Here is a 115,343-nt window from a genome sequence, read left to right on the forward strand (position 1 = left end):
CGGAATCTTTCAATGCTAAAATTAAGGCTTTTAGAGCACAGTTTAGAGGTGTGAAAAATGTAGATTTCTTCCTCTTTAGATTAACTACTATTTTTGCATAAACACAACAATTAGGCTTGATCCATAATTTTGTCCATAAAAAAATGTTTGTTTCTAAATTTAATATGCAACACAAAATATTGTTTGCACGCAGTTGTATTCAAATATATGCAATATCACTTTTGATATGTAAAATAGAATTAAAGTTATATTTCTTTTAACATATTCAACGTTAAGGAACTTGAGAGTTCAGAAAAAAGCAAAAAAAAATCCTCAACAGTCTGTTGAGGATTTTTATATTTTATATCAATTAGGAATTAATTTCCTTTTTGATAATCTTCTAAGAATTTTGCTAAACCGCTATCTGTAAGTGGGTGCTTTAATAAACCTTCGATAGAACTTAATGGTCCAGTCATAACATCTGCCCCTAATTTAGCACAGTCGATAACGTGCATCGTATGGCGCACAGACGCTGCTAAGATTTGAGTTTCGAAACCATAATTATCATAGATAAGACGAATTTCTGAGATTAGATTTAAACCATCAGTAGAGATATCATCTAAACGACCAATAAAAGGAGACACATAAGTTGCTCCTGCTTTTGCTGCTAATAACGCTTGTCCAGGAGAGAATACTAAAGTTAAATTTGTTCTGATTCCTTTTTCAGAAAAATATTTACATGCTTTAATACCATCTTTAATCATTGGTAATTTTACAACAATTTGCTCGTGTAATTCAGCTAAAGCTTCTCCTTCTCTAACCATACCTTCAAAATCTGTAGCAATAACTTCGGCACTTACATCACCTTCAACAATATTACAAATGTCTACATAATGTTTTAAAATATTATCGTGACCTGTAATTCCTTCTTTCGCCATTAAAGATGGGTTTGTAGTAACTCCGTCAAGAACACCTAGTTCTTGTGCTTCTTTAATTTGGTCTAAATTTGCTGTATCAATAAAAAACTTCATTATTCTAAATTTAATTTTGGTTGTATTTTCTATGTTGCTAATTTACAATATTCAGGGTATTAAATCTGCCAATACTATAAAATAACATCAATTATTTACGAAAACGTTTACTGACTAAAGTTTGTAATGTCTTAAAATCAGTTTTTCGTACATCTTATCTGGTAAAATACGTTTTAATGCTATAGAGAACTTCTGCATAAACTCCCCTACTTTATAATGTATTTTGGGATCGCTTGTAGAAATGATTCTAAAAATAGCATTGGCCATAATTTGAGGATCTTTCCCAGAATCGACATGAGAGTTCATTATTTCTAAGGTATTTCCGTATGGTATTTTGTAAGGTGAATTTTCTTTGATTGGAGAATGGTATCGGCCTGACGCTATATTGGTTGCAAAATCGCCAGGTGCAACATTTGTCATTTTTATATTGAAGTCTTTCAACTCCATTCTATATGCTTCTGTCACCAATTCTAAAGCACCTTTACTGGCACTATAAATTCCGCGATATGGTAATCCCATATATCCTGCAATAGACGTTACGTTTATTATTAATCCGTTATGTTGCTTTCGCATTTGTGGTAAAACAGCTTTAATGACTTCTAACGGACCAAAGAAATTGGTATCGAAATGGCTTTTCATTTCTTCTAACGGAATTTCCTCTATCGGACCTGTTATTCCAACACCTGCGTTATTTATAACAACATCTATTTGGCCTTCCTTTTCTAAAAGTGTTTGCACACAATTTGAAATGGTAGATCCATCTCTTAAATTTAATTTTAAAATGGGAAATTTACTTGTGGTATAACGCTCTGGCGACCGACTGGTACCATAGACCTTGAATCCTTTTTCTGTTAGGTACTCTCCAATAGATTTTCCTATCCCTGAAGAACCACCTGTAATTAAAACCACTTTAGACATAAAACATTACTCTGATTAAGTTGGTAAAAATACGATTTTAAATAGGGAAATATAAAGAGAAATTTAGGAAACTATAAGGCATAAAAAAAGGCAAGCTACCTACATCACACTGCTACGACCATTTACCTTTGCTGCGTTCCCGCCCTGGAGGATTCAACAGGAGCTAGTTGTGTAGGACTTGCCGCTGCAAAGATACATTCTTTTTATTTTTACACAATGATTTTCTAAACTGATTTTAAATAAATAACTTGCTTAAAATTAAAAATTACAAATGAAAGCAAGCAACATACTCACTATCATATTTTTATCCGTTTCAATATTTTCTTGCGGAAGTAGTTCAAATGATAAAAAAAGTGACTTTTCCTTACAAACTAATGCTCCAGGTAATGGAATTTCGCTTCATGAGGACTTAAAACTCACTGTAAGGAACCCGAAAAACCTTCAAATAGATTCGGTTGCTTATTTTATTAACGATACTAAGATTCCTGAAAACATAAATTTAAGCGATCAGAAATTAGGAAAGCAAAACATAAAAGCGATTGTTTATACTAATGGAGAATCGCAAACGATAAGTTCTCCCCTACTTATTTTAAACAACGAACATCCTACAGTGTATACGTACGAATTATTAAATACATTTCCTCACGATATTACATCGTACACTCAAGGTTTAGAATTTCATAATGATACTATGTATGAAAGTACTGGACAATTCAAAGAATCTAAACTTAGAAAAGTAGATTATGAAACTGGAGAAGTTATAAAAAACGTAAAACTAGCCGACGAATATTTTGGTGAAGGATTAACTGTTTTAAACGATAATTTATATCAATTAACATGGCAAAAAGGAACAGGGTTTATTTACGATGCTAATACTTTAGAAAAAAAGTCTAGCTTTAAATACAATAACAGTAAAGAAGGCTGGGGAATTTGTAACGACGGTAAAGTATTATATAAAAGTGATGGCACCGAGAAAATCTGGATTTTAGACCCGGAAACTCTAGAAGAAATGGATTATATACAAGTATATACCAACAAAGGAAAAATTGGACGTGTAAATGAATTAGAGTGGATAAACGGAAAAATCTATGCGAACATTTATCAAAAAGATGGTGTCGCGATTATCAATCCAAAAAATGGAGCTGTAGAAGGTGTTATCGATTTTACTCCGCTTAAAAAGAAGGTAACACAACACCAAGGGCTAGATGTTTTAAATGGCATGGCTTTTAATCCCACAACTAAAACATTATTTGTAACCGGAAAACGTTGGGACAAATTATTTGAAGTAACTGTAAAACCTAAGGAATAATACATGAAGGAATTCGAACTTAAGGTTACCGTTACAGCAGAAGATTTAGACGATTTAAACCATGTAAATAACGTGCGTTACGTACAATGGATTCAGGATGTTGCTAAAGGCCATTGGCAACACACAGCCACTGCAGAAATGCAAGAATTATATATTTGGGTCGTTATAGAACACCATATTTATTATAAAGGCGAAGCACTTTTAGGAGATGAATTACGCTTAAAAACATTTATAAAAAAAGCAGCTGGTGTAAAATCTGTTCGCGTGGTAGAACTTTATCATGAAGACACAAATAAGCTCCTTCTCACTGCCGAAACGCATTGGTGCTTAATCCATACCGAAACTAAACGTCCGACTAGAATTCCTGAAAATGTAAAAGCTATATTTCAATAATCCGGTTTAAAACAAAAGCCTAACCTTTGTAAATGACCTTCATTCAAAATTGCTCGTCACTTATAGAAAGATCTTTTGTTTTCGAAATAAACCTCAAGCAATTAAATCTCGATTATCGAGGAAAAGTTATATTTTTACCTAATATCTCAATAACCGGGATTCAGTTTATTATTATGAAGCGTATTTTCTATTTTATTTCATGTTGTCTTTTTTTAATGCTTTGGAGTTCTTGTCGTAAGGATTTTGATTTCACACCAAGTAATGGCATGCTTACTTTTTCTAAAGACACCGTATATTTAGATACCATTTTTACAAATATTGGCTCGAGTACTTATAACTTAAAAGTTTACAATAATAGCAATCAGGATATCGTAATTCCATCGCTTAAATTGGCGCTAGGAGAAGCATCAGACTATCGTTTAAATGTAGACGGTATGGCTGGAAAAGTATTTGAAAATGTTGAGATTTTGGCAAAGGATAGTATGTATATCTTTATTGAAACAACCATAGATTATAGTGATTTTTCTAATCCAGAATCGACTTATCTATATACAGATGAAATTGAATTTACTTCGGGAACAAGCTCACAAAAAGTAGATTTGGTCACTTTAGTTAAAGATGCAGTTTTTATTTATCCGAGTAAAGATGATGAAGGCATCATAGAAACTTTAACTGTAGAAGTCGATGGAGAACTGGTAAAAACCGAAATCCAAGGGCGTTATCTATCTGAGGAAGAACTAAACTTCACAAACGACAAACCTTATGTAATTTATGGATATGCTGCAGTACCAAACAACAAAACGATGACCGTTGATGCAGGTTCAAGACTTCATTTCCATGCCAATTCAGGATTATTTGTTGGCGAAGGTGCATCATTACAAGTTAACGGAAGCTATAGCTACGACCAAGAAAATTTAGAAAATGAAGTTGTTTTTGAAGGCGACAGATTAGAACCTGCTTTCTCTGATGTTCCTGGGCAATGGGGGACCATTTGGTTGTACCAAGACAGTAGAAATAATACTTTTAATTTCGCAACTATTAAGAATGCAACGGTTGGAATTTTAAGTGAGAGCAACCCAAACGATAATAAATTAACCCTTAAAAATACACAAATTTACAACAGTAGTAATTTTGGCGTTTTGGGAAGAAACACGTCTATTACCGCAGAAAATTTAGTAATAAACAACAGTGGGCAATCTTCTTTTGCTGCAACTTTAGGCGGACGATATAATGTAACACAGTCTACAATTGTTAATTATTGGAGCAATAGCTTCAGACAATATCCAGCGTTATTAATTAATAATTATACCTTAGATGAAGAGAACACCGCATATTTAGCAGATTTAACTGAAGCTAATTTTAATAATTGCATTATTTACGGAAATGATAATCCAGAATTTATTATTGATGAATTAGAAGACGATGAAGTCGTGTTTAATTTTAAATTCACGAATTGTTTAGCACTTTTTCAAAACTCGTCTAGTAATAATTTTACAGGACCAAACTACGATTTTGATGACACGACACATTACGAAAACATGATTTTTAATGAAAACCCTGAATTTAAAGATCCAAATACAAATCAATTAATTATTGGTGAAGACTCTAAAGCTATAGACCAAGGTAATTTAGTGTTTGCAAATCAAGTTCCTTTAGATATATTGAATAAAAACAGAACAGCTGCACCAGATTTGGGCGCTTACCAACATACTGTTTTCGAGGCAGAATAAAAGTTGTCTAATTGGTATTAATTAAATCGCAATACCAAAACCCAGCAGCTTTTGTTTTGGCATTTGGCGCAGGATATTCACGATAGGTCTTCGCTCCTATTTTAAATGGGATTGCTGTTTTAAACAACGGACCATCAAAACAAAAGGTATGGAATTCTCCGTTTTCGCCACACGGATCAACTCCTGTTGGTAAAGCATCAATAACATCCTGACTTAAAATGGTTCCCACAAAATCTTGTTTAAAATACTTTGCATCGGCACAAACTACTATTGCTTTAAATCCTAAATTTAAAAACTCAGTCATTAACTGTTTCGTATCGCGTTTCCATAGCGGAAACACACATTTCAAGCCTACTTCCATCAATTGGAATTCTCTATAAAATCTTAAATCTTCTAAAAAAATATCACCAAAAGCTGAATATGTAAAATGCTCAGCTTTCAATGCATTTGTAGCAGTTATCATAATAGCATTATAATCCTCCATATCCGGATGTTCTGGTAATTCTATATATTGTACAGGAAGTCCGATAGCATCGGTTTGTGCTTTCAATAATTCGATACGCAAACCATGCATAGACACGCGATTAAAATGAGAATTTACAGTAGTTACTAATTTATCTACCGAATGTGTTCCATCTTGTAATAATTCATACAAAGCCAAAGCGGAGTCTTTTCCTGTACTCCAATTAAAATAGGTTTTATTCATTTCAAAAATTTAATCTACATACATGGCATTTGGCAACGGCTGAAGAGATTTGCTGTTACTTAATTCTTTTAATTCCGAAGTTTCTGTATTGAATAGTTTTCTACCTGTTCCAGATATATTGGATAATGCTGCTGCCAATAATGGCTCGTTTACATCTCCCAAAACACCTAAATTACCGTAATCTTCTTTTAAAAAAATATCCGGATCTAAACCCTCAAAATAGTCCGTCTTGCCATCTGCGTTAAGCGATTTAAAAATTAAAGGTTGCAAAGCATAAGTATGGGTAGGATTCACTTCCGATTTACTAAATGTAGGCGAATCGTAAAGTGTACGAGACGCTTGATATTTACCAACAGTAATATCCCCAACTTGAACTACATTTATATATGGTGTTAATCCGTTAATAATAAGTTCGCTAGCAGAAGCCGTGCTTTTAGTGGTAATTACATATACCTTATTAAGATTTAAATGATTTAAGTTTTCGCTAAAAGTAACAGAATTGGATGAATTTCGTTTTTCCATAACATCTACAAATGGATTTAATAAAGCATCTGGATCGTTTGTTTCAAAATACGTTTGCCAATCGCTATTCCATTGTTCTTTAACAAAAACGTCGCCTGTAAATTGTCCGGTAATCATAGACGCTAACCAAGTCGCTGTACTTACAGAACCACCAGGATTATATCTTAAATCTAAAACTAAACCGGTAATCCCTTCACTTTTAAAAGTTCCGAAAACAGTATTTAATTGAGAATCGAAAGTATCTGTTCCTGTAAATCCGTTGTACATTAAATACCCAACTTTCTTTCCGCTAACTTCTAAAATTTTCTGATCGTAAATAGGGTTTTCGGTATAGTTAGATTTAACTAAAGCAATTTCAGTGTTTATACTTTCAACGGAATCATCATCGATTTTTTCAGTTCCGTTATTATTATAAGTTGCAAACCCTAAACTATACGACTGCCCTTGCATTAATCCTATATTGGTATCTGAAGCTGAATTATAATACAATGCCACACCATCTACACGATTAAAAATATCACCTCGCTTTAAACCTTTTCTTTCTGCATCACTAACAGGCAAAATATAACGTACAAAGCCAAAAACGGTATTGCTAGATTTTAATTTCACCAAACCATATTCCATACCATGGTTTAAAGATTCCCCATTAAATTGTTGCTCAAGCGCAATATAATCGTCGGTAATCCAACTAAAACGATCTTCAGTTTCTCGATTATACAATAGATTGTAAAACAAATCTTCTGGATTAGAAAATTCGTTTAAATAACTCTGATATGCAGAATTAGTAGCAAATCGGCCATCAGACAAATCAGAAACATCTTCCTTATATAAGTAATATGCATTCATCCCCTTCCAAACAAAATCATTTATTTCTGTAGCTGTAACAGGATAATCATCGTAGTCTTCAGCACAACTGCTGAAGCAAAAGCACATGACACATATATAGAGAAAAGGTTTAAAATATCGCATATTTAATTTGGGTATAATGGTTAAATTTACTTGAATTAACATCAGTTTAAAAATATTTTGTAACAAATAATAAAATGGGTCGTCGTAATATTAATAACCACAAGTAGATTAAGAATCAACCACAAACATGACTCAGTCAGAATTTTTAAATATCGTATTGCCTTTTAAGGATAAAGTTTATCGTTTAGCTAAACGTTTACTTATTTCGAATGAAGAAGCTGAAGATGCTACGCAAGAGGTATTATTAAAATTATGGTCGAATAAAAAACAAATAGAATCGTATAAAAATGTGGAAGCATTTTCGATGACCATGACAAAAAATTTATGTTTTGATAAGTTAAAATCGAAGCAAGCACAAAATTTAAAAATAGTACATAGTAATTATGAAGACCACAAAACGAGTCTTGAGAAACAAGTTGAAACGACAGACAGTTTAGATTGGGTTGGTAAAATAATTGAAACCTTACCCGAACAACAGCGCTTGGTTATTCAATTAAGAGATATTGAACAATATGATTTAGATGAAATTTCGAAAATGCTAGATATGAAAAACACAGCAGTAAGAGTCGCATTATCTAGAGCAAGAAAAACAATTAGAGAACAATTAACTAATACACATAATTATGGTATTAAATAATATAGAACAGTTATTAGAAAAGTATGAAAACGGTGAGACGTCTTTAAAAGAGGAAGCCTTATTAAAAGACTACTTTTCTCAGGAACATATAGCACCGCATTTAGAATCTTACAGACCTTTATTTGCTTATTTTAAAGCCAATCAGCATGAAACGTTTACTAAAGACATTCCACTAAAGACTAAAAAAACAGCAATGTATTCGTGGTTAACTGTCGCAGCTGTAGCCGTATTAATGTTAGGATTTTATTTTAATTCTACCCTAAACATAACCACCACAGAAGATGATTTGGGTACCATTCAAGATCCGCAATTGGCTTACGAAGAAGTTATAAAGTCTTTAGAGCTTATTTCTGCATCTTTAAATAAAGGAGCGGCAACTATGAACTACTTAAAACCATATAATGAAGGCATGGCAACAGTAGGCTATATTACCGAATTAGAGCAAAGCTCGAACATTATTTTTAAAAACAATAAATAAAAAATTATGAAAACTATTATAAATAAAAACCCCAAAACAATGACTAAAAAAATAATCTTATTTGCTCTTGCAATGGTTTTACTTCCTGCAAGTATGATGGCGCAATCTATTTTCGAAAAGTACAGCGAAAACCCGAATGTAACCTATGTTAACATTAAACCTAAAATGTTTCAGATGTTGGCTAAATTAGATATTAGCACAGACGATGCCGAATCGCAAGCATATCTAAATATGGTAAATAGTATTACTAGTTTTAAAACCATAATTACAGACGATAAAGCAATAGCTGCAGATATTTCTAAATGGATGACTTCTCAAAAAGGAGGTTTAGAAGAACTTATGGAAGTGAAAGATAATGGTCAAGAAGTAAAATTTTATGTCAAAGAAGGACGTGATGCAGACCATGTAAATGAACTCCTGATTTTTGTAAACGGTATAGGCGAATTAACCAAAGATGCTAACATTGAGATAAATGGACAAAATCGCGAAATTGAAACTGTAGTTGCGCTTTTAACAGGAGATATAAATTTAAACGAAATCTCTAAACTGACCAGTAAAATGAATATTCCAGGTGGAGAACATTTAAAAAATCAAAAATAAATTCACTTTAACCGAGTTCTAATTTTAAACATGAGAACTCGGTTTACAACCTTATATAAACCATGAAATCTTATAAATATATTATCGCAATTACGTTCTGTTTCGGACTATTACTTACAAGTTGTAATTCTGAACCAACCTTACAAACTTATATTGTAGACCACCAAGAATCTCCAAATTTTACGACAGTAGATTTACCTCTATCTGTTATAAATTTAGATCAATCGAAGCTAAACGAGGATCAGAAAACGGCTTATAATTCTATAAAACGTTTAAACTTTTTAGGTTACAAAAAAGTAGCAACCGAGCCAGAAGCTTATGAAGCTGAAAAGGAAAAAGTTGAACTTATTTTAAATAATAAAGCCTATAACGAGCTAATGGTTATTAATAATCACGGCGGTAAATTTACTTTAAAATATCTTGGCGATAATGATGAATCTATTGAAGAATTAATCGTTTACGGAAATGCTAAAGATACCGGATTTGGTATTTTAAGAGTACTTGGAAACGACATGAAACCTTCGCAAATTATGTCGTTAGCTAAAGTATTAGAAAAGGGAGATATTGATACCTCTAAAATAAATGATGTTATTGGTTTTTTTAACGAATAGTTATAAATTATCTGAAATATAAAAGGTCTAAAGGAGTTTTCATTTAGACCTTTTATATTTTGATGTATTCGGATATTAAAAATCCATTTGTTCTACCCTACCTCCATTAATTTCTACTGCATTTAATACGTTAGGCACACCTTGATAAAAAACTCTACTCCCATTACTCGCGGTTGCAGTGAGGGTGTTTGTTGCTTGTACCCAACCATTTCCACCATTATCTGTTGTGATTGTACAATTGGTACTCTGAATAGGAGAAGTTATATCCCATCCTTGAATAGGAAAGTCTAAATTAAACCGGCAGCCATTGTTTAAATCTATAAATTGATTGGTTGCAAAACCTTGAATGTTACAACGGCTACCATCTGACAAATGAACATACAATTCCTCTGATTGTAAATTTAACAACGCCATTTTAGCAGCATTTTCTAATAATACATCAAGAGTATTTACATTCATTTCATATTCGTTAAAAATTTGTGCGGCATCTAATCCTGTAATATATAATTCTGAAGCTGTGGTTGTAAAATAATTATCAAACTGAACAATACCATTGTTTTGAACTAGAATATTGTTAATATCTGGGTGAGCTACATAAACCACGACATTACTCGCTTCGCTACTTACAGCAGACATTATTAACTCGCCATTATCTACAAATAAATCGACAGTATTTAGGTCTCCATCTCCATACAGTTCTACAACTTGATTTGGACCAGAAATTAAAATTAAAGTAATATTATCCTGCACATTTAGACTATCAAAATAAGGGAGGTCTATAATAGTACTGGATCCATCATCGGATGTATTACACGACACTAGTAATACTAATAAAATAAGGTTTAAAGCTGAGACTATTTTTTTCAATGTAATATGTTTTTGTTTATCTAAATATAATTCATTTTAACATGCTATCAAAATTCGATTAGATGCAAAAAAAAGGCTACCCAATTGGATAGCCTTTTTAATATATTTAAAACTAAAATTATTTAGTCACTTCTGTTTTGTTTAAACTTGCACTCATTTCCATAGAAATAGAAGAGCGTTCAAATTTAATTTTCCCTGCAAGTGTTTCAATAACGCAAGTATTATCTTTCTCGTTTAAGTCGATAACTTTTCCATGCATACCACTTTTAGTAACTACACGATCTCCACGTTTTAACTCGTTAGCGAATTTTTTTTCTTTTTTCTGACGTTTCATTTGTGGTGCAATCATAAAGAAATACACAACCACAAACATTAATATAAACGGTAAAAATTGACTTATACCTTCCATTATTTTAAGATTGAATTAGAGGAGTTGCTGTTGGAGTTGATTTCACTGGTGCGTTAGGATCTGGCTTAACAAAAGCTTTTATCTTAACCATCTCTTTACCTGATTCTGTATTAGAAGTAATTGTAATTGTTTTAGTTACATTATTAGCTCCTGAACCATTAAATTTAACAGTGAATTTTCCACTTTCTCCTGGTGCTAAAGGTGCTTTACTCCAATCTTGAGGAACTGTACAACCACAAGAACTTGCAATATTTGAAATTACTAAAGGAGATTCTCCAGTATTTTTATATTCAAAAACTGTTTCAACAGCAGCTTTAGATTCAATTGTTCCAAAATCATGTTCAGTTTCTGTAAAGGAAATTTGAGGAAACTTTGATGAGTTAGCATCGCGTTCTGCAGCTACTACCACATTTTCTTCATTTACTTTTTTAGAAGCGTCCTCTTTACAAGCTGTAAAAGCGATTAAGCAAAAAGCGCCTAATCCTAGCATTATTTTTTTCATAATAAATATTTTTTTTAAAGTGATAAATGTACTAATAATTTATAACTACATCAACCCTCTCCCTACTTTATTTAAAGTTCCTTTTTCCTGATATTCCTTCACTAATTTATCTAAAATACCATTTATAAAGATGCTACTTTTAGGTGTAGAATATTCTTTGGCAATTTCTAAATATTCGTTTATTGTAACTTTAACGGGAATAGAAGGAAAATTTAAAATCTCGCAAACAGCCATTTGCATTAAAATATAATCGATTTGTGCAATACGCTCTGCCTCCCAGTTTGTTGCTTTATTATCGATTTCAGCGTTTAATTTAGTCTGGCTTAAAATCGTCTTTTTAAATAAGCTTACTCCAAATGCCTTATCGTCTAAATCCTTATATAATTTTGGAATAAAATAAGACTCGGCAACATCTGGTTTAGATTTACGCAATAACTTAAGGATGGTTGTATTTACAGTAGGTAAATCGTCCAACCAAGTTAAATTTTTATCTTCTAAATAATCGTAAAGTTTTTCGTTTGGAGCAATAATTTCTTTGTAAACATTGACTATAAAACTCTTATCCTCTTTAAAATCTGAGGTACGTGTTTTCATATAATCTGCATAAATTTCGCTTGAAACAATGGCTTTAAAGATAACATCTACATATTCGTTATCCAATTCCCAATTGTTTACACCATAAGTTCTAATCGTATCTTCTAGAAGGCGATTTTGTCTTAATAATTGAAGGACTCTATTATTAACAAGTTTTCTATTGGGATCTTTATCTTCGGAAGTTGCAAGATGCTTTAACAGCGATTTATCGATATGACTTTCTACTCGTTTTTGAACCTCAATAAGTAGTGATAATTGTAACAGATATAAATGATACATATCGTCAAAACTATTAAGTAAAAACTTTTGATCGTTTTTAAAATCATCACTTTCACCACCTTTAAAGGCATAGATGGTTTGCATTACTTTTACGCGAATATGTCTTCTATTAAGCATAGTTACAAAGAACTTTTAACCTCCCTTACAGGAGCATGAATGATAGCCTTAATGGCATTTATTTTAATAAAAAAGGCGAAAGTTAAAAAAACTTTCGCCTGCAAAAATACGATTTTTAAGCAAATAACATTATTTATTAGTCTCTTTTTTTCTTGCTTCAATTCTAGCTTTAGCAACATTTAAAGCGGCTTGATTTGTTGTAATTTTATGAATATCGGCATTATTAAGTATATCTAATGTTGTATTATAGATATTTTGAGTTCTACTCATAATTTCAGCCTTACCATATCCTTCAATTTCTGCATATACATTAATAATACCACCTGCATTAATTAAAAAGTCTGGTGCATAAACAATTCCACGATTTTGTAAAATAACACCGTGAACTTGCTCGTTAGCTAGTTGATTGTTTGCCGCTCCAGCAATAACCTGAGCTTGAATTTTATTTACAGTTTCGTCGTTTATAGTCGCACCTAAAGCACATGGTGCATAAATATCTACAGCTTCACTATATAAATCTGTACCTCTGTAAATTGTTGCTCCGTATAATTTACTTACTGCTTCTAAACGCTCTTCACTAATATCGCTAATAATAACTTTAGCTCCTTCTTTAGTTAAATAGTCTACTAATGTTTCACCAACATGACCAATTCCTTGAACTAAAATAGACTTACCTTCAAGATTATCTGTTCCGAATTTAAATTTCGCAGCAGCCTTCATTCCCATATACACACCATAAGCTGTAACAGGAGATGGATTTCCTGCACCACCTTTAGATTCAGATATACCAGTAACATAAGGTGTTACTTCGCGAACCAAATCCATATCAGATGTTTCCATTCCAACATCTTCTGCAGTAATATATTTCCCACTTAAAGAGTTTACAAATTCACCGAATTTCCTCATTAATTCCGGTGTTTTTTGTGTTTTAGCATCACCTATAATAACAGCTTTACCTCCACCTAAGTTTAAACCAGTAACGGCAGCTTTATAAGTCATTCCTCGAGACAAACGCAATACATCGTTTAGTGCCTCCCATTCATTATTATAATTCCACATTCTAGTTCCTCCCAAAGCAGGTCCTAATACCGTGTTATGAATACCAATAATTGCTTTTAAACCTGTATCTTTGTCATTGCAAAAAACAATTTGCTCATGATTATTAAATGAATGTTGACCGAACACTGGATCAACTTTATACAGTTCATTTGCATTTAAAACCTCTGAAACCATTTTTAATTATGTATTAATTATTATTGATTGTTTTGATATATTAATAAAAACTTGATGCAAATCTATATCAATATTATTATATTTTCAAACATATCATCGTTAAATAAAGAATAATTTAAAGTTAAAAAAATTACATCGGTTAATGAAAGCCCTTAAACACCTCAACAAATACTTTCTTAAATATAAATATCAATTACTTATAGGAATTGTAATTACGATTATAGCACGCATCTTTATGCTGTTTACCCCGCGTTTTGTAAGAGAAATTTTTAATGTGGTAGAAGACTATAATCAAGGTATAATTACAGAAGTATCTGTAGTACGCACAGAACTTTTAGAAGACATTCTTTACATTATTGGTGCCGCCTTAATTGCTGGTGTTTTTACGTTCTTAATGCGACAAACTATTATTAATATGTCGCGCCATATAGAATTCGATTTAAAAAATGAAATCTATCAACAATACCAAAGGCTTTCTTTAAATTTCTATAAGAAAAACAGAACTGGCGATTTAATGAATCGGATTAGTGAAGACGTAAGTCGTGTACGTATGTATGCTGGCCCAGCCATTATGTACACTATTAATACGATTACACTTTTTGTAATTGCACTATTATATATGTATAGCGAAGCACCTTCTCTTACATTATATACCGTTTTACCGCTACCAATTTTATCTATTGCTATTTATAGATTAAGTAAAGAAATACACAAACGCAGTACTATTGTACAAGTGTATTTATCCAAACTCTCTACGTTTACACAAGAGAGTTTCAGCGGAATTTCGGTTATTAAAGCGAATGGAATAGAACCACTAACATCAGAGAATTTTGAAATACTTTCCGAAGGCAGTAAACAAAAACAATTAGCTCTAGTCCGTATTCAGGCCCTATTTTTCCCAATGATGGTTTTACTTATTGGTATGAGTAATTTAATTGTGATTTATGTTGGTGGGAAACAATATATTGATGGTGAAATTGAAAGTCTAGGAACTATTGCTGAGTTTATTATTTATGTAAACATGTTAACGTGGCCTGTTGCTACTGTGGGTTGGGTAACTTCAATTATTCAACAAGCTGAAGCATCTCAAAAACGTATAAATGAATTTTTAGAGCTAGAACCTGAAATAAAAAACAATACAGAAGCACCTTCAAAAATCAATGGAAATATTGAATTTCGAAATGTATCTTTCACTTACGACGACACTAATATTCAGGCTTTAAAAGATGTTAGTTTTTCTATAAATCATGGAGAAACTTTAGCAATTATAGGAAAAACAGGTTCTGGTAAATCGTCAATTTTAGATCTTATTGGACGCTTATACGACTGTAATAGTGGAGATCTCCTTATTGATAATGTAACTATAGATCAGCTTAATTTATATAGCTTAAGGGATAGTATAGGTTATGTGCCACAAGATGCATTCTTGTTTTCTGATACAATAAAGAACAATATTAAATTCGGAAAAGAAGATGCTACAGACGAAGATGTTATTAAGGCTGCAAAACTGGCTCAGGTACACGGTAATATTTCAAAATTCGCTAAAGGTTACGACACCGTTTTAGGTGAACGTGGGATTACCCTTTCTGGCGGACAAAAGCAACGTGTGTCTATTGCGAGAGCAATAATTAAAGATCCGAAAATATTATTGTTCGACGATTGCTTGTCGGCTGTAGATACAGAAACCGAAGAAAAAATTCTTAAAAACTTATACAAAGTAGCTTCAGGAAAAACAACTATAATAGTAAGTCATAGAGTGTCTTCTGCTAAAAATGCTGATAAGATTATTGTTTTAGACGACGGTAGAATCATTCAACAAGGTTCACATAACACATTAATAAACATCGACGGCTATTATAAAACCTTATATTTAAAGCAACTTAGTGAAAAAGAAATATCGTAAATTGTTGTTTAGTGTTTCTTTTTTTTAGATTTTTGAAAGGAAATTGATTTACGTTTATAAAATTATTAGCAACTTGAATAAAACATTTTAAATCTTATTAATAGTAAATATGAGTATGGATACTAATGACATGATGGAGAAAGAGGAGATTTTTTCTAAAGTATTAAGAGCTGGGAGACGAACATATTTTTTTGATGTTAGAGCGACTAAAGCAGGAGATTATTATTTAACAATTACTGAAAGTAAAAAATTTACAAACGACGACGGGTCGTATCACTACAAAAAACACAAAATATATTTATACAAAGAAGATTTTTCTGAGTTTAGAGATATTTTAAATGAAATGACCGATTATATTATTGATGAAAAAGGAGATGAAGTAATTAGTGAACGTCATCAAAAAGATTTCAAAAAAGAATATGAAGATAATCAAACAGAAGAAGTTGTAGAGGCTGCTCACAATTCTGCTGAAAAATTTACAGATATCAGTTTTGAAGATATTTAATTAAAACTGACATATCAAGATATTAAACCGTTGCAAAAGCAACGGTTTTTTTATACGTTGTATTCAACTATAATTTCACTGCTAAAAGCGCTATTCCTAAAATTCCTAATAGACTCCCAAAAGCTATAGCCCAACCAAAATTAACACCAATAACCAAAAGCACTATAAGTAACCAAATGGGTACAAGTGTTAATCCCACTCCGTACCTAAAGGTCGTAGTAAATTCCTTCTCCTTAATTTGGGGTTGCAGCACCAACTTCCACAAAACGTAAACGGGTAATAACACTACTTTTAAAAACAGTTTAAAAACCAGGCCAAAAGGTTCTAAAACAGATGTTTTATATTTAAAATCCGGCCGTTTTTCATTGTGCTCTATATAATGATTAATGGCTTCTGGATTTAAATAATCAGCTTGTACATCATCTAAAATCATTGAGACTTCTTCATAATCCACAGTAATATGAGTCGTAAGTAATTGAATCTCTTTTTGAATATCTTGTTTTAAGGCTTTAACAGCTTCCGTTTTCTCTAAATGCATATAGCGTTTTGCGGCAATAGGCTTCCCTATATTTAACAATGCACTATCTCCAAATTCTTTAGCATTTCGATAGTTTACACCAACGGGTAATAATTGTAAATCCAAATCAGGATAAGTTTCTAATGTATCTAAAATAATACGCGTAAAGCCTTTACTTAATGGGCGCACATTTCTTTTTAAGCTGTGGCTACCTTCAGGAAAAACAACAAGTGCTTCGTGATCTTTAAGCAACCCTTTGCAGGTCTCAAAAATGGCATTGTTTTTTGCAATAGCTTGCCAACCATCACGAGCACGATATACAGGAAGCATCTGTACACCTTTTAAAACCTTAGCCAACAATGGATTTTTAAAAATCGCTGCACGTGTTAAATAGTAACAAAAACGTCCAGATTTAGTAGCGATAAGCAACGGATCTATCAATGCATTTTGATGATTAGACAATATTAACACCGGTTTGTTGTCAGGTACAAATTCTTGACCCTTTACACCTATTTTTTTATAATAAAAGAAAAAACCTATTGAAACATATAATCTTACTAGGTATAATCTAAACTGTTTTAATCTCATGTATAATCTTAGTTTGTTTAGCCCAATAAAAGGCTAATAATAATCCTGAAATAATATGCCATATCCCCCAAAATGCGGCAATAATTGCCATCCCTCCTAACCCATCAAAAAAGGTAAATATCAAAACAAGTCCCAATCCAGAATTTTGAATACCTGTTTCTAACGCTAATGTTTTCTGATTTTTAAAAGACAATTTAAAACCTTTAGCAACATAAAAACCTAACGCTAGCGCCAGAATATTATGTCCGACACCCAAATAGAAAACATCTAAAATATGAGTCTTAAAAACATCAATATTTTTAGAAAATGCAATACCAACAATCACAATAAATACAAGTATTGAAAATGGCTGAAGTATTTTAGAGAGCTTAATAGCAAGTCTGGGTGTATAATAACGTACAAATATACCCACAAACAAAGGTATTCCTACAATTAAAAGCACCACTTTAATTAAATCCATCGGACTTAAAGCGACTTCTTTTAACAAGTAAGATGTAGGTTCGTATAAATTACCATAGAATTGAAAATTAAATGGCGTCATGACCAAAGCAATACATGTAGAAAAGGCAGTTAAACTTACAGATAACGCTGCATTTCCCTTCGCTAAATGGGTCATGAAATTTGAAACATTACCACCTGGACAAGCTGCGACCATCATCATTCCCAAGGCAATACTAGGTAGTGGTTTTACGGCTAAAATCACTAAAAATGTAATAAATGGCAATAAAACGAATTGAGATAGAATTCCAATTAAAACAACTTTTGGCTCTTTCAATAAACTTTTAAAATCATTTACAGAAATCCCTAAAGCCACACCAAACATAACAACTGCCAAGGCAATATTCATTACCCAAAGCGCATCACTATCAAAATTCACTTGTACTTGATCTATATCTTGCATAAATTAAAGCACAGAAGTTCCGTTTTTAACCTGTTGTTCTGGATGTAATAACATTACATCTTTAGCCTTAACAGCTCCTAACACTAAACATTCACTCATAAACTTACCAATTTGTTTTCTAGGAAAATTTACAACAGCTACAATTTGTCTGTTTAATAAATCCGATTTTTTATATAAAGTAGTAATTTGAGCCGACGTTTTTTTAACACCCAAATTCCCGAAGTCTATAACAAGCTGATAGGCTGGATGTCTCGCTTCAGGAAAATCATTAACTTCAATTATAGTTCCTACTCTCAAATCGACAGCACTAAAATCTTCAAAATTTATAGTTGTTTTCATTTTTTAAAAGTACAAATAATTACGAACTTTGGAAAAAACAGAATCATGTCCAATACACCTTCTAATATGATGCCTTTAGGCACCAAAGCTCCTGATTTCAATTTATTGGATACTGTTTCCAATGAGAAACTATCTTTAGAAAATTTAAAAGGTAAAACTGCAACGGTTATATTTTTTATCTGTAACCACTGTCCGTTTGTAATTCATGTGAACCCACAACTTGTGCAATTGGCAAATCATTACAAACTTCAGGGTGTAAATTGCATTGCTATTTCTAGTAACGATATTGAGAATTATCCACAGGATGCTCCCGATAAAATGAAATTAGTAGCAGAAAACGAAAATTACAATTTCCCATATTTGTTTGATGAAACCCAAACCATTGCTCGTGCTTACGATGCCGCTTGCACACCAGATTTTTATGTTTTTGATTCTGATCTAATACTTAAATACAGAGGACAATTAGACGATTCTAGACCCGGAAATACGATCCCTGTTACAGGAAAAGATATTCGTCATGCTTTAGATTGTATTATACAAAAACAGACCAATTTAGAACCACAAAAACCTAGTATAGGTTGTAATATAAAATGGTTTAAAGCTTAGCCCAACCTTTACGCTCCAGAGCTTTTACAATATGTGTAAAATGATGGCTACTATGCCAAGCATACATACCTATGTTCTCCTTTATAGTTACTTTTTTATTTGTTTCCGGATGAATAAAACTTCGTTCTAAGTCTTTATCATTTAAAGATTTCAGGAGATATACCAATCGTTTATGAACCGCCTCTATATGCATTAAAGACATACTTACAGGCGCATTAATGGCATCTTCCAAGTTAGACCAATCATCTTGATTATAAGCTTTAATTACAGGATTATCTTCTGTTAAGCTCCATTTAAAACGGGTATAACTATGGTGGTGACTATCTGCGGTGTGATGCACCAATTGCCTAATAGTCCACCCACCTGGACGATATTCGGTATCTAATTGAAAATCGGTTAACGGTTTTACCAACGCATTTAGTCGTGTTGGAAATTGGTTTAAAACATCTATCCAATTATCAAGATGCTTTGCTGTAATAAGTTCTGGACATTGAAATTGTCCGATTGGATATTTTAATTGTTCTAAGGTAGTTTCCATGGTTAAAGGATGTTTGTTTGTTTTTTCAATGACCTAAAAATAATACATAAATCCGAAACTAACTCGCATAGCGTCACGACTTTTCACAATTTCACCATCTATATCATTTACTAAACCAGAAGCATCGATTGATTTCACTCCATAATCTAATTCTAAACCAATAGTCATACGCTCATAAGGGTCATACATAAAGTTGAAAATGCCATAATAATGCTGATGAATAAAATCGCCCTTGAGAAATACAGTATCACCAGCTGAAGAATCGCTAACTACAAACCGTTCAGAATTATCTAAATTAAATCGAGTAAACCCAATAACAGCGTTAGTATGTAATTTTTCTGTAATATAATATTCGTAGGCTGCCCAACCCCCAAAAGCAGGCGTTGCATTAACTTGGTTTCCATGAGTAGGGTAACCATCGTAACCATACCCTTGAATCGTGGTTAGATAAGCAGAAATACCTTTTCCGCCAACAAGTTGAAATTGAAAATTATTTTTATGAGGCTTATAAATTCCGCTAAACGTAAAACCATATCCTACAAAATTATCGATATCATCGTTTAGTTTATAACGTACACTTCTTAACACAGACGATACTCTTAAATGTCCCCAATCTCTCCTATATTTAACTGCAAAAGTTAAATCTGGAGTTGTTTGATCTACTTCGCCTATTACAGGCTGAAATTCCTCATATGCAAAATAGGTATCTATAGGAGCTTCTAAACTGGCTGAGTATACCCAATTTGGATTACTAAAAGCATTCATATATTTCACATGTGGTGTTCTAAGCCAAACTCCTGAAGGTGGCCCTTCCCACTCCATAATATTTGGCCAAATATCTTCATCTCCAAAGTTATTCCATGTCTGACCTATTTGCCAATGTGTTGATTGTACATAGGCTTTTCTTAAACGCATTCTGCCTTCACCACCCCAAAAGTCTGATTCTAACACAGCAAAAATAACTTCACCATTTTCCTGAACAAAAATTGTCTTTAACTGTATTTGAGACTGAAACATATCGACGTTTAAACTTTTAGCATCGTCGGTTCCAAAAACATTTATTGAACCCACATTAAAGGTTTCATTATCATTTAATCCCCCAAAAATATCGAAATAGCCATTAAGCTTCATATTAACCCCTAAACTTCCTTTAAATCGAGGTACTTCTCCCACAGAATCTTTAGAAGTTAGCGTTAAAAAAGGATCTTGAGCAAACGCAAAAAAACCTATACATAAAAGGAAAGTGGTTAAAGTTAGTTTCATTAAATGGCTGTTTAAGCTTTTAAATTACTTCCTTTTTTAAAGAAAACCTAACTACCGCTCATAAAAAAAGCCACCCGAACAGGTGGCTTTTTTAATATTATAAGTAATGAAAAATGTTATTTAACTTCCATTAATTCTACATCGAAAATAAGTGTAGCATCTGGAGGAATTACTCCACCAGCACCACTAGAACCGTAACCTAAATCACTTGGAATTACTAATCTTGCTTTATCTCCAACTTCTAATAAAAGAATACCTTCATCCCATCCTGCTATAACTTGCCCAACTCCAACTGGAAATTCAATAGGATCTTTACGCTTGTAAGAAGAATCGAATACTGTACCATCTTGTAGTTGTCCTTTATAGTGCACAGAAACTGTTTGTCCTGATTTCGCTTTCTTACCGCTTTTAGAGGCTTGAACTATTTGGTAACGTAAACCACTATCGGTTTTACTAAAACCTGCTGAAATTTTATCTAATGCAGCATCTTGTTCTGCTTTAGATTTAGCTAAAAGTTTTTCGCGAGACCCTTCAAAAGTTCTAAATGCTTCAACAGCATTAAAAGCTTCTGCTTCAGCACCAACTCTAACAATTTCTAAAGTTTCAATACTATCTCCTTGTGCAATTGCATCAACGATGTCTTGGCCCTCAACAACATGTCCAAAAACAGTATGTGCGTTATCTAACCAAGGTGTTTCTACGTGAGTAATAAAAAACTGACTCCCGTTAGTACCAGGACCAGCATTAGCCATAGAAAGGATTCCTGGACGGTCATGCTTTAATTCTGGGTGAAATTCATCAGCGAATTTATAACCCGCATCTCCAGTACCTTTTCCTTGTGGACATCCACCTTGAATCATAAAATCTGGTATAACACGGTGAAATTTTAATCCATCGTAATAAGGATTACCTTGTGGTTTAGCCGAATTTTCTAAATTTCCTTCTGCTAAAGCTACAAAATTACCTACCGTTCCCGGCGTTTTTTCAAATTCTAAGGCTACTAAAATCGAGCCTTTTGTAGTATTAAATTTTGCGTATAATCCGTCTTTCATCTATTTCTATTTTAATGATGTGCAAATATAGAAAAATGATTTACCAATAAAAAACCCTCTCGCGTTATCATGTTGTTAAAAGCTGATACTTTAAAAGTTTTAAAACATGACAAAAATCAGCAACTAATCGATATAAAAGCAAGAAATTTGCACGGATTATGAGTAAAAAAATAAATTATAACTTTGTAAGTTTATAAGTAAAAAGAAACACTCAAAATCATTAATTTAGTCAAAACAAAATAACTATAGAAATGAGTAAAGGACTATATATTGCAACATTAGAACCTGATAGCGGAAAATCTATAATTTCCCTAGGATTAATGCAAAATCTTCTAGGAAAAACCGCAAAAGTGGCCTATTTCCGACCAATTATTGATAAAGAGGATAATGGAAAAAGAGATAACCACATAGATACCTTACTAACACATTTTAATTTAGATATCCCTTATTCTGAAACTTACGCTCTAACACGAAATGAAATTGTTATTAATAGAAATGCCGGAAAAATAGGTGATTCTTTAGATGTCATAATAAAAAAGTACAAAGCTTTAGAAGAAAAATACGATTTTATTTTAGTTGAAGGGACAGACTTTCTTGGAGAAGGTACTGTTTTTGAATTTGACTGGAATGTAAATATCGCTAAAAACTTAGGTTTACCAACTGTAATTGTGAGTACTGGAGTAAACAAAACTTTAGAAGAGTTTACGAACAATGCTGAAATGGCATATAAGACTTTTAAAAACCATGATGTAGAAGTTATTGCTTTGGTTGCAAATAAAATTCAACTTGAAAATATTGATGTTTTTCAAAAAGCAATTAGAGCATTTTTACCAGAACAAATTGAGCTTTCAATTATACCATTGGTAAAATCTTTAGCATCTCCAACCATGAAGGAAATAAAAGAAACCTTAGATGGTAAAGTACTTTTTGGCGAAGAACATTTAGGAAACCTTTCTGGAAAATTTGCTGTAGGTGCCATGCAATTACGTAACTTTTTAACGCATTTACGTGAAGGCTCTGTAGTGATTACTCCTGGTGATCGAGCAGATTTAATTTTAGGATCTTTACAAGCTCATGTATCTAGTAACTACCCTAATATTTCTGGTATTATTCTAACTGGAGGTATTGTACCAGAACCCTCTATTTTAAAATTAATTGATGGATTAACTACGGTAGTTCCTATAATTTCAGTAAACGATGGTACGTTTAATACAACACATAGAATTGGAAATATTAAATCTAATATTTATGCTGAAAGTAAAACGAAGATATTAACATCTATAGAAACATTCCAAAAATATGTATCTGAAGAAAATATTTTAGAAAAACTTTCTGCTTTTGAAAACAAAGTGATTACACCACGTATGTTTCAATACAATTTAATTCAGAAAGCACGTAAAGCAAAAAAACGAATCGTTTTACCTGAAGCATCAGATCCACGTATCTTAACTGCAGCAGCACGTTTAGAAGTTTTAGATTTAGTAGATATTATTCTTTTAGGAGATCCTAAAGTGATTAAAGAAAAAGCGACTGAACTTGGTTTATCTTTAGACTACAATAAAACAAAAATTATTTTCCCTTCAGATTACGAAAATTTTGAAGATTACGTAAACACATTCTACGAATTACGTAAGCATAAAAATGTAAATATGGATATGGCCAGAGACATGATGAACGATGTGTCTTATTTTGGTACCATGATGATTTATAAAAACGATGCAGATGGTATGGTTTCTGGAGCTGTAAATACTACAGGACACACTATTTTACCAGCATTACAATTCATTAAAACAAAACCTGAATGTTCTATCGTTTCGTCTGTATTCTTTATGTGTTTAGACGACCGTGTTTCTGTATTTGGTGATTGTGCAATTAATCCTAACCCGAATGCTGCACAACTAGCAGAAATCGCTATCTCTTCTGCAAGAAGTTCTGCTGCTTTTGGTATTGAGCCACGTATCGCAATGTTATCATACTCTTCAGGTTCGTCTGGAAAAGGTGAAGATGTAGATAAAGTTAGAGAAGCTACAGAAATTGTAAGAGCGCAATGTCCTGATTTAAAAATTGAAGGCCCTATTCAATATGATGCTGCTGTAGATTTAAAAATTGGTCAAAGTAAAATGCCTGGTTCTGAAGTTGCAGGTAAAGCTACTGTACTTATTTTCCCTGATTTAAACACAGGTAACAACACGTATAAAGCAGTACAAAGAGAAACTGGTGCTCTAGCAATTGGCCCAATGTTACAAGGTTTAAACAAACCCGTTAACGATTTAAGCCGCGGTTGTACAATAGACGATGTCTTTAACACTGTAATCTTAACTGCGATCCAAGCCCAAGGTATTTAACAACTATTTATTAAAACTATATAAAAAAAACGCATGAAAATTCTTGTTATAAATTCTGGTAGTTCATCTATTAAATTTCAACTTATCGAGATGCCTGCAGAAACCGTAATAGCTTCTGGATTGGTAGAACGTATTGGCTTAGAAGAAGGTGCCATTCACTATAAACATCTAACAGACAAAATATCATTAACATTACCTGTACCTAACCATGCTGCAGGTTTAGCTGAAGTTGCTAAAATGTTAATGGATGAAACAACTGGAGTAATAAAAGACGTAGCTGAAATTGATCTTGTAGGACACCGTGTTGTTCATGGTGGAAAAAAATTCTCCGATCCAGTAGAAGTTACTGAAGAGGTTAAAGATAAAATCCGTGACTTAATTTTGCTAGCTCCTCTTCACAATCCTGCAAATTTAGATGGTATAGAGGTTGCCGAAAAAATCTTTACAAAATCAAAACAAATCGCTCTTTTCGATACAGCTTTCCATCAAACGTTACCGGCTATAGCTTACAAATATGCTATTTCTAATAAATTTCTAATAGAAGACAATGTTCGTGTTTATGGATTCCATGGGTTATCTCATAAATATGTTACAGATCGTGCAGTTGAATATTTAGATAAACCTGATGCTAAAATAATTTCTATTCACTTAGGGAATGGGTGTAGTATGACGGCTGTACAAAATGGAAAAAGCTTTGATCATACTTTAGGTTTCGGACCTAGCGATGGTTTAATAATGGGAACTCGTAGTGGCGCTATAGACCAATCTGTAATCTTTTTCCTAATGGATAAATACAACTATACTAAAGAAGAAATGGTTTCTATTTTATCTAAAGAAAGTGGCATGTTAGGTTTAACAGGTTATAGTGATTTACGCGATATTGAAACACAAGCTGAACTAGGTAACAAAGATTGTATTCTTGCTTTGGAAATGAATGCTTACCGTGTTAGGAAATTTATTGGCGCCTATACAGCAACATTAAATGGCCTTGATGCTATTGTCTTTACAGCTGGTATTGGTGAAAACTGTTCTAAACTTAGAACAATGATTTGTGAAAACATGGATTATTTTGGATTGAATTTAGATGAATCATTAAATGCCGAACGTCTACCAAGTATTCGTACAATTAGCACTCCTGATTCTAAAACCAAGATATTAATTGTACCAACTAATGAAGAATTAGAAATTGCTACTCAATGCTATGCTCTTTTTAAATAAGAATCATTTTTTTTACATTTATATTTAACTGGAAAAGCCTCGTTTACTTATGTAAACGAGGCTTTTTTATATGTACTATTCCACTAAAATAAGTGCATAAAAAAACCGTCTAAATATAGTTAGACGGTTTTTAAAAAATTAATTTTCAGTTTACTGTAAAACCACTTTTTTAGTGATTGATATTCCTCTTCTATATATCGTTAACAAATAGAATCCTTTTGGATAACGTGATACATCTAAAACTTTATGCATTAAACTTCCGTCCGATTGAATAACTTCGTTGTATAATAACTTCCCAGACATATCGAAAATCTGTACTGGAGTTGCGTCTTCTAATCCTGATATTTTTAAATTTAAGATAGTTGTTGCTGGGTTTGGATAAATACTGAATTCGAAATCTAACTTATCTACTTCAGGATCTAATTTTAAAGCTTCAACACTTACCATCACATCATCCTTGCTAGAACAACCACCAGCATTAAAGGCCTCAACCGTGTAAAGCATAGTTTCATTCGGACTAACAGAAATACTTTCAGTTGTTTCTCCTGTGTTCCATATATAAAACGAACCACCAGAAGCACTTAAAGTTACCGTTTCGCCCACCTCAATTACCTGATCATCTCCAGCATTTGCACTTGGTAATACATTTACATTTACAGTCACATTAGCTGTTTCTGAAACCGTTCCTTCTGAAACTTCTACTGAATAAGTTGTTGTTGATGATGGTGTTACTTTTATACTTGAAGTTCTTTCTCCTGTACTCCATTTATAACTTGATCCTCCAGTTGCTGTAAGTTTAACAGTCTCGCCTTCACAAATAGTTTGATTATTTCCTGCGTTGGCTTCGACCTCTACTTTAGTGGCATTAACTGTAACTTTTACTTGATCCGTATCTGAACAATCTCCTTCATTAAAAACTTCAACTGTATATGTTTTCGTTGCATTTGGTGTTACTGTAATGTTTTTAGTTGTTGCTCCAGTGCTCCACTTATAACGTGTTCCACCTGATGCTGTTAACGTAACACTCCCACCTTGATCGATAGTTTGATCGGAACCTGCATTTGCTGTTGGTAATGCATTTACATTTACCGTAACATTTGCGCTAGCTGAAACCGTTCCTTCTGAAACTTCTACTGAATAGGTAGTTGTTGTTGATGGTGTTACTTTTATACTAGCTGTTGTTTCTCCAGTATTCCATACATAACTAGAACCTCCAGTTGCAGTAAGTGTTACTGTTTCGCCTTCACAAATGGTTTGGTCGTCTCCGGCGTTGGCTTCGACCTCTACTTTAGTTGCATTAACTGTAACTTTTACTTGATCCGTATCTGAACAATCTCCTTCATTAAAAACTTCAACTGTATATGTTTTCGTTGCATTTGGTGTTACTGTAATATTTTTAGTTGTTGCTCCTGTGCTCCACTTATAACGCGTTCCACCTGATGCTGATAACGTAACACTCTCTCCTTGATCGATAGTTTGATCGGAACCTGCATTTGCTGTTGGTAATGCATTTACATTTACAGTCACATTTGCGTTAGCTGAAACCGTTCCTTCTGAAACTTCTACTGAATATGTCGTGGTAGTTGATGGTGCCACTTTTATACTTGCTGTCGTTTCTCCAGTGCTCCATACATAACTTGAACCGCCACTTGCAGTAAGTGTAACCGTTTCTCCCTCACAAATCGTTTGGTCTGAACCTGCATCTGCAATGACTTCAACTTTTGTTGCATTTACTATTACTTTTACCTGATCTGTATCTGAACAATCACCATTATTAAAGACTTCAACTGTATATGTTTTTGTTGCATTTGGTGTTACTGTAATATTTTTAGTTGTTGCTCCTGTGCTCCACTTATATCGTGTTCCACCTGATGCTGATAACGTAACACTCTCACCTTGATCGATAGTTTGATCGGATCCTGCATTTGCTGTTGGCAAAGCGTTTACATTTACTGTAACATTAGCTGTTGCTGAAACCGTTCCTTCTGAAACCTCTACTGAATAAGTTGAAGTTGTTGCTGGTGTTACCTTTATACTAGCTGTGGTTTCTCCAGTATTCCATACATAACTAGAACCTCCAGTTGCAGTAAGTGTTACTGTTTCGCCTTCACAAATCGTTTGATCGTCTCCGGCATTGGCATCAACTGTTGGGATATTAACTGTAACTATTACTTGATCAGTATCTGAACAATCACTAGCATTAAAAACTTCAACTGTATATGTTTTCGTTGCATTTGGTGTTACTGTAATATTTTTAGTTGTTGCTCCTGTGCTCCACTTATATCGTGTTCCACCTGATGCTGATAACGTAACACTCTCTCCTTGATCGATGGTTTGATCGGAACCTGCATTTGCACCTGGTAATGCATTTACATTTACCGTAACATTTGCGCTAGCTGAAACCGTTCCTTCTGAAACTTCTACTGAATAAGTAGTTGTTGTTGATGGTGTTACCTTTATACTAGCTGTCGTTTCTCCTGTATTCCATACATAACTAGAACCTCCAGTTGCTGTAAGTGTTACTGTTTCGCCTTCACAAATCGTTTGATCGTCTCCAGCGTTGGCTTCGACCTCAACTTTTGTTGCATTTACTGTAACTTTTACTTGATCCGTATCTGAACAGTCTCCTTCATTAAAAACTTCAACTGTATATGTTTTCGTTGCATTTGGTGTTACTGTTATATTTTTAGTTGTTGCTCCTGTGCTCCACTTATAACGTGTTCCACCTGATGCTGATAACGTAACACTCTCACCTTGATCGATAGTTTGATCGGAACCTGCATTTGCTGTTGTTAATGCATTTACATTTACCGTAACATTTGCGCTAGCTGAAACCGTTCCTTCTGAAACTTCTACTGAATAGGTAGTTGTTGTTGCTGGTGTGACTTTTATACTAGCTGTTGTTTCTCCAGTATTCCATAAATAACTAGAACCTCCAGTTGCAGTAAGTGTTACTGTTTCGCCTTCACAAATCGTTTGATCGTCTCCAGCGTTGGCTTCGACCTCTACTTTAGTGGCATTAACTGTAACTTTTACTTGATCGGTATCTGAACAATCTCCGTCATTAAAAACTTCAACTGTATATGTTTTCGTTGCATTTGGTGTTACTGTTATATTTTTAGTTGTTGCTCCTGTGCTCCACTTATAACCTGTTCCGCCTGATGCTGATAACGTAACACTTTCACCTTGATCGATAGTTTGATCGGAACCTGCATTTGCTGTTGGCAAAGCGTTTACGTTTACTGTAACATTAGCTGTTGCTGAAACTGTCCCTTCTGAAACTTCTACTGAATAAGTTGAAGTTGTTGATGGTGTGACTTTTATACTAGCTGTTGTTTCTCCAGTATTCCATACATAACTAGAACCCCCAGTTGCTGTAAGTGTTACTGTTTCGCCTTCACAAATCGTTTGATCGTCTCCAGCGTTGGCTTCAACGATTGGTATGTTTACCCAAACTTTTACTTGATCCGTATCTGAACAATCTCCGTCATTAAAAACTTCAACTGTATATGTTTTCGTTGCATTTGGTGTTACTGTTATATTTTTAGTTGTTGCTCCTGTGCTCCACTTATAACGTGTTCCACCTGATGCTGACAAAGTAACACTCTCACCTTGATCGATAGTTTGATCGGAACCTGCATTTGCTGTTGGTAATGCATTTACATTTACCGTAACATTTGCGCTAGCTGAAACCGTTCCTTCTGAAACCTCTACTGAATAAGTTGTAGTTGTTGATGGTGTTACTTTTATACTAGATGTCGTTTCTCCAGTATTCCATACATAACTTGAACCTCCAGTTGCTGTAAGTGTTACTGTTTCGCCTTCACAAATCGTTTGATCGTCTCCGGCATTGGCATCAACTGTTGGGATATTTACTGTAACCTTTACTTGATCGGTATCTGAACAATCTCCTTCATTAAAAACTTCAACAGTATATGTTTTCGTTGCATTTGGTGTTACTGTAATATCTTTTGTTGTTGCTCCTGTGCTCCACTTATAACGTGTTCCACCTGATGCTGACAAAGTAACACTCTCACCTTGATCGATAGTTTGATCGGAACCTGCATTTGCTGTTGGTAATGCATTTACATTTACAGTCACATCTGCGCTAGCTGAAACCGTTCCTTCTAAAACTTCTACTGAATAGGTCGTGGTAGTTGATGGTGTTACTTTTATACTAGCTGTCGTTTCTCCTGTATTCCATACATAACTTGAACCTCCCGTTGCTGTAAGTGTTACTGTTTCGCCTTCACAAATCGTTTGATCATCTCCAGCGTTGGCTTCGACCTCAACTTTAGTTGCATTTACTGTAACTTTTACTTGATCCGTATCTGAACAATCTCCTTCATTAAAAACTTCAACTGTATATGTTTTTGTTGCATTTGGTGTTACTGTTATATCTTTTGTAGTTGCTCCTGTACTCCACTTATATCGTGTTCCTCCTGATGCTGATAAAGTAACACTCTCACCTTGATCGATAGTTTGATCGGAACCTGCATTTGCTGTTGGTAATGCATTTACATTTACAGTCACATCTGCGCTAGCTGAAACTGTCCCTTCTGAAACTTCTACTGAATAAGTTGTAGTTGTTGATGGTGTTACTTTTATACTAGCTGTCGTTTCTCCAGTATTCCATACATAAGATGAACCTCCCGTTGCAGTAAGTGTTACTGTTTCGCCTTCACAAATCGTTTGATCGTCTCCGGCGTTGGCTTCGACCTCTACTTTAGTTGCATTTACTGTAACTTTTACTTGATCGGTATCTGAACAATCACTAGCATTAAAAACTTCAACTGTATATGTTTTCGTTGCATTTGGTGTTACTGTAATATTTTTTGTAGTTGCTCCTGTGCTCCACTTATAACGTGTTCCACCTGATGCTGATAACGTAACACTCTCACCTTGATCGATGGTTTGATCGGAACCTGCATTTGCTGTTGGCAAAGCGTTTACATTTACAGTCACATCTGCGCTAGCTGAAACCGTTCCTTCTGAAACTTCTACTGAATAGGTAGTTGTAGATATAGGACTAACTGATATACTAGCTGTTGTTTCTCCAGTATTCCATACATAAGATGAACCTCCAGTTGCAATAAGTGTTACCGTTTCACCTTCACAAATCGTTTGGTCGTCTCCGGCATTGGCTTCGACCTCTATTTTAGTTGCATTTACTGTAACTTTTACTTGATCCGTATCTGAACAATCTCCGTCATTAAAAACTTCAACCGTATATGTTTTCGTTGAATTTGGTGTTACTGTAATATTTTTAGTTGTTGCTCCTGTGCTCCACTTATAACGTGTTCCACCTGATGCTGATAACGTAACACTCTCACCTTGATCGATAGTTTGATCGGAACCTGCATTTGCTGTTGGTAATGCATTTACATTTACCGTAACATTTGCGTTAGCTGAAACTGTCCCTTCTGAAACTTCTACTGAATAAGTTGAAGTTGTTGATGGTGTTACTTTTATACTAGCTGTCGTTTCTCCAGTATTCCATACATAAGTTGAACCTCCAGAGGCAGTAAGTATTACCGTTTCGCCTTCACAAATCGTTTGATCGTCTCCGGCATTGGCATCAACTGTTGGGATATTTACTGTAACTTTTACTTGATCCGTATCTGAACAATCTCCGTCATTAAAAACTTCAACTGTATATGTTTTTGTTGCATTTGGTGTTACTGTAATGTTTTTAGTTGTTGCTCCTGTGCTCCACTTATAACGTGTTCCACCTGATGCTGATAACGTAGCACTCTCACCTTGATCGATGGTTTGATCGGAACCTGCATTTGCTGTTGGTAATGCATTTACATTTACAGTCACATTAGCTGTTGCTGAAACCGTTCCTTCTGAAACCTCTACTGAATATGTTGTGGTTGTTGCTGGTGTTACCTTTATACTAGCTGTCGTTTCTCCAGTATTCCATACATAAGATGAACCTCCAGTTGCAGTAAGTGTTACTGTTTCGCCTTCACAAATCGTTTGATCGTCTCCGGCATTGGCATCAACTGTTGGGATATTTACTGTAACTTTTACTTGATCCGTATCTGAACAATCTCCGTCATTAAAAACTTCAACTGTATATGTTTTTGTTGCATTTGGTGTTACTGTAATGTTTTTAGTTGTTGCTCCTGTGCTCCACTTATAACGTGTTCCACCTGATGCTGATAACGTAGCACTCTCACCTTGATCGATGGTTTGATCGGAACCTGCATTTGCTGTTGGTAATGCATTTACATTTACAGTCACATTAGCTGTTGCTGAAACCGTTCCTTCTGAAACCTCTACTGAATATGTCGTGGTTGTTGCTGGTGTTACCTTTATACTAGCTGTCGTTTCTCCAGTATTCCATACATAAGATGAACCTCCAGTTGCAGTAAGTGTTACCGTTTCGCCTTCACAAATCGTTTGATCGTCTCCGGCATTGGCTTCGACCTCTATTTGAGGAATAGTAACAATCACCTTTACTTCATCTTGAGATTCACAACCGTTTTGAGTAACGGTTACTGAATATGTAGTTGTTTGACTTGGTGAAACCGTTATTTCACGAGAAGTCTCTCCGGTACTCCATTTAATGGATCCCGTTCCAGATACTGACAGCTTTGTGCTTTCTCCTAAATCTATGTTGACATCACTTCCGGCGTTTATCGTTTGCCTGGGAGACACGGTCACTTTGACTACATCGGAATTAGAACATGTTCCGTTAGTCGCTGTTACCGTATATGTTGTTGTTTTATCTGGTGAAACTGTGATAGTTTTCGTTTTTTCACCTGTACTCCATTCAAAATTACCTGTACCTGTTGCTGTTAATTCTATTGATCCTTCTTCACATATAGAAACATCAGCTCCAGCGTCTACTGTTGGTAGATCCTGTACAGTAACTTTAACAGTATCCGTATCTGAATTTCCTGAATCATCTTTTCCTGTCACGGTATAAGTTGTTGTCTGCTCTGGTGAAACAGTAATACTTTGAGTTTTTTCGCCTGTATTCCACTCGTAAGTAGAAGCTCCTGATGCTTTAAGTGTTACTTTAACTTCTTTACAAATGATTTGGTCTTCACCTGCGTTTACTTCTACGTCTGGTGTTGGCGCTGTAGTATTATCTCCATCTACACCATTTAAGAATTCTTCTAAATCTGTATATCCGTCACCATCAGAATCAGCAGTACCATTTTTACTTAAATCTCCAAAAGTGTTTCTCTCCCACTCATCAGCCATTCCATCTTTGTCTGTATCGTAGTTTGAAGGTCTGGATTTTGAAGATATTGAAGGTACTGAGTAACTAGACTCACTCATACCACTAGTATAGCTTCCTTTTTTAACATTAGACAACCATTCAATATCTAGTACATCTAAATTACTACTTTTAGAACCATCGGCATTAAGACTTGCGTTACAACCAACATCATTTTTCACATCATTAAAAGCAGCATCTGCTGATTGAACATTTATTTTTGCCCCAAACAAATTAAATTGATTATTTTCAAAATAATTAGATGGAACTTGATCTCCTGTAGAGTAACCACCTGCATCTAAAAAAAACTTCCAAGCCTTAGTATTATTCGAATTCATTTCTGAAACACTATACGTTAAAGGGCTTATCGAATTTTTAGCTACATATTTATTTCCGTTGGTATAAATTTTAGGAACATAACTTTGGAGATTATACATGTTAAGTCTTTTATCTGCAATTGCCTGATCACCAAAATCATAATAATTACTTAAATGGTTGAGATTAAAATTCCCATTACCTCTAATCAGTCTATTCTTCACTGTCCAAACAACATTATTAATAACCTCATAATCACCACCGTAACCGTTCACATTTGGGAATCTATGTGAAATATTATACCATAAATTATTTAACACAGAAATCTTACCGATATTAACTCCACTAGCACCTCCAAAGATTGCTCCCTTTGAACTTTCCGCAAACAGAGATCTCTGTACTGTAACATTATTTATTGAAGAACTTGTATCCGTAGTGTTCCAACTTGCAGCTTCATCTGCTCCAAAAGCAAAAGAACAATGGTCAAAAATTATATTTGTCATGTTGGCTGTTGCAGTAAAACTATCATCACCACCATCTACTCCTCCTTTAAAACGAATATGCCTAACAATTACATTGTCTACATTACTAAAATATATTCTATTACCATCTATAGTTATACCTCCTTCTGGAGCCGTTTGACCAGCAATAGTTAAATTACTTCCAGAAGTTGCCACTAACGACTTTAATTGTATAACTCCACTTACATCAAATACAATAATTCGATTAGAACCTTTCACTGCTTCCCTAAAACTTCCGGAACCACTATCATTTAAATTTGTAACATGATATACCTCACCTCCACGGCCACCTGTAGTATAAGCTCCAGCTCCATAAGCAGAAGGAAACGCCTTTGTTTGAGCTTGTGCTAATGAATAAAAAGAAAAAATTAATATAAATAACAGGGATGTTTTTCTAAAAAAACATGATACAAGAGAAAAACCTGTTTTGAAACAGGTGGAAAATAAATAGCTCATTTATAACAGATTTGGGGTTTGTTATTTCTTATTTTTTTAAAAATAACTAATAAATACTTTTGACAATTAAAATTTCAATTTATTAAATGTAAATCAATATTTTATTAAGATAAAACTTACAAAAATACTTTTATTGTAGTCTTTTTTACACACTTAATCGGACAAACATTTACATACATCGATTTTTCATATTATATACGCCATGAATTAAAATTTAGATGTCTTTAATATTTAAAAACATGTAATTTTATTTTAAAGAACAAGAATTTAAATAGAATTCTACCCCACAACCACCTCTAAAAAATAAATAATCCACTAAAAAACAACCAGTTAAACACTCTGTTTTGACATGGCTTTTTAAATGTTTTTATTCTAAAAAAATAAAATAAAAAAATCCTTCTGTAAGAAAATAATAGTGTCTATCAATTAAACGAATTCTTACAAACCTAGATCCTCAATACAAAGTGAAAACGATTAAATCAAAATACTTTAAAGATTCAAGGGGATTATTTACAATTTAAAACACGATATAATTAGCTTCTGGATAAACCCGTTATTTAACTAAAATAGTACTTCAACAACTAATTTTGTTAATCAAAGAATAAATACATTCTAAGATTTATAATTTTATATATTTACTCGTACAACGAATTGTTATTTAAGGCATAAGCCCCATTCATTAAAAACATTTAAAAGCTTGAATTACTTATTAAGCATTATTATCCCGGTTTATAATGTAGAGGTATATATTGAAAAATGTATATCTTCTATAATTAATCAAACCTATGAAAATCTAGAAATTATAATTATAAATGACGGGTCTTCCGATTCTAGCGGTTCAATATGTGATGCATTTGCTAATAAGGACAACCGTATAAAAGTCTATCATATTACTAACGGAGGTTCTAGTATTGCCAGAAACTATGGGTTAACTAAATGTAATGGTGACTATATTGGTTTTGTAGATAGTGATGATTGGATACGAACTAACATGTTTGAATCATTAATAAATTTTGCCGTCGATAACAGCTTAAAAGTCGTAGAATGTAGTTCTATTGATTCTGTATTTGAAAACAAAATACCTGATTTAAAAATAGTAAACACTGGTATAATCGAGAATCAAAGTACAGCTATAAAACGTGTTATAAAATATAAAAGGTTTGCTGTTTGGCGAAGAATATATCATAAATCAATTCTGAAAAATAGATTTTTTATAGAACACCTTCTTCATCAAGATGTCTACTTTACAATAGATATTCTGAATGAAACTGAAAACATAGGTTTTATAGATTATCCTTTCTATATATATAATAGAGAAAATATGGATAGTGTAATTAGAAGTAAATATTCTATAAAAAAATTAAACTCTATTGGTGCTGGTTCTTATGTCTTTGAAAACACAAAACAGTATGATTCTAAAACGCAAGCTTTAGCAAAAGCATATCTTTTTAAATTCTTAACCCCACATTACAATTCACTATATAAATATAATGAATTAGATTCTGATTTCGTTTATCGATCAAAAATTAGAAAAACAATTCAACAAAATTATAACATAAAAGATGTTGACTTTTATAGCCTTTTAGTTGCTGTATTACCGTCAAAACTTTATAAGGTATTTCTATTTTCCAACCAAAAAAGAATTAAATTTCAAATAAAAATTATTGATAAATTGAAAAATGTCTAGAGTAAATAATGCTATAAAAAACATTAAATTTAGTATGTTCTTTTACATACTATTTATAGTCGTTCAGTTTGTGTCTCGTAAAATATTTCTTGAAAATTTGGGAGATGAATTTATGGGATTAACGGGAACATTACAAAGTTTTCTTAAGTTCTTAAATCTTGCAGAATTAGGTATTGGTACAGCTGTTGGATTTAGTTTATACAAGCCTATTATAGAAAATAATACTGTAAAAATAAATGAACTTTTAAATCTTTTTGGCTATTTATATAAAAGAATTGGGCTTTTAATAATAGGTGTTGGCGTTTTATTATCACTATTTTTCCCTATTATATTTAATACCCTTTCGCTGTCTTTACTTGTTGTTTATTTTGCCTTTTATACTTTCCTAATAGGTACGTGTACAAACTTCTTTTTTAATTATCATATATTTTTATTAGAAGCAGACCAGAAAAATTACGTCATTACATCGTACTCACAATCGATTAACTTAATTAAAATAATAATCCAGTGCGTTCTAGTTGTTTATTTTCAAAGCTTTTATTTATGGATCTTCTTAGAGTTGTGCTATTTTATTGCTTTTAGCATTCTATTAAGGAGAAAGGTCTTTAAAGAATATCCGTGGTTAGACATGAAAAACACGGCAACCAAGAGCATTTTAAAAACACATCCTGAATTAATTACAAAAATTAAGCAAATTTCCATTCATAAGTTTGGTGCATTTGTAACAAATGGCACAGACCAAATATTAATTTTCGCTTTTATTAGCATTGAGAGTGTCGCTTTTTTTGGAAATTATCAGCTTATTTTCAATAAACTTTTACAACTAATCAATACGTCGTTTGCCGGTACTGGTGCTGGAATTGGAAATTTAGTAGCCGAAAACAAAACAATACAGATAAAAAAAGTGTTTTGGGAAATGATGGCTCTTAGGTTTTATATTGCAGGTATACTGTTTATAGTTTTACAATTAATTGTAGAACCCTTTATCGTTCTATGGCTTGGAGAAAAATACATATTAGAACAAAGTGTTTTAATCCTATTTTTAACAAATATGTTTATTATGCAAATACGTGTTCCTGTAGACCATTTTAAAGATGCCTATGGATTATTTCAAGATACATGGGCACCAATTGTGCAAAGTATTATAAATCTTGGAGCATCTGTTATTCTTCTAAATTATTTTGGTCTTACCGGAATTTTATTAGGTACACTAATAGCTTTCACTTTAATTATTCTTATTTGGCGCCCATATTTTTTATATAAAATGGGATTTAAGGAAAGTGTGTGGATTTACTGGAAGGGCTTTTTAAAATTAACAGCTTCTCTAGCTATAGCATTTTATATCTGTGAGTATGTATTTAATGATGTTTTAACTTTAAAGAAAGAAAGTTACTATGATATCATATTACTAGGAATTAAAACAACATGCATTACATTATTGGTATATACTCCAATAATCTTTCTTTCAAATGAAGGATTTAGAGATGTTTCAAAACGAATATTTAATCTTATAAGACGTAAATAATGAAAATTCACTTTATCATATCAAGATTAAAGGGAGGAGGTGCAGAACGAGTTCTTACTTTACTAGCTACTGCTTTTGCAAAAAAAGACAAGTATAATATATCGATAATAACGCTTAACGATTGTGAAGATTTTTATACCATCCCTGCTAATATTGAAAGAATATCAATGGATTATGGAAGCATAACTAACGACACTATAAAAAGTATTGTAAATCTATCTCTATTTTATTCAAAGAAAAAGAACAGACCAGATCTCATTATATCATTTATAACTCTAACTAATTTTATTACAATCCTTGTAGCAAAATTATTTGGAATAAAAATAATTGTCGAGGAGCACAATAGTTATTTAAGAGCTATGGGAAACCGTAAACAATTAACAGATTTCACTAGAAAACACCTGTACAAACGAGCAGATTTATTAACTGTCCTAACAGCATTTGATATTCCTTATTATAAGCAATATAATGTAAACGTTATGGTAATGCCAAACCCTTGTAGTTTTCTTCCGTTAACGAAATCATTAGACCAGCGTGAAAAAACAATTTTAGCTGTTGGAAATCTTGATAGATATAACCATAAAGGCTTTGATAATTTAATTGAACTAATAGCTCCTATTTTAAAAACAAATCCAGAGTGGAAATTAAAGATTGCGGGAACGGGAGACAAAGGATACGATTTAATAAACAAACTTGTTACACAGTATAATATTGTTGATCAAGTAATTTTTACGGGCTTTGTTTCTAACATATCCGAACTAATGCAAGCGTCATCCATTTTTATTTTACCTTCCAGATTTGAAGGTTTACCAATGGTTTTATTAGAAGCTATGTCACAAGGCATGGCATGTATTGCTTACGATTGTAAAACGGGTCCTTCAGATATCATAATTAATAATTTAAATGGTCTTTTAATTAAAGATCAAAATATGAAAGACATGCAAGTTAATTTACAATCTTTAATTAGCAATCCTAATTTAAGAGAAAACCTAGCTATAAAAGGGATTTCATCTTTAGATAAATACCATATAAATGCTGTAATTGAAAGCTATGAAAAAAAGTTTGAAGAAATCTTAATGAAAAAATGAAAAAAATCGCAATATTCATTTGTTTTATATGGCCATTAATCTGTAGTTGTTTAAACTTACAACTTTTAATTGGCACATTTATTTCGGTTGGTATTTCTCAAATAATTGCATACATCAACCTTCTGTTATTAATATTAGGTATCTTTTTAATTCTTAAGAAAGATACTGGAGAATATTCCAAAACTGCCGCTTTGTGGATTTACTTTTTTATACTTTATTATACTTTTGGTTTACTTGCTAATGGAGTTACAGGATTTATAAACCCAGAATATTCTATTTTAGCTTCTTTGGTTCCCTTCGTATACTTTATAGCCTTTTATTTTTTTCTTAGTAACGACGAATTCAAAAAAACCTTTATCAAGGTCCTTACTATTTCATATTTTTTATCTTCATTGTTAACTATATTCTTTTTCAAAATTAATTATGATTTTGACTATGGAGGCATACCAATTTATCCAATAGATCGGGCTGGTGGTGTTTATGGAGATGCCAACAATGCGTCTTTTGTAAGTATTTTGACTTACATACTAGTCGCCAAAATGTTTGTTCCCAAAAACAAAATTCAATACATTCTTAAAATCATAGCTCTATTTATCATCTTTTACAGTCTGCTTATCACATTTTCTACAACAGGTTTATTTATATTTTCTATTGTTTTTTTAATATCTAACTATAAATTTTTCAAAGGCCTTAAGCTTATTTTGCTAGGTATATCCTTAATATTTTTTTATTTATTTTTAATAAACATAAAGAGCTTTACCACACATTTAAATTTAAATGAAAGACAACTTGGAAAAATTAACAATATTGTTAATGTACTAACTTTTAACACCGAAGAGATAGATAGTTCAGGACGAACAGAATTGGTTCAAAAATTACTACACTATGTTTATGAAAACCCCGTATTTGGAAATGGTATTGGATTTTCAAATTTTATAAGAGGTCATAACACTTACATTGGCGTTTGGGGAGATGCAGGTATTTTAACTTTCCTTTTCTTTATTTTCATGTTAATAATCTACCTTTTAAAGTCATTAAGCTTAGACAATAACTTACGCTTCTTTTGTTTTTCAATTTTAACAACAATCTACATATTCATGTTAACGCTGCAAACGGTTATTAATCAACCTTATATTATTGTATTATTCATTTTTATTGGATATATAATAGATAATAAAACGAATGTTAAAAATAAGATGGCACCCACAGAGGATTTTTCCTCCATACTAAATAAGAAAAGATGAAAGCTCCAAACAAAAAAATAATAATTTATTCAGTAATTGCCTTCATCTTACTACTAATTTCTGTTACATATGTACATAAAAAATTAGAGAAGTTTGAGACCACTGGCTGGTCTAAAACAATTACACCTCCTACAGCTTATAAAACTATCGATAAACAAGTAAAAATCGATTTTTTAGAAGGTGATACCGTCGAAATAAAATATAAAAATTTATTTAAATATTTTGCGCAAGGAGCAAATAATTACAAATCAGAACATAACGCACTTTTTTATTATCCTGGAGCTATAAGTTCTCGAGGAAGACAAATAAATGCTTTAGAAGGTTTTGCTAGATTTTTTCCTTTAGCTGCTTCATGGTTATATGCAGGAAACGAAAATCTTATTACATTTAATAACAATGAATCAATTGATTTAAAAGAAACCTTAAAAGCTGGATTATTAGCTGGTACTGATAATGCAGATTTAGAGTATTGGGGAGATATAATAGATAAAGATCAAAGAATTGTTGAAGCTGCAGATATCGCTTTGGGACTTTGGATATCCAAAGATTACATTTGGAATACGCTTACTTTTGAAGAAAAAACACAAATTAGCCTATGGCTACAACAAGCTATAAATAAAAATATAGTTGATAATAACTGGAACTTATTCCCTATTATTATTACAAAGTCTTTAGAAGCATTAAACTTTAATACGGAGCAAAATTTAAATTATGTTAATGGACTATATGTAGCGTATAAAAAGAAACATTACCTTGGAAATGGTTGGTTTGACGACCCTCCAAAAGGCGTAGATTATTACAATGCTTGGTCTATTCATTACTCCTTATTTTGGTTAGACCAAATTGACCCGAACTTTGATCATGAATTTATTACAACTAGTCATTCTGAATTTTTAAGCTTTTATAAATACTTATTTAGTAAAAACGGATTTCCGTTTATGGGGAGAAGTGTTTGCTATCGTATGGCAGCTCCTGCTCCAATTGTGAGTGGAGCGCTTTTACTTCCAAATGAAATTTCTCCTGGATTTGCATTAAATGCACTAGATGCGACTTGGAGCTTCTTTATTGAAAATAATGCGCTAGAATATGGAAAAGTAACACAAGGTTTTTTAGAAGACGACTTAAGTGTTTTAGATAACTATTCTGGAGCAGGAAGTTGTTTATGGTCTTTGCGTTCCTTAATTGTTGCTTTCTATGTTAATAAACAGATCCCCTTATGGAATAGCGAAAAAGAGAAATTACCAATAGAAATTTCAGATTTTCAAATAGTACAAAAAAATATAGGTTGGCGTATTACAGGAGAAAAAGCAACAAATAAAATCTCATTACACATTGACAACAATACAAATAATAAATCCTATAAATTAACAAAATATGGTTTTGAAAACCAGTTTAAGGAGTATATATTCAAGTCACCTAAAAGACCAAAAAACGAAAAAGCATTATATAAAAACCAATTTTATACCACAGATAATACACTCTTTCAAAAAAACTAACAAATACATAAGGGTATGATAAACAATAAAACTACCTATAGGAATTATTTAAAAGCAGATAAAATAGCTTTAAAAATAGCCCGTGAAGATTTTTTTTCTAATTTATCACAAACGATTTCCCCGAATCCAATATGGACATTTCAAAAAACATTAAGAAAACTTGAATACTATCATAATTGTAAAAACAAGGGCCTTAACAAGCTCATTTATATTTATTTAAAATTCAAATTTAAAAGAATCTCTATCAAATTAGGGTTTTCAATACCAATAAACGTTTTTGGACCAGGTCTAGCCATTGTACATTATGGAACAATAGTCGTTAATTCCAAGGCAAAAGTTGGAAAAAATTGCAGAATTCATCCTTGCACAAATATTGGTGCATCGGGAGGTTCTAAAAAAGCGCCTATTATTGGAGACAATGTATACATTGCTCCTGGAGTTAAAATTTACGGAAATATTTCAATTGCTAATAACACGGCCTTAAGTGCAAATGCTGTTGTAAATAAATCAATTACTGAAGAAGGCATGATGGTTGCAGGAGTACCTGCTAAAATAATTAAACCTATTAATATTAAGTCAATTATAAAACACATCTAATTGGGTTAAACACCTTAAACTTTACACTATATCCTTGTTTAATTAATTCAAAAATTGGATTTTCTGTTTTTGAATTAATTAAATAATAACGTCCTAAACGATTAATCTCTTTTTCTAAAAAGATGCACAGCTGTTGACTTTATGGAGTTAATTGTGCTGTGAGAAGTCCTTTTTCTATATATGCTGAATTTTGTTTTTTTTTGCTGGCCTATCGAAAATTTATCGTGACATTTAAAGCTGCCTGCCGGTAGGCAGGTTTGAGCTAAACGAAAGTATTTAGTATTGATTTTTAGTAGCGAGTTCTTTAAATTTAGATAGTGAACGAAAAATTTAGATAAAAGTTCGTAAGCCTAATTTTTTTTGACTTGGTTTATCCAGAGCGAAGCCGAAGGATCTTTTTATCAATAAAAAAAATGAACATTTAATAATATTTAGGACACGATTGTTAATTAAACATAAAAAGACCAAGGTTTGAAATGTATCAAACCTTGGTCTTTTTATGAACTTTATATATTTTTTCGCTTTTACCTCTTTTCTAGTATAATCGACCAATGTTCTATATACACTAAACGAAAACTAGATTTAAGGATAAGAACCAATTCTTAGTTAGTTACTCTAATTTAAGCATAGCCGTAAGATTTCATTGTTGTACGAGTATAGCTATAAAATTTCTTCTGAGAATCTACATCTAATTTTGTTAACCATTCATCATCATCGAAACGCAGTTTAATTGAGTTTGCTTTACGAATGGCATTTCCTGCCACAACATGAGAGATATTAAAAGCACTATTGGCATCTATCATATCGGTAATTGGGGTTACATCCAGTCCAGCTACCTCACCAATTTTTATAAGAGTTTCCTTTGGGTTCTTTGCAAAATCTTCGTAGCGGATTAATTGAGCATTTTTGGCTTTTTTGCGCACATAATTAGATTGTCTATTCACCAATAACCAAAATAAAGCCGTTCTCCATATGGCTCTAGGCTTGTCTTCTCGTTTAGCCTTTTTTTCTAGAGACCAAGCTACACCACGGCCATCTCGTACCAAATGAACTAAACGCAAGTCTATTTTAGGATGATTAAGTAATGCCCATGCTCGCAACGGATTTTTTGAAATATCTAAAATAGCTTTTTTTCCGCTGTGTTTACTTAGCGTTTTAAAAAACGTATATGTATTATTCATATAATCTTGTACTTCTGGTGATTCTAGAGAAAGTCCTGACCATAATCGCAACCAGGCTTTCAAAGAGCTGTAACTTTCAAATTTCTTCCACTTAGATAAACCTTCTTTGACAGTTGAATCCGGTATTTCTTCCAACCACTCACTCATCACTGTTGACCATAATTCACAGTTAACGGTAGCCTCTCCACAAGAACAGATTTTGTTTTCATTAAACACCGAATTCATATTCTGAAGTTCCCCTCCTCCAAAAACCTCTGGATGGTTATCCAAAATAATATTCAAAATTGTTGATCCCGATCGGCCAGAACCTGTAATGTAAATTACTTTAATTTTTTCTTGATCTTCAGAAAGGTTTTTCATAATAGATTAATATTTTGGTTGATAGGTTATATTATCACCTTGTAATTATATTAAACTAAGAAAAGAAATTAATAAATCTAAAAATAAAAAAACCGATGAAAGGTTATTAAAAAAGTCAATATTCCTTTTCTAGGATTCCGACAAAACATAACTCACATAATATTCTAAATACTCATACAACTTACTGACTTTAAATACACTATTTCGTGGTTTTTAAAATTACAAATCAAAATTCACCCATCAAATACTTCTAATTTTTAATAGCATTTAATGCTATCATTTAAAATACACCAACAGTTTCATTTATCAATTTAAGCTAAACAAAATGATGACAAATCCCTCTCTAAAAAGTAGTTAACTAAAACTAGAAAATTTGAAGACTTGAACGTTAATAGATTTCAAAAACCCATGTAATTATTCTTGTGTAATTCACTTATAATACACGTAGATTTAACACTAAACCCCAAAACCAACATACTACGTACCAAACACTTAATAGCTTTATTTTTTTAATTCGAATGCTACAAGTATCTATATGCTAAGACGGCGACGTGTACAAAGAAATAAAAACACAAATAGATGAATTTAGGGTTAAAATATACTTCCTTACTGATTATAGTTTTAATTGCACCATTTAAAGATTTTTTTTGATTTTTTAATTTAAAAAAAACACCTTTAATGAAACATAATATTTTACTCTTCTAGCAAACAATGAATTCCATCCAATTTAATCCCCATTTATGAAAGCTCTAAAAAAAATAAAACTAATATTTGTTCTTCCTGATCTTACCTCTGGTGGAGCAGAAAGGGTTGTTTCTTTTATAGCAAATAATATTTCGAAAGAAAAATTTGATACGTCACTTTGGCTTGCTGGTCCGCCTAGAAAAACGCCATATAATACAGACTCTATACATGTGAAATACTTTAATAAAACAAGAGTTTTATATGCCATACCCGATTTTATAATGGGTTTTAAAAAACATAAACCAGATATTGTTATTAGTTCTATAGCTCATGTAAACACAGCTATCGCAATGATTTCTTTCCTGTTTCCTAAAATAAAATTTATAGGAAGAGAGGCTAATGTTATGAGTGTTGTTAAAGATTTTAGCCACACTAAAAATAGATTTGGAAGTTTAATTCCAATCGATCTCAGTTACAAACGCCTTGACATCATATTATGTCAGTCTATTGATATGTATGAAGACATGAATAAGACCTTTAATATTCCTTCAGAAAAGTTAAGAATTATAAACAACCCAATAACAGATAGCTTTAATTTAAAACCAGAAAAAGACATTTCTAATTCGTGTATACAGTTTATTACTGTTGCGCAGTTTAAGAAGCAAAAAGGACATGAAAGAATAATTAGAACATTAAATAAATTAGATTATAAATTTCATTACACTCTTATAGGAAGAGGCCCTGAAGAAGAAAATATTTTAAAATTAATTGATTTATATAATCTTAAAGATAAAATAACACATATACCCTACACAAAAAATGTAGATAAACATCTAGCTGAAAGTGATTTTTTCTTACAAGGTTCTTACGTAGAAGGATTTCCTAATTGCTTAATTGAAAGTTGTGCCGTTGGCACACCTGTTTTAGCTTATAAAGCTCCAGGAGGATTAAATGAGATTATATTGGATAACATAAATGGTCTAGTCGCCGACAATGATGATGATTATTTAAACAATATAGAAAAGGCTATTAAAGTATTAAAATGGGAACCATTAAAGGTACGTGAATCTGTCTACAAGAAATTTAATAAAGAAAAAATTCTTAAACAATATGAAGATTTATTCATTGAAATTCTTAAAAAATAATATTTATTTTGAAAATGTCTAAACCAAACATAAGTATTTTAAGTATCACGCTAGGAAGCGGTGGTGCCGAAAAAGTTATAAGCCTCCTTTTAAAAGAACTGAAAAACGATTACAATGTTACTTTAGTATTATTTTACAATCAAATACATTTTCCGATTCCTGAAGGCATTAACGTGGTTTGTCTTTCTCAGGAATCTGCCACACGGCCATTCTATGCGAAGCTTTCAGACTTAGTGAGTTTTAAGAAAAAATATAATGCATTTATCAAAAAGGAAAACATCGTGATTTCTGTTTCATTTTTGGCCTTTCCAAACCTTCTAAATGGTATGATCACGTCTTCTAATAAAAATATTAAAACTATTATTAGTGAACGCGGATTCCCATCAGATAATACATCAAGTAAACTATCCTTATATATTTCAAAAATATTTTATCCAATCTTTTACAATAAATGCACAAAATTATTTTCAAATTCTGTGTATATCAATAAGGATTTAAAAGATAATTTCGGAGTTAAAATCCCTATGGATGTTATTTATAACCCGATAGATTTACCTCAACACACAATTAGTCCTGAAACTCTTAATCAAGACCTTAAGTGTTTAAAAATTATTACGGCTGGGACTTTAAATAAACGAAAAAATCATATCATGATTATTCGTGCTTTACAAAATTCAACAAACCATTATAACCTAACTATTTTAGGAGGAGGTCCTTTACAAGAGTATTTAACCGAAGAGATTAATCGTTTAAATTTAGAAAATCAAATTACTCTTGGAGGAAGAGTAAAAAATGTTAATGATTTTCTATTAACAAATCATTGTTTTGTTTTGTCTTCCTTTACAGAAGGTTTTCCTAATGCACTTATTGAAGCAATGGCTATTGGCTTACCATGTGTTTCCACTAATTGTTTATCAGGCCCCTTGGAACTATTAAACGAGAATGAAGATATCGAGATTACAACTGGTACATTTTATAAAGGGAAATACGGTTTACTTGTTAATAATGATGATCATGAAGGTTTAAAGAATGCTTTAGATTATTTTAATAACAATCCGAAAGAAAGAGAAAACTATAGTAGATTAAGCCTCTTAAGATCTAAAGAATATGAACTTAAGAGTATATATTCAAAATTCAATAAATTTTTAAAATATTAAGCGGGTATGTGCGGAATTAACGGAATTATTGCAAGAAATAGTCTTAAAGACAATGAATTAAACGCCATACTGACTAAAATGAATAATCTTATTATTCATAGAGGACCTGATCAAGATGGTGTGTTTTGCGAAGAAAATAGCTCTTACGCCTTAGGTATGGCCATGAGACGATTATCTATTATAGATTTAAAATCTGGAAAACAGCCAATCTTTACAGACGACAAGCAAACTGTGATTGTTTTTAATGGCGAAATTTACAACTACAAAGTTTTAAAATCTAAATTAGAAGCAGAAGGTGTTACTTTTAATACCACTAGTGATACCGAAGTTATTATAAAGTTATATGAAAAATATGGCGTAGAATCTTTTAAGTGGCTAGACGGTATGTTTGCATTTAGTATTTACGATAAAAAATTAAACAAGTTATTTATAACTCGTGATTTTTTTGGAGAAAAGCCATTATACTACACTAAATCTGATACTCAATTTTTATGGGCTTCAGAATTAAAATCTATAATTAATACGCTTAATTTTACACCAGAAATCTCTAAAAAAGGATTAAACTTATATTTCAGATTAACTTACATCCCTGCACCACACACCATTTACAATAACATTTTTAAGTTAGAAGCAAATCATTATATCGAATATGATTTAACTTCCCATACTACAACCATAACCAAGATTAACGAAGAACCTGTTCCTACAAAACTAAACATATCTTTTGATGATGCTAAGAAAAAAACTAAAGAGTTAGTCTATAACAGTGTAAACAGCAGATCTATTTCTGATGTAGCTTTAGGTACATTTTTATCGGGCGGTGTAGATTCTTCTATTATATCTCTATGTTTATCACAAGGAAGTGATAGAAAAATAGACACATTTTCTATTGGTTTTAAAAAAGCATCATACGACGAATCAGATAAATCTAGGATTGTGGCGAAAATGTTAAATAGTAATCATCATGAATTTATTATAGATGAAGACGATTTAAAACACAACATTCATGAAATTTTAATAAATTTTGATGAACCTTTTTCGGATACCGCCTCCTTACCCACTCACCTACTTTCGAATAAAACAAGACAACACGTAACCGTTGCTTTAACAGGAGATGGTGGCGACGAAGTATTTGGTGGGTACAACAAGTATTACATTGGTAAAATGAATAAAAAATACACCGGTATAGTACCTGAAACTTTACATAAATCTATTTTAAAAGGAAGCAAAAAATTCCTAATTGATAAAGATGATTCTAGAGGAAAAAAATTTAAAATTAAAAGATTGCTGCATGCTATAAATTATAAAGGTGATTTTTATTGGGACATTATTTCATTAGCGAATACGAATAAAGAAATTACCGAAATATTAAATCCTGATTACTTAGACCATAATTTATTTCAAGAATATAAAGATGGCTTAAATTTAGAACGCGCAGAAACATTAACCGATTTCAGACAAGTAGATAAGGTTTTAAGTCTTGAAGGAGGCATGCTAACTAAGGTAGACCGAACAAGTATGATGAATTCTTTAGAATGCAGAGCACCTTTTTTAAATAAAGGTCTTTGGGAATTTACAAACAGTCTACCCGAAGAATATTTAATGAAAGGTTGGAATAAAAAACACATATTAAAAGAAGCATTCAGAGATCAATTCCCTGCCGAGTTTCTCGAAAAAAGTAAAAGCGGATTTGGGTCTCCAACTGGTGACTGGCTAAGACAAAGTTTACGAAAAGAACTTGAAAGTTATGTTGAACCTAAGTTCCTTGAGACACAAGGCATCTTCAATAAAGACGTTATAATAAAATTAGTTGAAGATCATTTAGAGAGTAAAAAAGATAGTACTTTTAGGGTCTGGTCTTTTTATTGTTTCCAGAAATGGTACACCTATAACTTCTTAAAGCAATCCAACATCTAAATGCAAAAAAAAAGAATCTTAATAGTCGCTTCATATTCTCCCTCATTAATTAAATTCCGAGGTGATTATATTGAACATTTAGTGCAAAGTGGTTTTAGTGTTTTTACAGCTGCTCCGGATTACCCAGAAGTAACGAAAGAAAAACTCATTGCTTTAGGAGCTAAACCCCTAGAATTTAAATTAGAACGTACGGGTTTAAATCCTTTTAAGGATTTAAAATCAATATCAGAATTAAAGTCGATAATAAAAAACAATAATATCGATTTAGTATTCCCATACACCGTTAAACCAGTTATTTACAGCTCGATAGCCGCAAATTCTTGTAACATACCTGTAATTTCCTTAATTACCGGGCTTGGTTTTGCATTTACAGGATTAACCTTTAAAGCGAGAACGCTTCAAAGATTGAATGAAGTTTTATATAAAATTTCTATTAGGAAGAATAAAATCATCGTTTTTCAAAACAAAGATGATTATCAACTTTTTCTAGATAGAAATATCATTTCTAAAGATAATAAAGTTGCTTTTGTTAGTGGATCTGGTGTTAATTTAGGCCAATATAAATATAGAGTGAATACCAACACTTCAGAAGTTGTTAGTTTTCTTTTAGTTGCGAGATTAATTAAAGAGAAAGGAATCGATTTATTTATAGAAGCGGCTAAAATTTTAAAAAATAAATATCCCAATGCTGAATTTCATATAATAGGTGCACCTGATAAATCCCCATCTGCAATAAAATTAGAGAAATTAATAGAACTAGATAAAAAGGGTGTAATTATCTATCATGGAAGACAGAACAATGTTCCTGACCACCTGTACAAAAGAGATGTCTTTGTATTACCTACCTATTATAGAGAAGGGATACCGCGCTCTATTCTTGAAGCATTATCTGTAGGTTTGCCTATTATAACCACAAAAACTCCGGGGTGTAAAGAAACCGTTATAAAAGACAATAATGGAATTTTAATAGAACCTAATAATTTAGACCAATTAGCTAATGCAATGGAATATTTCATTACTAACAAGTCAAAAATCAAAGAAATGGGAATTAACAGTAGAGCTTATGCGGAACAAAGATTTGATGTAAAAATTGTTAATAAGGACCTTACATCATTAATTAATAAAGTACTTAACGATTAATTCTGATACCATCAAGGTCTTAAAAAAATCTTTAAAAACTAAAGATAAAATTTCGATACTAATCACAACTATTTTTATAATAGGAATGATTAGTACTTATCTTAATTGGGGTTGGGTATCTGTTCTTTTTAGTATAGTCTTGCCTGTACTTTTTATTTTAAACTTTTTAATGGCTTTTTATGGCTTTACACAGAGAAAGTATGGATACAGCATTAGCATCTTAATCTTTCTATTACTTTTTAATGTATTCTATAAATTCTCACCTTTTACTACTATAGAAAACAAAGAAAGCCTAAGTATTCTAACATTTAATACTAAAGGGTTTAGTGCTAATTTGAAAGATAAAACAATTAGCTCTAATATAATGAAATTCTTAGATTCTGTACAAGCAGACATTATAGTTTTACAAGAATCCAACTATCCTATTATCAGAAAAATCAAGAATTATAATTACAATTTTTCTGACCTAAGGTTAAAAAAAAAGAAATCACTTTTAACTATTTATTCTAAATTCCCCATAATTAACACCGGGTATACAGATTTTCCTGACACTAAGAACAATGGTATTTTTGCCGATATTTTAATTAAAAACGATACTGTAAGGCTTTATAATTTACATCTACAGTCTCATCAACTTTCTGAAAACTTGATAGAACAAAATCCGTTTAAAAAATTAAATAACACGCTAAATCAACAACTAAATCAGGCCATTATTGTTAAAAAAAGCATGAATTCAACATCAAATAAAATCATTGTAAGTGGAGATTTCAATGCTACCCAATATTCTGAACCTTACAAAATATTAAAGGAAGATTTAAATGATTCGTTTATTGAAAGAGGTCAAGGTCTCGGAATCACTTACAAACTAAAAAGTTACCCCTTACGAATAGATTTTGTCCTTATGGACTACCAAATAGAAATTATAACCCATAAAAACTTTAAATTAAATTTATCTGACCACGAACCTGTTTTAGTTACCTTTAAACTTTAATTTTGTCTTAAAACAGAAACTAAATGAATTTATACAAGTCGTTTTTCAAACGTCTTTTAGACATTATTCTAGCCATACTTGGTCTTATAATCTTATCCCCTATTTTTTTAATAGTGACTATATTATTATTGTATAAAAATGATGGCAGTCCATTCTTCTTTCAGTCACGCCCAGGAAAAAACGAAAAGGTATTTAGAATTATTAAGTTTAAATCTATGAGTGATAAAAAAGATTCTTCCGGAAATTTATTGCCAGAAATTCAACGTTTAACGAATACAGGGAGATTTATTAGAAAATACTCATTAGATGAAATACCTCAACTACTGAATGTTATTAAAGGTGACATGAGTTTAATAGGCCCGAGACCACTCTTAGTACACTATTTGCCATTATATAACGATACACAAAAACACAGACATGATATTAAACCTGGCATATCTGGTTGGGCTCAAATAAATGGAAGAAACGCTATTAGTTGGGAAAAGAAATTTGAATTAGATATCTGGTACGTTAATAATTTATCTTTTTTTCTAGACACAAAAATTATAATCTTAACAATATATAAAGTACTTAAAAATGATGGTATTTACTCTATTGAAGATGATATAGTTCCTGACTTCAAAGGATCTCATAATAAAACAGAATAATTAAATCTTAAAATTAAATTAAATTACGTTCCTTCTCCTTTATTTCTAACTTTCTATGTTCGCTAAAATCCAATGTTTCAGGTCTTAATTCTGTATCTGAACGTGAAATAACTTTTTTAAATGTTTCCCACAATATTTTCACATCTAAACTAAAACTAAGGTTCTCAACATATTCTAAATCTTTAGCTAGCTTATCATCCCAACCTATAGAATTTCTTCCTGAAACCTGTGCTAAACCTGTTATTCCTGGTCTTACACTATGTCTTAAACTTTCCTGTTTAGTATAATATGGTAAATATTTAACTAAAAGTGGACGGGGACCGATTAAACTCATGTCACCTTTAATAACATTTAAAAGCTGAGGAATTTCATCTAAAGAAGCTTTTCTAATAAAAGTACCAACAGTAGTTACACGTTCGGAATTTGATAATAATTTACCGTTAGCATCTTTTTTATCAGACATCGATTTAAATTTAATGATTTTAAAAATTTTATCATCTTTACCAGGCCTGCTTTGGAAAAAAAATGGTTGCCCATTATTCGTTACTAATAAAATTATTGTCACTATTAAAAATATTGGAAACAAAATAATGAAACCTATTATTGATGTTAAAAAATCAATTACTCTTTTTAAGAATGCTTTATACATTTTATAAATATAAATTAATGACACTTGATTAATCACATATATTTCTACACCTTTTAAACAATAAATTAAGCCTATTTGACTTTAAAAGAAAACATTATTAAGTCTTGAAAATAATCAACAGCCCTATTTTATAATCCTTTTTTTATTACATGTGTTTAAAGGATATATGCAAGATAAAATTCAAATTTAATATTTAATATTTTAGATTCAATGTATCTTTCTTTTAATTTATTAATAAATATTACAATTATCTAACAAATTAAAAGAGGAAGATTACAGTAATTAATTATTTGATATTAAACATATTATTCTCTAATTTTATTTCCGAAACGGATTTTAATAGAATAATTTTATTTATTATTAGACTAAAAAGAATGACAGCAGAAAAAAATTAATCGAGCTATTTTAGTTATAGGTTGGGTCATAAATGCAAGAGATACTGCCCTTTTCTTCTAAATTCAATTTCTTCAATTTTTTCAATTTCTTGAATTTCATATCTCAAAGGTATTAATTGAAATTTAAAATATTACTTCCAACTTATAAGGGGCTAAACTATTAATGGTTTGTCTTTTTTTTGATAAAACAAAAAAGTTTAAATTTCTTTCATCTTAACAATTATAATATCCTTATGAACAAAAAGTATTAAATAAATCTAACTTATTTAATATTGATTTATATATTTCAATTTCATTAATTATTTTTATTCTTTTATGCTCTAGACTATACCCCTTTTGGCTTTTTATCTTTGGTTAAACCTAAATACTTATCATCAAGATTTCTCTTTTTTATTATTTTAGCAGGTATACCGTAAGCTAATGTTTTTGCTTTTATATTTCTGTTTACTAACGAGCCTGCACCTATTACGCAATATTTACCTATCGTTACTCCTTCAAGCACATTAACCCCTAAAGAAATAGCCGTCCCTTTACCAATATTAACATCTCCTCCAATAGTTACACCTGGAGCAACACTAGCAAACTCTTTAATAATTGTATCATGTCCAACCGAACTTTTGGTGTTAATTATACTATGTCTATCTATAACAGCATCACTATTAATAATTACTCCTGCCATGATAACAGTCCCTGCGCCAATTTTAACATTTTTTCCGATTACGGAATGAGGATGAATAGCTGTTATGTATTTAAAATCACTAAAAATCCCTTCTATTTCTTCATAGACTTTCTTTCTAGTCCAATTATCTCCTATGGCGATAATACCTCCATCAATATCGTGTTCTTTAATAAGAATAGGTAAGTCTTTCTCTGTTCCAAGTATTTTATAATTATACAAAATCTCACCTTTTTTTTTGTAAGTATCTACAAGGCCTATTATTTCAAATTGATTTTGTAATTCTATAATATCAATAATAACTTTAGCATGTCCAGAAGCACCAATAATTACAATTTTATTCATTTTTACTACTTTAAATTTTAGCCGATTTCTTTAACGTCAAAGACTTTTAATTTACATAATAAAAATGTCGACAAGAAATTACGCAAGCACATTAATTACATGTTATCGAGATAATTGAAACCTATAACTTTAATACAATGTTAATCAAATTCTATTAATTTATTAAAAAAACAGAGGAATTATATCCTGAAATACGACCAAAATTCTTGTGCCTTTTTTCCTAAACAATTGTTAACGTAAATATCTGCTATTCATCGTTTTTATTTGATTTAGTCTTAACTAATTACTGATATTTATATCTAATTATTAAACTATAAGTTTATTAATCTTAATGTTTTTATGTTCCAAGTCCCTAAATAAACATAAAAATTGTTTGTAATATTTTATGTAACAATTTTACTTATGAAATCAAAAATATGGTTATCCTCACCACATATGAGTGGACATGAAATTGGCTTTATTAATGAAGCCTTTTCAACCAATTGGATCGCCCCACTAGGCCCTAATGTAACTGGTTTTGAAGATGATTTAAAAAACTATTTAAATGAAAACAGACATGTAGCTGCTGTTAGTTCTGGAACTGCATCCTTGCATTTAGCACTAATTTTACTAAATGTTAGTACTAATGATGAAGTGATTTGTCAATCTAAAACATTTTCTGCATCAGCAAACCCAATTGTATATCAAGGTGCAACTCCTGTTTTCGTAGATAGTGAAAGAGAAACTTGGAATATGTGTCCAATACAATTAGAAATTGCTATTAAGGATAGAATTGCTAAAGGAAAAAAACCAAAAGCCATTGTAGCCGTTCATTTATATGGCATGCCTTATAAAGCAGATGAAATACAGTCTATTTCAGAAAAGTATAATATTCCAATAGTAGAAGATAGCGCAGAAGCCTTAGGAAGCTCATATAAGCAACAAAAATGTGGAACATTGGGCAAGTATTCAATTTTATCTTTCAACGGCAATAAAATCATTACAACTTCAGGAGGAGGCGCTTTAGTGTGTACTTCAAAAGAAGATAAAGAAAAGGCGATTTTTTTAGCAACACAAGCAAAAGACCAAGATGTTGCTTATGTGCATTCTCATATTGGTTATAATTATAGAATGTCTAACGTAATTGCAGGTATAGGCCGAGGTCAGATGATGGTATTAGACAATCATGTTAATAGGAGACGTGATAATTATAAATTTTATAAAGAAAGGCTAAAACATATAGATGCTATTCAGTTTTTAGACGAACCTGACGGATTTTACTCTAACCGTTGGTTAACTTGTATTTTATTAGAAAACAAGAAAGATCAAGACGGATTAAGATTATATTTAGAAAAAGATAATATAGAAACTAGACCATTATGGAAACCAATGCATCAACAACCTATATTTAAAGATGCTCCAAGCTATTTAAATGGTGTTTCTGATGATTTATTTGAAAGAGGGCTATGTTTACCTAGCGGCTCCAATTTAACCCAAGAAGACTTACAAAGAATAGTTTCATTAATTACTCAATATTTTGAATAAAATAAACAACTTTCTTATTAAATTATCAAACAGATACGCCTCTAAATGGCTCGTTCTGTTGGTGGATTTATGTTTAGTTGCGTTTACATTCTTTTTAGCCCATTTAATTCGTTTTAATTTCGAAGTTTCTTTTGATTTTTTAAATTTTATTAAACAAATTCCGTTTGTTATAATTGCAGCTGCTGTTAGTTTTATAGTTGTTAATTCTCATAAAGGTGTTGTACGATTTACAGGTGTAAAAGATGTTATAAACATTATAGTTGGAATTAATTTATTAGCTACAATTTTAATTATATCTACATACATAAGTCGACAATTTAATTACGCATCTGTATTCGATATCCCTGGTTCTATAATTTATATCCATTTATTACTTAATGTTTTTTTCTTAATTGGAGCTAAATTTTTTATTAGATCTATATATCACAGCATAAAATCAGATCAACTTATACTCGGAAAAAAAGGTCACATCATTTTAATTTATGGAGCAGGTAATTCGGGAATGGTTACTTATGATGCGATAACTAATGACTCAAAAAGTAATATTGAAATTTTTGGATTTATTGACGATAATATTAAAAAAATCGGAAAGAAAATCAATTTATTAAATGTTTATGATCCAAAAAGTGTTTCAAACGAATTTATTAAAAAAAATAATATTGATGAAATAGTCATTTCAATTCAAAATATTAGTTCTGAAAGATTATTAGAAATCACAAAGGATTTCCTTGCTAAGTCAATAAAAGTTAAAATAACACCTCCTGTTCAACAATGGATTGATGGTGATTTACAGGTTAGCCAGATAAAAGAAGTAAATATTGAAGACTTATTAGGACGCGAGCCAATTAGTATAGAAAATCCGATATTATTTGATGAATACAATAACAAGGTGATTCTAGTTACTGGAGCTGCAGGCTCTATAGGTAGTGAAATTGCTAGAAAACTTACCAAGTTTAATTATAAAAAATTAATACTTATTGATGTTGCAGAATCTCCATTGTATGAACTTCAACAGGAATTTATTCAAAATGATATTGAGCGTTTTGAAGTGATTATTGTTGATGTAAGAAACGCTGTGAGAATGAATCAGATTTTTTCAGAATTAAGACCTGAGATACTTTTTCATGCAGCAGCTTACAAGCATGTTCCTTTAATGGAAAATAATCCATACGAAGCAGTTAGTGTAAATATTAGTGGAACAATTAACATGTCCAATTTAGCTATAAAATATGATGTGAATAAATTTGTCATGATCTCTACAGATAAGGCTGTAAACCCTACCAATGTAATGGGAGCAACAAAACGAATCGCAGAACTTTATATTACATGTTTAAATAAAAAGGGTTCGACAAAATTTATTATTACTCGATTTGGAAATGTGTTAGGATCTAATGGTTCTGTAATTCCATTATTTAAAAAACAGATTGAAAATGGAGGTCCTTTAACTGTTACACATAAAGATATTACACGATTTTTCATGACTATCCCAGAAGCATGTTCATTGGTACTAGAAGCTGCAGCAATGGGTAATGGAGGTGAAATTTTTGTATTTGATATGGGAAAATCTGTTAAAATTTTCGACTTAGCCATAAACATGATAACGCTATCTGGATTGGATTATCCGAATGACATAGATATTAAAATTACAGGATTACGACCCGGAGAAAAAATATATGAAGAATTACTAGCTAATGGAGAAAATACTCGTCCAACATATCATGAAAAAATTATGATCGCTAAATCAAAGAAAGTAGACACAAAAACTATTCTTGATCAGATACTCGATTTACACAATACTAACCCTAAATGTCAAACACTAGAAACCGTATCTAAAATAAAGGAAATTGTACCTGAATACATTTCAAATAATTCAAAATTTGAAGTTTTAGATAGTAAACCCAATTAAACCTATGAAAACTATTTTTAACCAATCTGCAATTAAAATAATATTATTACCAGTCATTGTATTAATTTTAACTTCATGTGGAGTTTCAAGAGAAAGCATTGTCTATTTTCAAGATGAACCTGTTAAAGGGCATAGTGAATTATCTGATTTTGAAATTAAATTTAAACCCGATGATTTATTAACAATAGATGTTTCTGCTATAGATCCAGAAGCAGCAAGACCTTTTAATTTACCTGCCGTTTCTTATAATACAACTTCTGTAATATCTGCTCAAGGTACGTTGAAAATGCAAACCTATTTAATAGATAAAAATGGAAATATAGAGTTTCCTGTTTTAGGAACAATTAAATTAGGTGGACTATCAAGAAGTGAGGCTAATTATTTTTTAAAAGGAACTCTAGAAGAGTATTTAAAAGATCCTATTGTTAATATTAGACTAGCCAACTTTACAATAACCATATTAGGAGAAGTAAATAAACCGGGCACATATAACTTACAAAATGAAACAGTTTCTCTTACCGAAGCATTGGGTTTAGCAGGTGATTTAACAATTTATGGAAAAAGAGATAATGTGTTTTTAATAAGAGAAATAAACGGTGAAAACAGGTATTACAAATTCGATTTAACATCTATAAACGTTATGAACTCACCATACTTTTTTCTTACTCAAAATGATGTAATTTATGTAGAACCAAATAAAGCTAAAATTAGGTCATCGAAGTACAATCAGAACAATGTTGTATTAATTTCAGCCATTGCCACATTAGCAACAATTACTGCTTTAATCATTAAATAGAATGAAAAACGAAATTCAGAAAAACGATTTAATTGTTGGTGATATACTTCATTTATATCTTTCAAAATGGAAATATTTTATTTTATCTATTTTTACTTGCTTGATTTTTGCATTCATTTTCTTAAGGTATTCAACAAATCAGTATAAAAGTTCAGCTATAATCAAAATTAATGATGAACAGCAAATGAATAAATTACCAGAAATCTCAAGTCTACAGAGCTCTGGAATTTTTTCATCTGGTTTTGATAATATAACTGATGAAATTGAAATTCTTCAATCAAGAACACTTATTGAACAAGTTATTAAAGACTTAAAACTTAACATTAGTTTTTATGTCCAGGGTAGAATAAAGGAAAAAGAGAGTTATTTAGACCCTCCAATTAATTTAACTTTTTTTAAAAATGATTCCATAATTAACAAAGTTGATACAACTTTTTATGTTACCATATTATCCAACACCAAGTTCAAAGTCTCTAATGAAGATCCAAAAACATTAACATCTTTAGGAGATGATTCTGAGTATGGAAAAACTTACGATTTTGGTGATAAAATAAGTACTTCTTTTGGTGGTATAATTATAACTCCAAATTCTGAATCAAATGGTATTCAACCAGGTTCTGTAATTAAAACAGTTCTAAACCCTGTAGATAAATTGATTAATGGTTATCAAAACGATTTAAATCTATCTAATGAAAAAGGTTCTAGTATTATTAACCTGTCTATTAATGGAGCAATAAAGGCTAAATCAGAAAATTTCTTAAACAAGCTTATTGATAAATATAATAACGATGTTGTTAACGATAAAGAAGAGGTAATTAAGGTTACTTCAGATTTTATAACTAATCGCTTAAATATTGTTTCAGAAGAATTAGAGAAGGTTGATTTAACAGCTGAAACTTTAAAAAAAGATAATAGATTATCAGATTTAACCTCTCAATCAAGTATTTTTTTACAATCTGAAAGAGATAATGAAAACAATTTAATCGCTACAACCAATCAGATTCAATTGATTGATTATATGGAAGATCATTTAAACTCTAATAATAGTAATGGTGATTTGCTACCAGCGAATGTTGGCATAGAAGATTCTGGCATTTCTCAAGTCACTAAGAGTCATAATGATTTAGTGATGCAAAGAAATCGAATTTTAAAAAATTCGAGTGAAAAAAACCCAACAGTTATTAACCTTGATAATCAAATAAAGGCTTTAAAAGATAATTTAGAACAAAGTTTAATAAATTTAAAGTCTTCAAATGAAATCACTTTGGGATCTTTAAAGCGTACCGATTCTAGAATTAATGCTCAAATTTATTCTACACCTGGTAAGGAACGTAAATTTAGAGATATAACAAGACAACAAAATATAAAAGAATCATTATATCTTTACTTGTTAGAGAAGCGAGAAGAAACGGCCATAACTTTAGGTATGTCCTCTCCTAATGCTAAGATTATTGATCGCGCTAGTAGTTCTAACATTCCTGTAAGTCCAAAAAACCTAATTGTATATTTAGCAGCCTTAATATTTGGTTTAGCAATACCTATTTCTTTTATATATGCTAATAATTTGCTAGATAATAAAGTGCATACAAAACAGGATGTAATTAATTATTTAAATATTCCTTTTATTGGTGAGATACCTAAATCCTTAACTAAGGATCTAGCAGTTAAAAAAGTAGATTATTCTCCAAAAGCAGAATCTTTTAGGATTTTACGAACCAATATAGATTTTATGTTACAAAATATAATGCATAAATCTAAAATTATATTTGTAACATCTACTACAAGTAAAGAAGGGAAATCTCACACTTCAGTAAACCTAGCTTTATCGCTTTCGCATTCTGAAAAGAAAGTCTTGTTTTTAGAAACAGATATTAGAGTGCCTAAAGCTTCTAAATATTTAGACGTTGAAAATGGTATAGGCCTAACAAATTATCTTAGTAATAACAGTCTTAAATTGAAAGATATTATTATCAAAACTAAAGACAATCAATTTCTCGATATTATACCTTCGGGTGCAATTCCTCCAAACCCCGCAGAACTTTTATTAAGCGATAGAGTCAGAGAACTTTTTGATTCTATAAATAACGAATACGATTACATTATAGTAGACACTGCAGCTGTTGGATTGGTTACAGACACTTTATTAATAAGTAAATATGCAGATTTATTTTTATATGTAGTAAAAGCAAATTATTTAGACAAAAGGAGCCTACACATTGCACAAACCATGTACGATGACAAACGCTTACCTAATATGACTATTTTACTTAATAACTCCGATCATAAAAAGAGTCATGGTTATGGGTATGGATACGGCTATGGTAAGAATCCTAACTCGTCTAAAAAATGGTGGCAAAAGAACACTTAAATAGCACTTTAATATTTCAAACAATCAAAGTAACTTTTAATAAAATTCGAGTAGTTAAACTGTTCTAAATAACAAAAGCATAAACTATTATTTACTTTATTAAATCTATTATTAGCACCCCAATACCCTTCTTGGTATTGGGGTGCTAATAAACAATAACATTACAAACACAGTACTCTAATTGAACTTAGGAACCCATTTTAGCATCTTATTAAACATAAAAAAAGGATCAAATCTCTATAATAGAGATTTGATCCTTTTTTACTAAATGTTTTTTTTGTTAGAATATTTTTATACCTACACCTATTTGGATGTTGCTATTTGTAGCTTCTAAAGGTTGGTCGTCATCATACACATTTGTAAAACCATAAGAATATCTTACATCAACGTAAAAGTCTTCGTAAAACACATATTCTACACCTGCTATACCTGAAAAAGTTAAGTTTTGGAAACCATCTTCATATTCATGAATTTTAATTCCTAATTGTGGCCCAAGACCAACAGATAACTGTTCGGTAATTGAATATTTTGCAAATACAGGCACATTAATATAGTCTAATCTTAATTCCTCTTTTTTAGCTCCTTCTGCAGAAAACTGAACTTCTGGAGCGATTGAGAAACTTTCGGTAATACCATATTGCGCTGTAAATCCAATCATAAATCCATTTCTGTGAGTGTTACCTTCAGGAACATCAGATTTATAATCTAAATTAGAGATATTAACACCAGATCTAACTCCAAACAAATCGAATTGGGCGAAACTAGTTGTTGTTGCTAGAATGGTTAATACTAGAAAAGTAATTTTTTTCATATTGATAGATTTTGGTGCTAAGTTAAAATTAATAAAATCACTTTAATATAATTTTAGATAATTGTAAGAAAAAAAAGATAAACGGCATATTTTTCCGTTATTCTAACTTTTTACTCGATACCGTTTCGTAATATAAACTCTTAATAATACCATCACTCAATCCAATTTTAGGAACATAAATATCTTTTGCTCCACTCCACTTCATTGCAGACAAATAAATTCTTGCAGCTGGTATAATTACATCTGCACGATCTTGATTTAAATCTAATTCTGTAATACGTTCTTCGTAAGAATAAGACTGTAAAATATTGTAATACGATGTTAAATAGAAAAATGTTAATGGCTTACCTATTGCTTTACCGGACACTTTAAATATTTTATTAATATTTCCTCCAGAACCAATCAAGTCTATTTTATCATAGTCTTTTGTGTGGTCTTTAATCCATTTTTCGAGTTCGCTCCATGTCTCCCTTTTAACCATATCGTTCAGTAATCTTACTGTCCCAATTTTAAAAGATTTTGAAATTGCTGTTACACCATGATCTATAACAGTAAACTCTGTACTTCCTCCTCCAACATCAACATACAAATAGGTTTTATTCGGATTTATAAAGGCATTTAAATCGGTTGCAGCAATAATAGCAGCTTCCTCATCGCCTTCAATAATATCAATTTTTATATCTGCTTGATCTAAAATTTGCTGTACTACCGCAGGCCCATTTTTTGCTTCTCGCATGGCTGATGTTGCACATGCTTTATATTTTTCTACTTTATGAGATTTCATAAGTAAGTTAAAGGCATGCATAGTATCTATCATACGTTCAATATTTTTTTCAGAAATTTTTTCTTCCAAAAACACATCTGCTCCCAAACGAATTGGAACACGTACTAACGAACTTTTTTTAAATTTAGTAGGTTTCCCTTCTTCCTCAATAATATTTGCAATAAGCAACCTTACGGCATTAGAACCAATATCGATCGCTGCATATTTTTTTATTGTAAGCATCTTACTCTTTTAACTTGTTTAAATAATATTCGTAGGTTGCAAACTGCGATCTTACTTTTATATCATTATTCTTTTTATACTCGTTGGTTTGATTCAAATTTAAAACTCTCGCTTTTATATTATCACTCCAGCAAATATTAAATGTATCAATTAATTCTTGTTTAATATTTTGGTCATAAATCGGACATGTTACTTCTACCCTATTTTCAATATTTCTTGTCATCCAATCTGCAGACGAAATAAAAACTTTCGGGTTACCTCCATTAGAAAAAATGTAGAGTCTGGTATGTTCTAAAAACTTATCGATTATGCTTATAACTTCAATATTTTCGCTCATGCCTTCAATTCCTGGCACCAAACAACAAATACCTCTAACAATCATCTTTATTTTCACTCCTGCTCTACTTGCTTCATATAATTTATCGACCATTTTATAGCTAGAAATACTATTCATTTTTAGCTTAATACTTGCCGGTTTACCTAATTTTACATTTATAATTTCGGCATCAATTAATTTAAATAACGCTTTCTGTGTATAATGAGGCGAAGTTATTATGTGCTTATAGGTGTAAATTAAATAATTAGTTTTAAAAAAGCTAAAAACTTTATTAACATCTTTTAAAATCTTTTGATTAGATGTAAATAATGTGTAATCTGTATAAAGTTTAGCAGTAGATTCATTGAAGTTACCTGTACTTACAAACCCGTAGCGTTTTATCTTTCTATCTTCTTCTCGCTCGATAACGCACATTTTACTATGTACTTTTAATCCTTGAACTCCAAAAATTAAATTAATCCCTTCCAATTCCATTTGCTCGGCATAAGCTATATTTGCTTGCTCATCGAAGCGTGCTTGTAACTCTATTGAAACAGTTACTCCTTTTCCGTTTTTGGCAGCATTTATTAATGAACTTGCAATGTGAGAAATTTGAGCTAATCTGTAAATAGTGATTTTTATTGTTTTCACTTTAGGATCTAAAGCGGCTTCCCTTAAAAATTTAACGATGTAAGAAAATGTATGATAAGGTGCATAAAGCAAATAATCTTTTTTTGAAATTGCAGTAAAAATACTTTCCTCCAGATTTAATCCTTTTACTGGTAATGCTTCAATTTTATCGTATAGCAAATCGGTTCTTCCTAAACTAGGAAATCCCATATAATCGCGTCTATTATGATAACGCCCACCAGGAATTATACTATCAGACGGTTCAATATTCATTTTTTGTAATAAATACTGAAGCGTTTCTTGCTCGATTTCTTTATCATAAACAAAACGAACGGGTTCACCAATTTGTCTATGTTTTACACTATCTGATAATTTATCGATAAAACTCTTACTTAAATCACTTTCAAAATCTAACTCACCATCTCTTGTAATTTTAATCATGTGAGCAGAGATAGACTTATAATCGAAAATATTAAAAATATCATCTAAACAATAGCGTAATAAATCGTCTAACATAATTATATAATCTTTATTGTCTTCTTTTGGAAGTACAACAAAGCGGTCCATGTTTTTAGATATTTCTATTAACGCATATTGATTTTCATTAGTATTCATAACAATTTTAACTGCTAAATATGCAGCACTATCTTTTAATAGTGGAAGTTTTACTAAATCGTTTAAAATTATGGTTACTAATGCAGGACTTATTTTTTGAAGAAAATATTGTTTTAGAAAATGATGCTGAGACGCTGAAATTTGAGTTTCATCGATTATAAAAATATTTTCGTGTTTCAATTTATACTGAATATCACTTAAAATTTCTAAACTTTCTGCTTGCTGCTCAATTACAATTTTGGTAATGATTTCTAATAGCTCGCTAGCTTTAATTCCTCCAAGTTCACTTTTACCTTCTTTACCAGCTTGATCAATACGTTTAACTGTTGCGTATCTAACTTTAAAAAACTCGTCTAAATTATTGGAAAAAATACCTAAAAATCGCAAACGCTCAATTAAGGGTACGTTTTTGTCTTCGGCCTCTTGTAATACTCTAGCGTTAAATTGAAGCCAACTAATTTCTCTATTTATATAGGTGTTGTTAGTTTTTTCGATTTTTATCATTTAGCATTTTTTTTTAATGTCCTACAAATATATCTTATTTAGATTCTAATACCATTTATCGAATGTTATTAAGTAGGAACTAAAATTAAAAAAATATGCTATTAATTTATCTCTTTTGGAAATAATTTTAATTTTAAAATACCAGGTCGTAAATCTGCCCATTTATCAATATCAAATTCCAAAATCACTAAACCACTTGTAGGTACATTCAGAACATAAACATTTGCATATTTATTTACAAAACTGGTTAATGCATTATTATGCCCAAAAACGAAAATAGTATCCAAATTATCGTGTATTGATTTAATAAAATGATGCAATTTAGCACCTTCAAAATCATACAATTCATCAACAACATCTATCTCTATTTTATCATCAGAATTATAATTTTCCACAAAAATACGGCAGGTATCTAAAGCCCGTTTTGCAGGAGAAGAAAATACATTTTTTAAAGATATTTCGGATACTTCTTTAAAGCGTTCACAAATTTTAATAGTATTTCTAACACCAATCGCTCTTAAAGGCCTGTGCATATCATCGACATTATATTTCCATGAAGATTTTGCATGTCTAATAATAATTACCTTTTTCATATAGATTTCCGAATAAATGAAGATTAATATTTAAATTAAAATATTAAATATCAATGATTTAACACTTTTAAACAACAGTTTACTTTAAACAAATACAATGAATAAAACAAAATAATACAATTTTAATCGCTAAAATACTTGATTCGACGCTAAAAAACATACCGACTACACTTTGTCGAATTTATAATATATTTTAACATTATTTTTTGTTTTAGTGACTCGTTGTACCGTTTTTTGTAACTATTAATTGCGAAGAAAATGATCCCAAGTCTAATTTCAAAAAACAAAGCCTTTTGTTCTGAACTACAGAGCATACGCTCAAAACTTTATTCTCTCTAAAGTCATACTACTTTCTAACCAAAAGTATTGTAGCTTGAATTTGAAATTTATTGGGTCTTGAATTTGTAATCAATACGAAATAACGTTAATCAATAATTTGTATATGATAGAAAATTACGCCTCAAATCTAATTTTATATTTGACTACTGTTTTTAAGAGCACTCAAGTTTACAAATTGAAGCCTGTACTGTTTAATAAAAACATTAGTTTTACACATTTTTTCCTTCACAAGAATTCTTTTTCTAAAGAATTTAATGTTAAGGAAACAAACTTGTGTTTAAAATATTTTTCTTTTGTCAGAAATAACAGAATAACATTTTTAGTAAACACAACTAGGTTGACTTTACTAAATTTCACTATAGACCCCGAAATAACTATTAATTATAAAGTTGTTAATCCATCATAAGCAGTATTAGGATAACTTAATCGATTCATGAAATGAAAAAAATTTACGCTAAGAAAATTAAAGCATATAAAAACATTAAACAGTATTCGCTGTTAGCATTATTGCTAATGGCTTTCAGTTTTTATAGCTATGGACAAGTAATAAAACCATTTACGCCTAGAGTATCTAGTGCCACTGGTAAATCTGTATATACAGTAAAAGGTGATTTTGCTATCATCGGTAATACAAATCTTACTCCTAAAGACTACAATGCAGGTGTTGCAGACTCAAGAGAAATGATATATGTAGATGTCGATGGAGATAGTAATACCTTAAATTCATCTTCGGCAACATTACAACTGAAAGATGATAATGGAACTGTTACAGATTGTTCGAATATATTATACGCCGGTTTATATTGGACTGGTCGTCCAGGTCCGGATAACACATTTGAAGCTAGCAATGGTACAATTACTAAAACATTAAGTAAACACAAGGTCTCTATAAGCGGACCTTCTTCTGGTTCTTATACTGATGTCGTTGCAAATGAAAATGATATTTACTACCCTCAAGGTACTTTTTCTGATATGTTTATTGCATATGCAGATGTAACAGATTATGTAAAACTTAACGGAACAGGAAACTACGATGTTGCAGATATTGCACTATATGAAGGTTTAGGAGGAAATGTTGGTTTCTTCGGAGGCTGGAGTATGGTAATTGTTTACGAGAATTCTACTATGAAAATGCGTAACATTAGCGTTTTTGATGGTTATGCATTTAGAGAATCAAATCTTGTAGGTCATGATGATTTTTTAAATATTAATATTAGTGCTTTAAATACTTCTAACGGAGATTTAAATACCCAAATTGGTGTTATGGCCGCAGAGGGAGATTTATCTTTAGAATTTGATTATTTTGAAATAGAAAAAGGTACAACTTCAAATTACCTACGTTTAGCTCATCAAGGAAACTTAATACCAGGTTCATTGCCTGCTTTGGTGACTAGAAACTTCTTCAATTCTTCTATTTCTGTAGGTGGTTCACCACGTAATCCTAACCTTATAAATAATACAGGTATTGGTTTTAGCAAATTTGACTTACCTAATACTCAAGGAACGAACACGAATAGACTTATAAACATAGGTCAACCAAACTTACGTTTTAAATATAATGCACTACAAGATAAATACGTTATTTATAACTTAACATTATCTTTTGAAGCTCCTGCTCCAGAAATTGAAGCTGAAGTTGCTATTACTAATATTAATGGTGTACCAAATAATTCTGCTACTACAACAGTATTACCTGGACAAAGTATTACTTATAAAGTAGATGTTAAAAATTTCGGAATAGAATCAACTACAGGTTCAATGCTTTCTATTCCTCTACCATATAATACAACCTATCAAAGTTTAAATTATAATAGTTACTCTCCATACTCATCTGCAAATGCTCCTGTATATAATGCAGCTACAAATGCAATTGAATGGAATTTAGGTAATTTACCTGTTGCAACAAGAACAGATGATTTACTAGCATCAGTTAATTTTACAGTTACCGCAACTACAGATTGTACTTTGTTAGTTGTAGAGTGTGCTAATTTAATTTCTTTAAATGGTACTATTTCTGGTACTGGAAGTGATTCTGGTTCTAGTTTCGATAAAACATTAATAACAGGATACGATACAACTGCTGGTTGTGTTGGCACACCACTTCCTGCTCCTATTTATACTACTATTGATGCTGTAAGTTATGTTAATGCTAATTGCGCAGGTGTACCAGTTGTAAAAAACTTTTACTATTGTGCATCTTCATCGACTACAATACCAACTTCAGATATCAGTTCTACTTATCCACAAGGCACACGTTTTTACAACGAATACCCTGTAACATCAAGTACAATTGAGTATACTAATTCAAATCCTTTCCCAGGAAATGATGGTTCTACAACTTACTATGCTGTTCCTGCTGGATCTGAAAGCTGTTATTTTGAATTTATTATAAATGTAAACTCAGTAACATCTGTACCAACAGTATCTCCTGATCCGATAAGTTATTGCTTAAATGAAACTGCTGTACCATTAACAGCGACACCAAGCGATGCGGCTTTAACATTATACTATTACACAGACAATAATCCTTCAACTGCTCCACAAGCATCTATTACACCAAATACAGATGTTGCTGGAACATTTACTTATTATGTTGCTGAAGGTCCATCTCCAGATTGTATTAGTGAAAATAGAGTGGCTATTACAGTAACGGTAAACGATATTTTAGATGTTTCTTCAAGTATAACAGACTCTTCTTGTACTCCTGGTAGTGATGGTTCAATAGATCTTACTGTAACCGGTGGTTCTGGAAATTACACATACTTATGGAGCACTAGTGCGACTACTCAAGATATTACAGGATTAATGCCTGGTATATATGTAGTAACTATTACAGATGTAACTACAGGTTGTGATACAGTTAGTAGCTTTGAAGTTAAAACTGATCTGACTTCATTCCCGACCATAACAGCACCTACTGCTTATGCTTTAGAAGGATGTGATCTTAGTGTAATAACAGGTTTACCAGTTAGTACAACACCTATTTCTATTACATTAGACCAATTACAAAGTGCGGAAGCTGGTGGCGGAACTGCTACTGGATTTAGTGCAATAACATATATGGATGTTGTCTTAGGAACTTGCCCAACAGTAGTTACAAGAACGTTTACTGCAACTAACGACTGTAATAATGCAACAACTGCAACACAAACAATTACTATTCAAGATACAGAAGCACCTATAACTCCAACTGCACCTGCAGATGTAACTATAGAATGTTCAGATGATTTACCTCCAATGGTGGACTTATCTGCAACAGATAACTGCTCTCTTAATCCTACTATTACTGTAACAGGTGTAGATACAACAAACAATACAGATCCTTGTAATGTTATAGTTACTCGTACTTGGACATTTACAGATGATTGTGGAAATTCTTCTGAAGTTTCTCAAATAATTACAATAGTAGATACTACAGATCCTGTATTAGATACTTCTGCTCAAGATTCTATAACTATTTATTGTAACGGAGAAGAAAAAAATGACACGTTTGATGCATGGTTAGCTATTCATGCAGGGGTTGTTGCTTCTGATAATTGTACATCTGATAATGATATTGTTTGGACTAATAATTATAACGAAGCAGATGCATCACCTTGTGATACTGATTTTAAATCAGTAACATTTACAGCTACCGATGCTTGTGGAAATAGTTCTACTGTTATAGGTCAATATAGATTTAATGACATTGTTGGACCAGTATTTGTTGATCAAGCAAGTGATGCTACTTTTGAATGTGGCGATGATCAAGGATTACAAAATTGGTTAAACATGAATGGAGGAGCTTCTGCAATAGATGAATGTTCCGAAACTATAGATTGGTCAAATAATTTCACAACAGTTTCAAACGAATGTGGAAATACAGGTTCTGCCTTAGTTACATTTTCAGCAACAGATGCTTGTGGAAACACAACAACAAGTCCTGCAACTGTTACAATAGTAGATACTACTGCTCCTGTAGCTCCTACAGCTCCAGCAGATATTACTGTGCAATGTATAGACGATATACCAACTGCGGCTAATTTAACAGCTACAGACAATTGTTCTAGTACTATTACTGTAACAACTAACGATACAACAAACGATACAAATCCATGTGATATAATTGTAACTAGAACTTGGACTTTTACTGATGAGTGTGGAAATGCTTCTCAAACATCTCAAACAATCAACGTTATAGATACAACTGCACCAATAGCACCTAGTGCTCCTGCAGATGTTACAGTGGAATGTACTACAGACTTACCTGCAATGATAGACTTAACAGCTACAGATAATTGTGGTGAGTTAATAACAGCTACAGGTGTAGACACAACTAACAATACAGATATTTGTAACATTATAGTTACAAGAACTTGGACGTTTACTGATACTTGTGGAAATACAAGTTCAACATCTCAAACTATAATTGTTAAAGATGAAACTGCTCCTGTGCCTCCAGCAGCACCAGCAGCAATTACAGTATCTTGTTTAGATCTTGTACCTCAACCGACAGACTTAGTTGCAATGGATAATTGTAGTGGAGCTATTACTGCTATGGGTGTAGATTCAGCACTGCCAAGCGATAGTTGTAACACAATTATTAATCGTACTTGGACATTTGCAGATGATTGTGGAAACACAAGTTCTGTAACTCAAATAATAAACATTGTAGATGATGTTGCTCCTATTATTACAGCAGATCCTGCCGACATAACTTATGTATGTAATGGTGAAGAAAGAAATATAACTATCGATGGTTGGATTGCTATTAATGGAGGCGCTTTAGCTGAAGATAATTGTTCTAATGTAACCTGGACTAACAATTACGATCCAAACTTAATTACATGTAATGAAGCTACTGAAGTAATATTTACTGCAACAGACGACTGTGGGAACTCAGTTTCAAAATCAGCTTCATATACTGTTATAGACACTACTGGACCAGATGTTACTACTGAAGCTCAAGATGTGTCAATAGAATGTGGAGATGTTAATAGTCCTATACTTCTAGATTGGTTAAATACTAATGGTGGTGCAATGGCTCAAGATATTTGTTCTGCTATTTCTTGGGAAAATAATTACGACCCAAGTTTATTAACAAGTGGTACTGTTCCTGTTACTTTCGTTGCAACAGACGAATGTGGTAATCCAAGTTCAACTACTGCTAACATTATAATTACAGATTCTACTGCTCCTATCCCACCTACAGCTCCTGCAGATGTAACGGTAGAGTGTTCTGATATTCCTCCAATGGTAGACTTAACGGCTACTGATAATTGTGGAGAAACAATTACTGTTGCTGGTGTAGATTCAGTAAATGATACAGATCCTTGTAGCCTTATTATTACGCGTACTTGGACATTTACAGACTTAAGTGGAAACTCTAGTGAAACATCTCAAATCATTACAGCTATAGATACTCAAGCTCCTATCGTTCCTACGATTCCTGCTGATGTGACTGTAGAATGTTCAGATGGTTTACCTGCAATGGTCGATTTAACTGCAACAGACGATTGTGGTTTAGACATAACGGTTGCTCCTGTAGATACTACTGACAATACAAACCCTTGTAGAGTTATAGTAACACGTACTTGGAATTTCGAAGATGCTTGTGGAAATGTAAGCACTGGAAGTCAAATTATTACAGTTGTAGACGAAACTGCTCCAGTTATTACTGCTCCAGCTTCTGATATAGTAATTGTATGTAATGGTGATGAAAGAAATGTAACAATCGATGGTTGGATTTCAATAAACGGTGGTGCTTTAGCAGAAGACAGTTGTTCTAATGTGACTTGGACTAACAATTACGATCCTAGCTTAATAAATTGTAATGAAGCAACTGAAGTTGTATTTACAGCTACAGACGACTGTGGAAATTCAACTTTAACATCTGCATCTTATACTATAATAGATACTACTGCTCCAGACGTTACTACTGAAGCTCAAGATATATCTGTAGAATGTGGGGATGTTAATAGTCCTGTACTTCTTGAATGGTTAAATACTAATGGTGGTGCAATGGCTCAAGATATTTGTTCTACTGTTTCTTGGGAAAACAATTACGACCCAAGTTTATTAACAAGTGGTACTGTTCCTGTTACTTTCGTTGCAACAGACGAATGTGGTAATGCAAGCTCAACTACTGCTAATATTATAATTACAGATTCTACTGCTCCTATTCCACCTACAGCTCCTGCAGATGTAACGGTAGAGTGTTCTAATATTCCTCCAATGGTAGACTTAACGGCTACTGATAATTGTGGAGAAACAATTACTGTTGCTGGTGTAGATTCAGTAAATGATACAGATCCTTGTAGCCTTATTATTACGCGTACTTGGACATTTACAGACTTAAGTGGAAACTCTAGTGAAACATCTCAAATCATTACAGCTATAGATACTCAAGCTCCTATCGTTCCTACGATTCCTGCTGATGTGACTGTAGAATGTTCAGATGGTTTACCTGCAATGGTAGATTTAACTGCAACAGACGATTGTGGTTTAGACATAACGGTTGCTCCAGTAGATACTACTGACAATACAAACCCTTGTAGAGTTATAGTAACACGTACTTGGAATTTCGAAGATGCTTGTGGAAATGTAAGTACAGGAAGTCAAATCATTACAGTTGTAGACGAAACTGCTCCAGTAATTACTGCTCCAGCTTCTGATATAGTAATTGAATGTGATGGAGATGAACGAAATGTAACAATCGATGGTTGGTTAGCAATAAACGCTGGTGCTTTAGCAGAAGACAGTTGTTCTAATGTGACTTGGACTAACAATTACGATCCAAACGCTGAAAGTTGTAATAATGCTATCGAAGTTACCTTTACTGCAACAGATGCTTGTGGAAATTCAACTTCAACATCTGCATCTTATACTGTTCACGATGAAACTGCTCCAACTATAGATACTGAACCTTCAGATTTAGTGTATGAATGTGATGCAAATTCAGATTCAACTTTAAACACTTGGTTAGATTCTAATGGTGGTGCAATGGCGACAGACTATTGTTCTGATGTCACTTGGACTAACGATTTCGATCCTTCATCAATTAGTTCTGATTCTTGTGGTCCAGACAATGCAATTACGGTTACGTTTACTGCTTCAGATTACTGTGGTAATACAATTCAAACAACTGCAACAATTACTGTAATAGATATAACTGCTCCAATAGTACCAACTAATGTTCCTGCAGATATAACTGTAGAATGTTATGATGATATTCCTGCAATGATAGACCTTACAGCTACAGACAATTGTGCTGGTGATATTACAGTCGCAGGTATAGATACTGAAGATAATTCAGATCCTACAAATATTATTATTGTACGTACTTGGACATTTACAGATGCTTGTGGAAACGCTTCTGAAGTAAGTCAGACCATAACTGTTAAGGACGAAACTGCTCCTGTAGTAGATTCAACAATACCTTCAGACTTAGCTGTAGAATGTATAGATGATGTTCCTCCAATGGAACCTTTAACTGCGACAGATAACTGTGCTGGAACTATTACTTCTAATGGAACTGAAACAATAAATGATGCTGATGCTTGTAACATTATAATTACACGTACTTGGATATTCGCTGATAACAGTGGAAACACAACTGAAGTGAACCAAACAATAACTGTTAAAGACGAAACTGCTCCTGTAGTAGATTCGACTCCTACAGATATGAATATTGAATGTGAAAGTGATGTTCCTGCAATGGAGCCATTAACTGCAACAGATAACTGTGCTGGAACTATTACTTCAGCTGGAACTGAAACAGTAAACAATTCAGACCCACTTAGTATAATTATTACTCGTACTTGGTCATTCACAGATGCTTGTGGTAACACAACTGAAGTGTCTCAAATTATAACTGTTAAAGATGTAACTGCTCCTGTAGTAAATACACCTCCAACAGATATGACATATGCTTGTATTGACGATGTTCCTGAATTGGGTCCTTTAACTGCTACAGATAACTGTTCTGGAGAGATTACTTCAGAAGGAACTGAAACTATTGATAACGCAGATTCTTGTAACGTAATTATTACACGTACTTGGATGTTCACAGATAACAGTGAAAACTCAACAGAAGTAACTCAAGTAATTACTGTTAAAGATGATGTTGCTCCAACAGCTCCTTCTGCTCCTGCAGATGTTACTGTAGAGTGTCTAGACGATATTCCTGCTAATATTGATTTAACTGCAACTGATAATTGTGGTGGAGAAATTACATCAACAGGTGTAGATACTGTAGTTGAAATTGATTCTTGTAGTCGTATAATTACTAGAACATGGACATTTACTGATGCTTGTGAAAACACTTCAGAAATATCTCAAATTATTACAGTAGCAGATGTAACACCTCCTACTTTAGTGAATAGTTTTGATACAAATGTTACCGTTAACTGTTCTGCAATACCTGCTAAACCAGAATTAGAATTTACAGACAACTGTACATCTATTCTAAATGTAGTGTATACAGAAGAGAACACATCAACAGGTGCAGCATACGAGAACTACCAAATAATAAGAGATTGGACAGTAACAGATAGTTGTAATAACTCATCAGAGTTTACTCAAACAATCGATGTTAATGTACAACAAGAACCAGTTTTAGAATCTGATTCTAAATGTACAGAAGGTGGTGATATAAATTTAGATAGTTACTTAGTAGATCCTAGTACAGCTGGTACTTGGGTTGTAGACTCTGGAGATACTACATTAAATGGTAGTACTTTCGATCCTAGCGATGTTGAAGTTGGAGCTTATGTTTTCACTTTCACTGAAGCAGATGGTTGTCAAAACCAAACTACAGTTACAATTAATATTAACGAAGACTGTGTAGAACCAACTTGTGATCCTATCATATCAACAACGGTAACACCAAACGGTGACCAATGGAACGAATACTTTAGTGTAACGGGACTTGATAGATGTGGATTCGTTGTAAACGTAGAAATTTATAACCGTTGGGGTTCATTAGTATTCAAAGCAAATAATTACTCAAACGACTGGAATGGTAAGAATAGTAAAGGTGCTTTTGGAAACGCAGATCAATTACCAACTGGAACATACTATTACATTGTAACATTAAATAATAGCGGATTGAAACCAATTACAGGTCCAATTTACTTAGGAACCAAATAAAAAATAACCTATGAAAATTTTAAAGTATCACATAGTAGCTATTGCATTATTGAGTTGCACGGTCGGCATGGCGCAACAATTGCCTCAGTTTACTCAATATATGTATAACACCATGTCAATTAACCCTGCTTACACGGGTAGTAGGGAAACCTTAAGTGTAGTTGGTCTTCATAGAAGCCAATGGGTTGGAATTGAAGGTGCGCCTACAACACAAACGCTTTCCGTTTCATCTCCTCTTGATAATGAGAAAATGGGAATCGGAGGTTCATTTATTCATGATGAATTAGGAGCAGAAAATTTTAATTATTTATATGCAAGTTTTTCATATACCATTAAAACTGGAGAGAATTCAAAATTAGCTTTCGGTATTAATGCTGGTTTTACTCAGTATAGTTTAGACCAAGATTTTAGACTTGAAAACCCTAACGATCCTGTTATTTATGGTATCGAAGATCGTTGGGATCCTAACATTGGTGCTGGTTTATACTGGCACTCTACAAGATGGTATGTAGGTTTATCTACACCAAGAATATTAAATAATAATTATGCTACTAACGGATACGAAGCTTTAGAACGTATTAGTTATTATTTAACTGGAGGATATGTTTTTAACTTAGGAGATTATACCAAATTCAAACCTGCATTCTTAATTAAAGCAACAAACGGAGCGCCCCTATCTTACGACTTAACAGCTAACTTCTTGTTTTACGAAAAATTATGGTTAGGTGCTGGTTTTAGAAATAATTCAGGTGTAAACGGAATCCAAACAAACGGAGTATCAGATTATACTTTTAATGGTACAAACGCTATTGGTGCATTAATAGACTTTCAAGTGTCTAAACAAATCAGAATTGGATATACATATGAATTCCCTATTAATTCGGAAATTAAAAATTACCAAAGCGGAACTCACGAAATCATGTTAATGTTCGAACTATTTAAAGAAAGACGTATTAAATCCCCAAGATATTTCTAAAGACTACCAACTATGAAGACAAAAATTATATTCACAATACTAGCACTTACAAGTACTTTTATCTTTGCTCAAAAAAAGGTAGCCGACAAATTCTTTAAAAATTACGCTTATGTTAAAGCTAGTGATTTATACCAAGAAGCTGTTAAAAAAGGAGATAGTAGTGCACATGTATTAACACGATTAGGGGATTGTTATTATAACAATTCAAATTCTGAACAAGCTGCGATATGGTATTCAGAAGCAATAAATAAGTATGATGATGTAGACCCTATTTATTACTTTAAATATGCGCAATCTTTACGTAGTTTAGGTAAATATGAAGAAGCGGTTACGTACTTAGAAAAATTTAATGACGTTCAAAAGGATGAAGATCGTATAAAAGGAACAGATTTTACTAATGTTGCTTTATATGAAAGACTAAAAAGTACTGAAGGTGTTTATGTAGAAGTTATCAACTTACCTATAAATACAAAAAATGCTGACTTTGGTGGTTTTGAATATGACGGAACATTCTACTTCTCTTCTACTTCTAAAAAGAATAGAGACGAATTATATGTTTGGAACGACGAACCATTCTTAGATATTTATCAATCCAATATTACTGAAGGTACAGATGGTGAAGATGCTTTAAACTATAGCTATCCTAACTATATTAAAAGTGAAGATATTAATACTAAATATCACGAAGCTAGTGTTGCTTTAACTAAAGATGGTCAAACAATTTATTTTACTAGAGATAACACCAGTAAGAATAAAAAATTAAAAGCTGACCGTGAAGGAACTGCTCATTTAAAAATTTATAAAGCCACTTTAATCGATAGTACTTGGCAAGATGTTAAAGAATTATCTATTAACGATAAAATTTTCTCTACAGGTCATCCTGCATTAAGCCCAGATGGCAAAACCTTATACTTCACTTCAGATAGAGAAGGTGGGTTTGGACAAACAGATATTTGGAAAGTTGCTATTTTAGGTGAAGACAATTATGGTTTCCCTGTTAATTTAGGTGCAGCTGTAAATACTGAAGGAAAAGAAATGTTCCCATATGTAGCTGAAGATAATTCATTGTACTTCTCTTCAGACAGCTATTTAAACTTAGGATTTTTAGATATTTATAAATCTGATATTTTAAAAGGCGGAACAAATGTTGAAAACTTAGGAGCTCCTTTTAATAGTGGTTACGACGATTTTGCATTCTCTATCAATACTGATACTGGTAGAGGTTATTTCTCTTCTAACCGCGAAGGCGGAATGGGAAGCGATGATATTTATGGATTCGAAATTTGTTCTCAAGCTATTGTAGGAACTGTTAGAGACAGCAGAACATTGTTACCTTTAGCTTTTGCTAATGTTCAGTTAATAGACGAAACTGGAAAAGTAATAGAACAAGCTATGGTTGGTGAAGATGGTGTATACGCTTTTACAGTGAAGTGTAATACAACATACATCGTTTTAGGAAGCAAAGCAGATTACAAAGATGAATTGGTAGAAGTGAATACTTCATTAATCAACGGAAACGAAGTGATTATAGATCTTAATTTAATACCACTTATTATTGATTTAGAAATCGTGATTAACCCTATCTACTTCGACTTTGATAAATGGGATATCAGAACCGATGCAGCTTACGAGTTAGAAAATATTGTTGGTGTTATGAAAGAACATCCTGATATGAAAATTAAAATTGAATCTTACACAGATAGTCGTGGACCAGATCATTATAATTTAATCTTATCTGACAACCGTGCGAAATCAACTAGAGACTATATTGTATCTAGAGGAATTGATGCTTCTAGAATTATTAGTGCAATTGGTTACGGTGAAACGGATCTAGTTAATGGCTGTTCTAATGGTGTTAAATGTACCAATGAGCAACAACAGGCTAACAGACGTTCTAAGTTTATCATTATAGAAGAAATCGAGATTATTGATTAATCTATTATTTATCATAAAAACTAAAAAGCCGCTATATAGCGGCTTTTTTATTTATAAGAATTTCACATTGTAAATAGGTTTTGCAAGTACAGTCCCTCCTATTTTAATTTTAAATAGCTTAAAAAGTTCTCTTAGATGACTCATATTCTAAAATTTTAGAGTCACACAAAACTTGTTATTAAGATTTAAATAAATCTATCTAGCTTCCAATTATAGTTAATCATAAAAATATGATGTTGACAAATAAAACGAAACTGAAACATCGAAGCTTCTTCTTATAGATACAAACCAGTTAAATTAAGCAAGTATTACTAAATGCTATTCATAGCAACTAACAATCTGCTTATACGATTTATGAATGAAAATTGTGAAATTGAGTTCTCACTATTAAGGATATTAAACAGACTAGTTGATCTATTTGTAAAGTTGATCTAAATAATGAAAAGAAGGTATTGAGTATACTCATTTAATTTACAATTTGAATTAATTATGAAACTTTGATCATACATTCTGAAAACCAAATAAAAAGTTTTATAATGTTGCTTTTAACTCCAATTCAGTTCTTTTAAGCAAAGTGATGAGAATCCATTTACATACACTAAGAGTCCAACTATCAAAGTCAAAACATGCTTTAACGGAAGAAATGATTATAAGAAAATTGAAGAGGAAAGCTACCCTTATTCTAGATCAGAAAAAGGTTCATAAACGGGATAAAAAGTTGAGTGATGCTAAATTTTAGTTTTAATTTCTGAAAAAAAACTTCGTTATTTTAGATAATACGGTTCACTTAAACCGAATTCATTTGATGAATTTAATTATAAAAACAACCTCTACTGAAAGATAACTTAGTCTAAACCATAATAAGACATCAGCCAAACCTCTACAAATAATGATTTAAAGCGACGCTATTCGATCATAATTTTTTCAACAATTAATTTCTATTATCATTTAATTTCATCAATTATATATCACTATAAGCCATAAAAAAACCTGTAAAGTATATTACTTCACAGGTTTTTTAAATATAATAAGATGTGTCGCTAATTACTTAGCAGCATCTAATTTTACTTGTATCTCTTTAGCTTTACTAGTTTCACCAGTAGCATTATAGATATTAATTAACTGTTGGTAAATGTTTGGTTCTGGATTAGGGTTATTAGCGATATATTGTACTAAAACATCTGCTCCTTTATCAAATAAGCTTGTTTTCTTAGCACGTAACTCGTCATAACGAGCATTATCTGCTTTACTAGTTCCTAAACCGTTCATTTCTTCTATAAGTGAATTTCCTTCATCAATATAGGTTGTAGACTCATTTAAAGCTGCATCAGCATAGTCTGGTTTTAATTGTAATGCTTTCTCGAATGCTGTTCTAGCTGCTTCAAATTCTTTATTTTTTAAAGAAATAACACCAATGTTGTAATGTAAGTTTGCATTGTCTGGTTGTTGTTTAACCGCTTCTTCCATTAACTCTTTAAACTTATCTGTTTGATCCAACTCCAAATATAAATTAGCTTCAGATAAAATTAAATCTATATTATCAGGATCTTGTTCTCTTGCCTTTTGAACTGCAACTAAAGCTTCATCACTTTTTCCTTGAGACACATAAATTAAAGCGATATTTTTAGTAATCTCAGATTGTTTAGATTCTGTTTTACGTTCACCTGGCTTAACATGAGATTTAGCTTTAACAAATAAATCTCTATTTTCCTTGTTCATCACTTCTTCTTCACCTGTAGCAATATCTGTTGCATAATATTCAGTTATAATTCCTGTATAACCTAACTCATCCAACATTATATATTGTTTTAATGCCGTATCGTAATCTTGAGCACTAACTGCACTAACTGCAGCATAATACAAATAGGTAGTATCTGTAGGAACAATTTTGTACAATTGCTCAAATTCTAAACTAGCATCATTGTAATTCTGACTTGTAAAATTTTGGTTTGCTTTAGTTAAATATGTGTTTTGCATATTGTTTGTAAACTCAGTAACCTCACTAGCCATTGAAGAATCTACTTTAGCTAAATTTTCGAGAGCTTTAGTTACATCTTCTGTAGTTCCTGCACCGTTAGCATATAATGCTTCTGCCTGTAAATAATAGTATTGCGATTTATATTTATCATCTAAAGATGATAACATAGGCGTTACTTGATTTAAAGATGCTTTTGCTTCTGCGTAGTTGTTGCTTTTAATAGCTTTTTCTGCTGCCTTTAATTCTTTTTTTTGTGCAAAAGAAAATGCACTAACCGATAAAGCCAAAGCAACTATAACCTGTTTTTTCATTGTGATTAAATTAAGTTAATTGTTTATTAATTGTTTTCTAAATTGTTATCCTCTAATGTTGCGTCATCACCATCTTCGTATGGTGTATTCTCGCCTTCTACTCCTTCTTCACCTTCGATTTCTTCTAAAACCTCCTCTTCGTGCATAACCTTAGCCACTGCTGCTATAGAATCTCCGTTACGTAAGTTTATAAGTTTAACACCTTGCGTAGCACGGCCCATAACACGTAAATCTTTAACTGCAATTCTAATGGCAATACCAGATTTATTAATAATCATAAGATCATCTGAATCGGATACTGTTTTAATAGACACTAATTTACCTGTTTTTTCTGTAATTGATATCGTTTTTACACCTTTTCCTCCACGATTTGTAACTCTATATACAGGTTCTCCATCTTCTGGATCGTCTATATAAGTACGTTTACCATAACCGTTTTCTGAAACTACTAATACAGATTCTTCTTGAGGGTTTTCAACAGTAATCATTCCAATAACCTCATCATTTTTATCTGATAACGTAATTCCGCGAACTCCAGATGCACCTCTACCCATTGGTCTCGTTTTCGCTTCTTCGAAACGAATCGCTTTTCCAGACTTTAAGGCTAGCATCACTTGACTTGTTCCTGTAGTTAATTTGGCTTCCATAAGAACATCGTCTTCCTTAATCGTAATGGCATTAATACCATTCGTTCTCGGACGAGAATATTGCTCTAACGACGTTTTCTTAACCTGCCCGTTTTTAGTCGCCATAATAACATAATGACTGTTAATGTACGCTTCATCTTTAAGATCTTGAGTACAAATAAACGCCATCACTTTGTCGTCTTGTTCTATATTTATTAAATTCTGAATTGCTCTACCTTTAGAGGTTTTGCTTCCTTCAGGAATTTCATAAACACGCATCCAGAAACATTTTCCTTTTTGAGTAAAAAACAACATGTATTGGTGGTTAGTACCTACAAATAAATGCTCTAAGAAATCTTCGTTTCGCGTTGTTGTTGCTTTTTGCCCAACTCCACCTCTATGCTGTGTTTTATATTCGTTAAGTGAAGTACGTTTAATATAACCTGCATGAGAAATAGTAATAACTACTTGCTCGTCTGGAATCATATCTTCAATGCTTAAGTCTCCTCCAGCATATTCAATTATTGAACGACGCTCATCTCCGTATTTATCTTTTACAACTTGAAGTTCGTCTTTGATTATATTCATACGACGCTCCTTGCTTGCTAAGATATCTTTTAAATCTTCAATAGTAATTTTGATTTCATCGTACTCAGAACGTAACTTATCTTGCTCCAGACCTGTTAACTGACGTAATCGCATTTCTACAATTGCCTTAGCCTGAATTTCTGAAAGTTTAAAACGTTCTACTAAATTCGCACGTGCTTCATCAGCGTTAGAAGATGCTTTAATAATTGCAATTACTTCATCTATATTATCTGAAGCAATAATTAAACCTTCTAAAATGTGAGCGCGCTCTTCAGCCTTACGTAATTCATAAGTTGTACGTCTAACAACTACTTCGTGTCTGTGCTCTACGAAGTAATGTATTAATTCTTTTAAGTTTAATAATTGTGGTCGCCCTTTAACAAGTGCAATATTATTTACACTAAAAGATGTTTGTAATTGTGTGAATTTATATAATTTATTTAAAACGATATTTGGAATTGCATCACGCTTTAACACGTAAACAATACGCATCCCGTTTCTATCTGATTCATCTCGAATCGTAGCAATACCATCTAACTTTTTATCATTAACTAAATCGGCAGTTTTTTTAATCATATCTGCCTTGTTCACTTGGTACGGAATTTCTGTTACAATAACACATTCACGTCCTTGAACTTCTTCAATATTAGCTTTTGCACGCATTATTATACGTCCGCGGCCAGTATGGAAAGCTTCTTTTACACCGTCGTAACCAAAAATAGTTCCACCGGTAGGAAAATCTGGAGCTTTTATATATTTAATTAACTCTTCAATTTCAATATCATTATTCTCAATATAAGCAATAGTACCATCTATAACTTCACTTATATTATGGGGAGGCATATTGGTTGCCATACCTACAGCAATTCCCGAAGCTCCATTAATTAATAAACCTGGAATTCGTGTTGGTAATACTGTTGGCTCTTTTAAGGTATCATCAAAGTTTAATTTGTGGTCTACAGTTTCCTTATCAATATCTGCCAACATGTCTTCAGATATCTTTCGCATACGCGCTTCTGTATAACGCATTGCTGCAGGGCTATCGCCATCTACAGAACCAAAGTTACCTTGTCCATCAACGAGCATATAACGTAAACTCCATTCTTGAGCCATACGCACCATAGCGTCGTAAACCGAAGTATCTCCGTGTGGGTGATACTTTCCTAAAACTTCACCAACAATTCTTGCTGACTTTTTATGCGCTCCAGTTGCTCTAATTCCCAATTCGTGCATTCCGAATAAAACACGTCTGTGTACCGGTTTCAAACCATCTCTAACATCTGGAAGGGCACGTGACACAATGACTGACATTGAATAATCAATGTAAGCCGTTTTCATTTCGTCTTCTATATTAATTGGAATAAGCTTTTCTCCTTCTGCCATCTATAAAAATAATTTAGTTATCTTGTGTGTTTCAAATCGCGCTAAGATAACCATTTTGCGAGTCATAGCAGGCGATTTAACAGCGTTTTTAACAGTTTTTATTAACAATTACCAATAGGTATTTAGTTAATAAGTAAGACCCCAAATATTTTGATTTAATAAAGATTTTTTTTCTCTTAGCATAAATCATATAATTAAGGTATACTTTTTGTCTTTGGTAATATGTTTTAGTAATTTTAATGCAGAAAGGATTTTATATATGGATGACAATTTTTCACCAAGAGTAAAGGATGTAATTGCTTATAGTAAAGAAGAGGCACTACGTTTAGGGCATGACTTTATAGGGACAGAACATCTTATGCTTGGACTTTTAAGAGATGGAAACGGAAAAGCAATAAATATTTTAAACGCCTTAGATATAGATTTAAATCATTTAAGGAGAAAAGTTGAAATATTAAGCCCTGCAAACCCGACGTTAACAGCAATTTCTAACGAGAAGAAGAATTTACATCTCACTAGGCAAGCAGAACGCGCTTTAAAAACCACGTTTTTAGAGGCAAAACTATTTCAGAGTAATTCCATTAATACAGCGCATTTACTGCTATGTATTTTAAGGAACGAAAACGATCCTACGACTAAGCTCCTAAACAAGCTGAAAGTAGATTATGATAACGTTAAAGAACAATTTAAATTTATGATTACAAACAATGATAATTATATAGAACCAAAAGCTGAATCGTTCCAAGACGATAGCTCTAGCGACGACGACGCTACAAAAGATAATTTGTTCAATTCTCCTACAGGTAAAGTCAATAAAAAGTCGAAAACACCTGTTCTAGATAATTTTGGTCGTGACCTAACAGTTATGGCCGAAGAAGGAAAACTAGATCCTGTTGTTGGTCGTGAAAAAGAAATTGAACGTGTGTCGCAAATTTTAAGTCGACGTAAGAAAAATAACCCACTTTTAATTGGAGAACCTGGTGTTGGTAAATCTGCCATTGCCGAAGGTTTAGCCATTCGTATTACAAAACGTAAAGTGTCTAGAATACTTTTTAATAAACGTGTAGTTACTTTAGATTTAGCCAGTTTAGTTGCTGGAACTAAGTACCGCGGACAGTTCGAAGAGCGTATGAAAGCAGTTATGAACGAACTTGAAAAGAATGACGATATTATTCTTTTTATTGATGAAATTCATACCATAGTTGGTGCTGGTGGAGCTACTGGAAGCTTAGACGCTTCAAACATGTTTAAACCTGCTTTAGCACGTGGAGAAATTCAATGTGTTGGTGCAACAACTTTAGACGAATATAGACAATACATCGAAAAGGATGGTGCTTTAGAGCGTCGTTTTCAGAAGGTTATTGTGGAACCAACTACAGTTGAAGAAACCATTGAAATATTAAACAATATTAAAGATAAATACGAAAGTCATCATAATGTTAATTACACCCCAGAAGCAATTGAAGCTTGTGTGAAATTGACAAATCGTTATATGACTGACCGATTTTTACCAGACAAAGCGATTGATGCTTTAGATGAAGCAGGTTCTCGTGTGCACATTATAAATATAAACGTGCCAAAACAAATTCTTCAACTTGAAAAAGAATTAGAAACGGTTAGAGAAACGAAAACATCTGTTGTTAAAAAGCAAAAATACGAGGAAGCTGCAAAATTAAGAGACGACGAAAAACGTCTTGAAAAAGAATTGGAAATTGCTCAAGAAAAATGGGAAGAAGAAACAAAACAACATCGTGAAGTTGTAACAGAAGATAATGTTGCCGATGTGGTTTCTATGATGACAGGAATTCCTGTAAATAGAATAGCTCAAACCGAAAGTAATAAATTGGCGCTTTTACCAGAACTTATTAAAGGGAAAGTAATTGGTCAAGACGAAGCGGTTTCTAAAGTTGTAAAAGCAATTCAACGTAATCGTGCTGGACTTAAAGACCCAAATAAACCAATTGGTTCATTTATCTTTTTAGGTCAAACAGGAGTTGGTAAAACACAATTAGCAAAAGTACTTGCAAAGCAATTATTCGACAGTGAAGATGCACTAATTAGAATAGACATGAGTGAATACATGGAAAAATTCGCCATTTCGAGATTAGTTGGAGCACCTCCGGGATATGTAGGTTATGAAGAAGGAGGACAATTAACTGAGAAAATTCGTCGTAAACCTTACGCTGTTGTACTTTTAGATGAGATTGAAAAAGCGCATCCAGATGTCTTTAACATGATGCTTCAAGTTTTAGACGATGGTTATTTAACTGATAGTTTAGGTCGCAAAATTGATTTTAGAAATACAATCATTATTATGACATCGAATATCGGGGCACGTAAATTGAAAGATTTCGGAACGGGAATGGGATTCGGAACCGCCTCTCAGAAATCTCAAGAAGCTGCCAACACAAAGAGCATTATTGAAAGTGCTTTAAAGAAAGCTTTTGCTCCAGAATTTTTAAACAGAATTGACGACGTTATTGTTTTCAATGCGTTAGAAAAAGAAGATTTAAATAGCATCATTAAAATTGAACTTGATAAGTTATTATTAAGAATCAAAGATTTAGGTTACGATTTAAGACTAAGCGAAAAAGCAACAAGCTTTATTGCAGATAAAGGTTTTGATAAACAATACGGTGCAAGACCTCTAAAAAGAGCCATTCAAAAATATGTTGAAGACGCTTTGGCAGAAAAGATTATTACATCAAAAATTCATGAAGGCGATGTAATACTTATGGAACTAGATGAAACAAAACAGGAACTTGTAATCACTATTGAAAAGCAAGAAAACCCAGCTGAATCTTAAAATCAGAATACATTATAAAAAAGCCCCGATATTTAAAATATCGGGGCTTTTTGTTTTTATATTTTATGTGGTTCTAACTAAATAACTCACTAGAGTCTATCGCCAAGTTTTGTATAAATTGGATAGACACTTCAATATCATTATGTAAAATTCTATCATCTGTCACAAAAGGAATTTCATCTTGGTACATCTTCAATAGTGATTCAATAAAATCAGAAGATTTTAAAGGTGATCGTAATTGTAAAGCTTGAGACGCGTTAAACAATTCAATCGCTAAAATACGCTCTACATTACTTACCAAAGTAAATGCCTGAGTTGCGGCATTTGCTCCCATACTTACATGGTCTTCTTGTCCGTTACTGGACACTATACTATCTACACTCGCTGGCGTTGCCAATTGCTTATTTGCACTTACAATACTTGCGGCCGTATATTGCGGAATCATAAATCCAGAATTCAAACCTGGATTATTAACCAGAAACGCAGGCAAACCTCTTAATCCTGAAACCAACTGGAATGTTCTTCGCTCAGAAATATTACCTAATTCCGCCATAGCGATTTTTAAATAATCTAAAGCTAAAGCTAACGGTTGCCCATGGAAATTTCCACCAGAAATAATTTTATCATCTTCAGCAAAAATATTAGGATTATCGGTAACCGAATTGATTTCTGTTTTAAACGTTTTTTCTACAAATGCTAAAGTGTCTTTAGTAGCACCATGCACCTGCGGAATACATCTAAACGAATACGGATCTTGAACATGTTGCTTTTGCTGATTAATCAATTCACTTCCTTCTAAAAAGTCACGAACACGTTCTGCAGTTTTTATTTGTCCGTTATGTGGTCGCGCATAGTGCACCAAGGCATTAAAAGGTTCAATTCTACCATCAAAAGCATCTAAAGAAATACTTCCTATTAAATCTGCTAAATAAGATAATTTATACGATTTCAATAACAAATAAACACCATAAGCACTCATAAACTGTGTTCCATTTAAAAGCGCCAAACCTTCTTTAGAACGTAATAAAATCGGTTTCCAATTAAACTTTTTCAGTATCTTTTTAGAAGACACTATTTTACCTTTATAAAACACCTCCCCTTTTCCTAAAAGTGGTAAAGCCATATGTGCCAAAGGTGCTAAATCTCCCGAAGCCCCAAGCGAACCTTGTGTATACACAACAGGAAAAATATCGTTATTAAAAAAATCGACAAGCCTATTCACTGTTTCTATTTGAACACCACTATGTCCATAACTTAAAGACTGAATTTTAAACAAAAGCATCAGCTTAACGATTTCTTCAGGAACAATTTCACCTGTCCCACATGCGTGAGACATCACTAAGTTTTCTTGCAATTTCGTTAAATTCTCTCTCGAAATCTTAACGTTATATAAAGATCCAAATCCGGTATTAATACCGTAAATAGGAGCATCTTGGGCTTTCATCTTTTCATCGAGATATGAGCGACAAGCAACAATTTTCTGAACCACGTCATCAGATAATTGTAGTTGGATTCGTTGCGTCAGTATCTCTTTAATTTTTGATAAATCAAGAATTTTAGATGATATTAAATGGTAATTATTCATAATTAGGAATTAATGGAAATCAAAACTCACCATTATATTCAAATAAAGCAAACAATTAGAATAAATTATAATATATCGTACTATTCTCTTATTTTTGGAATAAGAAAAAAAACATACTTATGAAAAAAATACTTTTTGCAGTTGGCGCCCTGACCATATTTGCATGCCAAGAAACTCCTAAAAAAGATTATGTAACACTTTCAGGAACTATAATAGATCAAAACAGCGATTCGCTTGTAATTAGAAGTCGTACATATAACAAAACGATTCATGTAAATGATGACGGAACATTTAGTGACACTTTAAAAGTTGAAGCAGGACATTACAACTTCTACGACGGCGGAGAGTCTACTACTATATTTCTTAAAAACGGATACGATCTAGAAATTACTTTAGACACCAAAGAGTTTGACGAATCTATTATATATAAAGGTATAGGTGCTGAAAACAATAATTTTTTAGCAGAGAAATCTTTAAAAGAGGAAACCCTTATGGATAGGGAATTTTCGACAATGGATTTAGAAACCTTAGATGCTAAATTTGCAGAAATAGAAACTGAGTTAAACACATTTAACAATTCTAAACAAGGTCTTGACACCATGGTTACAAATGCAGCTTCTAAAAACCTTAAACCAATGTTAGAAGCCAATAAAAACTACTTTTCAAGAAATATAAAGATGAAGCAAGAAATGACGGGTAAAACATCGCCTCTTTTCATTGATTATGCAAATGCTGATGGTACTACAACCTCTTTAGAAAGCTTAAAAGGAAAATACGTTTACATAGATGTTTGGGCTACTTGGTGCGCACCTTGTAAAGCTGAAATTCCAGCATTAAAAGAATTAGAAAAAGAATATCACGACAAAAACATTACGTTTGTAAGTCTTTCTGTTGATGATGATAGAACTAGTGGTTCTTGGGATGAAGCTAAAGCAGATTGGTTAGCTATGGTTGCCGACCAAGAATTAGGTGGTATACAGGTTTTCGCTCCGGAAGGTTGGAATTCTCGATTTATTAGAGAATACAAAATTAATAGTATTCCTAGATTTCTTTTAATAGATCCAGCTGGAAACATTGTAGATCCTTCTGCTCCTAGACCATCAGATGAAAAATTAAAAGAATTATTTACATCTCTTAGCATCTAGTATTTTAAAATTACAGTTATAAAAGAGCCGTTTTAAACATATGTTTAAAACGGCTCTTTTATGTTTTTACTCACAATTACTATTACGCCTTCTCTCCTTAAAAAGCAAGAAGGTCTAAAGAATTAATATCACTGTGAGAAGCAAACTTCACCACTTCCCCATTCTTAATGATTAAAAATTGAGGCGATTCGTGATGTACATTAAACCGATTTGCAATTTCATTAGAAATATCACGATGCTGTAATAAATCTAAAAAATACATGTCAATTTGTGTTTCGGCTTTAAATGATTTCTCAAATTGGCTCAGCACCATTCTACTAATTCCACAACGTGTAGAATGTTTAAATATCGCTTGCGCTTTTCCTTTAGATGCTTCTACTATTGCATCTAACTGATCTACATCTGCCAAAGCTTTCCAAGCTATTGCACTTTCCTCCTTTTCTCCAGAAGAATTACTACTAAATATTTTATCAAAAAATCCCATATTTTCATTAATTTTAAATCTTACTACAATTTTTAAAAAAGACAATTAGTCAGTATAAATACTACAAAAACAGACATTTTGACTCGTTTTAAACAATGGTAAGAAAATTGACTATACATTGAAAAACAATTAAACAATGAACTTTAACAATTATACAATAAAATCTCAAGAAGCCATACAACGTGCGCAACAAATTGCACAAGATAATGGACAGCAAAGCATAGAAAACGAACATGTTTTTAAAGCTATTTCTGAAGTAGACGAAAATGTGTTACCGTTTATTCTAAAAAAACTAAATGTTAACATAAACATTTTAGAGCAAGCTTTAGACAAGCAAATTGAAAATTTTCCTAAAGTTTCTGGAGGCGAAATCATGGCTTCACGTGAACTGAGTAAAGCTTTAAATGAAGCGTCTAGTATTGCAAAAAAAATGAATGATGAATATATTTCTATTGAACATTTAATCATTGCCATTTTTAAATCGAAGAGTAAAATCGCTCAGATGTTAAAAGATCAAGGTGTAACCGAAAAAGCACTTACTGCTGCAATTGAAGAGTTACGAAAAGGTGACCGTGTAACATCTCAGAGTCAAGAAGACACCTATAACTCTCTTAATAAATATGCTAAAAATTTAAATGAATTAGCAAAAAACGGAAAGTTAGATCCCGTAATTGGTCGTGATGAAGAGATTCGTAGAATTCTTCAAATTTTATCAAGACGCACAAAAAACAATCCTATCCTTGTTGGAGAACCAGGTACTGGTAAAACAGCTATTGCAGAAGGTTTAGCACATAGAATTGTTGATGGTGATATCCCAGAGAATTTAAAAGACAAGCAGATTTTTGCTTTAGATATGGGAGCACTTATTGCAGGTGCTAAATATAAAGGTGAATTTGAAGAACGATTAAAATCGGTTATAAAAGAAGTTACGAATAGCGAAGGTGATGTTGTGTTATTTATAGACGAAATTCATACGCTTGTTGGTGCAGGTGGCGGACAAGGTGCTATGGATGCTGCAAATATTTTAAAACCAGCATTGGCTCGTGGAGAACTTCGTGCGATTGGTGCAACAACTTTAGATGAGTATCAAAAATATTTCGAAAAAGACAAAGCTTTAGAGCGACGTTTTCAAAAAGTAATGGTGAATGAGCCAGATACAGAAAGTGCTATTTCCATATTACGTGGTATTAAAGAAAAATACGAAACTCACCACAAAGTACGTATTAAAGATGAAGCTATTATTGGTGCTGTCGAATTATCTGAACGTTACATTACAAACCGTTTTTTACCAGATAAAGCGATTGACTTAATGGATGAAGCAGCTGCTAAATTACGTATGGAAATCAATTCTAAACCTGAAGAGCTAGATGTTTTAGATAGAAAAATAATGCAGTTAGAAATCGAAATTGAAGCCATAAAACGTGAAAAAGACGAAGTAAAACTGAAAAGCTTAAAAGCCGATTTAGCAAACCTTAAGGAAGACCGAAACGAGATATTTGCTAAATGGAAAAGTGAAAAAGATGTTGTAGATAATATCCAAACTGCAAAATTAGATATTGAAAACTTTAAGCTTGAAGCAGAACGTGCAGAACGTGAAGGAGATTATGGTAAGGTTGCAGAAATACGTTACGGAAAAATTAAAGATGCACAAGAACGTTTAGACAAACTTCAGAAGGAGTTAAACGAAAATCAGTCTGAAAGCTCCTTAATAAAAGAAGAAGTTACTTATGAAGATATTGCAGAAGTTGTTGCAAAATGGACAGGAATTCCTGTTACAAAAATGTTACAAACCGACCGCGAAAAATTATTGCATTTAGAAACCGAATTACACAAACGTGTCGTTGGTCAAGAAGAAGCTATTGTGGCTGTAAGTGATGCTGTAAGACGTAGTCGTGCTGGTTTACAAAATCCGCAAAAACCTGTAGGAACCTTTTTATTCTTAGGCACAACAGGAGTTGGTAAAACAGAACTCGCTAAAGCATTGGCTGAATATTTGTTCGACGACGAAAATGCAATGACACGAATTGATATGAGTGAATATCAAGAACGTCATGCGGTAAGCAGATTAATTGGAGCACCTCCAGGATATGTTGGTTACGATGAAGGTGGACAATTAACAGAAGCGGTACGACGTAAACCATATTCCGTAGTACTTTTAGATGAAATTGAGAAAGCACATCCAGATACTTTCAACATCCTTTTACAGGTTTTAGATGAAGGACGTTTAACAGATAATAAAGGACGTGTAGCAGACTTTAAAAACACAATAATAATTATGACATCCAATATGGGAAGTCAGATTATTCAAGATCGTTTTGAAGCTACAAAAGATATTGAAAGTGCTATTGAATCAGCTAAAATTGATGTGTTAGCATTATTAAAACAAACGGTTAGACCTGAGTTTTTGAATAGAATTGACGATACAATTATGTTTACACCTTTAAGTAAGGAGAACATTAGAGAGATTGTAGGATTACAATTAAAAGGTGTTTCAAAAATGATTGCCCAGCAAGGCATAACTTTCGATTCCACTCAAGAAGCCGTTAATTATTTAGCAAAAAAAGGTTACAATCCAGAGTACGGTGCAAGACCTGTAAAACGAGTTATTCAGAAAGAAGTGTTAAACGAATTAAGTAAAGAAATCATTTCAGGAAAAATAACAACAGACAGCATTATTTTACTTGATAGTTTTGATGATGAGCTAGTTTTTAGAAATCAAGAAAGTTTAGTTCACGAGGAATAATTAAAGTTTTGTTAAAGCCAAATTTCTATATAATATAACATAGTATATCCCGTTAAAGGAATAGGTTGGTTAGTTAAATGAAAAGCAATGTGAATCTGAATTTAGATGAACATTGCTTTTTTTATTTTAAAGATTTTAACTCTCAAGAATAAACTTGAAATAAAAAAAGCCTTGAGAATAATCCCAAGGCTTTTATAAATAATAGAAATAGTATTATAATTTCATTGTAACTCCAATAGATGGAATAAAATCGATAGTTCCTCCTGCTAATTCAGCATAAACACCCCATTTTTCATTCCAAAACCATCTACCACCAACTTGTAGACCTAAACTTAAATCACTACTGTCTAAATCATCGTCTCCAGCGTAAATTGCATAACCTGCGTTTGCACCACCGTAAACATCCCAAGCTTCATCAGTAATTCCAAAAATGTTATCGAAGTAATAATTTCCTTTAACACCTAAAGTAATCCAATCTAAATCTAAATTAGTTCCTACTCCTGGTGCAATAGTAATATCTTTATGAACTGGAATTTCATAGTTAACTCCAATAATACCAAAGTTTAATTCTTTTCTTGCTTGTCCAAAAACATTTGCAACACTAAACATTAAGGCAACTGCAAATAATAATGTGATTTTTTTCATAATTTTAAATTAAATAATTTGATTACTAACAAAGGCCAAATTTATAATAATTTTAATATAATTGTTAACTCTATCAAAAATAATCATAGCGTTTTTAATTATTCATTTTCTTAATAAGATTCAATATAAAACGTAAAGTATTCAATAATTTTAACACCATAAAAAGGAAAACTCAACATACTTAATATCAACAATATTATACCTTAAACAATAATCAGAACGCAATAAAACTAATCAATCTTTTTACCACAAACTGACTCGTTTTTTTTCAGAATTAAATTCTATTACTATAAAAAATCATGTCAATTCTAAATAAATAGCAATAAAGTATCGTTCAAAACTTAAAATCTTTCTACAATTGAAGTTATTGAAGCTTAAGCTTATTAAAAATTATATTTAATTATTTACCTTTGACATCTATGCAAAAAAAGATAAACATACAAAATAAGAAAGCTCGTTTTTTATACGAAATCTTAGATAAATATACTGCCGGAATTGTGCTTTCTGGAACTGAAATTAAATCGATAAGAAGCAGCAAAGCTTCTATCGCAGAAAGTTTTTGTGAATTCAATGAAAAAGGCGAATTGTTTGTAATTAATATGAACGTTGAAGAATACGCTTTTGGGAACTATTACAACCATCGCCCTAAAGCCGAACGCAAATTACTCTTAAATAAAGGCGAACTTAAAAAGCTTGAAAAAGAAGTTAAAAATAGCGGATTAACAATCGTACCCTTAAAGCTTTTTATAAACGATAAAGGATTTGCTAAATTAGATATTGCTTTAGCTAAAGGTAAAAAACTGTTCGATAAACGTGAATCTATTAAAGATCGTGACAACAAACGTAATCTAGATCGTGTTAAGAAAATTTACAAATAACAGTTCCCTTATCACATTTTAAAATTTATGAAATCGAGTTTCAGAATTATAATTATTGCGCTCACTTTTGTTTTACACTCTTGTGGTGGCACAAAAAACACGTCTAAAAAAACGGCAGAAAATGTAAAGTTTGAAGTCAATCTTTTAGATCGATCAGACGACACATATAAAGTCACAGTTACACCTCCAAAATTAACAGAAGCCAATTCTATTTATCAATTTGCTTCAACAGCTCCTGGAACGTATCAAGTTATGGATATTGGTCGTTATGTAAAAGACTTTAAGGCTTTTGATGCTAAAGGAAATCAATTGGAAACAACTCAGATTTCAACCAATCAATTTCAGCTAACATCTCCTAAAGATATTTCAAAAATAGAATATCAGATTTCTGAAACCTGGGACACTCCTGTTTTAGAGAACAACATCTATTTAATGTGCGGAACGTCTATAGAAAATGACCATACGTTAATAAATGGTCAAGCGGTTTTTGGTTATTTTGAAGGTAAACAAAGTAGCCCTATTACAATAAAATTAGATTATCCAGACACTTGGACCGTTGGAACTGCTTTAACAAAAAACAGTGACAGTTTATACTATGCTGAGGATTACGATAAAATTGTAGATTCTCCTATATTACTAGGAAACCTAACAAAAGCTTCGATGGATGTACAAGGTACAAATGTCGATATCTACACCTATTCTAAAACAGGCTTAATAACCTCTGATCAAGTTTTAGGGTCTATGGAGAATATGTTATTAGCCGCAAGCGGTTTTTTAAATGGATTACCCGTAAAGAATTATACGTTTTTATTCCATTTTGAAGACACAACTAATGGGGCTTGGGAACACTCTTATAGTTCAGAATACATTTACGAAGAAGACGATTGGGCAAATTTAGAAAATGAAATTGTTGAAGTTGCTGCACACGAATTTTTTCATGTTGTAACACCTTTAAATATTCACAGTGAAATAGTAGATCAGTTTAATTTTATTACTCCTGTACCATCAAGACATTTATGGTTATATGAAGGAACTACAGAATGGGCCGCACATATGATGCTGTTTCGTTCGGGGTTAAAATCGGCTAACGATTACTTTCAAACGCTTTCAAAAGAGATTACAATTGATGCTAAATATTATAATCCTGAAGTTAGTTTATTGCAAATATCACTAACATCTTATACGCCAGAAGGCAGCAAACAATACGGAAATATTTATATGAGAGGTGCTTTAGTTGCTGGCCTTTTAGATATAAAGTTATTAGAATTATCTGATGGTAAAGTTGGTTATATTGATGTAATAAACAATTTAGCTAAAAAATATGGTCCTAATACACCGTTTGACGATGCTACTTTTTTTACCACTTTCGTGGAAGAAACATATCCGGAAATTCAATTATTTTTAGACAATTATATCATTAACACGAACCCGTTACCTATTAAAGCGTATTATGATAAAATAGGAATAAATTATAATGAAGATGAAAATGTATTTACTATAAATGAATCGCCTTTGGCCGAACAATTAAAATTAAGAGCCAAATGGATGGCTCCTATAAGCCTTTAAAATGAAACAATTTTTATTAGTATTTGGGTTTAGTATTTTACTAATTTCTCCAGCTTTTGCTCAAAAGAAAAATAAAGTAGTCGAGATACAAAAAACCGATTACACCCCTTTAGTAAAGTCTTTAGAAACCACCTTGGGAACTTTATATTTATCTATTTCAGGAGATAAATCAGAGAAACGCGATTGGGATTTGTTTAAATTCTTATTTAAAGAAGATGCCAAATTAATTACAACGGGAGTCGACTATGAAGGCAAATTACAAGCCAAATACATGACACCAGCCGAATACATTAAAACATCTAAATCGTGGATGTTAAAAAACGGATTCCATGAAAAAGAGATTCATAGAATCGTGCATACTTTTGGCGACATCACACAAGTTTTTAGCACCTTTGAAGCTTATCATTCCGATAATGATAAAGAGCCTTTTATGAAAGGAATTAACAGTATTCAACTGCTCTTCGACGGAAACCGTTGGTGGATTATTAACCTGCTATGGACAAATGAATCTGAGGGCAAACCAATCCCTTCAGAATTCCTACAAAAAGACGAAAACTAATTTTTATTTTCCAACAAAGGCACAAATCGGAATTCACCAAACTCGTGCTTTTCAAATTCTTTAGGCCCTTTTCTAACAAAAAGTGTCATGGTCTGTACATTGTCTCCAACAGGAATTACTAAACGTCCTCCAATTTTTAACTGACTTAATAATGGAGTTGGCACAAATGGCGCACCTGCAGTAACTATAATACCATCAAAAGGTGCCTCCTCAGGCATACCTTTATAACCATCACCAAAAATTAAATGCTTAGGTCGATAGCCTAATTTTGGTAAAAACTTACTGGTTTTCTTGAACAACTCTAATTGGCGTTCAATACTATACACTTTAGCACCTAACTCGCATAAAACTGCAGTTTGGTATCCACTCCCCGTGCCTATTTCTAAAATTTTAGAATCTCGGGAAAGTTTTAACAATTCAGTTTGAAAAGCCACGGTGTAAGGTTGCGAAATGGTTTGATCGGCAGCAATCGGGAACGCTTTATCTTGATACGCATGGTCTAAAAAACTAGAATCCATAAACAAATGCCTAGGAATATTCCCAATCGTTTTAAGTACAGCAGCATCTGTAATGCCTTTGTTTTTTAATATGTTTACCAATTGTTGTCTTAATCCTTGGTGTTTAAAAGTATCTTTCAAGAGTGCGTGTATTATATAAGTTTAGTAGAATTATAAGTTTTGCAAAAGTAAATCTTTTATTAAAGTTTTAAATTTTATTGGCATTTAAAACTCATAAAAAATCTTATTTTTGTTTAAAACCCTATTACAATGTTAAAAGCTGGAGTTCTTGGTGCTGGTCACCTCGGAAAAATTCATTTAAGACTACTTAATCAATCTGAAAAATACCAACTCGTAGGTTTTCATGATGCCGATATAGAAAATGCTAAAAGAGTTGAAGCCGAATTTGGATATAAATTTTTTGAAACTGTTGAAGATCTTATCGATGCTGTAGATGTTGTAGATATTGTTACTCCTACCCTTTCGCATTACGATTGTGCCAAATTAGCAATCGCAAAAAGCAAACACATATTTATTGAAAAGCCTATTACAAACACTGTTCAAGAAGCCGAAGCCTTAAGAACGCTTGTTGCAGAACACAACGTAAAAGGTCAAGTTGGACACGTAGAACGCTTTAATCCTGCTTTTACGGCCATAAAAGATTTATTAGATAAACCCATGTTTATTGAAGCACATCGTTTAGCCGAATTTAATCCTAGAGGAACAGATGTACCTGTAGTTTTAGATTTAATGATTCACGATATAGACATTATTTTAAGTGTCGTACAATCCAAGGTAAAACACATTAGTGCGAGTGGCGTTTCTGTAATTAGTGACACACCAGATATTGCAAATGCTAGAATTGAATTTGTAAATGGGTGTGTTGCCAATCTTACTGCAAGTAGAATTTCGTTGAAAAACATGCGTAAAACACGTTTTTTTCAGCGTGATGCTTATATTTCTGTCGACTTTTTAGAGCAAAAATGTGAAGTAGTAAAAATGAAAGATGCGCCTAAAGAACCCGGAGATTTCGATATGATTTTACAAAATGCTGAAGGTATTAAAAAGCAAATCTATTTTGCTAATCCTGAAATTTCTAAAACCAACGCCATTTTAGATGAATTGGAAACCTTTGCCGATGCTATAAATAACAACACAAAACCTATCGTAACCTTACATGATGGAACTGAAGCTTTACGTGTTGCAAACATGATTATAGATCAATTCTAAATTCTATTCAAACTAACTTTAGAGTCCCTTAACCACGTTCTCGCAACATAAAACTATCATGAAAAACATCGCAGTTATAGGTGCAGGAACCATGGGAAATGGTATCGCGCACACATTTGCTCAGAGCGGATTTAATGTTCAATTAATAGATATTAGTGAAGACTCTTTAAAAAAAGGATTAGCTACAATTGCTAAAAATTTAGACCGATTAATTTCTAAAGACGTTATTTCTGAAGTTCAAAAAAGCGACACTCTAAGTCTAATATCAACTTTTACAGATATAAAAGAAGGTGTTAAAAATGCCGATTTAATAGTTGAAGCTGCCACAGAAAACATAGATTTAAAACTTAAAATATTTAAAGAATTAAGTACCATTTGTGGAGAAAACACCATTTTAGCTACAAACACTTCGTCTATATCCATAACACAGATTGCAGCGGTTACCAATCGTCCAGAAATGGTTATTGGAATGCACTTTATGAATCCTGTTCCGATAATGAAATTGGTTGAAATTATCCGTGGTTACAACACCAGTGATGAAATTACCAAAATCATTATGGATTTATCTAAAACTTTAGGGAAAGACCCTGTAGAAGTGAACGATTATCCAGGATTTGTGGCCAACAGAATATTAATGCCCATGCTTAACGAGTCGATTGAAACGCTATACAATGGCGTTGCCGGTGTAAAAGAAATTGATACGGTTATGAAGTTAGGAATGGCACACCCAATGGGACCATTACAATTGGCAGATTTTATTGGTTTAGATGTTTGTTTATCAATTTTAAATGTGATGTACGACGGTTTTAAAAACCCAAAATATGCACCTTGCCCACTATTGGTAAATATGGTTAGAGCAGGCAAATTAGGTATAAAATCTGGTGAAGGTTTTTACGATTATTCTACAAGTAGAAAAGCAGAAATTGTAGCCAAGCAGTTTTCAAAATAAAACACCATATCAAGATAATCAATTCAGAAATCATTAACACCTTTTACAAATTTTAAAAAGCATAAGAATACAATATGTCTATTCAACAAAATTTAAATCATATAAAAGAAACATTGCCTGAACACGTAACGCTTGTTGCTGTTTCTAAAACCAAACCTGTTAGTGATCTGCAAGAAGCTTATAATGCTGGACAACGCATTTTTGGCGAGAATAAAATTCAGGAAATGGCTGAAAAACATGAGCTATTACCCAAAGATATTAAATGGCATATGATTGGTCATGTACAGCGCAATAAAGTAAAATACATGGCTTCTTTTGTTAGTTTAATTCATGGTGTTGAAAATGAAAAATTATTGATTGAAATTAATAAACAAGCCGAAAAGCACAATCGTGTAATAGACTGCTTAATTCAAATTAAAATCGCCGACGAAGATTCTAAATTTGGAATGACAGAAGCTGAAGCGACTCAAATACTACAGTCTGAAGCATTTTTAAAATTAGAACACATTCATATTGTTGGTGTTATGGGCATGGCAACCTTTACAGAGAATGAATCTCAAATAAAAACCGAATTTAGCCAATTAAAAACTATCTTTAATTCGTTGAAAGAACACCATGTAAATCCTTCTCAATTTATAACCCTTTCAATGGGAATGAGTGGAGATTACCCGTTAGCAATTGCATGCGGAAGTACTATGGTTCGTATTGGAAGTAGTATTTTTGGAGTACGAAATTATTAATTTTTTAAGAGTATATTATTTACGCAGTTTTAGACATAGAGACCACAGGTGGTAAATTTAATGAAGAGGGCATTACAGAAATTGCGGTCTACAAATACGACGGCCACACTGTTGTAGACCAATTTATATCGTTAGTTAATCCAGAACGGGACATTCAGCCTTTTGTGGTAAATCTTACAGGAATCAATAGTAAAATGCTTAAAAATGCACCGAAGTTTTACGAGGTCGCTAAACGCATTATTGAAATCACGGAAGACTGTATAATTGTAGCGCACAATTCAGAATTTGATTACCGTATTTTACGTACAGAATTTAATCGTTTGGGTTATGACTTTAAACGAAAAACACTTTGTACAGTAGAATTAGCAAAAGATTTAATTCCTGATCAGCCTTCTTATAGTTTAGGTAAACTGGTAAGGTCACTAGGTATTCCTGTAACCGATAGACATCGTGCAAATGGAGATGCTTTGGCAACAGTTAAGTTGTTTAAACTACTTCAAACTAAAGATACCAATAAGCAAATCATTCAATCTTCGGTTAAAGAAGGTCTAAATCCTAAAAAATTAGACAGCAAACTTATAGATATTGTTGAACAGATACCTGCTGTTACTGGTGTGTATTATATACATAAAGAAGGTGGCGATATTATTTATATTGGAAAAAGCAGAAATATAAAACGTCGCGTTAATCAGCATTTTACCGCTCCAAATTCAAAATCTAAAAAAATTCAACTTCATGTTGCCGCTGTAACTTATGAAGAAACAGGAAGTGAACTTGTTGCTTTACTGAAAGAAAATGAAGAAATAAAACGCTTAAAACCAATATACAATCGCGCAAGAAAACGCACACATTATACACATGCACTTTATGCTTTTAAGGACAAAGAAGGTTATATCAATTTAAAAATTGACATCGCCGACGGTCGTAAACATCCTATTACAACTTTTAGTAATAAACAGAGTGCCCTATACTTTATAGAACATGCTATTGAAACCTATAATTTATGTTTACAATTAACCGGTTTAGAGTCTAACGCTCCAGAAAAGTCTTGTTTTAATTACAGTACAAAAACATGTCATGGTGCTTGTTTAAATGAAGAATCTTTCGAAGAATATAATTCACGAGTTCAAGAATTGATTGAAAAAAACAGCTATGTTCACAAAAACATGATTCTTATAGATCGTGGTCGTGACATAGACGAACGTAGTGCTATTTATATTAAAAACGGACAGTTTGAAGGATTAGGATTTTTCAATCTAAACTATCAAATTAATAATATTAAAGTGCTGGAATCCATTATTACAAAGATGGAAAACGATAGAGATAGCCAACATATTATACAGAGTTATATGCGCAGTCACAAAAATTTAAAAATAATTCAACTTCCTGCCTAAGATTAACGTCTTAAGCTTACTACTTTTATATCAAGAAAATAAACTTACTTTTCTTACTTTTGATTTTATGATAGAACCAAAACGAGACAAAACCTGGAAAACGCAGTTACATGAAATTATTTATGAGGCTGATACTCCTGCAGGTAAGTTTTTCGACATTATTTTGCTTGTGGTTATTATTGCAAGTATCATTTTGGTTATGCTTGAAAGCGTAAAGGCTATCGATTTAAAATACCACCGCATTTTAAATATTTCTGAATGGATAATAACTGTACTTTTTACAATTGAATATATAGCACGAGTTATTACAGTAAAAAAACCATTTAAATATATTTTTAGTTTTTATGGAATTATCGATTTATTATCTACAGCACCAAAATATCTGTCTTTATTATTCGCAGGAACACACGCTTTAGTTGCTTTAAGAGCACTAAGGTTATTACGGGTTTTTAGAATTTTAAAATTAGCACGCTTTTTAGGAGCATCTAACAATTTAGTTACTGCGTTAAAAGCAAGTCGCGCTAAAATTTCAGTATTTTTATTTGCAGTTGTTATTTTGGCCATCATTTTAGGCACCATTATGTATTTGGTTGAAGGCGAAGAAAATGGCTTTACTAACATTCCAAAAAGTGTTTATTGGTGTATTGTAACATTAACTACTGTTGGTTTTGGGGACATAGCGCCGCAAACACCTTTAGGTCAACTTATAGCCTCCTTAATCATGATTTTAGGTTATGGTATTATAGCAGTTCCTACAGGTATAGTTTCTGCAGAATATAGTAATCAGACTAGAAATCCTAAAGATTCAATTCCTGAAAACACAAATAATAAAAAAATTAGTTTAAATTCACAATCTTGCTCGAACTGCCTAAAAAGCGACCATAGAGATGGTGCACAAAATTGTTATAATTGCGGAGAACCACTTCATAATAATTAAACTTTTGAAAACAAATCATCACCTTATTTCTATCGTTGGCCCAACGGCAATCGGAAAAACAGCTTTAAGCATTAAACTTGCTAAATATTTTAAAACTGAAATAATTTCTGCCGATTCTAGACAGTTCTTTAAAGAAATGCAAATTGGTACAGCTGCTCCTACTGCTGAAGAATTATTAGATGCACCGCATCATTATATACATCATAAATCTATAGAAGACACTTACAACGTTGGTACTTTCGAAAAAGAAGTATTACAATCTTTAGAGACACTTTATAAAACACATAATACTGTTATTATGGTTGGTGGTTCTGGATTATATATCGATGCTGTTACACGTGGATTAGATGATTTTCCTAAAGTCGATTCAAACATCCGCATAGCACTAAATGCGCAACTAGATAGAGAAGGTTTACAGAGCTTACAAGATTTACTAAAACAACACGACCCAAAATCATTTGAGACTATAGCAATAGATAATCCCCATCGTATTATTAGAGCCTTAGAAATTTGCTTGGGTACAGGTCAACCCTATTCTTCTTTCTTAAATAAAAATAAAGATTCCAGAACGTTTAAAACCATAACAATTGGACTAAAAGCAGATCGTGAGGTCATTTACGACCGTATAAACAGACGTGTGGATATAATGATGAATCAAGGCTTGCTTGAAGAGGTAAAATCACTTGTCGATAATCAACATTTAAACGCATTAAACACGGTAGGCTACAAAGAGATATTCAATTATCTGAAGGAAGAATGGACTTTAGATTTTGCGATTTCAGAAATTAAGAAAAACTCCAGACGTTTCGCTAAACGCCAACTTACTTGGTTTAAACGAAATGAAAATACACTATGGTTCGATTACGAAACACCAATAGACACTATTATTCAAGACATTGAAAAAGAAATTCAAAACAATACCTTGTAGAAAATTTTAGCATCTTGTAAAAAACACATAAATTTAGTCACTTAATAATTCAAAAATCTTTTTAATTGAGCTAAAAATGAACAAAACTCATGTATCGTTTAACACGTTACTATAGTCTGTTTTCGTACTGCTTTAAACTTGTTTTAGATAATGACAAAAGTCATTAGGTGTGATTTTTTTATAAATTATATTTGCAACTTATTTAAAATTTAATATTAATGGAGTTTTTAAACGCAACATATCTAGCATTATTCTTAATTATCTGTATCGGATTTATAATTGGGAATATAAAAATTAAAGGCATATCGCTAGATGTCTCTGCCATTATATTTGTTGCTTTACTTTTTGGCCATTTCGGTGTAGAGCTACCAGATATTTTACAAAAAATAGGATTAATCTTATTTATCTACACCATAGGATTACAAGCTGGTCCTGGTTTTTTTGATTCCTTTCGAGAGAACGGTAAGAGCCTAGTAATAATTGCGGCATTAGTTGTGTTTTCTGCAGCATTTATAACCTTTCTCTCTATTCAATTTTTTGATATCGATAAATCTATTGCTATTGGTTTAATGGCTGGGGCACTAACAAGCACGCCTGGATTAGCTACCGCTATAGATGTCACTCACTCTCCGCTAGCTTCTATTGGTTATGGTATTGCATATCCTTTTGGAGTTATTGGCGTTATTTTATTCGTGAAATTATATCCTAAACTTTTCAGAATCAACCTGACTAAAGAAGAAGAGGCATATGAGGAGAAAGCACATGGCCATTATGATACTATTTCTAGATGTAATTTTAAAGTAGAAAATGTAGGAGCTATAAATAGATCTATTCAAGAACTACAAGTACGTTCAATGACCAAAGGTGTTATTTCTAGAGTAATGCATAAGAATGAAGCCTTTGTTCCTAAAAAAGACACGATTTTACATAAAGATGATTATATACGAGTTGTTGGTACGGAAGAAGCATTAAGACGCGTTGGACTATTAATTGGACCTAAATCTAATATTGAAATCTCGTTAGGTGAAGATTTTATAGTTCAATCTTATTTAATGACGAAAACATCTTTAGTGAATAAAACATTAGGTGAATTAAACTTAAAAGATAATTTTAATGCCACTATTACTAGAATTAGAAGAAGCGGTATCGACTTATCTCCTAACTCGACATTAAGACTTCAAATTGGAGATAAAATCATGATTTCTAGTCAGAAAAGTTGTGTTCCACAAATATCGAATTTAATAGGTGATAATAAAAGTAAACTTTCAGACACCGACTTTTTCCCATTGGCATTAGGTATAGTTATTGGTATTCTTGTGGGAGGCGTTTCAATTTCTTTTGGTAATGCATTTACTTTTAATTTAGGATTAACCGGAGGTGTACTTATTGTAGCCATGATTCTTGGTAGAATTGGTAAAACAGGAAATATTCTTTGGGTAATGAGTGGTAATTCCAATCAGTTATTAAGACAGTTTGGTTTAATGCTTTTCTTAGCTGTAGTAGGTACAAAAGCTGGAGCAACATTAGTTGAAACGTACTCACTATACGGTATTAAACTTTTCCTCATTGGTGGCTTAATTACATTTGTTCCTATGATAGTAGCGACTATAGTTGCACGTGTATTCTTTAAAATAAATACTTTGACTCTCTTAGGAACTTTAACGGGTTCTATGACAAGTACGCCTGGTTTGGCTGCTGTAGACACTATGACTAAAACCGATGCACCTTCTGTGGCCTATGCTACGGTTTACCCAATTGCAATGGTACTTTTAATTATTTGTGCTCAGATTTTAGGATTGATGTTTTAATGCTTAATTAGAGAATCAATTCTAATACTATAAAATCTAAAGTCTTGGTATGTTAAACATAACTATTACTCATAAAAAAATCCAGCTTTAGCTGGATTTTTTATTATATATGTGATAGATATTAACCGTTTTGATTGTTTACAACCAAACGGAAACCTTCACCGTGAATGTTTAAAATTTCAACATTTGGATCGGCTTTTAAATACTTACGTAATTTAGCGATATACACATCCATACTTCTTGAAGTGAAATAATTATCGTCTCGCCAAATTTTAGTTAATGCCAATTCTCTAGGCATTAAATCATTTTCATGTAAAGCTAGTAAACGTAATAATTCATTTTCTTTAGGCGACAATTTAATAGGATCATCATCATTTACTTTTAAGAATCTTAATTTAGAGTTTAAATCAAAATTACCAATCTTAAATTCAAATTGTTTGCTATCTGTAACCGTTTCTGAAGCTTTACGCTGAATAATTGCATGAATCTTCATGAGTAACACTTCACTATCAAAAGGTTTATTAAGATAATCGTCTGCTCCTACTTTATATCCTTTTAACACATCTTCTTTCATTGCTTTCGCTGTTAAAAAGATAATAGGCACTTCTGTGTTTTTCTCTCTAATTTCTTTAGCTAGTGTAAAACCATCTTTATAAGGCATCATGACATCTAGAATGCACAAATCGAAATCCCCTTTTTTAAACTTTTCGAAACCTTCCATACCGTTTTTGGCAAGAGTAACATCGTAGTCGTTCATGGTTAAATAATCTTTAAGAACTGTTCCAAAATTTGGATCGTCCTCTACTAATAATATTTTCTTATGTTGTTCGCTCATAACTTTATGATATTAATGGAAGTTTAACAGTAAATGTGCTTCCTTTTCCTTTCTCACTCTCGACCGAAATATGACCTTGATGATCATCTACTATTCGTTTTACATAAGCAAGACCTAGACCATGGCCTTTAACATTATGTATGTTTCCTGTGTGTTCTCTATAAAACTTTTCAAAAACTCGTTTTTGAGCGGCCTTACTCATTCCGCTTCCTTGGTCTTTAATTTTTATTAAAATACTATTCCCTACATTTTCTGTATACACATCTATTTTTGGTGCCTCTGGGGAATATTTTATTGCATTGTCTAACATGTTAACTATAACATTTGTTAAGTGTGTTTCGCTGGCTAATACTGAAGTTTTTTCGGCATCTAAATGTAACTTTATAAACCCTTTTCTATCTTCAACAATTAGTTCAATATGTGTAATTGCATCTTCTATTAATTCGTGCAATTCTACGCGATCTTTACTAATGTTTAGTTCATTTTTATCTAGTTTAGATATTCTTAATACGTTTTCAACGTGTGCATGCATACGTTTATTCTCTTCTTTTATCATATTGAGATAACGCATTACTTTTTCTTTATCATCAATAACCTTTGGATTTTTTATCGCATCCAGAGCCAAATTAATAGTTGCAATGGGTGTTTTAAACTCATGCGTCATGTTATTAATGAAATCATTTTTAATTTCTGAAATCTTACGCTGTTTTAATAACTGAAATAAAGCACTCGTATACGCAATTATAATAATTGAAGTAAAAATAAAAGACAATAAAGTCATTCCAATTATAGACGACATTATAAACCTATTACGCTCAGGAAAATTAACCAATAATCTAAAATTATTTTGGCTATTCTCGTTTTGAAAAATGGGAACACTAAATGTTTTATCATCTTTTAACTCGAAACCTTCGCTCTGTACCTTGGTTGCTAAATCGTTACTATAAATAGCAAATTCGTAATCTATATCAATATTATCTTCATGAAGTTTTTTGGTTAATAACCTTGTTATTTCTTCATTTTTAACACGTTTATAAATTGGCGTTCTACTTGTTAATATTTTAAACGCTTCTTCAAAACTTTGCTTTTCTGCTTCATTAAAACGTCCAATTTTCGAAATACTCAAAACCGGATTTACATTAACTCTGTTTTCTAAACCACTTTTGTTACTGTAAATTTTAGTTTCAGAATCTCGTATTATACGCTTAATATTAATACTATCTAAACCTATGTCAAAGATCGACGAAGACAACTTATAGTTCTCTTCTAAAATACCACTTCTGTAAATTAATGTTTCATCCGTACTTTCGTTTTGTTGATTAAAAAGAAGTTGAGTAATTGCAATTGTATCTGCTTCCTGCTTTTGATCGACTAAACGTTGAAATTTTTTAAAATATGTATTAAGCTCGCGCTCTTCAATATCTTTAGATACAAAACTCAATGCTTTTTTTACATTGAAAGTGAATTGTTCTTCTTCATTCTCTACAGAATCACTAATATATCTTGCTTGTACAAAAATGATTCCTACCAGAGATAAGCTCATTAAAAGCACTAATAAAATGAATAACTTTTTGCTCATCATTCAAAATTAACATTTTAACATTTAGCATTTTTAACATTTAACCTTACGTTAACAAAATTGTTAAATTTGCGATTTTACTTGATTTTATTAAGTATTGTTTTGTGAATTTTACCGACTTGTTCTTCCATATGCGTCATAGTATCATTTACAATCACATAGTCCGATTTTGCGATACGCATCTCGTCCGTCCATTGTTGTTTCATAATGGATTCTATTCTCTCGACAGTCGTTTTTTCACGTTTTAAGAGGCGTTCAATTTTAGTCGTTTTATCTAAGGTAACTGTTATTATTTGGTCGCACAACTTATCTGCATGACTTTCAAACAGAATAGCAGCTTCCTTTAATATATATGGTGAGTCTTGTTCCCGAACCCAAGTTTTAAAATGTGCTGCAACTCTTGGGTGTACTATCGCATTCATCTTTGCCAACAACGCGCTATCATTAAAAATTGCATGAGATATAAACAACTTATTAAGAGTATTACCTTTGTAAGCATCTTCACCAAATAAATCAATTAATTCGGATTTGATTTCGGGTGAATTTACCATTAATAATTTCGCTTCATCATCTGATATATACGTAGGAATTGCGAACATCTTTTGAAACTGTTTTGCAACGGTAGATTTACCGCTTCCTATCCCTCCTGTTAAACCAACTATGATCATTCCGAAATTATAAATTCTATTTTTTGTTGAATAATTTTTGCGCTTTTCACCATTCCAGATTGTTGTACAAGTTCTGGTACTAAATACGATTGATTTTCCAAATGCTTTTCATAATCGCATTCCACTTTAAAATCTTTAGCTAAAACATCCTTAAAGCCACTTAAATTAGTGTAAAATGATACTGAAACAGATTTAGGATAATACTTTAAAGACAGGTTCTTTGGAACATTTTTAATAGTGACCGGAATATTAAACGTGCCTTCTGTAAACTTTTCGACCTTTGCTTTTAAGCGTACACTTTTATGAGAAAACCGTACGTGTTTATTTTCTTTAGGTAATTCTAAACCTAAAAATTGATCTATGTCTAAGTGTACATCCTTTAACTCTAATGGTACCGTGTTAACAAACTTTATCGCATTTACTATTTTTTCCGGTCCAATTATATGAACCGTGTCTGGCGTTATAGAAAACCCTTCTAAAACATCGAAACCTGGACTAAATTGTATGTTTTTCTGTAAAACTACAGGAATGTTTTTCGTTGCGTTTTCATCGTATTTAAACACTAATGTATCCGGCGAAATACTTATAATTTCAACATCCTTATCAAACTGATCGTTAATTTTAGAATAGGATCGATGCTGACTCCATGCAAAAGTAGAATCAGTTAAATTAAGTTTATCTACATAATCTAAAGTCAATTTTGGTTTCGATAAATAATATCTCAAAAACTTAAAACCATAAGTTTTAGCAGTAATTTTTAGATCCTGAGTGCTATCATTTAATATCACGAATGTTTCTGGAAGATTAACCATTTTCACAGAAAATGAAATCGTATTTGTAAACGTCCGAGAAAGCTTATTTAAAATTAAAATAGCAAAAGACAACGCTAGAAACAAAGCAAAAACATTTATTTTCTTACTTCTAACAAATTTTAAAAATCTTGATTTTATATCTTTCATTTTGATAATTTAAAAAATAATTCTGGAAAAACACGCTCTGCATCCTTTTTAAATAATTGAATGTTCACAAACGATTTTAAGAAGCCATAACCATAACCTTCAAACTGAACTAATATAGCAGGTATAGCCAATAGTGCAACTATTATACTTTTAGATTGTAACAGAGCTAAAAAGAATGCTAAAATAAAATATGCTAAATAACATAATAAGAACCATTTAAACTGAAATACAAAAGCAACAATTGCTATTAATAAACCCAGAATAAAAAGTGTAGGAAACCAATACGTTATTTTTGAAGTATGCGGATGCCATGTATTTAATATAGGGCGCACCTTACCAAACTTATAAACTTGTTTATAAAACTTAGACCACGAAATACGACGTTTATGATACACAAAAGCATCGGGAAATAATTTTGTTTGAAATCCTAAACCCCACAATCTAATGGATAAATCTGGGTCTTCTCCGGGATGAATTGTTCCAAATCCGTTTGACGCTTTAAAAGCAACTTTAGACAAGCCCATATTAAAACTTCTTGGCTGAAACTTTCCTATCTGATTTTTATTACCGCGAATACCTCCAGTTGTAATAAAAGAGGTCATAGAAAAATTGATAGCTTTTTGCAGATTAGTAAACGATGAATCTGCTGCATCTGGTCCTCCAAAACAATCTACATAATCGGAACTTAAACTGGCATCGACTTCATTTAAATAATTTGAAGGCAACACACAATCGGAATCTAAAATAATAAAATAGTTACCTTTTGCATTGTGCATTCCGAAGTTTCTAGAATCGCCTGGACCTGAATTTTCTTTATAAAAATAAGCGATATTTAATCTATCCTTAAAACTATTTACAACAGCTTCCGAAGTTTCACTAGAGCCATCTTCTACAATTACTATTTCAAAATTTAAAGTCGTTTGTAAATTAACAAAACTAACAAGTAGCTCCTCAATTTCTTCAGGACGATTATAAACAGGAATTATAAATGAATACTGTAAACGCATACACAAATGTAATTAAATGCATAAAAAAAGCCGCCTTTTTAGGCAGCTTTTAAAAGACTTATAAAGTCTATAATTATTCTTTTACAGATTCAACAAAAGCTTCCATAACTTCGTTACTTACACCCATATTACTAAACCCACCGTCATTATATAAATTTTGTAAAGTCACACGTTTAGTTAAATCACTAAACAATGTCACTGTGTAATTAGCACAATCTAAAGCCGTAGCATTACCAAGTGGCGACATTTTATCTGCATAAGCAATAAATCCATCAAACCCTTTTACACCACTACCTGCTGTTGTAGGTGTTGGTGATTGTGAAATGGTATTTACTCTTACTTTTTTATCCTTTCCGAAGAAATATCCAAAACTACGAGCAACACTTTCTAAATAGGCTTTATTATCTGCCATATCGTTATAATCTGGGAATACACGCTGTGCAGCCATATACGTCAATGCAACAATACTTCCCCACTCGTTCATAGCATCTGCTTTATAAAGCGTTTGCATTACTTTATGAAAAGACATTGCAGAAACATCGGTTCCTTTTTGTGTGTAAGCGTAATTCTGATTGGTATAATGATTTCCTTTTCTAACATTTATAGACATTCCGATAGAATGCAAAACAAAATCAATTTTTCCTCCTAAAATCTCCATCGCTTTTTCAACTAGGTTTTCTAAATCTTCTACAGAAGTAGCATCAGCAGGGATAATTTGAGAACCTGTTTTTTCAGCCAATTCATTTATTTGTCCCATTCGCATTGCTACTGGTGCATTGGTTAAAACAAACGTTCCTCCTTCTTCATGAACACGTTCTGCCGTTTTCCAGGCAATAGAATTTGCATCTAATGCTCCAAAAATGATTCCTTTTTTTCCCTTTAATAAATTGTATGACATATTTTTAAATCTTATTTTAACTATACTTGGGTCTAATCCCCAGAATCGTCAAAGTTAATAAAACTTTTTATTCTATTAATAATTCATTTTTAGTAATAATCGTAGCAGCTGTATTTGTCCAATTTCCATTACTAAACACAATTATACCGTATTTTTCATGATAAAACTTCTGACCTTCAACCGCGTTATCAATTGGAGGAAATACAAAATCAGGAATACATTCTCCTTCCGAATAAATTCCACTGCAACTGCCTTCATCATCTCCACCACAACTACTAAATCCTAGAGTTAAACAAAGTAAAAACAGTATGCTTAATAGTTTTTTCATCTTAAAAAAGTATCAATTCAATAATTGTTTAGCATGTGCTATTGCAGAACTAGATAATTCTAATCCGCCAAGCATTTGCGCTATTTCTACAATACGCTCTTCACCTTCAATCGTAATTAAATTGGTTGTGGTAACTTGATTAATATCTTCTTTATACACTTTTAAATGCGTATCGCCTTTTGCTGCAACTTGAGGTAAATGGGTAATCGCAAACACTTGCATGCTTTTACTCATGTGTTTCATAATAACCCCCATTTTATTCGATATTTCACCAGAAACTCCTGTGTCTATCTCGTCGAACATAATGGTTGGTAATTGTATATATTTTGATAACACCGCTTTTATTGCGAGCATTATTCTTGATAACTCTCCTCCAGAAGCGGCTTTGTTTAAAGGTTTAAATGAACCACCTTTATTTGCTGAAAAGAGAAATTGTAAATCGTCTTTTCCGTTTGCATGAAATTGTGAAGCTACTTTTAGCGTAATTTCAAACTGTGCATTCGGCATTCCTAAATCCGCTAAAATCGTTTCAAGTTGTGTTTTTAAACTTGGAATAACCGCGTTACGTTTAGTATGAATTGTTTTTGCCAATGCATTTAAAGCCTTTTCAAATTTAGAGATTTCCGACTGTAATTTTTTAATATTTTTATCTAGATTCTCTGTAATACCTACTTTTTCATCTAAAGCGTTCTGGATCTCTATTAATTCTGAAATTTCTGAAGCCAGGTGTTTTTTCTTCAAATTATGAAGTAACTGCAATCTTGCATTTACAACTACTAAACGATTTGGATCTGCTTCCAAGGCATCTTCTGAAGCCTCTATCTCTGTAAAAATATCGTATAATTCAATAAAACTACTATCAATTCTATCGTATAAATCTTTATACTTCTGAGAGAAAGATGCAATCTTACTAAAGTTTGTTTTTATTTCGGTGAGTATTGCTAAACCACCTATTTGTTCATCACTTAATAACTGATGAGAAGCACCAATTTTTTCTTTAATCGCTTCAATATTATCCAGCGTTTCGTATTCCTCTTCTAACAATTCAAACTCACCATTAACCAATTTAGCATCGATTAACTCTTGTAATAAAAACGAATTGTATTCGTGTTCCTTATTTGCTTCCGCTTGAAAATCAAGTAGTTTTTTTAATTCTTTCTGAAGTGCTTTATATGATTTTAACTGACTTTTATAATCAATTAAAGGTTCTTCAATGTTCGCTAAAGCATCAATAACCTGAAACTGAAATGCATCGTCCGTTAGTTGCATGGTTTGGTGCTGTGAATGGATATCGATTAAACATTCTCCTAATGCTTGCAAACTACTAACTGTAACAGGAGAATCGTTTACAAACGCACGTGATTTACCAGAAGGTAAAATCTCACGACGAATTATAGTTTGTGTTTCAAAATCTAAATCTTCTTGCTCGTAAACAGATTCTAAATTGTAATTTGAAACATCGAAAACAGCTTCAATTATACATTTTTGAGAATCGTCTTTCAACGAAGATAAATCGGCACGTTTACCTAAAATTAAAGATAATGCACCTAATAAAATAGATTTACCAGCACCAGTTTCTCCAGTGATTATTGTAAAACCGTTATTAAAATTTGCCTGTAAATCGTCGATTAAGGCATAGTTTTTTATAGATAGGGATGTAAGCAATGTAATTGAGGTGCTTTAGATTTGTAGAACCAAAGATAATTTAGATTTAAGTCGAAATCAAATTAAAACTTAATATTTCTCCATTTACTGGAATATGTAGGTGCAATATTACCTAATACATCGACAAGGTCTGTAACATTAACGCTTGGTCCGTCCGAGAATATTTCTTCAATCTCGTCACTTTTAGCATCAAAAAAAACACGTACTAAAAAGGAATTTGGTCTTCGATTATTCATGGTTTGAAACATGTCTATAGAAGTTGCTACACTTTCTTTACCTGCTTTAACGTCTGTACTCATTTGATCTAAACCTTCTCTGTGATAGGCATACATTACCTCTCTAAACTCCTTAAATGTAGGTGAGAGCATGTTGTCTAACAACATATATCTAGTTTGTAAACCATCTTCTAGAGACCAACCTTTAGAGCCTTCTTGCTGAGAGTAATTTACAATAGTTTGTGCTTGGTTTAAATATTCGTCTCCACCTCTTAACTGAAAAGAATCTGCATCTTGACCAAGAATCATATAAATATGAAATGCCAAAACAGATACTAAATTAGACTCGTATTGTGTTGCACTAAAGTTTAAATTCTGAAATTCGGCGTAATTAAATGTGAAATTTTTATCATTAAAATTGTAAATAGGCGTTCCATAAGAAGAACCATAAACGGGTCTAGAAGATTGCACTTGTATGGTAGCTCTAAACACATCTCCAGCATATTCGTTTACAATAATTACCATGCTGCAATTAATACGCTCGTTTGCTTTATAACCTCTAGAAGTCCATTGTGTATTATTTACAAATTCTGTGAGTTGCTTCTCTAATGTTTGAAATACTTGATCGTTTTCATCTCCTGTTTGTTGAGCATTTATTACAACTTTACAGTTTAGCTCCTGAGCGGTTAGGCTAACAGAAATACATAAAAAAAGAACAAATAAGATGTTACGCATGTAATTGGTTTAATATTTCGTTGAATATATCTTGAGCAACGTCTGCTTTCGATTTTAACTTAAATTCTAATATATTTTCTTCAGCATCTATAAGCGTTACTTTATTAGTATCCGACTTAAATCCTGCACCTTTATCGTTTAAAGAATTTAAAACTATTAAATTTAAATTTTTACGTTTTAGTTTTCCTTTGGCGTGCTCTAATTCATTATTCGTTTCTAAAGCAAAGCCGACTAAAAATTGATTCTTTTTTATAGCTCCTAAAGATGCTAAAATATCTTTAGTTTTCTCTAACTCTAATGTTAACGTACTATCGTCCTTTTTTATTTTCTGAATTGCAACTTCTTTTGGTTTATAGTCGGCTACCGCAGCAGAACAAATTGCAATATCTACATCTTTAAAATATAAATGAACTTGTTCGTACATCTCTTGTGCACTTATAACAGAAATAATTTTTACTGAATTATGATTGAGTGATTGATTTGTTGGCCCTGAAATTAAAATAACCTCAGCTCCAAGATTCGCTGCTGCATGTGCTAACTCGAATCCCATTTTACCACTAGAATGATTTCCTATAAAACGAACAGGGTCTATAGCTTCGTAAGTTGGTCCAGCAGTAATCATTACTTTTTTACCATATAAAGGCAAATTACCTAGAATATGATTTTCAATAAACGATACAATGTCTTCAGGTTCTGCCATACGGCCTTCCCCTACTAAACCACTAGCTAATTCGCCAGAAGTTGCCGGAATCATAATATTTCCAAAGCTTTGTAATGTATCAAAAGATTGCGCTGTAGATGGATGTTTAAACATATCCAAATCCATTGCTGGGGCAAAATACACAGGACATTTTGCAGATAAATAGGTTGCTAATAATAAATTATCGCAGGTTCCATTTGCCATTTTAGACATGGTATTCGCTGTTGCGGGAGCAATAATAAGAAAATCTGCCCAAAGGCCTAATTCGACATGACTATTCCAAACGGCATTCTCATCGTCTTCATTATAAAACGAAGATACAACGGGATGTTTTGAAAGTGTAGATAAAGTTAGGGGTGTAACAAAATCAATAGAAGCAGGTGTCATGACAACTTTAACGTCTGCACCTGCTTTTATAAATAATCTTACTAATGAAGCTGTCTTGTAAGCAGCTATACCTGCACTAATGCCTAACAGTATGTTTTTGCCGCTTAATATTGACATAGCTTATGTATTACTGAACGTCTTCGTCAGTGTTTCTGTAGTATACTTTATTATCTAACCACTCTTGAACTGCTAATGCGTGTGGTTTTGGTAATTTTTCGTAGAATTTTGAAACTTCAATTTGCTCTTTGTTTTCAAAAATCTCTTCTAAACTATCATTATACGTTGCAAATTCTTCTAATTTTTCAATTAGTTCTTTTTTAATTTCAATGTTAATCTGATCTGCACGTCTTGAAATAATAGAAATTGCTTCATATATATTCCCTGTCGGTTTGTCAACTTTGTTTCTGTCATACGTTATTGTATTAACAGGAGCATTGATTTTTTTTAAATCCATTATATTAACTTTTAGTGCTGTATTTTTTTAATTCTTCTTCTACCTCTTCGTGCATCTTTTCTGCCGCATCTAAATATTGCGTTTCAGAAAATCCAATCTTTAAATCTTTATAATACTTATTTGTAGACTCTAATCTTTCAAATCTTTTACGTTCAATACTATTCATTGCCAATTTGTAAGATGAATCTAATCTATAATACATAGCATCTTCTCTTAAAGAAGACCCAGGAAATGCGAATAAAAAGTTATCGAACGATTTAATAGATGCTTTATAATCTGAAATCGTATTGTATTGTTTAGCAATTTCGTATGCTTTACGCTCTAATTTCCCATCTAATTCTTGAATGTAACTATTTGCTTCAGTTAAGTATTCTGATTTTGGATATAGATTTATAAATAATTGTAATTTCTCTATTGCAGTTTTTGTATCTGTTTGATCTTTACTAAATACAGGAGATTCCATATAATAACTCTTTGCACTTAAAAACGAAGCTTCTTCTACTTTCTCACTTTTAGGATAAGATTCTGCGAAACGTTCAAATTGGTACCCCGATATTTTATAGTCTTTCATACCGTAGTATGACTGTGCATACATATACATAAGTTTCTCTGCTTGTGGTTTACCTCGGTAACTTGGCACAATTTGAGAAAACAATCTGTTTGCTTTAGCGTACTCCCCTTCGTTGTAAAGTTCTTCCCCTAATTTAAATTTTGGCCCAATGTCTGTAGCTTTAAGTGTTTTGTGAAATTCACTACATGAACTTAAAACAATAGACGCGAATAAAATGTATAAATATTTCCTCATAGTTTTTAAACAGAATGCAAAATTAAGCTATTCTTATTGATTTTAAAAATAATATTTTTAGCTAAAATAAAGGATGTAATTAGGTTACTATTAGCTTTAAGGATATTTTAACTTTTAAAACTCTTCCTGAAAAATAAGTGTGTGCCCACAGAGTAAACACACGCGTAATTATATGGTATTAAAACGTTTCTACAAACGCTTTAATTTTATCTTTCAATTTAGGTGTTGCCTCTACCAACGGCAATCTCACGCTTGATCTACATAATCCTAGAGCTTCAAAAACAGCCTTAATTCCTGACGGATTATTTTCTTCGAATATATAAGAAATAATATCCATTAATTTAAAATGAATAGCGTAAGCGTCCTTAACTTTACCTTCTAAACCTAACTGAATCATTTTAGAAAACTGTGCAGGTACTGCTTGACCAATTACAGAAATTACGCCAGCTCCACCTGCTAAAACGACACCTAAAGCTAAATCGTCGTCGCCAGATATAACTAAAAAGTCTTCTGGTTTATCCTTTAAAAGTCTTAAATATTGTCCAATATTATTACCAGCCTCTTTAACTGCTACAATATTTTTAAAATCGTTTGCTAGTCTAATCGTAGTTTCTGGCAACATGTTTGAAGCCGTTCTTCCTGGTACATTATATAGAATAATAGAAACTGGACAAGCTTCAGAAATTGCTTTAAAATGCTGATAAACGCCTTCTTGTGTTGGTTTACTATAATAAGGTGACACAGACAGTATCGCTTCAAAAGCACTTAAATCTGTAGACTTAATCTCTTCTATTACAGCTGCTGTATTATTTCCTCCAATTCCTAAAACCAAAGGTACACGACCGTTATTTGCTTCAGAGATGGTTTTTATTATAGCTTGTTTTTCGTCTCTAGTTACGGTTACACTTTCTCCAGTTGTTCCGCTTATTACTAAATAATTGGTACCGTTTTCAATATTAAAATTAACAATATTCGTTAATGCATCGTGATCTACAGTTAGATCTGCCTTAAAAGGTGTAACCAGAGCAACTCCAGTACCTATTAATTTACTATTCATCTTCTTAAATTCTATTTAATATACTTAAGTATTTTAAAAGCTCTGTTTTAAATACCACTATGGCTTCCGGATTTACATGTATTATTAAATCGTTTAACCGTTGTTCCTCTTGTAAAATCCCTATTTTAAAATCTGCTTTCGATGCTGCTGTTAAGATTTTAAGATCTAAATTATCTGTAAAATAATAACTAACTAAAGCATCAAACTTTGTATTTAAAAACACGTCTAATTCCTTGTTTTTAATTGCACCACTCCAACCAATATCTTTTTCCGAATAACAAGGAAAATCAATAGCTTTACTAACTTCTTTGGCCGTTGTAAAGGTTATTAATTGGAATTTACTAGGGTTAATCTTTAAAAGTTTTGCTAAGGATTTTAATGCATCAAGGTCGGAAAACTCATCTATATTTAAGATAACTCCCAAACTTTCAATAGGTTTTGAGACGTTAGAAACCGTGTGATTTGCTAACAATTTATTAAAATACTTTTTATTAGATTTTTCTCTAAAACCTTTTAAAATCATTTATATTTAAACTTTCGTGCAAATGTAGAAAAACTATACTCATACTTCAGTAAAATTTATAAGTTTAATTATGATTTTTAAACAATTAATTGTTGGCTTATTTCTTGTATTTTTAGCAAGTTGTAAAACAAACACTTTAAATCTGTCAAAAATTGAAGGCAAACAAATCCCTGTTTCTGAGGATATAATCC

The 115,343-nt window shown here is 32.0% G+C and carries 88 protein-coding genes and 1 other RNA gene (1 of these 89 running past the window's edge); 45 read left to right on the plus strand and 44 right to left on the minus strand.

Annotated elements, in window-relative coordinates; translation table 11 throughout:
* Positions 1 to 356: 356 nt before the first annotated feature.
* The 3 genes from fsa to ffs all read right to left on the minus strand — a co-directional run bounded on the left by fsa (position 357) and on the right by ffs (position 2,112).
* A complete protein-coding gene (fsa, locus tag R6X41_RS10950; protein WP_318500198.1) occupies positions 357 to 1,010 on the minus strand; it encodes a fructose-6-phosphate aldolase in 654 nt (217 codons plus the stop codon).
* Positions 1,011 to 1,124: 114 nt separating this feature from the next.
* A complete protein-coding gene (locus tag R6X41_RS10955; RefSeq protein ID WP_318500199.1) occupies positions 1,125 to 1,928 on the minus strand; it encodes an SDR family oxidoreductase in 804 nt (267 codons plus the stop codon).
* Between the two features lie 85 nt (positions 1,929 to 2,013).
* Positions 2,014 to 2,112, minus strand: an RNA gene (gene ffs, locus R6X41_RS10960) — signal recognition particle sRNA small type.
* Positions 2,113 to 2,199: 87 nt separating this feature from the next.
* Here ffs and R6X41_RS10965 point away from each other — a divergent pair.
* From R6X41_RS10965 to R6X41_RS10975, 3 genes are all read left to right on the plus strand, one after another.
* Positions 2,200 to 3,237, plus strand: a complete 1,038-nt coding sequence (locus R6X41_RS10965; protein WP_318500200.1) for a glutaminyl-peptide cyclotransferase — start codon at positions 2,200 to 2,202, stop codon at positions 3,235 to 3,237.
* Between the two features lie 3 nt (positions 3,238 to 3,240).
* Positions 3,241 to 3,630 carry an acyl-CoA thioesterase gene (locus R6X41_RS10970; RefSeq protein ID WP_318500202.1) on the plus strand — a complete coding sequence of 130 codons (390 nt, stop codon included), beginning with the start codon at positions 3,241 to 3,243 and terminating at the stop codon, positions 3,628 to 3,630.
* A gap of 173 nt (positions 3,631 to 3,803) precedes the next feature.
* On the plus strand, positions 3,804 to 5,360 hold the full coding sequence (locus R6X41_RS10975) for a hypothetical protein (RefSeq protein WP_318500204.1): 1,557 nt from the start codon (positions 3,804 to 3,806) through the stop codon (positions 5,358 to 5,360).
* Between the two features lie 7 nt (positions 5,361 to 5,367).
* On the opposite strand, the gene R6X41_RS10980 is transcribed toward R6X41_RS10975, so the two are convergent.
* Complete coding sequence (locus tag R6X41_RS10980) at positions 5,368 to 6,066, minus strand: Dph6-related ATP pyrophosphatase (RefSeq protein WP_318500205.1); 699 nt, start codon at positions 6,064 to 6,066, stop codon at positions 5,368 to 5,370.
* Between the two features lie 9 nt (positions 6,067 to 6,075).
* Complete coding sequence (locus R6X41_RS10985) at positions 6,076 to 7,521, minus strand: S41 family peptidase (RefSeq protein WP_318500206.1); 1,446 nt, start codon at positions 7,519 to 7,521, stop codon at positions 6,076 to 6,078.
* A gap of 163 nt (positions 7,522 to 7,684) precedes the next feature.
* Between R6X41_RS10985 and R6X41_RS10990 the strand changes: the two genes are divergently transcribed.
* The 4 genes from R6X41_RS10990 (at position 7,685) to R6X41_RS11005 (ending at position 9,883) form a co-directional block, all read left to right on the plus strand.
* On the plus strand, positions 7,685 to 8,194 hold the full coding sequence (locus tag R6X41_RS10990) for an RNA polymerase sigma factor (protein WP_318500208.1): 510 nt from the start codon (positions 7,685 to 7,687) through the stop codon (positions 8,192 to 8,194).
* On the plus strand, positions 8,181 to 8,672 hold the full coding sequence (locus tag R6X41_RS10995) for a hypothetical protein (protein ID WP_318500210.1): 492 nt from the start codon (positions 8,181 to 8,183) through the stop codon (positions 8,670 to 8,672). Before R6X41_RS10990 ends, R6X41_RS10995 begins: the two co-directional genes overlap by 14 nt.
* A 6-nt stretch (positions 8,673 to 8,678) precedes the next feature.
* Entirely contained in the window at positions 8,679 to 9,272 is a 594-nt protein-coding gene (locus R6X41_RS11000; protein WP_318500212.1) for a DUF4252 domain-containing protein, read from the plus strand.
* 62 nt (positions 9,273 to 9,334) lie between these two features.
* Positions 9,335 to 9,883: a DUF4252 domain-containing protein gene (locus R6X41_RS11005; protein ID WP_318500214.1), complete on the plus strand. Its 549-nt coding sequence runs from the start codon at positions 9,335 to 9,337 to the stop codon at positions 9,881 to 9,883.
* Positions 9,884 to 9,958: 75 nt separating this feature from the next.
* Here R6X41_RS11005 and R6X41_RS11010 read toward each other — a convergent pair whose 3' ends face one another.
* The 5 genes from R6X41_RS11010 to R6X41_RS11030 all read right to left on the minus strand — a co-directional run bounded on the left by R6X41_RS11010 (position 9,959) and on the right by R6X41_RS11030 (position 13,884).
* A complete protein-coding gene (locus tag R6X41_RS11010; RefSeq protein WP_318500216.1) occupies positions 9,959 to 10,750 on the minus strand; it encodes a GIN domain-containing protein in 792 nt (263 codons plus the stop codon).
* A gap of 118 nt (positions 10,751 to 10,868) precedes the next feature.
* Complete coding sequence (gene yajC / locus R6X41_RS11015; RefSeq protein ID WP_318500218.1) at positions 10,869 to 11,159, minus strand: preprotein translocase subunit YajC; 291 nt, start codon at positions 11,157 to 11,159, stop codon at positions 10,869 to 10,871.
* Between the two features lie 4 nt (positions 11,160 to 11,163).
* The gene (locus R6X41_RS11020) at positions 11,164 to 11,661 is read right to left on the minus strand and encodes a DUF1573 domain-containing protein (protein ID WP_318500220.1); all 498 of its coding nucleotides are present in this window, start codon (positions 11,659 to 11,661) and stop codon (positions 11,164 to 11,166) included.
* A gap of 45 nt (positions 11,662 to 11,706) precedes the next feature.
* Entirely contained in the window at positions 11,707 to 12,651 is a 945-nt protein-coding gene (nusB, locus tag R6X41_RS11025; RefSeq protein ID WP_318500222.1) for a transcription antitermination factor NusB, read from the minus strand.
* Positions 12,652 to 12,780: 129 nt separating this feature from the next.
* Positions 12,781 to 13,884, minus strand: coding sequence for a Glu/Leu/Phe/Val family dehydrogenase (locus R6X41_RS11030; RefSeq protein WP_318500224.1), 1,104 nt, complete (start codon positions 13,882 to 13,884; stop codon positions 12,781 to 12,783).
* Between the two features lie 142 nt (positions 13,885 to 14,026).
* Between R6X41_RS11030 and R6X41_RS11035 the strand changes: the two genes are divergently transcribed.
* Positions 14,027 to 15,787 (plus strand): ABC transporter ATP-binding protein, encoded by a 1,761-nt coding sequence (locus R6X41_RS11035; RefSeq protein WP_318500226.1) that lies wholly within the window; start codon positions 14,027 to 14,029, stop codon positions 15,785 to 15,787.
* 115 nt (positions 15,788 to 15,902) lie between these two features.
* Positions 15,903 to 16,292, plus strand: coding sequence for a PUR family DNA/RNA-binding protein (locus tag R6X41_RS11040; protein ID WP_318500228.1), 390 nt, complete (start codon positions 15,903 to 15,905; stop codon positions 16,290 to 16,292).
* A 67-nt stretch (positions 16,293 to 16,359) separates the two neighbouring features.
* Here R6X41_RS11040 and R6X41_RS11045 read toward each other — a convergent pair whose 3' ends face one another.
* From R6X41_RS11045 to R6X41_RS11055, 3 genes are read right to left on the minus strand one after another with little or no spacing between them, the layout of a single operon-like run.
* Positions 16,360 to 17,397, minus strand: a complete 1,038-nt coding sequence (locus tag R6X41_RS11045; protein ID WP_318500230.1) for a lysophospholipid acyltransferase family protein — start codon at positions 17,395 to 17,397, stop codon at positions 16,360 to 16,362.
* Positions 17,378 to 18,298 (minus strand): bile acid:sodium symporter family protein, encoded by a 921-nt coding sequence (locus R6X41_RS11050; protein ID WP_318500231.1) that lies wholly within the window; start codon positions 18,296 to 18,298, stop codon positions 17,378 to 17,380. The genes R6X41_RS11045 and R6X41_RS11050 overlap by 20 nt, the downstream gene beginning before the upstream one ends.
* 3 nt (positions 18,299 to 18,301) lie before the next feature.
* Positions 18,302 to 18,637 carry a tRNA-binding protein gene (locus R6X41_RS11055; RefSeq protein ID WP_318500233.1) on the minus strand — a complete coding sequence of 112 codons (336 nt, stop codon included), beginning with the start codon at positions 18,635 to 18,637 and terminating at the stop codon, positions 18,302 to 18,304.
* A gap of 45 nt (positions 18,638 to 18,682) precedes the next feature.
* On the opposite strand from R6X41_RS11055, the gene R6X41_RS11060 reads away from it, so the two are divergent.
* On the plus strand, positions 18,683 to 19,243 hold the full coding sequence (locus R6X41_RS11060) for a thioredoxin family protein (protein WP_318500235.1): 561 nt from the start codon (positions 18,683 to 18,685) through the stop codon (positions 19,241 to 19,243).
* Here R6X41_RS11060 and R6X41_RS11065 read toward each other — a convergent pair.
* From R6X41_RS11065 to R6X41_RS11075, 3 genes are all read right to left on the minus strand, one after another.
* Entirely contained in the window at positions 19,233 to 19,781 is a 549-nt protein-coding gene (locus R6X41_RS11065) for a YfiT family bacillithiol transferase (protein WP_318500237.1), read from the minus strand. The genes R6X41_RS11060 and R6X41_RS11065 overlap by 11 nt on opposite strands.
* A gap of 33 nt (positions 19,782 to 19,814) precedes the next feature.
* Positions 19,815 to 21,044 (minus strand): DcaP family trimeric outer membrane transporter, encoded by a 1,230-nt coding sequence (locus tag R6X41_RS11070; protein ID WP_318500239.1) that lies wholly within the window; start codon positions 21,042 to 21,044, stop codon positions 19,815 to 19,817.
* Between the two features lie 116 nt (positions 21,045 to 21,160).
* Positions 21,161 to 22,096 carry a peptidylprolyl isomerase gene (locus R6X41_RS11075; RefSeq protein ID WP_318500241.1) on the minus strand — a complete coding sequence of 312 codons (936 nt, stop codon included), beginning with the start codon at positions 22,094 to 22,096 and terminating at the stop codon, positions 21,161 to 21,163.
* Positions 22,097 to 22,347: 251 nt separating this feature from the next.
* Here R6X41_RS11075 and pta point away from each other — a divergent pair, with 251 nt between their 5' ends.
* On the plus strand, positions 22,348 to 24,441 hold the full coding sequence (gene pta, locus R6X41_RS11080) for a phosphate acetyltransferase (protein ID WP_318500242.1): 2,094 nt from the start codon (positions 22,348 to 22,350) through the stop codon (positions 24,439 to 24,441).
* A gap of 33 nt (positions 24,442 to 24,474) precedes the next feature.
* A complete protein-coding gene (locus R6X41_RS11085) occupies positions 24,475 to 25,659 on the plus strand; it encodes an acetate/propionate family kinase (RefSeq protein WP_318500244.1) in 1,185 nt (394 codons plus the stop codon).
* A 150-nt stretch (positions 25,660 to 25,809) separates the two neighbouring features.
* Here the strand turns inward: R6X41_RS11085 and R6X41_RS11090 are convergent, their stop codons facing one another.
* Entirely contained in the window at positions 25,810 to 34,185 is an 8,376-nt protein-coding gene (locus R6X41_RS11090) for a T9SS type A sorting domain-containing protein (protein WP_318500246.1), read from the minus strand.
* Between the two features lie 697 nt (positions 34,186 to 34,882).
* Between R6X41_RS11090 and R6X41_RS11095 the strand changes: the two genes are divergently transcribed.
* From R6X41_RS11095 to R6X41_RS11120, 6 genes are read left to right on the plus strand one after another with little or no spacing between them, the layout of a single operon-like run.
* Positions 34,883 to 35,872 carry a glycosyltransferase gene (locus R6X41_RS11095; RefSeq protein WP_318500248.1) on the plus strand — a complete coding sequence of 330 codons (990 nt, stop codon included), beginning with the start codon at positions 34,883 to 34,885 and terminating at the stop codon, positions 35,870 to 35,872.
* Complete coding sequence (locus R6X41_RS11100) at positions 35,865 to 37,397, plus strand: lipopolysaccharide biosynthesis protein (RefSeq protein WP_318500250.1); 1,533 nt, start codon at positions 35,865 to 35,867, stop codon at positions 37,395 to 37,397. The genes R6X41_RS11095 and R6X41_RS11100 overlap by 8 nt, the downstream gene beginning before the upstream one ends.
* Positions 37,397 to 38,485, plus strand: coding sequence for a glycosyltransferase family 4 protein (locus R6X41_RS11105; protein WP_318500251.1), 1,089 nt, complete (start codon positions 37,397 to 37,399; stop codon positions 38,483 to 38,485). The genes R6X41_RS11100 and R6X41_RS11105 overlap by 1 nt, the downstream gene beginning before the upstream one ends.
* Positions 38,482 to 39,729 (plus strand): O-antigen ligase family protein, encoded by a 1,248-nt coding sequence (locus tag R6X41_RS11110; RefSeq protein WP_318500252.1) that lies wholly within the window; start codon positions 38,482 to 38,484, stop codon positions 39,727 to 39,729. The genes R6X41_RS11105 and R6X41_RS11110 overlap by 4 nt, the downstream gene beginning before the upstream one ends.
* On the plus strand, positions 39,726 to 41,225 hold the full coding sequence (locus R6X41_RS11115) for a DUF2264 domain-containing protein (protein ID WP_318500254.1): 1,500 nt from the start codon (positions 39,726 to 39,728) through the stop codon (positions 41,223 to 41,225). The genes R6X41_RS11110 and R6X41_RS11115 overlap by 4 nt, the downstream gene beginning before the upstream one ends.
* Positions 41,226 to 41,240: 15 nt before the next feature.
* Positions 41,241 to 41,822 carry a serine O-acetyltransferase gene (locus tag R6X41_RS11120; RefSeq protein WP_318500256.1) on the plus strand — a complete coding sequence of 194 codons (582 nt, stop codon included), beginning with the start codon at positions 41,241 to 41,243 and terminating at the stop codon, positions 41,820 to 41,822.
* Between the two features lie 620 nt (positions 41,823 to 42,442).
* Here the strand turns inward: R6X41_RS11120 and R6X41_RS11125 are convergent.
* Complete coding sequence (locus R6X41_RS11125; protein ID WP_318500258.1) at positions 42,443 to 43,363, minus strand: sulfotransferase; 921 nt, start codon at positions 43,361 to 43,363, stop codon at positions 42,443 to 42,445.
* A 740-nt stretch (positions 43,364 to 44,103) separates the two neighbouring features.
* Here R6X41_RS11125 and R6X41_RS11130 point away from each other — a divergent pair.
* From R6X41_RS11130 to R6X41_RS11155, 6 genes are all read left to right on the plus strand, one after another.
* The gene (locus tag R6X41_RS11130; RefSeq protein ID WP_318500259.1) at positions 44,104 to 45,192 is read left to right on the plus strand and encodes a glycosyltransferase; all 1,089 of its coding nucleotides are present in this window, start codon (positions 44,104 to 44,106) and stop codon (positions 45,190 to 45,192) included.
* A 14-nt stretch (positions 45,193 to 45,206) separates the two neighbouring features.
* Positions 45,207 to 46,349 carry a glycosyltransferase gene (locus R6X41_RS11135; RefSeq protein ID WP_318500261.1) on the plus strand — a complete coding sequence of 381 codons (1,143 nt, stop codon included), beginning with the start codon at positions 45,207 to 45,209 and terminating at the stop codon, positions 46,347 to 46,349.
* Between the two features lie 6 nt (positions 46,350 to 46,355).
* Positions 46,356 to 48,266, plus strand: coding sequence for an asparagine synthase (glutamine-hydrolyzing) (gene asnB / locus R6X41_RS11140; RefSeq protein ID WP_318500263.1), 1,911 nt, complete (start codon positions 46,356 to 46,358; stop codon positions 48,264 to 48,266).
* Entirely contained in the window at positions 48,267 to 49,406 is a 1,140-nt protein-coding gene (locus R6X41_RS11145; protein ID WP_318500265.1) for a glycosyltransferase family 4 protein, read from the plus strand.
* An 85-nt stretch (positions 49,407 to 49,491) separates the two neighbouring features.
* Complete coding sequence (locus R6X41_RS11150) at positions 49,492 to 50,397, plus strand: endonuclease/exonuclease/phosphatase family protein (RefSeq protein ID WP_318500267.1); 906 nt, start codon at positions 49,492 to 49,494, stop codon at positions 50,395 to 50,397.
* 23 nt (positions 50,398 to 50,420) lie between these two features.
* Complete coding sequence (locus R6X41_RS11155; protein WP_318500269.1) at positions 50,421 to 51,044, plus strand: sugar transferase; 624 nt, start codon at positions 50,421 to 50,423, stop codon at positions 51,042 to 51,044.
* Positions 51,045 to 51,057: 13 nt separating this feature from the next.
* Here the strand turns inward: R6X41_RS11155 and R6X41_RS11160 are convergent, their stop codons facing one another.
* On the minus strand, positions 51,058 to 51,693 hold the full coding sequence (locus R6X41_RS11160) for a sugar transferase (protein WP_318500272.1): 636 nt from the start codon (positions 51,691 to 51,693) through the stop codon (positions 51,058 to 51,060).
* Positions 51,694 to 52,413: 720 nt separating this feature from the next.
* Positions 52,414 to 53,109 carry an acetyltransferase gene (locus R6X41_RS11165; RefSeq protein WP_318500274.1) on the minus strand — a complete coding sequence of 232 codons (696 nt, stop codon included), beginning with the start codon at positions 53,107 to 53,109 and terminating at the stop codon, positions 52,414 to 52,416.
* Positions 53,110 to 53,511: 402 nt separating this feature from the next.
* On the opposite strand from R6X41_RS11165, the gene R6X41_RS11170 reads away from it, so the two are divergent.
* The 4 genes from R6X41_RS11170 to R6X41_RS11185 are packed head-to-tail and all read left to right on the plus strand — an operon-like array spanning position 53,512 to position 59,703.
* Entirely contained in the window at positions 53,512 to 54,633 is a 1,122-nt protein-coding gene (locus R6X41_RS11170; protein WP_318500276.1) for a DegT/DnrJ/EryC1/StrS family aminotransferase, read from the plus strand.
* Complete coding sequence (locus R6X41_RS11175; RefSeq protein ID WP_318500278.1) at positions 54,626 to 56,539, plus strand: polysaccharide biosynthesis protein; 1,914 nt, start codon at positions 54,626 to 54,628, stop codon at positions 56,537 to 56,539. The genes R6X41_RS11170 and R6X41_RS11175 overlap by 8 nt, the downstream gene beginning before the upstream one ends.
* Before the next feature lie 4 nt (positions 56,540 to 56,543).
* The gene (locus R6X41_RS11180; protein WP_318500280.1) at positions 56,544 to 57,335 is read left to right on the plus strand and encodes a polysaccharide biosynthesis/export family protein; all 792 of its coding nucleotides are present in this window, start codon (positions 56,544 to 56,546) and stop codon (positions 57,333 to 57,335) included.
* Position 57,336: 1 nt separating this feature from the next.
* Positions 57,337 to 59,703, plus strand: a complete 2,367-nt coding sequence (locus R6X41_RS11185; protein WP_318500283.1) for a GumC family protein — start codon at positions 57,337 to 57,339, stop codon at positions 59,701 to 59,703.
* Positions 59,704 to 59,983: 280 nt separating this feature from the next.
* On the opposite strand, the gene R6X41_RS11190 is transcribed toward R6X41_RS11185, so the two are convergent.
* The 4 genes from R6X41_RS11190 to R6X41_RS11205 form a co-directional block, all read right to left on the minus strand.
* Positions 59,984 to 60,514, minus strand: coding sequence for a porin family protein (locus tag R6X41_RS11190; protein ID WP_318500285.1), 531 nt, complete (start codon positions 60,512 to 60,514; stop codon positions 59,984 to 59,986).
* 97 nt (positions 60,515 to 60,611) lie between these two features.
* Entirely contained in the window at positions 60,612 to 61,520 is a 909-nt protein-coding gene (locus R6X41_RS11195; protein ID WP_318500286.1) for a Ppx/GppA phosphatase family protein, read from the minus strand.
* A 1-nt stretch (position 61,521) separates the two neighbouring features.
* Positions 61,522 to 63,585, minus strand: a complete 2,064-nt coding sequence (ppk1, locus tag R6X41_RS11200; protein WP_318500288.1) for a polyphosphate kinase 1 — start codon at positions 63,583 to 63,585, stop codon at positions 61,522 to 61,524.
* A 101-nt stretch (positions 63,586 to 63,686) separates the two neighbouring features.
* On the minus strand, positions 63,687 to 64,178 hold the full coding sequence (locus R6X41_RS11205; RefSeq protein ID WP_318500290.1) for a SixA phosphatase family protein: 492 nt from the start codon (positions 64,176 to 64,178) through the stop codon (positions 63,687 to 63,689).
* Between the two features lie 777 nt (positions 64,179 to 64,955).
* Between R6X41_RS11205 and R6X41_RS11210 the strand changes: the two genes are divergently transcribed.
* From R6X41_RS11210 to R6X41_RS11220, 3 genes are read left to right on the plus strand one after another with little or no spacing between them, the layout of a single operon-like run.
* Positions 64,956 to 73,646, plus strand: coding sequence for an HYR-like domain-containing protein (locus R6X41_RS11210; RefSeq protein ID WP_318500292.1), 8,691 nt, complete (start codon positions 64,956 to 64,958; stop codon positions 73,644 to 73,646).
* Between the two features lie 10 nt (positions 73,647 to 73,656).
* On the plus strand, positions 73,657 to 74,622 hold the full coding sequence (locus R6X41_RS11215; protein WP_318500294.1) for a PorP/SprF family type IX secretion system membrane protein: 966 nt from the start codon (positions 73,657 to 73,659) through the stop codon (positions 74,620 to 74,622).
* 12 nt (positions 74,623 to 74,634) lie between these two features.
* Entirely contained in the window at positions 74,635 to 76,557 is a 1,923-nt protein-coding gene (locus R6X41_RS11220) for an OmpA family protein (RefSeq protein ID WP_318500296.1), read from the plus strand.
* A 1,044-nt stretch (positions 76,558 to 77,601) separates the two neighbouring features.
* Here the strand turns inward: R6X41_RS11220 and R6X41_RS11225 are convergent.
* Entirely contained in the window at positions 77,602 to 78,846 is a 1,245-nt protein-coding gene (locus R6X41_RS11225) for a tetratricopeptide repeat protein (RefSeq protein WP_318500298.1), read from the minus strand.
* Positions 78,847 to 78,872: 26 nt separating this feature from the next.
* Positions 78,873 to 81,443, minus strand: coding sequence for a DNA gyrase subunit A (gyrA, locus tag R6X41_RS11230; RefSeq protein WP_318500299.1), 2,571 nt, complete (start codon positions 81,441 to 81,443; stop codon positions 78,873 to 78,875).
* A gap of 259 nt (positions 81,444 to 81,702) precedes the next feature.
* On the opposite strand from gyrA, the gene R6X41_RS11235 reads away from it, so the two are divergent.
* Positions 81,703 to 84,249 (plus strand): ATP-dependent Clp protease ATP-binding subunit, encoded by a 2,547-nt coding sequence (locus R6X41_RS11235; protein WP_318500301.1) that lies wholly within the window; start codon positions 81,703 to 81,705, stop codon positions 84,247 to 84,249.
* A 73-nt stretch (positions 84,250 to 84,322) separates the two neighbouring features.
* Here the strand turns inward: R6X41_RS11235 and hutH are convergent, their stop codons facing one another.
* Positions 84,323 to 85,834 (minus strand): histidine ammonia-lyase, encoded by a 1,512-nt coding sequence (gene hutH / locus R6X41_RS11240; protein ID WP_318500303.1) that lies wholly within the window; start codon positions 85,832 to 85,834, stop codon positions 84,323 to 84,325.
* 119 nt (positions 85,835 to 85,953) lie between these two features.
* Here hutH and R6X41_RS11245 point away from each other — a divergent pair, with 119 nt between their 5' ends.
* Entirely contained in the window at positions 85,954 to 86,979 is a 1,026-nt protein-coding gene (locus R6X41_RS11245; protein ID WP_318500305.1) for a TlpA family protein disulfide reductase, read from the plus strand.
* A 97-nt stretch (positions 86,980 to 87,076) separates the two neighbouring features.
* Here R6X41_RS11245 and ytxJ read toward each other — a convergent pair whose 3' ends face one another.
* On the minus strand, positions 87,077 to 87,463 hold the full coding sequence (ytxJ, locus tag R6X41_RS11250) for a bacillithiol system redox-active protein YtxJ (protein WP_318500307.1): 387 nt from the start codon (positions 87,461 to 87,463) through the stop codon (positions 87,077 to 87,079).
* A 136-nt stretch (positions 87,464 to 87,599) separates the two neighbouring features.
* Between ytxJ and clpB the strand changes: the two genes are divergently transcribed.
* Positions 87,600 to 90,206, plus strand: a complete 2,607-nt coding sequence (gene clpB, locus R6X41_RS11255) for an ATP-dependent chaperone ClpB (RefSeq protein WP_318500309.1) — start codon at positions 87,600 to 87,602, stop codon at positions 90,204 to 90,206.
* Positions 90,207 to 90,419: 213 nt separating this feature from the next.
* On the opposite strand, the gene R6X41_RS11260 is transcribed toward clpB, so the two are convergent.
* Entirely contained in the window at positions 90,420 to 90,851 is a 432-nt protein-coding gene (locus R6X41_RS11260; RefSeq protein ID WP_318500311.1) for a hypothetical protein, read from the minus strand.
* Positions 90,852 to 91,270: 419 nt separating this feature from the next.
* On the opposite strand from R6X41_RS11260, the gene smpB reads away from it, so the two are divergent.
* From smpB to R6X41_RS11275, 3 genes are read left to right on the plus strand one after another with little or no spacing between them, the layout of a single operon-like run.
* Positions 91,271 to 91,729: an SsrA-binding protein SmpB gene (smpB, locus tag R6X41_RS11265; RefSeq protein ID WP_318500313.1), complete on the plus strand. Its 459-nt coding sequence runs from the start codon at positions 91,271 to 91,273 to the stop codon at positions 91,727 to 91,729.
* 27 nt (positions 91,730 to 91,756) lie between these two features.
* The gene (locus R6X41_RS11270) at positions 91,757 to 93,295 is read left to right on the plus strand and encodes a M61 family metallopeptidase (protein WP_318500315.1); all 1,539 of its coding nucleotides are present in this window, start codon (positions 91,757 to 91,759) and stop codon (positions 93,293 to 93,295) included.
* Between the two features lies 1 nt (position 93,296).
* Positions 93,297 to 93,854 carry a hypothetical protein gene (locus tag R6X41_RS11275; RefSeq protein ID WP_318500317.1) on the plus strand — a complete coding sequence of 186 codons (558 nt, stop codon included), beginning with the start codon at positions 93,297 to 93,299 and terminating at the stop codon, positions 93,852 to 93,854.
* Here the strand turns inward: R6X41_RS11275 and R6X41_RS11280 are convergent.
* Positions 93,851 to 94,492, minus strand: coding sequence for a protein-L-isoaspartate(D-aspartate) O-methyltransferase (locus R6X41_RS11280; protein ID WP_318500319.1), 642 nt, complete (start codon positions 94,490 to 94,492; stop codon positions 93,851 to 93,853). The two genes, R6X41_RS11275 and R6X41_RS11280, sit on opposite strands and share 4 nt — an antisense overlap.
* Positions 94,493 to 94,621: 129 nt before the next feature.
* Here R6X41_RS11280 and R6X41_RS11285 point away from each other — a divergent pair, with 129 nt between their 5' ends.
* The 7 genes from R6X41_RS11285 (at position 94,622) to R6X41_RS11315 (ending at position 102,337) form a co-directional block, all read left to right on the plus strand.
* The gene (locus tag R6X41_RS11285; protein WP_318500321.1) at positions 94,622 to 95,581 is read left to right on the plus strand and encodes a Gfo/Idh/MocA family protein; all 960 of its coding nucleotides are present in this window, start codon (positions 94,622 to 94,624) and stop codon (positions 95,579 to 95,581) included.
* Positions 95,582 to 95,639: 58 nt separating this feature from the next.
* Positions 95,640 to 96,530, plus strand: coding sequence for a 3-hydroxyacyl-CoA dehydrogenase family protein (locus tag R6X41_RS11290; RefSeq protein ID WP_318500323.1), 891 nt, complete (start codon positions 95,640 to 95,642; stop codon positions 96,528 to 96,530).
* Positions 96,531 to 96,604: 74 nt separating this feature from the next.
* Positions 96,605 to 97,270, plus strand: coding sequence for a YggS family pyridoxal phosphate-dependent enzyme (locus R6X41_RS11295; RefSeq protein WP_318500324.1), 666 nt, complete (start codon positions 96,605 to 96,607; stop codon positions 97,268 to 97,270).
* 17 nt (positions 97,271 to 97,287) lie between these two features.
* Complete coding sequence (locus R6X41_RS11300) at positions 97,288 to 98,664, plus strand: exonuclease domain-containing protein (RefSeq protein WP_318500405.1); 1,377 nt, start codon at positions 97,288 to 97,290, stop codon at positions 98,662 to 98,664.
* A gap of 67 nt (positions 98,665 to 98,731) precedes the next feature.
* On the plus strand, positions 98,732 to 99,601 hold the full coding sequence (locus R6X41_RS11305; RefSeq protein ID WP_318500326.1) for an ion transporter: 870 nt from the start codon (positions 98,732 to 98,734) through the stop codon (positions 99,599 to 99,601).
* Between the two features lie 4 nt (positions 99,602 to 99,605).
* On the plus strand, positions 99,606 to 100,529 hold the full coding sequence (gene miaA, locus R6X41_RS11310; protein ID WP_318500328.1) for a tRNA (adenosine(37)-N6)-dimethylallyltransferase MiaA: 924 nt from the start codon (positions 99,606 to 99,608) through the stop codon (positions 100,527 to 100,529).
* A 218-nt stretch (positions 100,530 to 100,747) separates the two neighbouring features.
* Positions 100,748 to 102,337: an aspartate:alanine exchanger family transporter gene (locus tag R6X41_RS11315; protein ID WP_318500330.1), complete on the plus strand. Its 1,590-nt coding sequence runs from the start codon at positions 100,748 to 100,750 to the stop codon at positions 102,335 to 102,337.
* 121 nt (positions 102,338 to 102,458) lie between these two features.
* On the opposite strand, the gene R6X41_RS11320 is transcribed toward R6X41_RS11315, so the two are convergent.
* From R6X41_RS11320 to R6X41_RS11385, 14 genes are all read right to left on the minus strand, one after another.
* Entirely contained in the window at positions 102,459 to 103,172 is a 714-nt protein-coding gene (locus R6X41_RS11320; RefSeq protein ID WP_318500331.1) for a response regulator transcription factor, read from the minus strand.
* Between the two features lie 4 nt (positions 103,173 to 103,176).
* Positions 103,177 to 104,751 carry a sensor histidine kinase gene (locus R6X41_RS11325; RefSeq protein WP_318500407.1) on the minus strand — a complete coding sequence of 525 codons (1,575 nt, stop codon included), beginning with the start codon at positions 104,749 to 104,751 and terminating at the stop codon, positions 103,177 to 103,179.
* A 77-nt stretch (positions 104,752 to 104,828) separates the two neighbouring features.
* Positions 104,829 to 105,419, minus strand: a complete 591-nt coding sequence (gene coaE / locus R6X41_RS11330; protein ID WP_318500333.1) for a dephospho-CoA kinase — start codon at positions 105,417 to 105,419, stop codon at positions 104,829 to 104,831.
* Complete coding sequence (locus tag R6X41_RS11335; RefSeq protein ID WP_318500335.1) at positions 105,416 to 106,378, minus strand: CdaR family protein; 963 nt, start codon at positions 106,376 to 106,378, stop codon at positions 105,416 to 105,418. Before R6X41_RS11335 ends, coaE begins: the two co-directional genes overlap by 4 nt.
* Positions 106,375 to 107,385 carry a glycosyltransferase family 2 protein gene (locus R6X41_RS11340; protein WP_318500337.1) on the minus strand — a complete coding sequence of 337 codons (1,011 nt, stop codon included), beginning with the start codon at positions 107,383 to 107,385 and terminating at the stop codon, positions 106,375 to 106,377. Before R6X41_RS11340 ends, R6X41_RS11335 begins: the two co-directional genes overlap by 4 nt.
* Before the next feature lie 73 nt (positions 107,386 to 107,458).
* Positions 107,459 to 108,283, minus strand: coding sequence for an enoyl-ACP reductase FabI (locus R6X41_RS11345; RefSeq protein ID WP_318500339.1), 825 nt, complete (start codon positions 108,281 to 108,283; stop codon positions 107,459 to 107,461).
* Positions 108,284 to 108,350: 67 nt separating this feature from the next.
* Positions 108,351 to 108,611, minus strand: a complete 261-nt coding sequence (locus R6X41_RS11350) for a hypothetical protein (RefSeq protein WP_318500340.1) — start codon at positions 108,609 to 108,611, stop codon at positions 108,351 to 108,353.
* 12 nt (positions 108,612 to 108,623) lie between these two features.
* Positions 108,624 to 110,276 (minus strand): DNA repair protein RecN, encoded by a 1,653-nt coding sequence (gene recN, locus R6X41_RS11355; RefSeq protein ID WP_318500342.1) that lies wholly within the window; start codon positions 110,274 to 110,276, stop codon positions 108,624 to 108,626.
* Positions 110,277 to 110,338: 62 nt separating this feature from the next.
* Positions 110,339 to 111,226, minus strand: coding sequence for a type IX secretion system protein PorD (gene porD / locus R6X41_RS11360; protein ID WP_318500344.1), 888 nt, complete (start codon positions 111,224 to 111,226; stop codon positions 110,339 to 110,341).
* Complete coding sequence (coaBC, locus tag R6X41_RS11365) at positions 111,219 to 112,430, minus strand: bifunctional phosphopantothenoylcysteine decarboxylase/phosphopantothenate--cysteine ligase CoaBC (RefSeq protein WP_318500346.1); 1,212 nt, start codon at positions 112,428 to 112,430, stop codon at positions 111,219 to 111,221. Before coaBC ends, porD begins: the two co-directional genes overlap by 8 nt.
* Before the next feature lie 10 nt (positions 112,431 to 112,440).
* Entirely contained in the window at positions 112,441 to 112,767 is a 327-nt protein-coding gene (locus R6X41_RS11370; protein WP_318500348.1) for a DNA-directed RNA polymerase subunit omega, read from the minus strand.
* A gap of 4 nt (positions 112,768 to 112,771) precedes the next feature.
* Complete coding sequence (locus R6X41_RS11375; RefSeq protein WP_318500350.1) at positions 112,772 to 113,572, minus strand: outer membrane protein assembly factor BamD; 801 nt, start codon at positions 113,570 to 113,572, stop codon at positions 112,772 to 112,774.
* Between the two features lie 178 nt (positions 113,573 to 113,750).
* Positions 113,751 to 114,629, minus strand: coding sequence for a 4-hydroxy-tetrahydrodipicolinate synthase (gene dapA / locus R6X41_RS11380; protein ID WP_318500352.1), 879 nt, complete (start codon positions 114,627 to 114,629; stop codon positions 113,751 to 113,753).
* Positions 114,630 to 114,633: 4 nt separating this feature from the next.
* Complete coding sequence (locus R6X41_RS11385) at positions 114,634 to 115,152, minus strand: DUF6913 domain-containing protein (protein ID WP_318500354.1); 519 nt, start codon at positions 115,150 to 115,152, stop codon at positions 114,634 to 114,636.
* Positions 115,153 to 115,222: 70 nt separating this feature from the next.
* Here R6X41_RS11385 and R6X41_RS11390 point away from each other — a divergent pair, with 70 nt between their 5' ends.
* On the plus strand, positions 115,223 to 115,343 hold the beginning of the coding sequence (locus R6X41_RS11390; protein ID WP_318500356.1) for a 5'-nucleotidase. The gene runs 638 nt beyond the window's last position; only the first 121 of its 759 coding nucleotides appear in the window; its start codon is at positions 115,223 to 115,225; its stop codon lies beyond the right edge, outside the window.

The sequence above is a fragment of the Formosa sejongensis genome, from assembly GCF_033447105.1.
GTDB lineage: Bacteria > Bacteroidota > Bacteroidia > Flavobacteriales > Flavobacteriaceae > Formosa.

Coding starts and splice junctions, on each gene's coding strand:
- hutH (WP_318500303.1), bottom strand. CDS start 85,834: ATGAATAATTACCATTTAATATCATCTAAAATTCTTGATTTATCAAAA.
- R6X41_RS11165 (WP_318500274.1), bottom strand. CDS start 53,109: ATGAATAAAATTGTAATTATTGGTGCTTCTGGACATGCTAAAGTTATT.
- R6X41_RS11180 (WP_318500280.1), top strand. CDS start 56,544: ATGAAAACTATTTTTAACCAATCTGCAATTAAAATAATATTATTACCA.
- R6X41_RS10965 (WP_318500200.1), top strand. CDS start 2,200: ATGAAAGCAAGCAACATACTCACTATCATATTTTTATCCGTTTCAATA.
- R6X41_RS11005 (WP_318500214.1), top strand. CDS start 9,335: ATGAAATCTTATAAATATATTATCGCAATTACGTTCTGTTTCGGACTA.
- R6X41_RS11070 (WP_318500239.1), bottom strand. CDS start 21,044: ATGAAACTAACTTTAACCACTTTCCTTTTATGTATAGGTTTTTTTGCG.
- R6X41_RS11375 (WP_318500350.1), bottom strand. CDS start 113,572: ATGAGGAAATATTTATACATTTTATTCGCGTCTATTGTTTTAAGTTCA.
- R6X41_RS11315 (WP_318500330.1), top strand. CDS start 100,748: ATGGAGTTTTTAAACGCAACATATCTAGCATTATTCTTAATTATCTGT.
- R6X41_RS11290 (WP_318500323.1), top strand. CDS start 95,640: ATGAAAAACATCGCAGTTATAGGTGCAGGAACCATGGGAAATGGTATC.
- R6X41_RS11350 (WP_318500340.1), bottom strand. CDS start 108,611: ATGAAAAAACTATTAAGCATACTGTTTTTACTTTGTTTAACTCTAGGA.
- R6X41_RS11160 (WP_318500272.1), bottom strand. CDS start 51,693: ATGTATAAAGCATTCTTAAAAAGAGTAATTGATTTTTTAACATCAATA.
- R6X41_RS11065 (WP_318500237.1), bottom strand. CDS start 19,781: ATGGAAACTACCTTAGAACAATTAAAATATCCAATCGGACAATTTCAA.
- R6X41_RS11215 (WP_318500294.1), top strand. CDS start 73,657: ATGAAAATTTTAAAGTATCACATAGTAGCTATTGCATTATTGAGTTGC.
- R6X41_RS10985 (WP_318500206.1), bottom strand. CDS start 7,521: ATGTGCTTTTGCTTCAGCAGTTGTGCTGAAGACTACGATGATTATCCT.
- gyrA (WP_318500299.1), bottom strand. CDS start 81,443: ATGGCAGAAGGAGAAAAGCTTATTCCAATTAATATAGAAGACGAAATG.
- ytxJ (WP_318500307.1), bottom strand. CDS start 87,463: ATGGGATTTTTTGATAAAATATTTAGTAGTAATTCTTCTGGAGAAAAG.
- pta (WP_318500242.1), top strand. CDS start 22,348: ATGAGTAAAGGACTATATATTGCAACATTAGAACCTGATAGCGGAAAA.
- R6X41_RS11305 (WP_318500326.1), top strand. CDS start 98,732: ATGATAGAACCAAAACGAGACAAAACCTGGAAAACGCAGTTACATGAA.
- R6X41_RS11120 (WP_318500256.1), top strand. CDS start 41,241: ATGATAAACAATAAAACTACCTATAGGAATTATTTAAAAGCAGATAAA.
- R6X41_RS11155 (WP_318500269.1), top strand. CDS start 50,421: ATGAATTTATACAAGTCGTTTTTCAAACGTCTTTTAGACATTATTCTA.
- R6X41_RS10975 (WP_318500204.1), top strand. CDS start 3,804: ATGAAGCGTATTTTCTATTTTATTTCATGTTGTCTTTTTTTAATGCTT.
- R6X41_RS11335 (WP_318500335.1), bottom strand. CDS start 106,378: ATGAAAGATATAAAATCAAGATTTTTAAAATTTGTTAGAAGTAAGAAA.
- R6X41_RS10970 (WP_318500202.1), top strand. CDS start 3,241: ATGAAGGAATTCGAACTTAAGGTTACCGTTACAGCAGAAGATTTAGAC.
- R6X41_RS11345 (WP_318500339.1), bottom strand. CDS start 108,283: ATGTCATACAATTTATTAAAGGGAAAAAAAGGAATCATTTTTGGAGCA.
- R6X41_RS11210 (WP_318500292.1), top strand. CDS start 64,956: ATGAAAAAAATTTACGCTAAGAAAATTAAAGCATATAAAAACATTAAA.
- R6X41_RS11050 (WP_318500231.1), bottom strand. CDS start 18,298: ATGCAAGATATAGATCAAGTACAAGTGAATTTTGATAGTGATGCGCTT.
- R6X41_RS10980 (WP_318500205.1), bottom strand. CDS start 6,066: ATGAATAAAACCTATTTTAATTGGAGTACAGGAAAAGACTCCGCTTTG.
- R6X41_RS11135 (WP_318500261.1), top strand. CDS start 45,207: ATGTCTAAACCAAACATAAGTATTTTAAGTATCACGCTAGGAAGCGGT.
- R6X41_RS11040 (WP_318500228.1), top strand. CDS start 15,903: ATGGATACTAATGACATGATGGAGAAAGAGGAGATTTTTTCTAAAGTA.
- R6X41_RS11235 (WP_318500301.1), top strand. CDS start 81,703: ATGGATGACAATTTTTCACCAAGAGTAAAGGATGTAATTGCTTATAGT.
- R6X41_RS11125 (WP_318500258.1), bottom strand. CDS start 43,363: ATGAAAAACCTTTCTGAAGATCAAGAAAAAATTAAAGTAATTTACATT.
- coaE (WP_318500333.1), bottom strand. CDS start 105,419: ATGATCATAGTTGGTTTAACAGGAGGGATAGGAAGCGGTAAATCTACC.
- R6X41_RS11295 (WP_318500324.1), top strand. CDS start 96,605: ATGTCTATTCAACAAAATTTAAATCATATAAAAGAAACATTGCCTGAA.
- R6X41_RS11085 (WP_318500244.1), top strand. CDS start 24,475: ATGAAAATTCTTGTTATAAATTCTGGTAGTTCATCTATTAAATTTCAA.
- asnB (WP_318500263.1), top strand. CDS start 46,356: ATGTGCGGAATTAACGGAATTATTGCAAGAAATAGTCTTAAAGACAAT.
- R6X41_RS11325 (WP_318500407.1), bottom strand. CDS start 104,751: ATGAGCAAAAAGTTATTCATTTTATTAGTGCTTTTAATGAGCTTATCT.
- R6X41_RS11150 (WP_318500267.1), top strand. CDS start 49,492: ATGATTAGTACTTATCTTAATTGGGGTTGGGTATCTGTTCTTTTTAGT.
- R6X41_RS11225 (WP_318500298.1), bottom strand. CDS start 78,846: ATGAAAAAACAGGTTATAGTTGCTTTGGCTTTATCGGTTAGTGCATTT.
- porD (WP_318500344.1), bottom strand. CDS start 111,226: ATGCGTAACATCTTATTTGTTCTTTTTTTATGTATTTCTGTTAGCCTA.
- R6X41_RS11045 (WP_318500230.1), bottom strand. CDS start 17,397: ATGAGATTAAAACAGTTTAGATTATACCTAGTAAGATTATATGTTTCA.
- dapA (WP_318500352.1), bottom strand. CDS start 114,629: ATGAATAGTAAATTAATAGGTACTGGAGTTGCTCTGGTTACACCTTTT.
- R6X41_RS10995 (WP_318500210.1), top strand. CDS start 8,181: ATGGTATTAAATAATATAGAACAGTTATTAGAAAAGTATGAAAACGGT.
- R6X41_RS11170 (WP_318500276.1), top strand. CDS start 53,512: ATGAAATCAAAAATATGGTTATCCTCACCACATATGAGTGGACATGAA.
- R6X41_RS11385 (WP_318500354.1), bottom strand. CDS start 115,152: ATGATTTTAAAAGGTTTTAGAGAAAAATCTAATAAAAAGTATTTTAAT.
- R6X41_RS11035 (WP_318500226.1), top strand. CDS start 14,027: ATGAAAGCCCTTAAACACCTCAACAAATACTTTCTTAAATATAAATAT.
- clpB (WP_318500309.1), top strand. CDS start 87,600: ATGAACTTTAACAATTATACAATAAAATCTCAAGAAGCCATACAACGT.
- fsa (WP_318500198.1), bottom strand. CDS start 1,010: ATGAAGTTTTTTATTGATACAGCAAATTTAGACCAAATTAAAGAAGCA.
- ppk1 (WP_318500288.1), bottom strand. CDS start 63,585: ATGATAAAAATCGAAAAAACTAACAACACCTATATAAATAGAGAAATT.
- R6X41_RS11090 (WP_318500246.1), bottom strand. CDS start 34,185: ATGAGCTATTTATTTTCCACCTGTTTCAAAACAGGTTTTTCTCTTGTA.
- R6X41_RS11205 (WP_318500290.1), bottom strand. CDS start 64,178: ATGAAAAAGGTAATTATTATTAGACATGCAAAATCTTCATGGAAATAT.
- coaBC (WP_318500346.1), bottom strand. CDS start 112,430: ATGTCAATATTAAGCGGCAAAAACATACTGTTAGGCATTAGTGCAGGT.
- R6X41_RS11105 (WP_318500251.1), top strand. CDS start 37,397: ATGAAAATTCACTTTATCATATCAAGATTAAAGGGAGGAGGTGCAGAA.
- R6X41_RS11075 (WP_318500241.1), bottom strand. CDS start 22,096: ATGAAAGACGGATTATACGCAAAATTTAATACTACAAAAGGCTCGATT.
- R6X41_RS11260 (WP_318500311.1), bottom strand. CDS start 90,851: ATGAAAAAAATCACATTATTATTTGCAGTTGCCTTAATGTTTAGTGTT.
- R6X41_RS11245 (WP_318500305.1), top strand. CDS start 85,954: ATGAAAAAAATACTTTTTGCAGTTGGCGCCCTGACCATATTTGCATGC.
- R6X41_RS10955 (WP_318500199.1), bottom strand. CDS start 1,928: ATGTCTAAAGTGGTTTTAATTACAGGTGGTTCTTCAGGGATAGGAAAA.
- R6X41_RS11130 (WP_318500259.1), top strand. CDS start 44,104: ATGAAAGCTCTAAAAAAAATAAAACTAATATTTGTTCTTCCTGATCTT.
- R6X41_RS11190 (WP_318500285.1), bottom strand. CDS start 60,514: ATGAAAAAAATTACTTTTCTAGTATTAACCATTCTAGCAACAACAACT.
- R6X41_RS11020 (WP_318500220.1), bottom strand. CDS start 11,661: ATGAAAAAAATAATGCTAGGATTAGGCGCTTTTTGCTTAATCGCTTTT.
- R6X41_RS11340 (WP_318500337.1), bottom strand. CDS start 107,385: ATGCGTTTACAGTATTCATTTATAATTCCTGTTTATAATCGTCCTGAA.
- R6X41_RS11195 (WP_318500286.1), bottom strand. CDS start 61,520: ATGCTTACAATAAAAAAATATGCAGCGATCGATATTGGTTCTAATGCC.
- R6X41_RS11320 (WP_318500331.1), bottom strand. CDS start 103,172: ATGAGCGAACAACATAAGAAAATATTATTAGTAGAGGACGATCCAAAT.
- smpB (WP_318500313.1), top strand. CDS start 91,271: ATGCAAAAAAAGATAAACATACAAAATAAGAAAGCTCGTTTTTTATAC.
- R6X41_RS11270 (WP_318500315.1), top strand. CDS start 91,757: ATGAAATCGAGTTTCAGAATTATAATTATTGCGCTCACTTTTGTTTTA.
- R6X41_RS10990 (WP_318500208.1), top strand. CDS start 7,685: ATGACTCAGTCAGAATTTTTAAATATCGTATTGCCTTTTAAGGATAAA.
- R6X41_RS11110 (WP_318500252.1), top strand. CDS start 38,482: ATGAAAAAAATCGCAATATTCATTTGTTTTATATGGCCATTAATCTGT.
- R6X41_RS11285 (WP_318500321.1), top strand. CDS start 94,622: ATGTTAAAAGCTGGAGTTCTTGGTGCTGGTCACCTCGGAAAAATTCAT.
- R6X41_RS11000 (WP_318500212.1), top strand. CDS start 8,679: ATGAAAACTATTATAAATAAAAACCCCAAAACAATGACTAAAAAAATA.
- R6X41_RS11030 (WP_318500224.1), bottom strand. CDS start 13,884: ATGGTTTCAGAGGTTTTAAATGCAAATGAACTGTATAAAGTTGATCCA.
- nusB (WP_318500222.1), bottom strand. CDS start 12,651: ATGCTTAATAGAAGACATATTCGCGTAAAAGTAATGCAAACCATCTAT.
- R6X41_RS11275 (WP_318500317.1), top strand. CDS start 93,297: ATGAAACAATTTTTATTAGTATTTGGGTTTAGTATTTTACTAATTTCT.
- R6X41_RS11370 (WP_318500348.1), bottom strand. CDS start 112,767: ATGGATTTAAAAAAAATCAATGCTCCTGTTAATACAATAACGTATGAC.
- R6X41_RS11115 (WP_318500254.1), top strand. CDS start 39,726: ATGAAAGCTCCAAACAAAAAAATAATAATTTATTCAGTAATTGCCTTC.
- R6X41_RS11145 (WP_318500265.1), top strand. CDS start 48,267: ATGCAAAAAAAAAGAATCTTAATAGTCGCTTCATATTCTCCCTCATTA.
- R6X41_RS11060 (WP_318500235.1), top strand. CDS start 18,683: ATGTCCAATACACCTTCTAATATGATGCCTTTAGGCACCAAAGCTCCT.
- R6X41_RS11220 (WP_318500296.1), top strand. CDS start 74,635: ATGAAGACAAAAATTATATTCACAATACTAGCACTTACAAGTACTTTT.
- R6X41_RS11185 (WP_318500283.1), top strand. CDS start 57,337: ATGAAAAACGAAATTCAGAAAAACGATTTAATTGTTGGTGATATACTT.
- yajC (WP_318500218.1), bottom strand. CDS start 11,159: ATGGAAGGTATAAGTCAATTTTTACCGTTTATATTAATGTTTGTGGTT.
- R6X41_RS11100 (WP_318500250.1), top strand. CDS start 35,865: ATGTCTAGAGTAAATAATGCTATAAAAAACATTAAATTTAGTATGTTC.
- R6X41_RS11055 (WP_318500233.1), bottom strand. CDS start 18,637: ATGAAAACAACTATAAATTTTGAAGATTTTAGTGCTGTCGATTTGAGA.